Origin of the sequence: Bradyrhizobium macuxiense (assembly GCF_007993935.1) — a bacterium.
Classification (GTDB): Bacteria; Pseudomonadota; Alphaproteobacteria; order Rhizobiales; family Xanthobacteraceae; genus Bradyrhizobium; species Bradyrhizobium macuxiense_A.
Genome location: NZ_VITY01000010.1, coordinates 287,119 through 378,330, shown reverse-complemented (window position 1 = coordinate 378,330; position 91,212 = coordinate 287,119). Strand labels below are relative to the sequence as shown.

Here is a 91,212-nt window from a genome sequence, read left to right as displayed (position 1 = left end):
AGACCGAGCCGGCTCACGGCGTCAAGCGCCAAGGACCCAACGGCTTCCCGCCCACCCCATCATGACAGACAATCCAGACACAGGGACCCATAACCCCAAATGGTTCTGATTGAAGAGGCCGTCGCCCCGCCTGCCTATTCCGTTGGCCGCGGCGTATGGGTCCCGGCCTGCGCCGGGACGACGGAGGGTTATGGCCCCACCTTCCGCTGAAACGCCGACAGCAGTGCGCCGAGCGCGAGCATCGCCGCCGAGACATTCAACGCAAATGACAGGCTGCCGACCGCATCCGTGATCGCTCCGACCACGATCGGCCCGAGCGTTTGGCCGATGCCGAAGGCGATGGTCATCGCAGCGATCGCGGTCGGCCAGGCTTCCGGCGGGTAGTTGTAGCGCACGAAGGCGGTGGTCGAGCCGACCACGGCGAAGAACGCGACGCCGAACACCAGTGCCGAGATGGCGAGCAGCAGCGGCGAATGGCCGAAGATCGGCAGAGCCGCGCCGAGCGCGTTGACGCCGAGGATGATCGTTGTGGCGAGCCCGCCGCGGTCGAGCGCCAGCACCCGCCGCCACACCCATGGCGTGACGAACGCGCTGACGCCGATCAGGCTCCAGAACGCGCTCTGCGCCACCGCGCCGCCGCCGCCGTCGCGGACATAGGCGATCATGAAGGTCATGTAGGCGATGTAGCCGGCGCCGAACAGGAAGTAGGCGGCGAGGTAGATCAGGACCGGCATGATCGCGAACTTGGTCCGCACGAAGCCGCCGGCGATCGCGTCGGCGTGGAACGGCGCCAGCATCAGCGGCACGGTCATGATCACCGAGAGCAGGGTCATCGCCCACCACACGATCCACCATGAGCCGGCGCCGAAGCCCTGCAACACGAACGGCGCGATCAGGCCGGACGCCAATATGCCGACGCCCGGCCCGGCATAGAACAGGCTGAGCAGGAAGTTGGCGCGTTCCGGCCGCGACTGCGCGATCGTCGCTGCCAGCGCGCCGCCGCCGACGAAGCCGATCGCGGCAGCGAAGCCGACCAGGAGGCGGGCAAAGCTCAGCACCACGAAATTGCCCGAGAGGGCGCAAAGCGCCAGCGACAGCACGCAGGCCAGCGTCGACGAGCGCACCGACGTCGCAAGCCCGAAGCGCTGGATCAGCCGCGACGCAAGCAGCGCGCCGACCAGATAGCCGGCGGCATTGATCGTGTTCATGAAGCCGGCGGCCGAATACGACCACGCCAGCGAGTCACGCATATCGGGCAGCACCAGCGAATAGGCGAAACGGCCGATGCCGAGACCGACCGTCGGTGCAAGCGACAAAATCAGGATCAGCCGCGCGGGATGCGGATAGGATGGGGTGGGGGCTCTCACAATTCACTCCGGCAATGCCGGCATTGTGGCAGGCCGCGGCGGTCCTGCCCACCGCTGGAGGCCGCAACACTGTCTTGCGTATCGGGCAATCAGGCGATCAGGACCAGCGCGACGCCGACGACCGTCAAAAGGGTTCCGGCGACGATCCGCGCCGTGATCTCGACGTGCTTGAGCATGACAGCGCTCATCGCCACGGTCACCAGCGGGTAGATCGCAGCGAGCGGTGCCACCAGCGTGATCGGGCCGTTGCGGACCGCGGCGAACAGGCTGAGCGCGCTGAGCCCGTTGCTGATCCCGGTCAGTGCGAACCAGAGCCGGCCCTCACGCGGCGCCTGCACCATGAAGCTGCCCTTGCGGATCCGTTGCACGACCAGCACCACCAGCGAGGACATGACATAGCCGACCAGGCAGGCCCATAGCGGGCTCGGCCAGGTCGCCAGCCCGAGCTTGGCAATCGGCGGCACGATGCCGCGCACCAGTGCGCTCGTCAGCGGCAGCAGTAGCGCCCAGCTGCGCCAATGGCCGAGGTCGCGCGGCCGGGTCACGGTGATGACGGCAGCGCCCGCCACCGCGACCACGAGGCCAATCAGCTGCTGCGGCGGCAGCGGCTCGTCCAGCAGCACCACGGCCGCGGTCACCGCGAACAGCGGCGCGAGATTGCCCAGCGTCGAAGTGATGACCGGCCCGAGCGCCCGGTTCGAGGCAAAGGTCAAAAGCGTCAGCGAAGCCGGGAAGAACAGCCCGATCGCCATGAAGATCGGCAGGCCGCGCCAGACCGCCGGCTCGCCATGCAGGATCAGCGGCGACAGCAACAGGAACAGCAGGGTGAAGGAGGGCACGCTGATCGCGGCGCCCGACAGCGGCTCGACGGTGCGCAGACCAAGCTGCGCCAGCACCACCCCGGCGCCGAGGAAAATCGCCGAGGCGAAGGCGTAGACGATGGCTGCGGTCATGAGGTCCGTCTTGTTGGCTTCTTCTTCTTGGTCTCTTGGGGCGCGGCTGCTCTTTCCGGGCCATTTTGGCCCTGCTCGGGGTGCCTTGCCAATCGGTGCGGGGCGTTTTAGCACTCGCGCCAGACGATGGCGGGCATGCCCGATTGAGTGAGGAAACGACGATGGCGACCCATAAACTGCTGCTTCTCCCCGGCGACGGCATCGGCCCCGAAGTGATGGCCGAGGTGCAGCGCGTGATCGATTGGCTCAATGCGCAGGGCATCGCCAAGTTCGAGACCGAGCAAGGCCTGGTCGGCGGCTCCGCCTATGACGCGCACAAGGTGTCGATCTCGGAAGCCGACATGGCCAAGGCCACCGCGGCAGATGCCGTGATCTTCGGCGCGGTCGGCGGTCCGAAGTGGGACAGCGTGCCCTATGAGGTCCGCCCCGAGGCCGGCCTGCTGCGGCTGCGCAAGGATCTCGGCCTGTTCGCAAACCTGCGCCCGGCGGTGTGCTACCCGGCGCTGGCGGAGGCTTCCAGCCTGAAGCGCGACGTTGTCGAGGGGCTCGACATCATGATCGTGCGCGAGCTCACCGGCGGCGTCTATTTCGGCGAGCCGAAGACCATCACCGATCTCGGCAACGGCCAGAAGCGCGCGGTCGACACCCAGGTCTACGACACCTACGAGATCGAGCGCATCGGCCGCGTCGCCTTCGACCTGGCGCGCAAGCGCAAGAACAAGGTGACCTCGATGGAGAAGCGCAACGTCATGAAGTCGGGCGTGCTCTGGAACGAGGTGATGACCCAGGTCCACGCGCGCGAATACAAGGACGTGACGCTGGAGCACCAGCTCGCCGATTCCGGCGGCATGAACCTGGTCAAGGCGCCGAAGCAGTTCGACGTCATCGTCACCGACAATCTGTTCGGCGACATGCTGTCCGACATCGCGGCGATGCTGACCGGCTCGCTCGGCATGCTGCCGTCGGCCTCGCTCGGCGAAGTCGATTCAAAGACTAGGAAGCGGCGCTCGCTGTTCGAGCCGGTGCATGGCTCGGCGCCCGACATCGCGGGCAAGGGCCTCGCCAACCCGATCGCGATGATCTCGTCGTTCGGCATGGCGCTGCGCTATTCCTTCGACATGGGCGATCTCGCCGACAAGGTCGACGCCGCGATCGCGGCCGTGCTCGCCAGCGGACTGCGCACCGCCGACATCAAGTCGGAAGGCACCACGCCTGCCAGCACGAGCCAGATGGGCGAAGCCATCCTGAAGGAATTGCAGAAGCTGCACGCGTAGGGGTTACGCTGTAGCCACAAATTCGACGTCGTCCCGGCGAAAGCCGGGACCCATACGCCGCGGCTTCTCGATTTGAAATGACTGCCAGACGAGCATCATAACCACCAGCGGTGGTTATGGGTCCGGCTTTCGCCGGGACGACGCGTGATCTCAGTACAGCGGGAAGCTCCGCGGATAGCCGCCGAGGTCGGACGGCGGGCTGAGCGGCTGGCGGTCGATCGGGCGGTTGTTGTTCTCGCGTCCGAACGAGGGATAGCCGACGTCAGGCGGATAGGCGTAGTCGTTGAACTTGCGGTCGCCCGGCAGCACTTCGGTGCCGGCATCCAGCCAGGAGCGCGTGGTGACGTAAACGCGGGTACGCGGACCCTGCTGATAGACCCGGTTCGGACCCTGCGCGCCGTAATAGCGGCGGCCGTCGCGGTCATACTGCTCCTGCTGCTTGCGCTTGCTCGGGGTCTGACTCTGCGCGCTCGCCGCGGTCATGCCGAATGCGGTTGCGGTGACGGCAGCCGCGGCAAGCAACACCACGAGCTTGTTCGCGGCAGGGAATTTCAAGGTCATCGCATCCTCGTCATTACGGCCCCGTTGGGGTTGGCGCGTCCGCCAAAATCACTCGGAACACATTGTAGCCATGGTGGGGAGGCCGTCACTAGGTCAATTGCGCCACACCGGGCGAGATAATGCGTGTCCAAGCGCAAAAGTTTCATGAAAACCAGTGCCTTGCCACGGTCTCGCCATCAAAGCGCGCCGCGCAGCAGCGGGTTCTCGCTGCCCATCACCCAATCGGCCGACAGGGCGGGCGGGCCGGAGGTAACGCAGTCGGTGCGCTTGAGCTCGGCATGCGCGAACAGCGCGGCGAGCCTCGGGTCATTGCCCGCGGCCAGGAGCGTCAGGCGGTTCAGCATGCAAACGATCGCAGCCCGCTGGGCCGGCACGTTGTCGCCCTGGCAGGTCCAGCCGGAGATCCGCAGGTCGGGCGCGTCGGCCTGCTTGAGGAAACCGAGGCAGGCGCGGTTGCCGTCCTGCCGCGCCGGGCGCAGCAGGGTGACGCTGCCGAACTTGCTGTCGACGATACCGGCGGCCTCGAGCTCGCGGACGCCGCCCGGGTCGAGCCGCCCGGCAATCTCGGCGACCGCGGGCGCCATGGTCTCACCGCCGGGGCGGTAGATTTCCAGCCCGGCCATCGCCGCGCCATTGGCATCGGCCCAGCGGAAGACGTCCTTGCGGCCGCCCTCGGGATGCCGGAGGATTTCGTAAGTCTCTGTTTTATCTCGCTGATCCAGCTTGCTGATGGCAAAGGCCGGCGCTTGGCGGCCGGCCAGTGTCCAGGTCGCGGCAGCGGGTGCCGGCATCGCCGTTGCGTCCGGCAGTTGCCGCCATAGATAGACGCCGAGGGCGACGAACAGCGCAAGCACGGCGGCATAGGCGAACAGCCCGGAGAGCGTGGCGTACACCTCGTCGACGAAGCTCGTCAGGTCAGACGGTTTTCTCGTATGATGGGGTGCGGCCGGATCGGCCTGAAATAAACGCATCAAAACGCTCAAATGCTACGCAACGTTGTCTTGACGGGGTTTCTCGCATAGAAGCGCTGCCTCTTCCCTTTCCGCGAGAAGCGGGGAACGGGCATATTTCGTCGGAGAGTGAACGATGGGTTACAAAGTCGCGGTGGTCGGTGCGACCGGCAATGTCGGGCGCGAAATGCTCAACATTCTCGATGAGCGCAAATTCCCCGCCGACGAGGTCGTCGTGCTGGCCTCGCGTCGCAGCGTCGGCATCGAGGTGTCCTATGGCGACCGCACCCTGAAGGTGAAGGCGCTCGAGCATTATGATTTCTCCGACATCGACATCTGCCTGATGTCGGCCGGCGGCTCGGTCTCGAAGGAATGGTCGCCCAAGATCGGCGCCGCCGGCGCGGTCGTGATCGACAATTCGTCGGCCTGGCGCATGGATCCGGACGTGCCGCTGATCGTGCCGGAAGTGAACGCGGACGCCGCCGCCGGCTTCACCAAGAAGAACATCATCGCCAACCCGAACTGCTCGACCGCGCAGCTCGTGGTCGCGCTGAAGCCGTTGCACGACAAGGCGACGATCACGCGCGTCGTGGTCTCGACCTATCAATCGGTGTCAGGCGCCGGCAAGGACGCGATGGACGAACTGTTCTCGCAGACCAAGGCCGTCTACACCAATGACGAGCTGATCAATAATAAGTTTCCCAAGCGCATCGCCTTCAACGTCATTCCGCAGATCGACGTCTTCATGGAAGACGGCTTCACCAAGGAAGAGTGGAAGATGATGGCGGAGACCAAGAAGATCCTTGATCCCAAGATCAAGCTGACCGCGACCTGCGTGCGCGTGCCGGTCTTCGTCGGTCACTCCGAAGCGGTCAATGTCGAGTTCGCCAATCCGATCACCGCGGACGAGGCGCGCAACATCCTGCGCAATGCGCCGGGCTGCCTCGTGATCGACAAGCACGAGCCGGGCGGCTACGTCACGCCCTATGAGGCCGCCGGCGAGGACGCGACCTATATCAGCCGCATACGCGAGGATGCGACGGTGGAGAATGGTCTCGCCTTCTGGTGCGTGTCGGACAATCTGCGCAAGGGCGCGGCGCTCAACGCCGTGCAGATCGCCGAGGTCCTGATCAACCGCAAGCTGATCACCGCCAAGCAAAAAGCGGCCTAAGACAGTACCGAACGGGGGCTGAGCCATGTCGGAACAATCGGTCCCCACCCCAGCAAGTCCGGCGACGCCGCGCATCATGCGCGGCTTCGAATATGTGCTGTTCAACAGCCGCTGGCTGATGGCGCCGTTCTATGTCGGCCTGGTCGTCGCGCTCGCCGTACTGCTGCTGAAATTCGCCCGCATGCTGTGGGAGTTCGTACTGCATGCGTCGGGCTACAAGTCGACCGAAGTCATCCTCGATGCGCTGGCGCTGATCGACGTCACGCTGGTCGCCAACCTTATTCTCATCGTGGTGTTCTCGGGCTACGAGAACTTCGTCTCGCGCATCGACACGTCGGGCAATCCGAACTGGCCGATCTGGATCACCAAGATCGATTTTGCCGGGCTGAAGCAGAAGCTGCTGGCGTCGATCGTCGCGATATCAGCGATCCACGTGCTGGAAGCGTTCCTGAACATCGATGCCGCGTTCGATGCGACGCGGATGACCTGGCTCGTCGCCGTGCACCTGGTATTCGTGATCTCAGCGCTGTTGCTCGCGCTCTCCGATCGCTGGGGCAATGCTCACGACGAGGGCTAGCTGAACGCGCTACTCGCCGGTCTTCAGGGCGTCCGTGACGCTGATGAATTCCTTCGCGACCCGGTCGAGCACGAACAGCGAGCCCTCGGCGACGCCGAAATAGGCACCGTGCAACTGCATCTCGCCGCTCTCCACGCGTTCGCGGACGAACGGGAAGGTCATCAAATTCTCCAGCGAGCGGAACACCGCGGCCTTCTCGATGCGGGTGACGAAGTCCTGCATGTTCTCATGGTCGCGCTGCTCGACCACCTCGCCCGGCTTGATGAACATCTGCATCCATTTGCCGATGAAGTCGCCAGGCGTCAGCGGCTTGATCTTGTCGACGAAGGCGCGGATGCCGCCGCACTGGGCATGGCCCAGCACCACGATGTTCTTCACCTTCAGCACGGTCACGGCGTATTCCAGCGCGGCCGACACGCCGTGGGCGTTGCTGTCGGGCTGGTAGACCGGAACCAGGTTCGCGATGTTCCGGACCACGAACAATTCGCCCGGGCCCGCGTCGAAGATCACTTCGGGCGAGACGCGGGAATCGCAGCAGCCGATCACCATGGTTTCGGGAAACTGGCCACGTTCCGACAGATCCCGGTAGCGCGACTGTTCAGTCGGCAACCGCTGGGTCGCGAATGTCCGGTAGCCGTCGATCAACTGCTTCGGAAAGAATTTCATGGCCTCTGGCTAACCACATGCCAATGACGGGAACAAGACTTTCGGCGTACCGCCTGAGATGATACGGCAGCGTTGAAGGATGGTTCCTGCCCCAATGCCCAAACAATGGACAGCGGCGGAGCCGAAGCCCCGAGGAGAATGCCGATGACCCGTCCGCGCCGCAGCCTGTTGTTCATGCCGGGATCGAATGCACGGGCGCTGGAGAAGGCCCGCACCTTGCCGGCCGACGGCATCATCCTCGACCTTGAGGATTCCGTTGCTCCCGACGCCAAGGCGGTGGCCCGCGAGCAGATCGCCACGGCGGTCGCCGCCAAGGGTTTTGGCAAGCGCGAGGTCCTGATCCGCATCAACGCGCTCGACACGCCCTGGTGGGTCGACGACATCGGCATGGCCGGCAAGGCGCAGCCGGACGGGATCCTGGTTCCAAAAATTTCCACGGTCGACGATCTCAACGCCGTCGCCGATCGCCTCAGCGACATCAATGCCCCAGCCTCGATCCGGGTCTGGGCCATGATCGAGACCGCGCGTGCGGTGCTCGACGCCGACAAGCTTGCGGCCGCGTCGAAGGATTCCGAAATCCGGCTCGCCGGCTTCGTGTTCGGGCCGAACGACATTGCGCGTGAAACCCGGATCCGCATGAAGCCGGGCCGCGCGGCGATGATCCCGATGATCACGCATTGCATCCTGGCGACCCGCGCGCACGGGCTCGAAATCCTCGACGGACCCTATAGCGACATCAGCAACATCGATGGCTTCGCCGAGGAATGCGCGCAGGGCCGCGATCTCGGCTTCGACGGCAAGACGCTGATCCATCCGAGCCACATCGATGCCTGCAACGCGATCTTCACGCCGCCGGAGGCCGAGGTCGCCGAGGCGCGCAAGATCATCGCCGCCTTTGCGCAGCCGGAGAACGCCTCGCGCGGCGCGATCCAGCTCGACGGCCGCATGGTCGAGCGCCTGCACGCCGAGATGGCGAAGCGCACCATCGCGATCGCCGACGCAATCGCCGCGATGGGGCATTGAGGGGCTCGCGGTGATCTTCCCTTCTCCCCTTGTGGGAGAAGGTGGCGCGAAGCGCCGGATGAGGGGTTCTCTCCGCTTGTGAAATTCTCCCGTGTGGAGAGAACCCCTCACCCGGCTTCGCTTTGCGAAGCCACCCTCTCCCACAAGGGGAGAGGGTGCAGCGGTGCTTGTGCTAGCCCCCAAACTTCTGCGGCGTCCACGCATACAGGCTGCCGGGAATCGGCGCCTCCTTGCCGCGGCCTTCCTGCGGGCCTCTGAGCCTGCCCGGTGCAGGTGCCGTCGCGGAAGCGCTAGATTGGGGGCATCGGAAACTCTTCCTCAACCTGCAGATGTTGTAAATTTCTGAACCACGAACCCGGGGAGGGGAATGTCCGGATGGGAGCCTCGATTGGCGACACCGCCTCCACAATCCTGTCGATCACGCTCTTTGTTCTGGGGTTCGTCGTAACGGTCCTATGGGGGCCGTCCCTCGAATGGCCTGGCGACGATGTTGACGCCCTGTACATCTTCAAACTGGTCGGCATCGGGCTGATCGTGTTCTTCTGGATCGCGATCACCTTCAAGCTCATCTGAACAAAACCCTGGAGGGCGGCTCCAGGGGTTAGTGCGCGGGCCGAGATGGCGAAGTGCAGCATCGCGATCGCCGACGCGATCGCCGCGATGGGGCATTGACCTTACCCTCCCCTGGAGGGGGAGGTCGCTGAGCATGTAGCGAAGCGGAATGCACAGCGGGGTGGGGTGATCTCTCCATTCGGGCATTGCCCCTGTTGAGAAATCACCCCACCCCGTCTCATATTTCGCTGCGCTCAATGTGATCCGACCCTCCCCCTCCAGGGGAGGGTGAGCGTCAGCTGCCAAACTTCTCCGCGGCCCAGGCATAGAGGCTGCCCGGGATCGGCGCCTCCTTGCCGCGTCCCTTCGGCGAGATGTGCAGGCCGATGATCTGCGGATCGTTCAAATAGCGCGAGAAATCCGACGGCTCGAAGAACAGCCTTGGCTCGGCGTGCACCGCATAGAACGAGCGCTTCGGCAGCGCGTATTGCAACTCGCCTTCACGGCGTGCGAGCGCTGTGAGTGCCGCCGGGCCGTAGATCGCGATGCGGATGTCGGAGAGGCGACTGGATTTACCGCGCAGCTTGCGCATCGCAAAGGTCAGGCGGTGACGCAGCGCCAGCCAGTCCGGCGTCAGCTCGTCCTGCCGCATCAGCGCTTCGAAGGCGCGCACGATCGGATCGTCTGGCGGCAGATACAGCACCGAGTTGCCGAGCTGCCGCGGCCGCTCCCAGGCAAAATAGGGCTTTGCCGGATCGATCTCGACAGGTTTCAAGAGCAGCACGTCGGCATCGAGCCAGACGCCTGCGCTCTGCGCCATCAGCCGCATGCGGAAGAAGTCGCTGAACTGCAGGATGGTCCAGTCGCGCCACGAACCGTCGCGCTCGGCAGGACGCAGCTTCTCCGAGAACGCATGCGGCAGCACCGCCTCGGCCTCGGCATTGCCGACGCCGTCGGGCAGGCCGGGGATCGGGTCGAAGCTGTAGACCGTGACCTTGTGGCCGGCCGCGAGCTGCGAGCGCAGGCAGGTCTGGCGCAGCGCGTCCATCGAACCGTGCCAGAAGGTGACGATGTCAGGCAGCATGCGCGTCAGTCATCAGCAGGTTTGCGACAGGGCGACTAAAGCGTTTTCGAGCGAAGTGGATACCGGTTCGCGTGAAGAAAACGCGTCAAAACTAGAACCTAGAGCACCGTTCCGATCTCATCGGAACGGAGCTCTATCAAAGAAAAACCCCGGCGCCTGAGGGCACCGGGGTGCGATGATACGCCGAGCCTCAGGCCCAGGCACGTTCCTTGAGCTTGGCCTCATAGGTGTCGATCGACTTCTTCTTCTCCATCGTCAGTCCGATGTCGTCGAGGCCGTTGATCAGGCAGTGCTTGCGGAACGGATCGATCTCGAACTTGACCTTGCCGCCGTCCGGACCGCGGATCTCCTGGTTCGGGAGGTCGATGGTCAGCGTCGCATTGGCGCCGCGCTCGGCGTCGTCGAACAGCTTGTCGAGGTCCTCCTGCGACACGCGGATCGGCAGGATGCCGTTCTTGAAGCAGTTGTTGTAGAAGATGTCGCCGAACGAGGTCGAGATCAAGCAGCGGATGCCGAAGTCGAGCAGCGCCCAGGGCGCGTGCTCGCGGCTCGAGCCGCAGCCGAAATTGTCGCCTGCGACCAGCACCTTCGCGTTGCGATAGGCGGACTGGTTGAGGACGAAATCGGGGTTCTCGCTGCCGTCATCCTTGTAGCGCTGCTCGGAGAAGAGCCCCTTGCCAAGGCCGGTGCGCTTGATGGTCTTGAGGTACTGCTTCGGAATGATCATGTCGGTGTCGACATTGATGATCTTCAGCGGTGCCGCGACGCCTTCCAGCGTGGTGAACTTGTCCATCGGTGCTCTTCCCGGGCCAAAAAGTGGGGATAGGGGCCGGATATCTATCGCGAATGTGACGGCGGTAAAAGGGGCGATTTCCGCATCCCTAGCCCGCATCGGCCTCAATCGCCTCCATATCGGCGTCCGAGAGGCCGAAATGGTGCCCGATCTCGTGGATCAGCACGTGGCGCACGATGTGGCCGAGGGTCTCGTCGTGCTCGGCCCAATAATCCAGGATCGGCCGGCGGTACAGCCAGACCAGGTTGGGGAGCCGGGCCACGTCGCCATGGCTCTGCTGCGGCAGCCCGATGCCGTGAAACAGGCCGAGCAGGTCGAACTCGCTCTCGGCCTGCATCTCGTCCAGCACCTCCTCGGTCGGGAAATCGTCGACACGGATGATCAGGCCCTCGCAGAGGGCCCGGAACGTTGCGGGCAGGCGCGCGAAAACCTCGTGCGCCATGGCCTCCATCTCGGCGAGCGAGGGGGCTTTTGCTGTGGTCCACATGACACTCCTTTAGCGCGAGTGCCTCCAACGGCGCCAGCGCAGTTGACCTTGGCGGCGCAATGGGAGACCGTGCGGTCAATAATTGGGGCTCGGGTGGCGTGATGAAAAGGATCGTGGCGGCAGCGCTGTTGGCGGCATCAGTCGGGCTCTTGCTTCCGGCCGGACAGGCGCGCGCGCAGAGCGCGGCGGCCGAAGCGCGCATCGGCGAGGCGCCGGTCGTTCGCGAGCGCGTCGTCGAGCGCCGCCACCTGAGGCGCGTGCCGATCTACCGGTCGCGGCCCGATCATTGGGAACCGGATGTGATCCCGCGCTACAATCCCGGCCCGAACGCCGTGCGCGAGTGTACCGCGACCTATGTGCAGGAGCACCGGCCGAGCGGCACCGTGATCACGCCGCGTATGAACTGCTTCTGGCGGCCGGGCTAGCTGCGCGTTCGCCGGCGTGCTGCATTGATCACTGCGACAGCTGCGATTGCTCCCATCGTTCCATAGACCGCGAGCGCCATCAGCATTTGCGTGAGATGGCTCGCCGTTCCCATGCCGCCGCCCGGGCCCTGCGAGGCGAGCGCGACATCAATTGACATCATGGAACCAGCGAGCGCGGCCGCGCCAAGCGTGAACCATTTGCGCGGGCCTCGTTGTGTCATTGGCGATCTCCTGCGAGAGGCACCTGACAAATACGACCATTGTCTATGCCGGTTTTACGCGCAGACACGAAAATTCCTGCGGCTCAATCGGAACCTGAGCGCGCCACCGGCATTCATGATCGTGGCGCAGATATTCACTTTCCATTCACGTCGCCCGCACTCTGCTTGCGATCTGCGTCGCGGCAACGGGGGTCGATTCGAGTGCTAGAGCGTTTTCAAGCGAAGTGGATACCGGTTCGCGTGAAGAAAATGCGTCAAAGCAAGAAGCTTGAATCGTCGTTGCAGGACGTGACATCCAGGAATCAAGGAGACAACTCATGAAGGTGATGAACGTTCTGGGCCTTGCGGCCGTCGGTGCCGTGCTGGTATTGGCGGCGCCGGCCGAGCGCGCGAACGCGATGTCGCTGGCGACGCCGGGCACCGCCGCAACGGTTCAGGACAACGCGAACCAGACCACCACGCAGGTGCGCTGGGGCCATGGACGTGGCTGGCATCGAGGCTGGGGTCGCGGTCATCACCGTGGCTGGGGCCATCGCCGCCACTGGCGCCGCTGATCGCGCGGCGTATCAGCGCAGTTGAGACACAGGCCCGTGAGCAGCGGGCCTGTTGTCGTTCCCAGCCATCAAACCGGCAGATTCGCGCGCGCGAGATGATATCGATCGAAATCTGCAGGAGTTGATCATGATGAGATGGATCGGTGTCGCCGCTGTTGCTTGTGCATTCGCGTTGACGGCGCCGGCATCGGCGACCGCCGCGGCATCAGCCAAGCCGCAGGCTGCGGCGCAAGGGCGGCAAGCGGGCAAGGCGACCGACTTCAGCGCGCAGCGCCATCATCGCCATTATCGTCGTCACCATTATCATCACGGCTACCGGCCCTATTACCGGCCGTACTATCAGCCCTATTCCTATTATCGGCCGTACGGCTCCTATTATTACGGACGGCCCTACTACTATCGGCCCTATCCATACGCTTCGCCGGCGCCGTTTACCTTCGGCTTCGGGTTCGGCCCATTCTGGTGACGAACGTCGTCGCACGGCGTGCGACACATTTGGTGCAACGGCGGAGCGGCTCCGATCGGAGCTGCTCCGGCGGCGTCACGGCGCAAAAGCCTTCGCCAGCAGCACGATACCTTGCGCACCCGCCTTCCGATCCCTGGAGATCTCGACGTACTCAGGCGATTCCGACCAGGCGCGGAAGGCGGCTTCGTCGGGGAACGACATCAGCACAAGCTTGTCGCGATCCCAATTGCCTTCGAGCACCGCGGGATGTTCGTCGGCCGACAGCAGCCGCCCGTTGAACTTCCTGAACACGTCGAAGAAGCGCGCCTGATACCGGTCATAGGCGGCCCGATCGGTCATCTTGAGTTGCACGATCACATAGACGGTCACTGGGCTTCTCTCCGGATTTACCGTCGCACGCGCCTTGCGCGTTCATGACGCATTCAGTTGCACATTCTTAGCGTCGTGCCGGGAGCGACTGCAATGAACGCAATGCGACCGGCTGCCATGCAGCGCGGCTGTCATTGCTGTTGTCAGGGAGGTTCAGAGATGAGGGAGAGCTGTTTGCGGCGTGGATTGCTGCTCCGTCTCGGTGTTGCGGCGGCCGCGGTGTTCGCGTTGTCGATCGCCTCGCAGCAACGCGCCGAGGCGCTGTCGCTGGCGAGTCCTGGCACCGTGCCCGCGGCAAGGTCTGCGGCCGATGCCATGACGACCGAGGTTCGGCATGGCGGTGGCGGCGGTCACGGCGGTGGAGGCTTTCATGGCGCTGGTTTCCACGGTGGCGGATTTCACGGCGGTGCCTTCCGTGGCGGCGGTTTTCGCGGCTTCCATGGTGGCGGCTTCCGTGCCGCGCCGGCGTTTCATGGCGGCTATCGCTATGGCGGCTTCCATCGCCATTACGGCGGCTACCACCGCTTCTATGGCGGCGGTTACAGCTACGGCTACCGCCGGCACTTCCATCACCGGCGCTACTTCTATGGATCGTCGTATTATTACCCGGCCTATTATCACCACCGGCATTGTCGGGTGATCTGGACCTATTACGGACCGCGCCGAATCTGCCGGCCGTGGTGGCATCACCGTCACCACTGGCGGCCGTACGGCTATTGGTAAGGGCTGAAATGACAGCGGGCGCCTCACGGCGCCCGTTCAATCCTTACGCTAGTCCCAGTTCTTCAGCTTCCAGGATTTGATCTTCCACGGCGTCAGGTTCTCCATCCGCCATTGCGTCCAGCGCTCCGGCGGCCAGTGGCTGAGGCGCGAGGTCTCCTTCACCTCGGGAAGCGGATCGATGATGCGCGGCGCGGCGCGGCGACGGCGCTTCTGGCGCGTCGCGTCGCTGATCATGTCGACGAATTCGGGTTTATCGGCCACGGCACGCGCTCCTTGCGAAGGGTGATTTCGCAAGGAGGGAGTGTGCGTGCGCCCCGTTAACGAGCCGTTGCCACAACGGCTCGAGCTTGAGACGAAACCTCGCCTTACCGCCAGTCGCGGACGTCGACGAAGTGGCCGGCGATCGCGGCGGCCGCGGCCATCGCCGGCGACACCAGATGGGTGCGGCCCTTGAAGCCCTGGCGGCCCTCGAAGTTGCGGTTCGAGGTCGAGGCGCAGCGCTCTTCCGGCTTCAGCTTGTCCGGGTTCATCGCCAGGCACATCGAGCAGCCCGGCTCACGCCATTCGAAGCCGGCCGCAATGAAGATCTTGTCGAGGCCTTCGGCTTCCGCCTGCTCCTTCACGATGCCCGAGCCCGGCACGATCATCGCGTTGACGTTGGCGTTGACGGTCTTGCCCTCGGCGATCTTCGCCGCGGCGCGCAAATCCTCGATGCGGCCGTTGGTGCAGGAGCCGATGAAGACGCGGTCGAGCTTGATGTCGGTGATCTTGGTGCCGGCGGTCAGGCCCATATATTTCAGCGCGCGATGCTTGGAGAGCCGCTTGGCCTCGTCCTCGATCTTGTCCGGATCGGGCACGAAGCCGGTGATCGAGATCACGTCCTCGGGGCTCGTGCCCCAGGTGACGATCGGCGGCAGCTTGGCGGCGTCGAGCCGCAGCTCGTGGTCGAAATGCGCGCCCTCGTCGGAGCGCAGCGTCTCCCAGTAGCGCATCGCGGCATCCCATGCGGCGCCCTTCGGCGCCTTCGGGCGGTCGCGCAGGAAGTCGAACGCCTTCTGGTCGGGCGCGACGAGGCCGGCGCGCGCGCCGCCTTCGATCGACATGTTGCAGACCGTCATGCGGCCTTCCATCGACAGCGCGCGGATCGCCTCGCCGGCATATTCCAGCACATAGCCGGTGCCGCCGGCGGTGCCGATCTCGCCGATGATCGCCAGGATGATGTCCTTGCCGGTCACGCCTTCCGGCAATTTGCCGTCGACGATCGCGCGCATGTTCTTGGCCTTCTTCTGGATCAGCGTCTGCGTCGCCAGCACATGCTCGACCTCTGACGTGCCGATGCCGTGCGCCAGCGCGCCGAACGCACCATGCGTCGAGGTGTGGCTGTCACCGCAGACGATAGTGGTGCCGGGCAGCGTAAAGCCCTGCTCCGGGCCGATGACGTGAACGATGCCCTGGCGCTTGTCGAACTCGTTGTAATATTCGATGCCGAATTCCTTGGCGTTCTCCGCCATCACCCGCATCTGCTCGATGCTTTCGGGGTCGGGGTTCGGCTTCGAGCGATCGGTGGTCGGGATGTTGTGGTCGACGACGGCGAGCGTTTTCTCGGGCGCGTGCACCTTGCGGCCGGCGGCGCGCAGGCCTTCGAACGCCTGCGGCGAGGTCACCTCGTGCACCAGGTGGCGGTCGATATAGAGCAGGCAGGTGCCGTCCTCGGCCTCATGGACCAGATGGTCGTTCCAGATCTTGTCGTACAGCGTGGTCGGTTTGGACATGAGCTTCAGCTCCAGAAGAAATTCAGTGGTGAATGGCGTTGAGCGCGTCTCAGGCGCGCGAGCAGGCGAAAGCGTCCAGGCAGCGTTACGCTGCGCGTCTAAGCTCAGACGTTGCCGACGTCGCAAAGCGCCCGAAGAAGCGGCCGGGCAGCCGCGAGCGATCGTCGATCACGACGCGCTTGCAGATCTGACTTGGGCACTGACTTGGGCAGCGCTGGCTTGCTTGATCCGGAACCATTCTAAATTTCTAACACAGGGCTCGCGCCCGCGACAATCGATCCATGCGCGGGCCTGTCCATCAGATAGGTATGCCGCAACAAAAAAGCGCGGGGCAGGCCCCGCGCTTTTGGTCACATCCCCTCTTAAGGGAAACGTTACTCGCCGACGGCGGTCTGGCGGTCCTGTTTCTCGACGATGCGGGCCGACTTGCCGCGCAGGTTGCGCAGGTAATAGAGCTTGGCGCGACGCACCTTGCCGCGACGCACGACCTTGATCGAGTCGATCATCGGCGACATCACCGGGAAGACGCGCTCGACGCCCTCGCCGTACGAAATCTTGCGCACGGTGAAGCTCTCGTTGAGGCCCTGGCCGGAACGGCCGATGCAGACGCCTTCATAGGCCTGCACGCGGGTGCGCTCGCCTTCGACCACCTTCACGTTGACGATGACGGTATCGCCGGGGCCGAACTCCGGGATGTCCTTGGTGGCGGCAAGCTTGTCGAACTGCTCTTTTTCGAGCTGCTGAATAAGGTTCATCGAAATCTCCATCGGCGGCGCGCCCAGCCTGTATGGGGGCTGCGCAAACGTCCATCTATCCTGCGCGTGTGCGGATTAGGCCGTGCCTATAAGGCAAAGCGCAGGGTTTGTCACCCGTCTGTCGTGTTTTTTGTCCGCCGCGGCGCGGCTTTTTGGCCGGTCCGCCCAGCCCAGAGATCGGGCCGCCGGGCGGCGGTTAAGGCCTCGGATTGGGCCAGCCGCCAGGCCGCGACCTTGGCGTGGTCGCCGGAAATCAGGATTTCCGGGATCTGGCGGCCCTCGAACTCCTGCGGACGGGTGTATTGGGGGTATTCCAGTAGTCCTTCGGAGAAACTCTCCTCGGTTCCCGAGGCCAGCTTCCCCATCACCCCCGGCAACAGACGGACGCAGGCGTCGATCAATGCCATCGCGGCGATCTCGCCGCCGGACAGCACATAATCGCCGATCGAGACCTCCTCGAGCCCCCGCGCCTCGATCACCCGCTGGTCGATGCCCTCGAAGCGGCCACAGACGATCAGGGGGCCGGGCCCGGCCGCCAGCTCGGCGACGTGGGTCTGGGTCAATGGCCGACCCCGCGGGCTCATCAAGAGGCGCGGGCGATCAGGCGCGATCGCGGCGGCGTCGATCGCCGCCGCCAGCACGTCGGCCCGCAGCACCATGCCCGGACCGCCACCGGCCGGCGTGTCGTCGACGCTGCGGTGCTTGTCGGTCGCCGATGCCCTGATATCGCGCGCCTCCAGCGCCCAGAGGGCGCCAGCCAGCGCCCTGCCGGCGAGGCTGACGCCGAGCGGTCCCGGAAACATGTCCGGGAACAGGGTCAGCACGGTCGCGCGCCATGGTGTCGCTTGGGCCGGGGTCTCTTGCGGTGTCATGGCCTCTGGTTACGGCACCACGGCCGTGAGGTCGAGGCTCTGCATCATCGCGGCCGCGTCCACCGCGCGGCGGAAATCGGCGAGGGTGAAGCTCGCGACGTTGATCTTGCGCAGATCAAGCAGGCGCTCGGCGGCGAGACCGGCGAGCTGGCCAGGTGCCGTGCGGTCGTACATGAACTGCCCGACCACCTCCCAGTCATTGGCCAGCATCTCGCGGAACGAGAGTTCGAGCGGCACCTCGGCGCTGCCCATCAGCACCATGCGGCCGCCTCGCTTGAGCGCGCGCAGGCAGGACAGCGTGGTCGAGGTGCTCTTCGCGGCGCCGAGCAAATCGAGCGCGACATCGGCGCTGCCGCCGGCGGCGCGGCGGATGGTCTGAAGATCGGTTGATGCATCGCCGGTGACGACGGCGGGGATGACGCGTGGACCGAATGCATCGCGCAATTGCTCGAGCGCGGCCTGCTTCCGTCCGACGGCGACGACGCGGCCCGCGCCCATCGCGACCGCGAGCATCACGCCGCCCGAGCCGAAATAGCCGGTCGCGCCGTTGACGATGATGGTCTGCCCGCCGCGCAGGCCGGAGCGTTGCAAGCCGCCGAACGGGATGATCAGTTTCGCCAAGCCGATCAGTTCGGTCGCCGGTCTGTCGTCGAGATTGGCAAGCGGGGTGACGCATGCGGCCGGCCAGTGTGCGATCTCGGCGAACACGCCGTCGCGCCAGCGCGCCTGCAAGGCGAGCGCCTCCGGCGTCGTCACCGTCGCGGTGAGGCCGATCAGGATCTGCGGTGGATCGCGATCCGGCACGTCGCCGCGCAGATGCGGGCTGAGGAATACGCGGTCGCCGCTCCGCACATGCGTGACGTTCTCGCCGGCGACGACGACGCGCGCGATCGCGTTGGTGCCCGGCACGAACGGCATCGGCGGCAGGCTGTAGGGCAGCGCGCCTGAGAGCAGCTTGTTGGTGTAGGACAGCACCATGCCGGCCTCGACCCGCACCACGACGCCATCGGGCGCGGGGCTCGGCGTTGCGACATCCTCGAAGCGAAGATCATTGTGGGCGTGCAGCCGCCAGGCCTTGTGCGTGCTTGTCATTGCGATGCTCCGTGACACTATCGCTTAAGTAGCCCGGATGGAGCGAAGCGCAATCCGGGAATCGCGCCGGCAACAAGCACTGACCCCGGATTTCGCGGAGCCTGTCATCGGGCGCGCATTCGCGCGACCCGTTGGCTCTATCCGGGCTACAAGCTTTGGATAGTTTTCGTCACGCCGCCGTTGGATCGTCGGCAAGATGCCGCGCCAGCGCCACCGCAAGCGGACAGATCGCCAGTGCCGTCAGCGCGGTCGCAGCCGTCGCGAGCGTCGGGCCGAGCGCATCGCCGAGCACGCCATAGAGCACCGGCGCGACCGCGCCGGAGCCGATCGTGCCGGTATAGAACAGCGCGAAAGCGCGTTCGGTCTGATGCGGTGGCGTCAGCTCGGGCACCGTGCCGTACAGTACCGAGGAGGTGCCGTTGAGCATCACGCCGAGCAGCGGCAGCAGCACGATCGCCGGTGTCAGCGGCAATACGAGGACTGCAACGATCAGCGCCGCCGTGCCGCCTTCGGTGATCAGCACGGTGCGCAGCGTGCCGACGCGTTCGCCAAGCCAGCCGCAGGTGAATTTCCCCGCGGCGCCGCCGATGAACACCAGCGCCAGCGCGAGGCCGTTGGTCGGCAGCGCGGCGCCCTTGTCGCGCAACAGGAACGGCAGGAAGGTGAGGAAGCCCATCCTGACTGCGGTGTCGAGAATTCCGATCGCGAGCAGCCAGGGGAAACCGCCGCCGGTGCCTTCGCGGCGCGGTGCGGCGGCCGCCTTGTGCTCGGCGCCCTTGCCGACCGACGGCATCCAGAGCGCGATGCAGATCGCGACAAGCAAGCCGGCAAAGGCGAGAGCCAGCAGCGCGTGCCGCCATGACATGATCACGAGCAGGATCGAAGTTGCCGCCGGGATCGCCGCCTTGCCGAGATCGCCCGAGAAATTATAGATGCCGAGCGGCCCGCGCGCGCCCGCGCCGTAGGCGCGCGAGACTGCGGCCGAAGCGATCGGATGCTGCGTGCTCGAGCCCGCGCCGGAAAGCGCGAGCGCGAGGCCAAGTCCGATGACGCCGCCGGAGAAGCCGGCGAACACATAGCCGAGCGCCGACAGCACCGTGCCCGCGATCAGGATGATCCTGCCGTCGATCCGCTCAGCGATGCGCCCGACCGGGATCTGCAAGCCGGCCATGGCGCCGGCATAGAGCCCGCGCAGCAACGCCAGCAGCCCGTAGCTCAGCGCGAATTCGGCCTGCCAGACCGGCAGTAGCACGTAGATCAGATCGGTATAGCCGTCGTGGAGGGCATGGTTCAGCCCGGTCACCGTCAGCGTGCGGGTTGCCCTGACGCCGCCGGGGAGGATGCGCCGGCTTCTGCGGATACGCTCATTGCCACCATCTGGAACAAGAAAATCTAAAGCTTGAGCGGATGGCCATCGGGCGGGATTTCCAGAAAGAGAAGAGATACGAAAAGCTTGCAGGGCACTATGCGCCGCCGGCGCCCTTGTTACAAATCAGTAATAATCGGACCATGCGTTAGAAAATCTGGTATCGAGGGAGCATGTTCATCCCACGCCGCAGCCTGCCGCCGCTCAATGCGGTCCGTGCCTTCGAGGCCGCCGCGCGGCTCGGCAGCTTCAAGGAAGCCGCTGCCGAGCTCAGCGTGACCCATGGCGCGGTCAGCCAGCAGATCCGCCTGCTCGAAGAATGGCTCGGCGCGCCGTCACTGTTCCGGCGCTCGGTGCGACGCGTGGTGCTGACGCCAGCCGGTGCGGCACTGCTGGCGGAATTCGCGCCGGCGCTCGACCGGATTTCCGCGGCCGTGCAGCAGCATCGCGAGCGGCGCGGCGATCCCGCGGTCGCGGTGTTGCGCGTCAATGCACTCGCGACATTCAGTTTGCGGTGGCTGCTGCCGCGGATGAGCCGGTTTCGCGCCGAGCATCCTGACATCGAGGTGCGGCTGAGCACGTCGAACGATCCGGTGGACGCGTTGCCCGAATCCTTCGACGTCGTGATCCGCGGCGGGCCCGACACCTTCCACGGTTTCTCGTCACGCTTCCTGGTGTCGGAGCGGCGGTTGCCGGTGTGCAGCCCGTCATTGCTCGCGCAATTGCCGCTGCACGAGATCGCGGACCTCTCGCGGCACACGCTGCTGCATGTCACGTCGATGCCGCGGCTGTGGCGCGACTGGCTCACTGAGGCCGGGCAATCCGCGTTGGAGCCGGCAGCGGCGCTGACCTTCGATCATTTCTATCTGACGATCCAGGCCGCGCTCGATGGCCTCGGCGTCGCGATGGGACCGACCGCGCTGATCGCCGACGATCTCGCGGCCGGGCGTCTGGTGACGCCGTTTCCCGCCATCAGCCTGCCGGCGCGCAGCTACTTCGCCTATTTCCCGGCTGGCCGCAGCAACGATCCGCACAGCGCGGTGTTCTGCGACTGGCTCGAGCAGCAGGGCCGGATGACGGGTTAGAGCATGATCCGGAAAAGTGGGAACCGGTCTTCCGAAAAGATCATGCTCAAAAAAGGAATACTTCGGATCAAGCCGCCGACGGATCGTCGCCGTCGATTTCCTGCGGCAGGTCGATCACGACGCGGCCGCCGTCAAGATCGACGGTCGGCACCACCGCGTTGGTGAAGGGCAGCAGCATCGTCGCGCCCTGCGGCGGGGCGATCTCGATGATGTCGCCGGCGCCGAAATTATGGATCGCGATCACCTTGCCGAGCGGCTGCTCGGACGTCGTCACCGCGGCAAGCCCGATCAGATCGGTGTGGTAATATTCGCCGTCGTCGGTGTCCGGCAGCCGATCGCGCGGCACGTAGAGCTCGAGACCGTTGAGCCGTTCGGCGTCATCGCGGGTGGCGACGCCCTTCAGCGTCACCACCAGATGGTCCTTGGCCTCGCGCGCATGCGTGACCTCGAACTGGCGCGCGCCGTCCTTGGTCATCAGCGGGCCGTAATCCTTCACGGCCAGCGGATCTTCGGTAAAGGTCCACAGCCGGACGGCGCCGCGCACACCATGCGCAGCGCCGATACGGGCGACACAGACCGGTGCAGCCACCGTGGTCGCCGTTCAGCTTAAGCCTTGGCGGCGGCTTCAGCCTGCGCCTTGCGCTCCTTGCGCGGCACGGCCTTCTCGGGGTTGTTGCGCGGCGCGCGCTTCTTGACGCCGGCGGCGTCGAGGAAGCGGGTCACGCGATCCGACGGCTGCGCGCCCTTGGCGAGCCAGGCCTCCACCTTGTCCATGTCGAGCTTCAGGCGGGCCTCGTTGTCCTTCGGCAGCAGCGGGTTGAAGTGGCCGAGACGCTCGATGAAGCGGCCATCGCGCGGGAAGCGCGAGTCGGCGACGACGACGTGATAGACCGGACGCTTCTTGGTGCCTGCGCGAGCGAGGCGGATAACAACGGACATCTAGTTCTCCTTAAGTGTTGGTTTGAAGTCTGTATTGGTCAGTTACGCCGTCATTGCGAGGAGCGAAGCGACGAAGCAATCCATGTCTCCGCAATCGGTGAGATGGATTGCTTCGCGGAGCCTGTCATCGGGCCGGCCAGAGGCCGGACCCGTTGGCTCGCAATGACGAAAGAGAGTCATTTCTTCTTGCCCGGGAAGCCGCCGAGGCCCGGCAGCATCGGCTTGCCGGAGAGGCCGGTCAGGCCCGGCACGTTCGGCAGGCCGCCGCGCAGCCCGGCCGGCAAATCCTTCGGCAGGTTGGGCAGACCGCCGCCGGCGCCGCCCTGCATCTTCTCGGCGAGCGCCTTCATCTCCTCGGCCGAGGGCGGCTTCATGCCGCCGCCAAAGCCCATCGCCTGCGCGATGCCGGCGAGCGGGCCGCGCTTGCCGCTTCCCATGGCCTTCATCATGTCAGCCATGTTCCGGTGCATCTTCAAAAGCTTGTTGACGTGCTCGACGCTCTGGCCGGCGCCGGCCGCGATGCGCTTCTTGCGGCTCGCCTTCAACAGGTCAGGATTCTTGCGCTCCTGCCGCGTCATCGAATCGATGATCGCGACCTGGCGCTTCAAAATCTTGTCGTCGATCCCCGCTGCCGCGATCTGATTCTTCATCTTGGAGATGCCGGGCATCATGCCCATCAGGCCGCCGATGCCGCCCATATTGGCCATCTGCTGCAGCTGCTCGCGCATGTCGTTGAGGTCGAACTGACCCTTGCGCATGCGCTCGGCGGTGCGCGCGGCCTTTTCGGCGTCGATATTGGCGGCAGCCTTCTCGACCAGCGAGACGACGTCGCCCATGCCGAGGATGCGGCCGGCGATGCGGTTCGGATGGAAGTCTTCCAGCGCGTCGGTCTTTTCGCCGGTGCCGATCAGCTTGATCGGCTTGCCGGTGACCGCGCGCATCGACAGCGCGGCGCCGCCGCGGCCGTCGCCGTCCACTCTTGTCAGCACGATGCCGGTGAGGCCGACGCGCTCATCGAACGAGCGCGCCAGGTTGACCGCGTCCTGGCCGGTGAGGCTATCCGCAACCAGCAGCACTTCATGCGGGTTGGCGGCGGCCTTGATCTCGGCCGCCTCCTTCATCATGTCTTCGTCGAGCGTGGTGCGGCCGGCGGTGTCGAGCAGCACCACGTCGTAGCCGCCGAGCTTGCCGGCCTCGAGCGCGCGCCTGGCGATCTGCGGCGGCATCTGGCCTGCGACGATCGGCAGCGTCGGAATGTCGAGATCGCGGCCGAGCACCGCGAGCTGCTCCATCGCCGCCGGGCGGTAGACGTCGAGCGAGGCCATCAGCACCTTGCGCTTGTCGCGCTGGACCATGCGGCGCGCGAGCTTTGCGGTGGTGGTGGTCTTACCGGAGCCTTGCAGACCGACCATCATGATCGGCACCGGCGGCACGGAATTGATATCGATGGTCTGGCCGTCGGAACCGAGCGTGGCGACCAGCTCGTCATGGACGATCTTCACCACCATCTGGCCCGGCGTCACCGACTTGACGACGGTGGCGCCGATCGCCTGCTCGCGGACCCGGTCGATGAAACTGCGGACCACCTCGAGCGCGACGTCGGCCTCGAGCAGCGCGCGGCGCACCTCGCGCATCGCGGCATCGACGTCCTTTTCGGTCAGCGCACCGCGCCCCGTCAGACGATCGAGAATGCCACCAAGCCGTTCCGACAGATTGTCGAACAATGCCGTTGTCCTTCGTTGCGCCCGTGAGCGCGCGTCACTCGTTGCTCGTCATACCCCGCGAAAGCGGGGTATCCAGTACGCCGCGGCGGCTCGGTTCAATCCGCGCTGCCTCTGGGATACTGGATCACCCGCTTTCGCGGGTGATGACCAGATAATTTGCCTCGGCACCGTGCCAAGACGGTGTGCCCAAGACGATTGTCCAAACACTTTCGCGCCCGAGGGCGCATCGCGCTGTCGGGCGTTGGCCTCTGGCCTCCAGGACCAGTCGGCGGGTCGAAAAGACGGAGCTTTCCGAGAAAGTCGCGGCGTTAAACGCTGCCGGGGCGGCAAAGTCAAGGAAAGTTTCGCCGCAGTCGGCCTGGGTCTGGTCTTAAATCATTGAAATTGTGTCGATTTGTTGCGTTCGTTCCGAATTCGCCGTTGCCACCCATATAACCGGAGCCTGCCTCCTAGTCGGGAACCCGCTTGCCCATCACCCGCCGCCGCGTTCTTGCAACCTTGACCGGAGCCGCTGCTGCGATCGGCGTGCCCTCGATCTGGATGACTTATATGAAAACCTATGACGGCCCCGCCTCGGATCATTTCGACGGCCTGCACTTCTTCGACCCCGATGGCTCGCCGCCGAAATCGCTCGGCGAGGTGCTGCGCTGGCAGTTCGGGGGCGGCCGAAAACGCGCGGTCTGGCCGGAATGGGCGCCGAGCCCCCATGCCGATACGCCGCCGCCGCGCGTCGAGGGCGATAAAGTGCGGTTCTGCTTCGTCGGCCATGCCAGCTGGCTGATCCAGGCCGCAGGCCTCAACATCCTGGTCGATCCGGTGTGGTCGATGCGCGCCTCGCCGTTCAGCTTTGCCGGGCCGAAGCGGCACAATGATCCCGGCATTGCCTTCGACAAACTGCCGGCGATCGACGTCGTGCTGGTGTCGCACGGCCATTATGACCATCTCGATGTCGCGACGCTGTCGAAGCTGACGGCCGCGTTTGCGCCGCGCGTGATCACGCCGCTCGGCAATGACGTGACGATGCAGGCGTCCGATGCCGCGATCAAGGCCGAGGCGTTCGACTGGCATCAGCGCGTCGAACTTGGCGGCGGCGTTGCCGCAACGCTGGTGCCGACCCGGCACTGGTCGGCGCGCGGCCTGTTCGATCGCAACAAGGCGCTGTGGGCGAGCTTCGTGCTGGAGACGCCGGCCGGCAAGCTCTACATCGTCTGCGATTCCGGCTACGGCGACGGCCGGCATTTCCGCCGGGTTGCCGAGGCGCATGGCCCGTTGCGGCTCGCGATCCTGCCGATCGGCGCCTACGAGCCGCGCTGGTTCATGCAGGACCAGCACATGAACCCGGAGGATGCGGTGAAGGCGCTGGCCGATTGCGGCGCGACGCAAGCGCTGGCGCATCACCACGGCACGTTCCAATTGACCGACGAGGCGATCGACGCGCCCGCGATTGCGCTTGGCCAAGCGCTCGACGCGGCGAGTGTGCCGCGGGAGAAATTCGTGGCGTTGAAGCCCGGGCAGGTGTTCGAGATCTGACCGTCGTCCCGGCGAAGGCCGGGACCCACTACCACCGAGTTTGGTTGCGAACGGAAGCGCAGCTCCAGCGTCGCGCAACAATCAATATTTGGGGTTATGGGTCCCGGCCTTCGCCGGGACGACAGTAACTCTTACTTCTCCTTGATCGCCCAGGAGACACTCACATTTACGGTCAGCGTCTCCTCGCCCTGCGCAACTGGCGTCGGTGCCGCGGCGAATCTGGCCGTCGCCATCTTGCCCGCGAACGCCACCGGCGCCGATCCGAGCTCTGCGATGCTCAACGGCGCGCCGAGCGTGACGCCGGCGGCCTTGGCGTAGATCTCCGCCTTGCGGCGGGCGTCGGCGACCGCCTTTTCACGTGCGTCGTCGAGCAGTTTCGAGGCCTGCGACACCGAGAAATTGAGCCCGCCGATATCGTTAGCGCCGGCGCCCACCAGCACGTCGATGACGCCGGCAACCTTGCTCACGTCATGCAGCTTGATCGTGACGCGGTTGCTCGCGTGATAACCGACGATGCTGGGCGGCGCGTTCGGGGACGACGGCGTGCGGTTGGCGAATTGCGGCTGCAGCGACAGCCGGGAGGTCTGATAATCCTTCTCCGCGATGCCGGCGCCCTTCAGCGCGGCCAGCACCTTGCCCATCGTCACGTTGTTGGCCTCGGTGGCCTCGCGTGCGGTCTTGCCGTCGGTCGTAACGCCCGCGTCGAGCTGCGCCTGATCGGGCGCCGCCGATACGGTGGCCTCGCCGGTGACCGAGATCGCCGGAGGAAAATCGTCATTGGCTAGTGCGGGCGCAGCCAGCAGCGAGGTCGCGATAAGGGTGGCAGCGAGGGGGAGGCGGAAGGTCATCTGGTTCACTTCAGGGGTACGTAGACGTTGATCACAAGCTTGTCTTCGGCGGTCTTCAGCGGATCGGTGATGTATTCCTCGATGAAGGTGTCCTTGGCTTCGAGCTTCTTGTCGTCGAGGTGATTGGTGATCGCCTCATAGGTGTTGTCCATGTTGTCGTAGGAACCGCGATGGACGAACTTCAGCGCCTTGCCGTCGGGCGAATTGCCCATGCTCATGTTCTTGCCGAGGTTCTTCGCATCCTGATCGACCGGGATTTCGGCGATGAAGGTGAAGCCGGTGTCGTCGGTCGAGGTGTAGACGATCATCGGGTTGCCCGATGCCTTGATGCCGTCCTTGTCGAGCAGGGCGGTGAGCTGCTTGAACGCCTCGATCAGCGCGTCGAAGGCGGAATCCCAATTGGCCGTGCCTTTCAGCATCACGACCTTCTTCGGCTCCAGCGTGAACGGCTCGCCGAACGGGTCGGCGGTCTGCACCGGGGCGGCCGGCGGCGGGGCCGGGGTCTGTGATGCGGCGGGGCTGTCAGCCGGCGACTTGGTCTCGGCCGGCGGGGGCACGGGCGTTGCCGCCGGGGTCGGAGCGGGGGTCGGGCTCGGGCTTGCCGCGGGAGCGGGCGAGGCGGACGGCGACTGGGCAGGCGCCGGGCTTGCCAATGCGATCGCGGCCAAAGGGAGCAGCGCGACCAGGGCCGCGCGGAGCGTGTTGATACGGTTCATTGATACTTCTCCATCCCCTTCCTCAGGCGGCCGCTCGATCTGTCCCGGCGCGCGCGGTCCGCGAGGTGCGATATTCCTAACACGCGAGTTCTGCATTCGTCCCATGACAGATGTGTCATAGGGCCATTCAGACTGGCCTTCCGGCCACCACTCGCCATATAACCGGGCAGAATTTGGGAAAATCGATGAGCGCGCTCGCCAATCACGCATTCGCCAAGATGAACGGCATCGGCAACGAGATCGTCGTCGTCGACCTGCGCGATTCCCAAGGTCGGGCACAAGTCTCGGCAGCCGAGGCGCGCGCGGTGGCGTCGCCGGCCGGAGCGCCGTATGACCAGCTGATGGTGCTGCAGCCGCCGCGGCTCGACGGCACCGAAGCGTACATCACGATCTACAACAATGACGGCTCGGAGGCCGGGGCCTGCGGCAACGGCATGCGCTGCGTGGTGCGGCGGATCTTCGAGAAGACCGGCCAGACCACGGCGACGTTCCAGACCCGTGCCGGCCTGCTCAATTGCTGGCAGGGGCCGGCGCCCGATCTCTACACCGTCGACATGGGCGCGCCGAAGTTCGGCTGGCAGGACATTCCGCTGGCTGAGGAATTCCGCGACACCCGCTACATCGAGCTGCAGGTCGGGCCGATCGACAATCCGGTGCTGCATTCGCCCTCGGTGGTCTCGATGGGCAATCCGCACGCGGTGTTCTGGGTCGACGACGTCAATGCCTATGACCTCGAACGTTTCGGGCCGCTGTTGGAAAACCATCCGATCTTCCCGGAGCGCGCCAACATCACGCTGGCCCATATCGTCAATCGCGACCACATCACGATCCGCACCTGGGAGCGCGGCGCCGGCCTGACCAGGGCCTGCGGCTCGGCGGCCTGCGCGACGGCGGTTGCGGCGGCGCGGCTGAAGCGCGCCAACCGGATCGTCGAGATCACGCTGCCCGGCGGCAAGCTCGGCATCGAATGGCGCGAGCGCGACGATCACGTGCTGATGACCGGCACCGCCGATTTCGAATATGAGGGCCGCTTCGATCCGGCGCTGTTCGCCAGCGTCGCCTGATCTGGCGTGAGATCGGTTATGGGCGTCGATGTCGTCACCTTTGGCTGTCGCCTCAATTCGTTCGAATCCGAAGTGATTCGCCGCGAGGCGGAGCAGGCGGGACTTTCCGACACCATCGTCATCAACAGCTGCGCCGTCACCAATGAGGCCGTGGCGCAGGCCCGGCAGTCGATCCGCAAGCTGAAACGCGAACGCCCCGAGGCGCGCATCGTGGTCACCGGCTGCGCGGCGCAGACGCAGGCCGAAATGTTCGCCGAGATGGCCGAGGTCGATCGCGTCGTCGGCAATGACGAGAAGATGCGCGGCGACGCCTGGCGCGCGACACGTTCAGCATTCGATATCGGTGCAAGTGAGAAAGTCGCGGTCGCCGATATCATGGCGGTGAGGGAGATGGCGCCGCATCTGCTCGACGGCTTCGAGCGCGGCCTGCCGCGGGTGTTCGTGCAGGTGCAGAACGGCTGCGATCATCGCTGCACCTTCTGCATCATCCCCTATGGTCGCGGCAATTCGCGCTCGGTGCCGATGGGCGCAGTGGTCGATCAGGTCCGCGCGCTGGTCGAGCGCGGCCATGCCGAGATCGTGCTGACCGGCGTCGATCTGACGAGCTATGGCGCCGACCTGCCGGGTGCCCCGAAGCTCGGCCGGTTGACCCGGCAGATCCTGCGTCGCGTGCCCGAGCTGAAGCGGCTGCGCATCTCCTCGATCGATTCGATCGAGGCGGATCGTGACTTGCTCGACGTCATCGCCGACGACGCGCGGCTGATGCCGCATCTGCATCTGTCGTTGCAGTCCGGCGACGACATGATCCTGAAGCGGATGAAGCGCCGGCACTCACGCCAGGACGCGATCGATTTCTGCGCGCAGGTGCGCCGGCTGCGGCCCGACATCGCGTTCGGCGCCGACATCATCGCGGGCTTCCCGACCGAGTCTGAGGAGATGTTCGCGCGCTCGCTCGATCTGGTCGAGCAATGCGACCTCACCTTCCTGCATGTGTTCCCCTATTCGAAGCGTCCCGGCACGCCCGCTGCGCGGATGCCGCAGGTCGCAGGCGGCGCGATCAAGGAACGCGGCAGGCGGCTGCGTTCGGCCGGCGAAGCCGCGCTGCTGCGGCGGCTTGCCGCGGAAGTCGGCGCGACGCGCGAGGTGCTGATCGAGAGCGAGCGGCAGGGCCGTACCGAGCATTTCCTGCCGGTCGCGATCGATGGCGATGAACCGGGTACGGTGCGGCGGCTTGTGATGGCCGGTCACGATGGCACACACCTCGTTGCATGCAACCGCTGAGACTTCATCTCCGTCGTCCTGGCGCAAGCCAGGACCCATTACCCCAATCGGTCATTGTTGTGCGACGCTGGGGCCACGATCCCGTTCATGATCCAATGCGGTGGTTATGGGTCCTGGCTTTCGCCAGGACGACGCGTGGGAAGAGCCGTGGACTCACGCTGATCACCCGCACGCGGGTGACAACACGGAACGAGCTGTTTGACAGGTTAAAGCAGAACCAATCCCGCGCGCCACGCACTCAGTGCGCGCGTCCCCCCGGCCTTGGCGGCTGCGACGCGCGAACCTGCCAGAATCGCAGCAGGCGATCGGCGTTTTCGCGGGTCATTTTCGTGAACTGGCCTTTCGCGTGGGCGAGCTCGACGGGGCCCATGGAGCCAGTCGTGTAGCGGCATTCCATCACCGCGGCGGTGGTCTCCCAGCTCAGGCCAGCCGCGCGGCACGGCACCAGCAGGCCCTCACTGCGCAGGCTTTGCATCAGCGAGCGGATCACCTCGATGCTCGACTGCGCAAGATCCGCCAGCGCCACGACGGTCTCTTCATATTTTCGCTGCCTGGCAAAGCCCAACAGCGCGGCTTCATTGAGCTCGCCGCTATCCCTGAGCTTTGCGATGTGACGCCTGGCCGCGGTGAAATCGCGGACCTGCGACATGTCACGCTCGACGCCGGCCGCAACCGCGGCGATCGCGTGCCGGATCTCCTCGAACAAATACGGTGGGGCGCGTTCCAGCAGACGGCCGCGAACCTCTTCGGTCGCGCGGCGCAGCAGCTGAAGGCGGAGCTCCGACGGCAGGTCGGCGCGGATGCCGGTCTCGACGGCGAGAACCGGATCGTACTCGGCCTGCGCGAGGATGACCGCAAATCCGTCCGGCGATACCTTGGCGCCGGGATTGTTGACCAGGCGGCGGCTCACACTGGCGAAGCGACGCGCCAGGAGTGCATCGGTGACGACTTCCTTCAGCCACCAGCGGCCGGCGACGGCGAGCAGATGCTGCTCGCTCTTGGTCTGCGCGATCTCGACCAGGTCGTCCGCGCTGAGCCGCGACGATTCCTGCAAGACCGGCCGCGCGATCCTGATCTCGTCATTGCCAGCGAGGCGGCGAATGATCGCGGGCGGAGCCTGGGTCACCGGTGCGAGCTGCTCGCTGATGTCGGTGAGCGCCATCCGGGCGCTGATGTCGGCAAGCGCCCTCAGCTCGATGGTCTTGACCAGCCGATCGAGCACGTTGTCGAACAGCTCGACCTGTTCACTGTTGAAACTGCCGGCGGAGGCGAGGAACAGGTCAGTGACACGCTTGGCGGTGGCGATGCATTTTTCGGCGGAGCCGGCGCGTATCGCCGCCTCGACTTCGTCGACAATTGCCTGCCCGGCAGTCAGCATTGCTCGTCCTGAGCCCGTCGTGATGCGCTTTTCTAAGCCGCCTGCAGGACTACCGGACGAGGCTGAAGGTTCCGTAAAGGATAATGGTCCGTAAAACCCCGGAGATCACTGGCCGGTCCAGCCGCAGGCCCTGAGCCGCTGCCACATATGCTCCGGCGCCGGCGCGACCACATGGACCGGGTCCTTGTTGCGGGAAATCGGGATGCCGATTTCGCGGGAATGCAGATGCAAGGTCGGCTCGCCGAAGCGCGGACCGTTGCCATAAATATTGTCGCCGACGATCGGCCAGCCCGTCGCCGCCGAATGCACCCGCAGCTGATGGGTGCGGCCGGTGACCGGCTCCATCGCCAGCCAGGCGAGGCCGTCGCCGCGTCCCAGCACCTTCCAGTTGGTGATCGCCTTCTGCCCGTCCGGGTCCGGCTTCTGCCACCAGCCGCGCTCGGCGTTGAGCCGGCCGAGCGGCATGTCGATGGTGCCCTCGTCCTCGGCCGGGCCGCCCTCGACGACGGTCCAATAGGTCTTCGAGATCTTGCTGTGCTTGAACAGCAGCCCGAGCGAGGCGGTCGCCTTGCGGTGGCGTCCCAGGACGAGGCAGCCGGAGGTGTCCTTGTCCAGCCGATGCGCCAGCACCGGCGGCCGCGGCAGGCCGAACCGCAACGCGTCGAAGGAGGCCTCCAGGTTGGGCCCGCCCTTGGGGCCGCGATGCACCGGCATGCCGGCCGGCTTGTCGATGACCAGCATCAACCCGTCACGGTGGAGCACCCGCGCTAGGATTTCTTCCGCGGTCAATTGGGGAACATCGATCAATTCGTCGAGACTTTCGTTTGTGAGCCGAAACGGCTAACACGTCCGCGCCATGAACGATACCACTGCAGGAACTCCAAAACAGAGCTGGTGGCAGCGCCTGAAGGGCGGCCTGAAGCGGACCTCGAGTTCGATCGGGACCGCGGTCGCGGACCTCGTCACCAAGCGCAAACTCGATTCGGCCATGCTCGACGACATCGAGGATGTGCTGCTGCGCGCCGATCTCGGCACCGATGTCGCGGTCCGCATTGCGGAGGCGGTCGGCAAGGGCCGCTACGACAAGGCGATCTCCGCCGACGAGGTCAAGGACGTCGTTGCGACCGAGGTCGAGAAGGTGCTGGCGCCGGTGGCGAAGCCGCTCGAGATCGACGGCTCGAAGCAGCCGTTCGTCATCCTGGTCGTCGGCGTCAACGGCTCCGGCAAGACCACGACGATCGGCAAACTGTCCGCCAAATTTGCCGCCGAGGGCCGCAAGGTGATGCTGGCCGCCGGCGACACCTTCCGCGCCGCCGCGATCGAGCAGCTCAAGGTCTGGGGCGAGCGCACCAAATCGCCGGTCATCGCCGGCGCCCAGGGCTCGGATTCGGCAAGCCTCGCCTTCAGCGCGCTGACCGCGGCCAAGGAGCAGCAGCGCGACGTGCTGCTGATCGATACCGCCGGCCGGCTGCAGAACAAGTCCGAGCTGATGAACGAGCTCGAGAAGGTCGTGCGTGTCATCAAGAAGGTCGATGCATCGGCGCCGCACGCGGTGCTGCTCGTGCTCGACGCTACGGTGGGACAAAATGCGCTGTCGCAGGTCGAGGCATTTCATCGTACGGCGGGTGTCACCGGCCTCGTGATGACCAAGCTTGACGGCACCGCGCGCGGCGGCATCCTTGTCGCGCTGTCGGAGAAGCACAGACTGCCGGTGCATTTCATCGGCGTCGGCGAAGGCGTCGAGGACCTCGCGCCCTTCACGGCGAAGGATTTTGCCAAGGCGATTGCCGGGATCGAGGCATGACCTCGAAAATCATGTCTCAAACCAACACAGAGAATTAATGGACAAGACCCAGCCGCATCCGCTGTTCAAACTTGCGACCGAGCTCGGGCCGCTGCTCGTGTTCTTCATCGCGAACGCCAAGTACCATCTGTTCGTCGCCACGGCGGCGTTCATGGTGGCGATCGTCGCGGCGATGATCGCGTCCTATGTGGTAACGAAACACGTGCCGATCATGGCGCTGGTGACCGGCGCGATTGTGCTGGTGTTCGGCACGCTGACATTGGTACTGCACGATGAGACCTTCATCAAGGTCAAGCCGACCATCATCTACGGCCTGTTCGCGGCTGTGCTCGGCGGCGGGCTGCTGTTCGGGCGCTCCTTCATCGCCGTGATGTTCGACCAGATGTTCAACCTGACGCCGCAGGGCTGGCGCATCCTCACCATGCGCTGGGCGCTGTTCTTCGCCGGCATGGCCATCCTCAACGAAATCGTCTGGCGCACCCAGACCACGGATTTCTGGGTGAACTTCAAGGTGTTCGGCGTGACGCCGCTGACCATGATCTTCGCCATCGCCCAGATGCCGCTGACCAAGCGCTATCACCTGGAGCCGGTCTCGCTGGAAACCAGCGAGGCCGACGCCGGCGACCTGCGGAAGTAAATAGCCGCTTTTTTGGCCGTCATTGCGAGCGCAGCGAAGCAATCCATTGCGCGGCATATGTGGAACGATGGATTGCTTCGCTGCGCTCGCAATGACGAGAGGCAAGAGCTTCGACCTCTCCCCGTGAGAAACGGGGAGAGGTGAAGGCGGTCACCATCAGCTCTTATGCTTGGCGACGATCTTGTCCTTGATCTTGTCGTAGGTCGCCTGCGGCAGGATGTTCTTCTGCACCAGTTCATCCTTGCCCTTGTAGGGGCGGCCCTTGATGATCGCGGCCGAATAGGCCTTGCCGACACCAGGCAACGCGTCGAGCTGGTCGGAGCTCGCGCTGTTGATGTCGAGCAGGTCGTCCTTCGCCATCCCCGTCGTCTTCGCGTCGGGTGCCACAGCCTTCGGCGCGGGGGCCATCTTGCTGGTTTCCGATTTGGTGGCGGGCGTGGCCGGCTGAGTGCTCTGGGCCATCGACGGCGTGGCCGTCAGCATGCCGAGCGTGAGCGCGGTGGCGAGAAGTGAAGCGAGCGTGGTCTTGCGCATATGTCCCCTCCAGAGGAACGTTGATGTCAACGCTGCTGAGTTGGGGTTGCGTTCGTGGCGTTGCCGTGGCCGTGAAATGAACCGCAGATAAACCTGTCGAAGTATTTTGTCGCAGGCATTTTCGCTCGCCGTTCACCAGCGGTTCACGGCACCGCTGAATGACGGTGCGCTTACTGTCCGGCGCGCAGTGCCTTCTCGATCTCGGCCTTGAGCACGCTGTTGACGTTCTCAGGCGTCACCGGGCCGACCAGCTTGTAGACGATCTTGCCTTCGCGCCCGACCAGGAAGGTCTCGGGCACGCCGTAGACGCCCCACTCGATCGAGGCGCGGCCGTTGCCGTCGACGCCGACAATGCCGAACGGGTTGCCGTAGCGGCCGAGGAAGCGCCGCGCGTTCTCGGGCGAGTCCTTGTAGTTGATGCCGATGATCTGGAAGCGCTTGTCCTTGCTGAGCTCGGTGAGCAACGGCGCTTCGTCATGGCACGGCACGCACCAGGATGCCCAGACGTTGACGACGCTGACCTTGCCCTTGAACGCGGCGGGGTCGAGACCCGGAACGGGTGCGCCGTCCTTCATGAGACCGTCGAGCGCGGGCAGGGCGGTCTGCGGCGCCGGCCGTCCGATCAGCGCCGACGGAATGCGCGAGGGATCGCCGCCATAGAGCCGCAGCAGGAACAGCCCGGCGAGGCCGAGGAAGATCAGCAGCGGCAGCACCACCAGCAGGCGGCGGGCTTGCGGCGGGCTGTTGGTTGTCTGCTCGCTCATCGAATATCCGCCGCGCTGCGGCCGGAGCGGCGCGTGACGCCGCTGGCCTCGATCTCCTTGAGGCGCGCCTGCTGGCGGCGATAGTCGGCGACGATCCAGACGATCAGAAGCAGCACGACGGCTGTGACCAGCGCATAGGACGTCACGATGAAGGAGGCGTAGGGACCAAGCGACATCGTCACGCCGCTCCAATTTCTTTTGGACCACTGCTCGCCTCGCCCGTGAACGAGACGCGACTCGCCTGCATCATCTGCAGGCTGCGCACGCGCCGGCGCAGGATCTCGTTGCGCATTGCCGCGAGGTGCAGGGTGATGAAGAGCAGCGAGAACGCGATCGCCATCACCAGCAGCGGCCACAGGAATGCCTTGTCCAGCGTCGATCCGCCCATCCGGAGCACGGATGCCGGCTGATGCAGCGTGTTCCACCAGTCGACCGAGAATTTGATGATCGGGATGTTGATCGCACCGACCAGGGTCAGCACCGCCGCCGCCCGTGCCGCGCGCGAAGGGTCCTCGACCGCGCGCCACAGCGCCATCAGGCCGAGATACATCAGGAACAGGATCAAGACCGAAGTCAGCCGCGCATCCCACTCCCAGTAGGTGCCCCACATCGGCCGGCCCCACAGCGAGCCGGTGACGAGCGCAAGGAAGGTGAAGGCGGCGCCGATCGGCGCGGCGGCTTTCGCGGCGACATCGGCGAGCGGGTGCCGCCACACCAGCGTGCCGAGCGCGGCCACGCTCATGACGCTCCAGACGAACATCGACAGCCACGCGTTCGGCACGTGGATGAACATGATCTTGACCGTGGCGCCCTGCTGGTAGTCGTCGGGCGCCATTGCCGACTGGTAGAGCCCGATCGCGAGCAGGATCGCGGTCGCGGCCGCGAGCCACGGCAGGATGCGCGCGGTCAGCGCCAGAAACCTGGTCGGGTTGGCAAGGTCGGTCAGCGTCTCGGTCAGCTTCATGGCACCCTGATAGTCGTCCGCTGGGAGCGAGGCAATTGGCCGAATTCCCCTCGGCGAGATTTGATCAGTCCAGCCCGTGCCGCAGGCTCGCGGCGGCCGCAAACGGGCCGATCACGAGGCTGGCAAGCGACAGCGCGCAGAGGATCGAGAACGGTGTTCCAAACGGCAGCGGCCCCGAGATCGCCGCCTGTGAGGCCGCGACGCCGAAGATCAGCACCGGGATCGACAGCGGCAGCACCAGCACCGCCAGCAGCAACCCGCCGCGATGCAGGGTCACCGCCAGCGCCGCACCGATCATGCCGGTGAAGGTCAGCGCCGGTGTTCCCGCCAGCAGCGTGGCCGCAACGGCAAGCGTCGCCGTGCCGTCGAGGTTGAGCAACAGGCCGAGCACCGGGGTCGCGACGATCAGCGGCAGGCCGGCGGCGATCCAGTGCGCCAGGGCCTTGGCCGCGCAGGCGAGTTCCAGCGGTGTCCGGCTCATCACGATCAGGTCGAGCGAGCCGTCCTCGTGGTCGGCCGTGAACAGGCGATCGAGGGTCAATAGGCTCGCCAGCAGCGCGCCGAGCCAGAGGATGGCGGGGCCGAGCCGTGACAGCAGCGCCAGATCGGGACCTACCGCAAACGGCATCAGCACCGTGACGGTAAGGAAGAACAGCACCCCGATCAGCGCGCCGCCGCCGACGCGCAGAGCAATCTTGATGTCGCGGCGGATCAATGCGGCCAGCGCGCTCATGCCGCGCCTCCACGGTGATTGTCGTTCGAGCCGACATATTGCCGCACAACCGGTGCGCTCCCTCCCCCCTTGCGGGGGAGGGTCGGGGAGAGGGGTGGCCCCGGGCGAGATGCATGCTTGGGAAGACGCGCTTGCAATCTCGGCCGTGCATTGTCCTCGCGCTCAAATATAACAGAGCCCGTCGTGTGGCACCCCTCTCCCTGACCCTCCCCCGCAAGGGGGGAGGGGACGGAGAGACCTGTGCGCAGCGTCGAGAGATAGATCAGCGCGCTCATGCCGCGCCTCCCATCCGCAGGTCGCGGGCATCGATGCCGAGCGGCAGATGGGTCGCGGCGACGATCAGGCCGCCGCTTGCGAGATGGTCGCGCATCAGGGCGGCGAACAGCGCCTGTCCGGCCGTATCGAGCGCCGATGTCGGCTCGTCCAGCAGCCAGACCGGCCGGCGCACCGAGAGCAGGCGCGCGATCGAGAGGCGGCGGCGCTGGCCCGCGGAGAGGTAGGCCGCCGGCAGATGTGCGGCATGGTCGAGCCCCACGGCGGCCAGGCATCGGCCGGCATCCTCGGTCTTGCCGCCGAGGAATTCCCGCCAGAAGGAAAGATTTTCCGCGACGCTCAGCGCCGGCTTCAAGGCGTCGCGATGGCCGAGATAATGGGCCTGCTCGGGCAGGCTGAGCTCGGCGTCGCCGCCTTCGAGCGCGATGGTCCCATCGGCTGGAACCAGGAGCCCGGCGAGGACGCGCAGCAGCGAGGTCTTGCCCGCGCCGTTGGGGCCGGTGACGGCCAGTGCCTCACCTTCCGTGGCCGCCAGATCGAGGCCGGAAAACACCTCGCGTCCACCGCGCACGCATTTCAGATTTCGTCCCGAGAGCCGCATGGTTCGTTGTGTCACAGCCCTCTGAAATCTTTCGCTACCGCGTGAGAATTTTTGGGTCGCGCGATGCCGCCGCACGCTTGTCGGTGTGGCGGTGCTTCTAGAAAGGTTCTATAAGCCCGGAACTTGATGCAGCACACACAATCGGCGGCCGCAACCCACCCCCCGGGCCATCCCTTGGCCAGTGTCGTTCGCCGGTGTTTAGTTACCCTTGCCGGGTATAACTGAGAATTGGGATTCCTCGCATGACCTCACTCGACAGCTTCAAATGCCGCAAGACCATGAAGGTCGGCGCCAAGTCCTACGTCTATTACAGCCTGCCCCAGGCGGAGAAGAACGGACTGAAGGGTATTTCGAAGCTGCCGTACTCGATGAAGGTTCTGCTCGAGAACCTGCTGCGCAACGAAGACGGCCGCACCGTCAAGAAGGAAGACATCGTTGCGGTGTCGAAGTGGCTGAAGAAGCGCCAGCTCGAGCACGAAATCGCGTTCCGCCCGGCGCGCGTGCTGATGCAGGATTTCACCGGCGTTCCGGCCGTGGTCGATCTCGCGGCGATGCGCAACGCGATGCAGAACCTCGGCGGCGATGCCGAGAAGATCAACCCGCTGGTGCCGGTCGATCTCGTCATCGACCACTCGGTGATCGTCAACTTCTTCGGTGACAACAAGGCGTTCGCGAAGAACGTCACCGAGGAATACAAGCAGAACCAGGAGCGCTACGAATTCCTGAAGTGGGGCCAGAAGGCGTTCTCGAACTTCTCGGTGGTGCCGCCCGGCACCGGCATCTGCCACCAGGTCAATCTGGAATATCTTGCGCAGACGGTGTGGACCAAGAAGGAGAAGATGACGGTCGGCAAGAAGACCGGCACCTTCGAGATCGCCTATCCCGACTCGCTGGTCGGCACCGACTCGCACACCACGATGGTCAACGGCCTCGCCGTGCTCGGCTGGGGCGTCGGCGGCATCGAGGCTGAGGCCTGCATGCTCGGCCAGCCGCTGTCGATGCTGCTGCCCGAGGTGGTCGGCTTCAAGCTCAAGGGCCAGCTCAAGGAAGGCGTCACCGCGACCGACCTCGTGCTGACCGTCACCCAGATGCTGCGCAAGCTCGGCGTGGTCGGCAAGTTCGTCGAGTTCTTCGGCCCCGGCCTCGACTATCTCTCGGTCGCCGACAAGGCGACCATCGGCAACATGGCGCCCGAATACGGTGCGACCTGCGGCTTCTTCCCGGTCGATGCCGCGACCATCGACTATTTGAAGACCTCGGGCCGCAAGGCCGATCGCGTCAAGCTGGTGCAGGCCTATGCCAAGGCGCAGGGCCTGTTCCGCACCGCCAAGTCGACCGACCCGGTGTTCACCACCACGCTGACGCTCGACCTCGGCGACGTCGTGCCGTCGATGGCCGGACCGAAGCGCCCCGAAGGCCGCATCGCGCTGCCGGCGGTGTCGACCGGTTTCGCGACCGCGCTGGTCGGCGAATACAAGAAGCCCGAGGGTGAACAGAAGCGCTACGCCGTCGAAGGCCGCGACTTCGATCTCGGCCATGGCGACGTCGTGATCGCGGCGATCACCTCCTGCACCAACACCTCGAACCCAAGCGTGCTGATCGGCGCCGGCCTGCTGGCGCGCAAGGCGGCCGCCAAGGGCCTCAAGGCCAAGCCGTGGGTGAAGACCTCGCTCGCGCCGGGCAGCCAGGTGGTGGCCGAATATCTCGCCAATTCCGGCCTGCAGGCCGATCTCGACAAGGTCGGCTTCAACCTGGTCGGCTTCGGCTGCACCACTTGCATCGGCAACTCCGGTCCGCTGCCGGAGGACATCTCGAAGTCGATCAACGAGAACGGCATCGTCGCCGCCGCCGTGCTCTCCGGCAACCGCAACTTCGAAGGCCGCGTCTCGCCGGACGTGCAGGCGAACTACCTCGCCTCGCCGCCGCTCGTCGTCGCGCATGCGCTGGCCGGCACCGTGACCAAGGATCTCGCGGTCGAGCCGCTCGGCATCGGCAAGGATGGCAAGCCGGTGTTCCTCAGGGATATCTGGCCGACCGCCAAGGAGATCAACACCTTCATGAAGAAGTACGTCACCGCGACGATCTTCAAGAAGAAGTACGCCGACGTGTTCAAGGGCGATACCAACTGGCGCAAGATCAAGACCACGGAAAGCGAGACCTATCGCTGGAACATGAGCTCGACCTATGTGCAGAACCCGCCCTATTTCGAAGGCATGAAGAAGCAGCCCGACCCGGTGACCGACGTGGTCGATGCGCGGATCCTTGCGATGTTCGGCGACAAGATCACCACCGACCACATCTCGCCGGCCGGTTCGATCAAGCTGACCTCGCCCGCCGGCAAGTTCCTCAGCGAGCACCAGGTGCGCCCCGCCGACTTCAACCAGTACGGCACGCGGCGCGGCAACCATGAAGTGATGATGCGCGGCACCTTCGCCAACATCCGCATCAAGAACTTCATGCTGAAGGGTGCTGACGGCAATATTCCGGAAGGCGGTTTGACCAAGCACTGGCCCGACGGCGAACAGATGTCGATCTACGACGCTGCGATGAAGTACCAGCACGAAGGCGTGCCGCTGGTGGTGTTCGCCGGCGCCGAATACGGCAACGGCTCGTCGCGCGACTGGGCCGCGAAGGGCACGCGTCTGCTCGGCGTGCGCGCGGTGATCTGCCAGAGCTTCGAGCGCATCCACCGCTCCAACCTGGTCGGCATGGGTGTGCTTCCGCTCACCTTCCATGAAGGCACGTCGTGGTCCTCGCTCGGCCTCAAGGGCGACGAGAAGGTCACGATCCGCGGGCTGCAGGGCGACCTGAAGCCGCGCCAGACGCTGACCGCCGAGATCGTCTCCGCTGACGGCGGCAAGCGGGATGTCCCGCTGCTCTGCCGCATCGATACGCTGGACGAGCTCGACTACTATCGCAACGGCGGCATCCTGCATTACGTGCTGCGCAAACTCGCGGCCTAAGGCCGCTTGTTTGAGCATGGTCTATTCGGAAAACCGCTTCACACTTTTCCGGACCATGCTCTAACGCGGATTTGTGATCGGTGCCTCACTGCTTAGTGAGTAGCGGCTAAAAAGAAGGCGGCCTATGACAAGGCCGCTTTCTCGCGTTTTGGGGCACGCAAGTTCAGGGACAGACTTCATGCTCCGTACAATTACGGATGGAAATCATCACGACTGGTTCGCAGTATGACAGCGATGATGGCCTATAATTCGATTTCGCGATGGTCCAGCGCGCTTGGTATCTGCGCGATCGTCGCGATCATCCGCCCCGCTCACGCCGATCCGCGTGCAGTCGTCGAACTCTTCACCTCGCAGGGATGCTCGTCCTGTCCGCCCGCGGACAAGATCATCGGTGATCTCGCGAAGGACCCCAACGTCATCGCGCTCAGCATGCCGATCGACTATTGGGACTATCTCGGCTGGAAGGACACGCTGGCCGATTCCCGTTTCAGCGCACGCCAGAAAGCCTATTCGCACATGCGCGGCGATCGCGACGTCTACACGCCGCAGGCCGTGATCAACGGCTCCGCGCATGTGATCGGCAGCGATCGCGCCAGCATCGAGGACGCCATCAAGAGCACCGAGAAGAGCGGCACCGTGATGTCGGTGCCGGTGACGATGACGCTGACCGGCAAGCAGATCAACGTGTCGGTTGCGGCGTCGAAGTCGCCCGCGGTGTCGCGCGGCGAAGTCTGGATCTGCTCGATCTCGAAGTCGGTGCCGATCTCGATCTCGCGCGGCGAGAACCGTGGCCACGAGATCACCTACCACAACGTGGTGCGCAATCTGCTGAAGGTTGGTGACTGGAACGGCTCGTCCGGCAGCTGGACCGTGCCGCTCGAGAACATCACGCGCGATGGCGTCGATGCCGCGGCGGTGTACGTCCAGGACGGCAATCGCGACAAGCCGGGCCCGATGCTCGGCGCCGCATTCACCTCGCTTCACTAGCGCATTGCTGCGCTAACTGCCGCCGGCCGCGTCGCTGGGCCGCACGCAGGCTGTTCGCAGCCTTGCGCGGCGACTAACTCGCATCCAGTGATTTGCTGAAGAGAGAGCCGGAGGCTTGCGCACGCGTCTCGATCGCGCGTGGTCGAGCAGGTCCCCAAAAACAAAAAGGACCAACTTTCGTTGGCCCAGTGTTGGGATTTAACTCCCCTGCGAACAGGCCCGATCCCGACGGCCCCGGGGGGCTGGGGGCTGAGGAATCCGGAACCGAAAGGACCGGGCCAACGCAGGATTATCTTTTCGCAGGGCAGCGGGGCGGGCGATGGGCGGAAGTGGGGCAGCAATATGATTCCGCTAACGTTCCCGTGACTCTTCGGTTTTCCGGACAATCCGCCGCGCCAGACCCTGGTTACGGCCTGGTTGCGTTGCGAATGGCCCCTTGCGGGCCCCCGCGCTTAGCGCGATCATGTCGCTCTCGTGACGATCCCGAAGCAGGGGGCACCGGTCTTCGGAACCTGATGGTCGCCGGGATGACAGGAGGCGCTCGATGAGTTTGATCTCGGAGGACACCGATCCGAGCGGGAGCCGTGCCGCGGCGCGCCCCGCCGCCGCGACACCCCAGCCCAACCGCGTGACATTCAATCGACTTGAGCTCAATCGCATTCTCAATCTCTACGGCCGCATGGTCGCCGACGGCGAGTGGCGCGACTATGCGATCGACTTCCTGAAGGACCGCGCCGTGTTCTCGGTGTTCCGGCGCGCCTCCGAAATGCCGATCTACCGGATCGAGAAGGATCCCCGGCTGGCCCGCAAGCAGGGCATGTACAGCGTGATTTCGGCGACCGGCCTGATCCTGCGCCGCGGCCACGAACTCGAGCGGGTGCTGTTCGTGATCGATCGCAAGCTGTCGCTGGTGTAGGCGCGGTCGTTCGACGCCCGTAGCCCGGATGAAGCGAAGCGTAATCCGGGGGACTGTCCCCGCGGATGGTGCTGCCCCGGATTACGCTGCGCTCCATCCGGGCTACGCCGTCTCTGATCTCATTCTTTCCACGCAAAATAAAAGCCCCGGCCGCATGGCCGGGGCTTTAATCGATTGCCTTGCTCGAGGCGCTTAGTCGCGCTGGCCGAGCAGCTGCAGCAGCAGCGTGAACAGGTTGATGAAGTTCAGGTAGAGCGACAGCGCACCAGTGATTGCCGCACGCTCTGCCATCACGCCGCCCTGCGAGGCGTAGCCGTAGATGTAGTCGTTCTTCAGCCGCTGGGTGTCCCAGGCGGTGAGGCCCGCGAACACCAGCACGCCGACCACCGAGACGATGAACTGCAGCGCCGAGCTCGCCAGGAACAGGTTGACCAGGCTCGCGATGATGATGCCGATCAGGCCCATGAACAGGAACGAGCCCATGCCGCTCATGTCACGCTTGGTGGTGTAGCCGTAGAGGCTCAGCGCACCGAACGTCGCCGCGGTGATGAAGAACACGCGCACGATCGAGGTGTGCGTGTACACCAGGAAGATCGACGACAGCGACAGGCCCATCAGTGCCGAGAACACCCAGAACAACAGCTGGGCGGTCGCAGGCTGCAGGCGGTTGATGCCGGCCGAGATGACGAACACCATCGCCAGAGGGGCGAGGATGAACAGCCACTTCAGCGGGCTCACGAACATCGCGTAGCCGAACTGCGTCAGATAGGCATTGCCGAACTTGGCGACGGCGGCGGACTGGTCGGTCGTCACCGCGCCCATATAGACGCCGAGCGCGGCCAGGCCGGTGATGGCGAGGCCGATGCTCATGTAGTTGTAGATGCGCAGCATGTAGGCGCGCAGACCGGCGTCGACGGCCGCAGCGTCAATGCGCCCGGCGGCCCGGCCGAAAGGAGAAGCGTAGTTGCGGTCTAGGTCCGACATGGTCGAATTCCCGTGGTTGGTCCCGGTGGAGCGCAAGGGATTTGCGGCGCCGGTTATAAATCTATCTCAGATGGCCCGGTTTGCGGAGCATTAATTCCGTGTCATTCAAACCGACTATCCGACCCGATTGGTATGTGGGAAATTAACACATCCGACGCAAGCTTCCACGCGCGGCCGAATGTCGCTCTGGCCTAGCATGATAGGCAAAAACGGCGCTTCCGCCGCTACAAATTGTCACAAATTCCGCAACACCGAGGCGGGCTTCTGGTTCAGCGCGAGCAGCGTGCCGGCCAGCCCCAATCCGACGGTCACGACTAGCGCGGCGGCCACGACCAGGGCGGCGCTGCCGGCCTGCCAGATGAAACTCAGCGTCATCAGCCGCGTCACGATCAGCCAGGCCGCGACCGAGCCGGCGATCACGCCGAAAATCGCGGTTGCGAAACCGATCATCAGATACTCCAGCGCGTAGGCGCCGAGCAATCGCACCCGCGTGGCACCGAGGGTCTTGAGGATCACGGCGTCATAGACGCGGTGGCGGTGCCCGGCGGCGAGCGCGCCGCCCAGCACCAGAATCGCCGAGATCAGCGTCACGGCGCTGGCGCCGCGGATCGCCAGCACGAGGTTGCTGACGACACTGCCGATGGTCTCCAGCGCCTCGCGGACCCGCACGCTGGTCACCATCGGAAATGCGTCGGCGACCTGCTTGATGATGCGCGCGTCGTCGTTGGCGCTCGCTTGGGTCGCGCTGGCATGTGGTTCCGTCAGCGTCGCGACATGGCTGTGCGGCGCGCCCTTGAAGGCGTTCGGCGAGAACACCAGCACGAAGTTGATGCCGAGGCCCTGCCAGTCGATGTTGCGCAGATTGGCGATCTTCGCCGGCACGTCGCGGCCGAGCACGTTGACCACGATCTCGTCGCCGATCTTCAGGGACAGGCCGTCGGCGATCTTCTTCTCCATCGAGACCAGCGGAGGTCCGCTGTAGTCCGGTCCCCACCATTCGCCCTCGACGATCTTCGAGCCCTTGGGAATTTCGCCGGTATAGGTCAGGCCGCGGTCGCTCTGCAGCACCCACTCGGAATCGACCGATGGCTTGAGCTGATCGGCCTTGACGCCGCGTGCGGCGACGATGCGCCCGCGCAGCATCGGCACGTCCTCGACGGTCGAGCCGGCGGCGATCTGCGCCAGGAAGGCATTGAAGCGGTCGGCTTCGGTGGAGGGGATGTCGATGAAGAAGAACGACGGTGCCCGTTCCGGCAGCGCGGCCAGGAATTGCCGGCGCAGATTGCCGTCGATCTGGGTGATGGTGACGAGCACGGCGAGCCCGAGGCCGAGCGACAGCACGACCGACGGCGTCAGCGCGCCCGGCCGGTGGATGTTGGCGATGGCGAGCCGCAGCATGGTCATGCGGCTGCGCGGCAGCCGCCGTGCCACGGCCATCAGGATCTCGGCAATCCCGCGCAGCAGCAGGAACACCGCGATCGAGGCGACGACAAACACGGTGGCGACCCGCTTGTCATAGGCAAGCCCGATCGCAACGCCGATCAGCAGCGCGACCACCACGGCCATCAGCGCCAGATAGCTCCAGCGCGGGCGATGCCACTCGCTGGCGACGGTCTCGCGGAACAGCGCCGCGACCGGCACGTCATGGACCCGGCCGAGCGGCCACAGCCCGAACGCCAGCGCGGTGAGCTGGCCATAGATGAAGGACAGCGCGAGCTCGTCGGGATGCAGGGCCGGCACCACCGGCAGCGGCAGCAGCTTGCCGAACAGGCCGACAATGACGAAAGGCAGTGCGGCGCCAAGCACGAGCCCGATCACCGAGCCGATTCCGGCCAGCACCACCACCTGCGTGCAGTAGATGGTGAAGACGTCGCGGCCGGTGGCGCCGAGTGCCTTGAACGAGGCGATGACGTCGCGGCGGCGGTCGATATGGCTCTTCACCGCGTTGGCTACGCCTACGCCGCCGACCAGTAGCGCAGCGAGACCAACGAGGGTCAGGAACTGGGTGAAGCGGTTGATGGTGCGCTCGAGCTGCGGCGAGGCGTTGCTGCGGCTGCGGACCTCCCAGCCGGCCTCTGGCGCTGCGGCGCGCGCGCCGTCGATCAGGGCGTTGGTGGCGCGATCGTCGTTGGCGCCGTCGGGCAGCTTCACCCGGTAGATCCAGCGCACCAGGCTGCCCGGCTGCAACAGATCGGTGGCGCGCAGGCTGGCTTCGCTGATCAGGAAGCGCGGGCCGAGGCCGACGCCGCCGGCGAGCTTGTCGGGTTCGGCCGCCACCACGCTGCGGATCTGATAGGTCGCGCTGCCGATGGTGACGCGGTCGCCGAGCTTCAGGTCGAGCCGCGCCAGCAAGGTCGAGTCGGCAGCCGCGCCAAAAGCGCCGTCGCGCTCGGTGAGCAGATCTGATATCGGCATGTTGGGCTCGAGCGTCAGCTCGCCGAGCATCGGATATTTGCCGTCGACCGCCTTGAGCTCGACCAGCGCCAGCTTGCCGTCGCCGCTGCGCGCCATCGCGCGGAGCGTCGCTGCAACCGAAACCTCGCCGCGGGTGCGCAGATAGGCGACCTCGTCGGGCTTGGCCTCGCGCGAGATCAGCGAGAATGCGACGTCGCCGCCAAGCAGCGTGCGGCCCTCGCGCGACAGCCCGTCGCCGAGGCTCGCCGCGACCGAGCCGACGCCTGATATCGCCATCACGCCGAGCGCGATGCAGGCGATGAACACGTAGAAGCCGCGCAGGCCGCCGCGCAGTTCGCGCAGCGCGTAACGGAAGGCAAGCGACGACGCGCGGCCCTGGGAACGGACCTGCAACGCGACTTCGGACGCAATGCTCATGTGGTTGATTGTCCGTCGATGCGGCCGGAGCGCAGCCGTACCACGCGGTCGCAGCGTTGCGCGAGCGCGAGGTCGTGCGTCACCAGCACCAAGGTCATGCCGCGTTCGGCGTGCTTGGTGAACAGCAGATCGACGATCTGCTTGCCCGTCGTCTCGTCGAGATTTCCGGTCGGCTCGTCGGCAACCAGGATCGCCGGATCGGGCGCAAGCGCGCGCGCGATCGCGACGCGCTGCTGTTCGCCGCCGGAGAGCTGCGTCGGATAGTGGTGCAGGCGTTCGCCAAGCCCGACCGATTGCAGCTCCTGCGCGGCGCGCGCGGCGGCATCGGGATTGCCGGCGAGCTCGAGCGGCACCGCGACGTTCTCCAGCGCCGTCATGGTCGGGATCAGATGGAACGACTGGAAGACGATGCCGACCTGGCGGCCGCGGAAGCGCGCCAGCGCATCTTCATCGAGGGCATTGAACGAGGTGCCATCGACGACCACCTCTCCGCTGTCAGGACGTTCAAGCCCCGCCATCACCATCAGCAAGGTCGACTTGCCCGAGCCCGACGGGCCGATCAGGCCGATGGCCTCACCCGCTGCCACACGAAGGCTGATATCTTTCAGGATATGAACCCGTGCCGCGCCGGTGCCGAGCGAGAGATTGACGTTCCTGACGGCAATGGTGTCCGGTTCGACGTCGGTCAGTGAAGAGGATTCGATGAGACTGTCCATGGTTCGGTCATATGGCACTTCCGCGGCTGCGGTCGAGGCCCGGTTGCGAATCTTCGTGCACATACTCGTGTTGCTTATGGGCTTGATGACGGCGGCAAGCGCGCAGGCACGGGACGACGGGAAAGGGCCGGCGAAGCCGCTCAAGATGGTGGTTCTGGGCGATTCCCTGAGCGCCGGTTACGGCCTTCCGGCCGAGGCGGCATTTCCGGTCCGGCTGCAAAAAGCCTTGGAAGCCAAAGGGATAAAGGTCGACATGACCAATGCCGGGGTGTCCGGCGACACCGCCTCGGGCGGCCGCGAGCGGCTCGACTGGTCGGTGGCCGACGGAACCGATGCCGTGATTGTCGAGCTCGGCGCCAACGATGCCTTGCGCGGCATCGATCCCGCGGTGACGCGGGCCGCGCTCTCGGACATCATCACAAAGTTGCAGACGCGCAAGATCGCGGTGCTCTTGTGCGGCATGCTCGCGCCACCGAACTATGGCAGTGAGTATGCAGCGAAGTTCAATGCAATTTATCCGGATCTGTCGAAATCCTTCGGCGTGCCGCTCTATCCGTTCTTCCTCGACGGCGTTGCTGCTAATCCGAAGATCAATCAGGCCGACGGCATGCATCCGACGGCGGAAGGTGTGGACATCGTCGTGAAGAACATGCTGCCCACGGTGGAGGCATTTCTCGGCGCATTATCAGGTCAGCGCAGTTGAAACGCATGCAGTGCGCGACGTTGCGTCCGTAGGTTTACGAGCTGTTAACGCCTCATGCTTCGCAGAGTCACATATCTCGGGTACAAATAGGCATCGGTGATTCGTCGCCGGGCTTGTTACAGGGTGCGGGCTCCCAAAACCCGCGCCAAGCATCGAGGATTATAGCGATGCCGCGTCTGTTCACTGGTCTGGAAATTCCGGCCGATATCGGCCAAACCCTCTCCTGCTTGCGTGGTGGCCTTCCCGGCGCACGCTGGATCGATCCCGAAAATTATCACGTCACTCTGCGCTTCATCGGCGATATCGATGGCCTCTGGGCCAACGAGATCGCGACGATGCTGTTTCGGGTGAACCGCAAACCGTTCGAGGTCAAATTGCAGGGCCTGTCGAGCTTCGGCGGACGCAAGCCGCGCGCGGTGGTTGCCGCCGTCGAGCCGAGCCGGCCGCTGATCGAACTGCAGGCCGAGCTCGAGCGGATGATGCAGCGGATGGGGCTCGATCCCGAGGGCAGGAAATTCACGCCACATGTCACGCTCGCGCGTTTGCACGACGCGTCGAGCCAGGACGTCGCGGATTATCTGTCCGTGCGCGGCTACTTCCCGAGCCGCACCTTCCTGGCGGACCGCTTCGTGCTGTTCTCGTCGCGTGCGTCGACAGGCGGCGGCCCCTACGTGGTCGAGGATGCCTACGAGCTCTGCGCGTAGGGTCTTCTGAGATCGCGGTTTGAGGCGCCGGCGAGGCGCGTGCGGTCGGCCGTGGCATGCAAGGGTTCGTGCTTGCATACCTGCTGCATGCCCATTGGCACAATTCACGGCTTGCAATTTGCCGCGCACTAGGGCCGTAAGGTGGGCTCATGCTGTCCACCTCGCCGAACTCGTTCCTCGAACACTATAAGTCCCTGGTCGCCTCCGGCGCGATCGAGGCTGATCCCGCGCAGGCCGTCGCCGCCGATGCGTTCGGCGCGCTGGAGGAGCGGCTCGCGAGCTACAAGCCGCAGCGCAAGCAGGGCCTGTTCGGACGGCTGTTCGGCGGCGACAAGGACGACAAGCCGCCGCGCGGGCTCTACGTTCATGGCGAGGTCGGCCGCGGCAAGACCATGCTGATGGACCTGTTCTTCCAGCAGAGCCCGGTCGAGCACAAGCGGCGCGCGCATTTCCACGAATTCATGGCCGAGGCGCATGAGCGCATCTACGGCTACCGCCAGCAGATCGCGCGCGGCGAGATCGCGGACGGCGACGTGATCGCGCTCACCGCGCAGGCGATCTTCGACGAAGCCTGGCTGCTCTGCTTCGACGAATTCCACGTCACCGACATCGCCGACGCGATGATCCTCGGGCGGCTGTTCGCAAAGCTGTTCGACCTCGGCACCGTCGTGGTCGCGACCTCGAACGTCGCGCCTGACGATCTCTACAAAGGCGGTCTCAATCGCGCGCTGTTCCTGCCATTCATCGTGCAGATCACCGACCACATGGACGTGCTGCGGCTCGATGCGCGCACCGACTTCCGGCTGGAGAAGCTCGTCGGCGTGAAAATGTGGCTGGTGCCCGCGGACGATGCGGCCGATGCCGCGCTCAACGCGGCCTGGCGCAAGATGACCGGCAATGCGCCGTGCAAGGCACGTCTCATTCCGATCAAGGGACGCATCCTGAACGTGCCGTGCTCGGCGCACGGCGTCGCGCGCTTCAGCTTCATGGATATCTGCGAGAAGCCGCTTGCCGCGTCCGATTATCTGAGGCTCGCGCACGACTACCACACGATCCTGATCGACCATATTCCGGTGATGGATTACGCCGAACGCAACGCCGCCAAGCGCTTCATCTCGCTGATCGACACGCTCTATGACAATGCCGTGAAGCTGATGGCCTCGGCCGAGGCCGACCCGGTGTCGCTGTACCTTGCGGACGAGGGCGTCGAGGCGATGGAGTTCAAACGCACCGCCTCGCGCCTGATCGAAATGAGCTCGGAATCCTATTTGGCGCTGCCGCACGGCCGGAAGGACTCCTCCGCAAGCGGCGCGACGACCGGCCTGGTCGAGACCTGAAATTTTCAGCCTCGAAATTCGGTCTTGAGATTGGTCTTGAAATTGGTCTTGCGCGCGGTCCGGATCGGAGCAACTTTTCGTGTCTCCGGGGCCGATGTTGCTGGCATGCCTGATCGAATTGCAGGCACGGCCAGCAATCGGGCAGGCCCTGACTTGAATGGATCATTCGAAAGGGATAACCACCCTTGCAACCGACTTCCCTCCCTCCTGCATCCAGTTCAAAGGACTGATTTCCCATGGCACGCGACAAGATTGCACTGATTGGCTCCGGACAGATCGGCGGAACGCTGGCGCACCTCGTTGGCCTCAAGGAACTCGGAGACGTCGTGCTGTTCGATATCGCCGAGGGCGTGCCGCAGGGCAAAGCGCTCGACATCGCGCAGTCGTCGCCGGTCGACGGCTTCGACTCCAACCTGGTCGGCGCCAATTCCTATGAAGCGCTCGACGGCGCCAAGGTCTGCATCGTCACCGCGGGCGTGCCGCGCAAGCCCGGCATGAGCCGCGACGATCTCTTGTCGATCAACCTCAAGGTCATGGAGCAGGTCGGCGCCGGCATCAAGAAGTATGCGCCCGACGCCTTCGTCATCTGCATCACCAATCCGCTCGACGCGATGGTGTGGGCGCTGCAGAAGGCCTCCGGCCTGCCGCACAAGAAGGTGGTCGGCATGGCCGGCGTGCTCGACTCCGCGCGCTTCCGCTATTTCCTGGCCGACGAATTCAACGTCTCGGTCGAAGACGTCACCGCCTTCGTGCTCGGCGGCCACGGCGACACCATGGTGCCGCTGACCCGTTACTCGACGGTTGCCGGCATCCCGCTGCCCGACCTCGTCAAGATGGGCTGGACCTCGCAGGCGCGCATCGACGAGATCGTCGATCGCACCCGCAACGGCGGCGCCGAGATCGTCAACCTGCTCAAGACCGGCTCGGCGTTCTACGCGCCGGCGGCGTCGGCGATCGCGATGGCCGAGAGCTATCTGAAGGACAAGAAGCGCGTGCTGCCCTGCGCGGCCTATCTCAACGGCGAGTACGGCGTGAAGGACATGTATGTCGGCGTGCCCACCGTGATCGGCTCCAAGGGTGTCGAGCGCGTGGTCGAGATTGAGCTCGCCGGCAAGGATCGTGAAGCCTTCGACAAGTCGGTCGGTGCGGTGCAGGGCCTGGTCGACGCCTGCAAGAAGATCGCGCCCGATCTGCTCGGCAAGTAATCTCAATCGGCAATGACCCGATAGGCGATTCCAATCGCCTGTCGGGTGCAAGATGATGAAATTCTGGCGGATTTTGTAGTTGCGCGAGCCTTGGTATATGGTATGCCAGCGTCAGGGCTGACGTGAAGTTCGCCGCACGAGGGTTTGGGAGCGTCTTTCCATGAATATCCATGAATACCAGGCCAAGGCTCTGCTGCATGAATTCGGCGTGCCGATCTCGCGCGGCGTTCCGGTGCTGAAGCCGGAAGAAGCCGACGCGGCAGCCAAGCAGCTTCCCGGCCCGATCTGGGTGGTGAAGAGCCAGATCCATGCCGGCGGCCGCGGCAAGGGCAAGTTCAAGGAAGCATCCGCCGGCGACAAGGGCGGCGTCCGCATCGCCAAGTCGGTCGCCGAGGTCGGCGAGTTCGCCAAGCAGATGCTCGGCGCGACGCTGGTCACAGTGCAGACCGGCCCGCACGGCAAGCAGGTCAACCGCCTCTACATCGAGGAAGGCTCCGATATCGACAAGGAGTTCTACCTCTCGATCCTGGTCAATCGCGAGACCTCGGAAATCTCCTTCGTGGTGTCGACCGAAGGCGGCGTGAATATCGAAGAGGTCGCCCATTCGACCCCGGAAAAGATCGTCTCCTTCTCGGTCGATCCCGCCACCGGCATCATGGCCCATCACGGCCGCACCGTCGCCAAGGCGCTGAACCTGACCGGCGATCTCGCCAAGCAGGCCGAGAAGCTGACCAGCCAGCTCTATGCAGCCTTCGCCGCCAAGGACATGGCGATGCTGGAAATCAATCCGCTGGTCGTCACCAAGCAGGGCCAGCTCCGCGTGCTCGACGCCAAGGTGTCGTTCGACAGCAACGCCCTCTACCGTCACCCGGACGTGGTCGCGCTGCGCGACGAGACCGAGGAAGACGCCAAGGAGATCGAGGCGTCGAAATACGACCTCAACTATGTCGCGCTCGACGGCACGATCGGCTGCATGGTCAACGGCGCCGGTCTTGCGATGGCGACGATGGACATCATCAAGCTCTACGGCATGGAGCCGGCCAACTTCCTCGACGTCGGCGGCGGCGCCAGCGCGGAGAAGGTCGCGGCCGCGTTCAAGATCATCACCGCCGATCCGAACGTGAAGGGCATCCTGGTCAACATCTTCGGCGGCATCATGAAGTGCGACGTGATCGCCGAGGGCGTGGTCGCCGCGGTGAAGCAGGTCGGCCTCAACGTGCCGCTGGTGGTGCGCCTCGAAGGCACCAATGTCGAGCAGGGCAAGAAGATCATCCGCGAGAGCGGCCTCAATGTTCTGCCCGCCGACAACCTCGATGACGCCGCACAGAAGATCGTGAAAGCCGTCAAGGGAGGCTAACGATGGCCGATCATCTCGACGCTCCGACACCACTGGAAGAACACCGCAAGCTCGCGGTTTTCGCCGGCGAGTGGAACGGCGAAGAGATGGTCTTTCCGTCGCGCTGGACCGCCGGCGGTCCGGCCACCTCGCATGTCGTTGCGCGCATCGCGCTCAACGGCTTCTATCTGATCCAGGACAGCGTGCAGACCCGTGACGGCAAGGAAAGCTTCGCCACCCACGGCGTCTTCACCTACGACCGCGACGATCGGGCCTACAAATTGTTCTGGCACGATTCGCTCGGCTACTACCCGCCGTCGCCGGCCTCCGGCGGCTGGGCGGGCAAGTCGCTGATCCTGGTGCGCGGCTCGCTGCGCGGCAATGCCCGTCACGTCTACGAGGTCGTCGACGACAACACCTACAACATGAAGATCCAGTTCTCGCCTGACGCGGAAGGGTGGGCCGACGTGCTCACCGGCGTGTACCGGCGTATCCACTGAGCATGATCCGGAAAAGTGGTCCCCGGTTTTCCGATATGATCATGCTCAAACTATAGTGTCCTTCACCGCTGTCTCGCGAAAGCATCTCGAACCATGTCCATTCTGATCGACAAGAACACCAAGGTCATCTGCCAGGGCTTCACCGGCAAGAACGGCACGTTCCATTCGGAAGCGGCGATCGCTTACGGCACCAAGATGGTCGGCGGCGTCGCGCCGGCCAAAGGCGGCTCGACCCACCTCAACCTGCCGGTGTTCGACACCGTCGCCGAAGCGCGCGAGAAGACCGGCGCCGACGCCAGCGTGGTCTATGTCCCGCCGCCGGGCGCGGCGGACGCGATCTGCGAAGCGATCGATGCCGAGATCCCGCTGATCGTATGCATCACCGAGGGCATTCCGGTGCTCGACATGGTGCGCGTGAAGCGCTCGCTGTCGGGCTCGAAGTCGCGGCTGATCGGACCGAACTGCCCCGGCGTGATGACCGCCGGCGAGTGCAAGATCGGCATCATGCCGGCCAACATCTTCAAGCCCGGCTCGGTCGGCATCGTCTCCCGCTCCGGCACCCTGACCTATGAAGCGGTGTTCCAGACCACCCAGGAAGGCCTCGGCCAGACCACCGCGGTCGGCATCGGCGGCGACCCGGTCAAGGGCACCGAGTTCATCGACATGCTGGAGATGTTCCTGGCCGACGAGAAGACCAAGTCGATCGTCATGATCGGCGAAATCGGCGGTTCCGCCGAGGAAGACGCCGCCCAGTTCCTCAAGGATGAGGCCAAGCGCGGCCGCAAGAAGCCGATGGTTGGCTTCATTGCCGGTGTCACCGCACCTCCCGGCCGTCGCATGGGCCACGCCGGCGCGATCATCTCCGGCGGCAAGGGCGACGCCGGTTCCAAGACCGCGGCGATGGAAGCCGCCGGCATCAAGGTGTCGCCGTCCCCGGCGCGGCTCGGGCACACCCTGGCCGAGATGCTGAAGTAATCGCCGTCCGGCGAGGTTCCCTTCGAGATTGGCGCGATTTCGGGCGGGTTCTCTTTGGAGAACCCGCCTTTTTCACGCGTTTTGCCGTCAGAACGCCGATCAATAAAATATGAAAATTGATTCATTCTTTAGTTCTTTTAGGCAGGAATATCCGACCTAGATAGGGTAAAGGATATCCATCCAGCCGGCGCTCTTCCCAGACCGGCACTTGCGCCGTCTCCTACGCGCGAACCGAAAAAAATCACCAGGACTGCCTCATGTCTCGCCAAGACGCGAACGCTGCTTTTGCTCTCTCCTCATTCCTGCAGGGCACCAACGCCGCCTATATCGACGACCTCTATGCCCGCTACGAGCAGGACCCCTCGTCGGTCGACGCCGAATGGCAGGATTTCTTCAAGAGCCTGAAGGACGCCCCGGCCGACGTACAGAAGAACGCCGAAGGCGCCTCGTGGGGCCGGGCCAACTGGCCGGTGACGCCGCGCGACGATCTGACCTCGGCGCTCGACGGCAACTGGGCCCAGGTCGAGAAGGCGGTCGGCAGCAAGCTCGCGGCCAAGGCACAGGCCAAGGGCGCCGAGCTCTCCGACGCCGACGTCCATCAGGCTACGCGCGATTCGGTTCGCGCGCTGATGCTGATCCGCGCCTACCGCATGCGCGGCCATTTCCACGCCAAGCTCGATCCGCTCGGCATCGAGGCGCCGCGCGACCGCGAGGAACTCGATCCGCGCTCCTACGGCTTCACCGAGGCCGACTTCGATCGCAAGATCTTCCTCGATCACGTGCTCGGCCTCGAATACGGCACGCTGCGCGAGATCGTGCAGATCTGCGAACGCACCTACTGCCAGACGCTCGGCGTCGAGTTCATGCACATCTCCAACGCCGCGCAGAAGGCATGGATCCAGGAGCGCATCGAAGGCCCCGACAAGGAGATCAGCTTCACGCCGGAGGGGCGCCGCGCGATCCTCAACAAACTGATCGAGGCGGACGGCTTCGAGAAATTCTGCGACACCAAGTTCACCGGCACCAAGCGCTTCGGCCTCGACGGCGGTGAATCGCTGATCCCGGCGCTCGAACAGATCATCAAGCGCGGCGGCAATCTCGGTGTGAAGGAGATCGTGTTCGGCATGCCGCATCGCGGCCGCCTCAACGTGCTGACCCAGGTGATGGGCAAGCCGCACCGCGCGCTGTTCCATGAATTCAAGGGCGGTTCGGCCAACCCGGACTCGGTCGAAGGCTCCGGCGACGTCAAGTATCACCTCGGTGCCTCCTCGGACCGCGAGTTCGACGGCAACAACATCCATCTGTCGCTGACCGCAAATCCGTCGCATCTCGAGATCGTCGATCCCGTCGTGATGGGCAAGGTCCGCGCCAAGCAGGATCAGCACGGCGATCCGCCCGACATGCGCATCTCGGTGCTGCCGCTGCTGATGCACGGCGACGCGGCGTTCGCGGGCCAGGGCGTGGTGGCGGAATGCTTCAGCCTGTCCGACCTGAAGGGCTACCGCACCGGCGGCTCGCTGCACTTCATCGTCAATAACCAGATCGGCTTCACCACCTACCCGCGCTACTCGCGCTCGTCGCCCTATCCGTCCGACGTCGCGAAGATGATCGATGCGCCGATCTTCCATGTGAATGGCGACGATCCCGAGGCCGTGGTGTTCGCGGCCAAGGTTGCGATCGAGTTCCGGCAGAAATTCCACAAGCCGGTCGTCATCGACATGTTCTGCTACCGGCGCCACGGCCACAATGAGGGCGACGAGCCGGCGTTCACCCAGCCGGTGATGTACAAGCGCATCGCCTCGCACCCGACTACGCTGGAGATCTACGCCAAGCGGCTGGTCGCCGACGGCGTTTTGACCGACGGCGAGGTCGAGAAGGCCAAGGCCGACTGGCGCGCGCGGCTCGATGCCGAGCTCGAGGCCGGCTCGGGCTACAAGCCGAACAAGGCCGACTGGCTCGACGGCAAATGGGCAGGCTTCAAGTCGGCCGATCAGGAAGAAGACGCCCGTCGCGGTGTCACCGGCGTCGATCTCACGGTGCTCAAGGAGATCGGCCGCAAGATCACCAAGGTGCCGGACGGCTTCCGTGTCCACCGCACCATCCAGCGCTTCCTCGACAATCGCGCCAAGGCGATCGACAGCGGCATCGGGATCGACTGGGCGACCGGCGAGGCGCTGGCGTTCTGCACGCTGCTGCAGGAAGGCCATCACGTGCGGCTGTCCGGCCAGGATTCCGAGCGCGGCACCTTCTCGCAGCGCCACTCGGTGCTGATCGACCAGGAGGACGAGAGCCGCTATACGCCGTTCAACCATCTCGGCGGCGAAGACACCGGCCATTACGAGGTGATCAACTCGCTGCTCTCGGAAGAAGCCGTGCTCGGCTTCGAATACGGCTACTCGCTGGCCGAGCCCAACGCGCTGGCGCTCTGGGAAGCGCAGTTCGGCGACTTCGCCAACGGCGCCCAGGTGGTGTTCGATCAGTTCATCTCCTCGGGCGAACGCAAGTGGCTGCGCATGTCGGGCCTCGTCTGCCTGCTGCCGCATGGCTATGAAGGGCAGGGACCGGAGCATTCCTCCGCGCGCCTCGAGCGTTATCTGCAGATGTGCGCCGAGGACAACATGCAGGTGGTCAACCCGACCACGCCGGCGAACTACTTCCACGTGCTGCGGCGCCAGCTGCATCGCGAGATTCGCAAGCCGCTGATCCTGATGACGCCGAAGTCGCTGCTGCGTCACAAGCGCGCGGTGTCGCGGCTCGACGAGCTCGGCAAGAACGCCACGTTCCACCGCATCCTGTACGATGACGCGCAGATGCTGCCGGACGAGAAGATCAAGCTGGTGCCGGACGACAAGATCCGTCGCGTCGTGCTGTGCTCCGGCAAGGTCTATTACGACCTGTACGAGGAGCGCGAGAAGCGCGGCATCGACGACATCTATCTGATGCGCGTCGAGCAGCTCTATCCGGTGCCGTTGAAGGCGCTGGTCCAGGAGTTCGGCCGCTTCAAGAATGCCGAGATGGTCTGGTGCCAGGAAGAGCCCCGCAACATGGGCTCTTGGCACTTCATCGAGCCCTATCTGGAATGGGTGCTGAACCAGGTCCACGCAGCAAACAAGCGTCCGCGCTATGCCGGCCGTCCGGCATCGGCGGCGACCGCCACCGGGTTGATGTCGAAACATCTCGCGCAGCTCAAGGCGCTGCTCGACGACGCACTGAACTAACGACCTTCACCAACACCATGCCCTGCCTTGTGCGCAATTGCGCACTGGAGCGGGGCACCCGGTATCCCGCGTCATCCAGCACAAGCGCTGTCGTCACGGAGTACCGGGTCGTTCGCTTTGGCGGATGCTGGCAGAGAAGTTTTACGAACGCAGATTTTGCGACCGCAAGGTTATCGAGGAAAAAGACCATGACTGAAATTCGCGTTCCAACGCTCGGCGAATCCGTAACCGAGGCCACGATCGGCCGCTGGTTCAAGAAGGCCGGTGAGGCTGTTGCGGTGGACGAGCCGTTGGTTGAGCTGGAAACCGACAAGGTCACTATCGAGGTGCCCGCGCCGGTCGCCGGCACGCTCGGCGAGATCATCGCCAAGGACGGCGAGACCGTCGCCGTCGGCGCGCTGCTCGGCCAGATCAATGACGGTGCTGTCGCCGCGGCCAAGCCCGCTGCCGCAGCCGCCGCTCCCGCCAAGGCCGCAGCGCCCGCGCCTGCCGCCGCTCCCGCAGCGGCCCCGGCTGCGCCCAAGGTGCCGCCGGCGGATGCGCCGCTCGCGCCCTCGGTACGCAAGCTCTCCGCCGAAAGCGGCGTCGACGCCTCCACCGTTCCGGGCTCCGGCAAGGACGGCCGCGTCACCAAGGGCGACATGCTGGCCGCGATCGAGAAGGCCGCCTCGGCGCCGACCCCGGTCAACCAGCCGGCCGCCGCCGTGCAGGTTCGTGCGCCGTCGCCGGCGGACGACGCCGCGCGCGAGGAGCGCGTCAAGATGACCCGGCTGCGCCAGACCATCGCGCGCCGCCTCAAGGACGTGCAGAACACCGCCGCGATGCTGACGACCTTCAACGAGGTCGACATGACCGAGGTGATGAAGCTGCGCGCGCTCTACAAGGATACGTTCGAGAAGAAGCACGGCTCGAAGCTCGGCTTCATGGGCTTCTTCACCAAGGCGGTGGTGCAGGGGCTGAAGGACATTCCGGCCGTCAACGCCGAGATCGACGGTTCTGACCTGATCTACAAGAACTACTACCACATCGGCGTTGCGGTCGGCACCGACCGCGGCCTGGTGGTGCCTGTGGTGCGCGATTGCGATCACAAGTCGATCGCCGAAATCGAGAAGTCGATCGCCGATTACGGCCGCCGTGCCCGCGACGGCCAGCTCAAGATCGACGAGATGCAGGGCGGCACCTTCACCATCACCAATGGCGGCATCTACGGCTCGCTGATGTCGACGCCGATCCTCAATGCGCCGCAGTCCGGCATCCTCGGCATGCACAAGATCCAGGAGCGGCCGATGGTGGTCGGCGGCAAGATCGAGGTGCGCCCGATGATGTACTTGGCGCTGTCCTACGATCACCGCGTCATCGACGGCAAGGAAGCGGTCACCTTCCTGGTGCGCGTCAAGGAGAGCCTGGAGGATCCGGCCCGCCTGGTGCTGGACCTGTAAGGTCATATCGCGCGCGGCGTCCGATCGGATCGGGCGCCGCGATTCGTTGGGTGCTTACCTTTGGGGATCAATGTGACGGACAAGGTCGTTGTCATCACCGGCGGCAGCCGCGGCATCGGCCGCGCCACCGCGCTTGCAGCTGCCGCGCGCGGCTATCGCGTCGTCGTCGGCTACGCCACGAACCAGGCTGCGGCCAATGAGGTCGTCGCCGCGATCGAGGCCAGGAACGGCAAGGCGATCGCGGTGAAGTGCGACGTCGGCAGCGAGCAGGACATCCTGGCGCTGTTCAAGGCGGCCGATGGCTTCGGCACGCTCGGCGCGCTGGTCAACAATGCCGGCATCGTCGGCAAGAGCGGTGTTCGCGTCGACGAGATGTCGGCCGAGCGCATCCAGCAGATGATGGCGGTCAACGTCACCGGCAGCATCCTGTGCGCGCGCGAGGCGGTGAAGCGGATGTCGACCAAGCACGGCGGCAAGGGCGGCGTCATCGTCAACCTCTCTTCGGTCGCGGCGAAGCTCGGCGCGCCCAACACCTATGTCGACTATGCCGCCTCCAAGGGCGCGATCGATTCCTTCACGATCGGCCTCGGCTACGAGGTCGCGAATGAAGGCATCCGCGTCGCTGGCATCCGGCCCGGCCTGATCGACACCGACATTCATGCCGCGGGCGGCGAGCCCGATCGCGCGCACCGGCTCGCCCATATGGTGCCGATGAAGCGCGTCGGCACCGCGGATGAAATCGCCAACGCCATCGTCTGGCTGATCTCGGACGAGGCGTCCTACGTCACCAGCGCGATCCTCGACGTGTCGGGCGGTCGCTAGAACACAAATCCAGAAGCGGGTCCCGATCTGCCGATCAGTTCGGACCCGCCCAACTGTCACAGAATTTAGCTACAGGACCTTCCATCATGGCTTCTTACGATCTCGTCGTCATCGGCACCGGCCCCGGCGGCTACGTCTGCGCGATTCGCGCGGCGCAACTCGGCATGAAGGTTGCCGTCGTCGAGAAGAATGCGACGCTGGGCGGCACCTGCCTCAATGTCGGCTGCATGCCGTCAAAGGCGCTGCTGCACGCCTCCGAGATGTTCGAGGAAGCCGGGCACTCCTTCGCCAAGATGGGCGTCAGCGTCCCGGCGCCGAAGCTCGACCTGCCCGCGATGATGAACTTCAAGCAGCAGGGCATCGACGGCAACGTCAAGGGCGTCGAGTTCCTGATGAAGAAGAACAAGATCGACGTGCTCAAGGGCACCGGCAAGATCCTCGGTGCCGGCAAGGTCGAAGTCTCCGGTGACGGCAAGTCCGAGACCGTCGAGACCAAGAACATCGTGATCGCCACCGGCTCCGACATCGCGCGGCTGAAGGGCATCGACATCGACGAGAAGCGCATCGTGTCGTCGACCGGCGCGTTGTCGCTGGAGAAGGTGCCCGGCAGCCTGCTGATCGTCGGCGCCGGCGTGATCGGGCTCGAGCTCGGCTCGGTCTGGAATCGTCTCGGCGCCAAGGTCACCGTGGTGGAATTCCTCGACCGCATCCTGCCCGGCATGGACGGCGAGGTGGCGAAGCAATTCCAGCGTATCCTCGAAAAGCAGGGTTTTGCCTTCAGGCTCGGCGCCAAGGTCACTTCGGTCGATACCTCGGGCAAGACGCTGCAGGCCAAGGTCGAGCCGGCCGCCGGCGGCGCCGCCGAGACCATCGAGGCCGACGTCGTGCTGGTGTGCATCGGCCGCGTGCCCTACACCGATGGCCTCGGGCTGAAGGAAGCTGGCGTTGCGCTCGACAATCGCGGTCGCGTCGAGATCGACGCGCACTTCTCGACCTCTGTGAAGGGCATCTACGCGATCGGCGACGTCGTCGCCGGGCCGATGCTTGCGCACAAGGCGGAAGACGAGGGCGTTGCCTGCGCCGAGATCATCGCGGGCCAGGCTGGCCATGTGAACTACGACGTCATCCCAGGTGTTGTGTATACCACGCCGGAAGTGTCGTCGGTCGGCAAGACCGAGGAAGACCTCAAGCAGGCCGGCGTCGCCTATACCGTCGGCAAATTCCCGTTCACCGCGAACGGTCGCTCCAAGGTCAATCAGACCACCGACGGCTTCGTGAAGGTTCTCGCAGATGCGAAGACGGACCGGGTGCTCGGCGTCCACATTGTCGGCATCGAGGCCGGCGAAATGATCCACGAAGCCTGCGTGCTGATGGAATTCGGCGGTTCGGCCGAGGATCTGGCCCGGACCTGCCACGCACATCCGACCCGCTCGGAGGCGATCAAGGAAGCTGCGCTTGCGGTGGGCAAGCGCGCCATCCATATGTGATGATCGAACGTCCGGCGCGAGCCGGGCTGGAGCATGATCCTGGAAAAGTGTGAAGCGGTTTTCCGAGAAGATCATGCTCAAACAAGGAGCTGAAGCGCGATGATTCAATTCGGTCTCATCGCGCTTTAGGATCGTAGGGATGTTGCGCCGCCTGCTTCAGCCGTTCTGGGTCCTGCTTGCGATCATCTTCCTGATCGAGGCTTGGCTGTGGGACCACCTCGAGCCGATCGTGGCCCGGGTGGTCGCCTGGATCCCGCTCCGTGCACTCAAGCAATGGCTTGCCGACCGGGTCGATTCGCTGTCGCCGGCGATGACGCTGATCGTCTTCGTCGTGCCGCTGATCCCGCTGTTTCCGCTCAAGCTGGTCGGGCTCTGGCTGCTGGCGAACCAATATTGGTTCAGCGCAGTCTCGCTGATCCTGTTCGCCAAATTCCTCGGCGTCGGCGTCACGGCATTCGTGTTCGACGTGACGCGGTCGAAGCTTTTGGAGATGCCCTGGTTCGAGGCGCTCTATAATTTCATCATGGCGCTGCGCGCCAAGGCCACCGCGCTGGTCGAGCCGATCAAGCAGCGCATCCGCGAGATGATCAGCGGCGACGGCGAGGGCTGGGCCGCGCGCACGCTGCGCCTGATCGCGCGCTTCCGCAAAAGCGTGCATCAGACCAGCAAGGTGCTCTAGGCAACGCCTTGTGCCCCGTCACCCTGAGAAGCGCGCAAGGCGCGCGTCTCGAAGGGTCGACGGCCACGAGCGGGGCCGTGCATCCTTCGAGACGCCGCTACGCGGCTCCTCAGGATGACGGAGATAGTGGGGTGCCCGCCAGCTCTCTCAATGCAGAGGCAGCAGGTGCGGCTGGAACAGGCCGAGCAGCGTCATCGCGACGCCGGCGAGCGTCACGAGGCCCGACACCCAGGCCAGCGCGGCGATGCCGGTGATGATGGTCGCGGACGCCAGTACGATGGCGATCTGGAAGGCGGCGGAGGCAAGCTCGAAGTGATGATATTTCGCCGTCGCCTCGTCGCGCTCATGCTCGGCGTGCTTGGCGCGTTCGGAGAGCTGCTCCGAACCCTCGCCGGTGTCCGGCTCCGAGCGATAGCGCGCCGCGGTCTTCTGCCAGTCGTCGATCTGTTTCTGCAGCGCGGCCTTGGCCGCCTCGTCGGTGGTGGTCGCGAGGTTCAGCTTGCCCTGTTCGGCCGCGGTCTGCACCGCGGTGCGGCGGATGCTCTTGGCCTGGAAGAAGGCCCAGAGGTTGGAGGCTTCGACGTTCTTGCTGATCGATTCGGTCTGGGCGCCCTTGCCGAGCGTTTCCGACAGCGCCAGGCACAGTGCGATCACGGCGATCAGGAGCGCAATCTTCCTGTTTTCGGTCGACGCATGCTCGGCATGCTCCGCGTGCTCCATACTTTCGTGTGCGCTCATGATTCCCCTCCGATGAGACTGTGCCACGATTGCCGAATGCGGTGCACAAGGCAAGGGGCGGCAGCTTGTGGTTAGCCGTATGAAGATGAACGCAGCATGACGGCGAGCCAAATCCGGCGTCTTATCTGGACTCGGATCCGGCCGTTCAGCCGCGCGGGTGCGCGGAGCGGTAGACTTCGAGCAGGCGCTCGCTGTCGATGCCGGTGTAGATCTGCGTGGTCGACAGCGACGCGTGGCCCAGCAATTCCTGGATCGCGCGCAGGTCGCCGCCGCGGCTCAGCAGATGGGTGGCGAAAGAATGCCGCAACGCATGCGGCGTTGCGCTGTCGGGCAGGCCGAGCGCGCCGCGCAGCCGCTCCATGGTGAGCTGGATGATGCGCGGGCTTAGCGGGCCGCCGCGCGCACCGACGAACATCGGTCCGGTCGGGCTGAGCTGGTGCGGGCAGATCGCCGCATAGTCCGCGATCAATTGCAGCACGTTTTGCAGCACCGGCACCATGCGGGTCTTGTTGCCCTTGCCGGTCACGACCAGCACGTCGCCTTCGCCCGGCTTCGGCACGTCGCGGCGCTTCAACCCCAGCGCTTCCGAGATGCGCAGGCCCGAACCATAGAGGAGCGCCATCACGGCGGCGTCGCGCACCAGGATCCAAGTCTCGCGCTCCTCGCCGGCGCGCTCGTCGGCGTCGGCGAAGCGCTTCGCCGCTTCCATGTGGATCGGCTTCGGCAGGCTCTTCGCCACCTTGGGCGCGCGGATCGCCGAGAGCGCGCCGACCTTGCCCTTGCCTTCGCGTTCCAGGAAACGTCCGAACGAGCGCAGCCCCGCCAGCGCCCGCATCAGCGATCGTCCGCCGATCTCGTCCGCGCGGCGCATCGCCATGAACGCTCTGACATCGCTCGCTTCGAGTGCGGAGAATGCCGCAAGCGTCACGCGTGCGCCCCAGTGCTCGGCCAGGAAGGCCAGGCATTGCCGCACGTCGCGGGCATAGGCCTCGAGTGTCTTCGGCGACAGCCGCCGCTCTGCGCGCAGATGCGACAGCCAGCGCGTCATCTCCTGCGTGACTGATGTGTCGGCGCAGTCGAGCTCGAGCGGTTGCATGGGTTGATCGGTCCGGGCCATCTGTAAAGGGCTATTGGCGCTGCTAATCTCCTGATTATATCGCACTGCCTTCGTTTACCGATCGCTAAGACCGCATGGCGGTGACAGAGCGTTTTCGAGCGAAGTGGAGGCCGGTTCGCGTGAAGAAAACGCGTCAAAACAAGAAGCTGGAGATTTGGTTCTGATTCATTCAGAACCAAATCTCTAGCCCGGTGCAAAGTTCGGACTCCAAAGCCCTGATTTGATGGACCACACCACGCGCCCCAGCCCAGCCTCCGCATCGACGACACGTGTCGTCGACGTGCTGGTGCCTGTCGCGCTGAACCAGACCTATTCCTACCGCGTGCCGCGCGGCATGGAGCTTGCGCCGGGCGATGTGATCTCTGTTCCGCTCGGGCCGCGCGAAGTCGTCGCGGTGGTGTGGGCCGAGAATGCCAGGCCGGATCCGCGGCTGCACAACCGGCTCAAGGACGTCAGCGAGAAGCTCGATGTTCCGCCGCTCAGGGCAGAGCTGCGCCAGCTGGTCGACTGGGTCTCCACCTACACGCTGTCGGCGCGCGGCATGGTGCTGCGGATGACGCTGCGGATGGGCGAAAACCTCGGGCCGGAGCGCACGCGGCTCGGCGTCCGCCTCATCGGCGAGCCGCCGCGGCGCCTGACGCCGGCGCGCCGGCGCCTGATCGAGGTGCTGTCGGACGGCTTGCTGCACGGCAAGTCGGAGGCGGCACGGGAGGCCGGGGTCAGCTCGGGCGTGATCGACGGCCTGGTCGACGAGGGCACGCTGACGGTGGAGGCGATGCCGCCGCCGGCCGCGCCGCCATCGCCAGATCCCTCCTACGCCCAGCCGGATTTCTCGCGCGAGCAGCGCAGCGCGGTCGACGTGATGCGGACGCTGGCGGCGAGCGGCAGCTTTCACGTCGCGCTGCTCGACGGCGTCACCGGTTCCGGCAAGACCGAGGTCTATTTCGAGGCGATCGCCGAGAATATCCGCCGCGGCAAGCAGACGCTGATCCTGATGCCGGAGATCGCGCTGACCGGCCAGTTCCTCGACCGCTTCGCGCAGCGCTTCGGCGTGCGGCCGCTGGAATGGCATTCGGAGCTGACGCCGCGCACGCGGGCGCGCAGCTGGGCGGCGATCTCGGAGGGCAAGGCGCCGGTCGTGGTCGGCGCCCGCTCGGCGCTGTTCCTGCCCTATGCCGATCTCGGGCTGATCATCGTCGATGAGGAGCACGACCAGGCCTACAAGCAGGACGACGGCGCGCATTATCACGCGCGCGACATGGCGGTGGTCCGCGCCCATATCGCCAAAATCCCGATCGTGCTGGCGTCGGCCACGCCGTCGGTCGAGAGCGAGGTCAATGCGCGCAAGGGACGCTACCAGCGCGTCGCGCTGCCGTCGCGGTTCGGCGGCCAGCACATGCCGCATATCGAGGCGATCGACATGCGCCGCGCGCCGCCGCCGCGCGGGCGGTTCATTTCGCCCGTGCTGGCCGAGCAGATTCGCCATGCGATCGAGCGGCGCGAGCAGGCGCTGCTGTTCCTCAACCGCCGCGGCTATGCGCCGCTGACGCTGTGCCGCGCCTGCGGCCACCGCTTCGCATGCACGATCTGCGACGCCTGGCTGGTCGATCATCGGTTCCGGCAGCGACTGGTCTGCCATCACTGCGGTTTCTCGATGCCGCGCCCGAACATCTGCCCGCATTGCGCGGCCGAGGAATCGCTGGTCGCGGTCGGCCCCGGCGTCGAGCGCCTGCAGGAGGAGGCCGCCAGCATCTTCCCCGAATCCCGCACCATGGTGCTGTCGAGCGATCTCATCACCTCGATCGAGACCATGCGCAGCGAGCTCAACGAGATCGCCGAGGGCCGCGTCGACATCATCATCGGCACACAGCTGGTGGCGAAGGGGCACAATTTCCCGCGGCTCAATCTGGTCGGGGTCATCGATGCCGATCTCGGCCTGAGCAACGGCGATCCCCGCGCCGCCGAGCGGACGTTCCAGCTGTTGAACCAGGTGGTCGGCCGCGCCGGCCGCGAGCAGGGCCGCGGCGTCGGCTATCTGCAGACCCATCAGCCGGAACATCCGGTCATCAAGGCTCTGATCGCGAGCGACCGCGAGGCGTTCTACGCCAGCGAGATCGAGATCCGCGAGCGCACCGGCTATCCGCCGTTCGGCCGGCTGGCGAGCCTGATCGTCTCCGCCGGCGATCGCCCGACCGCGGAGGGGTTTGCCCGCAAGCTCGTCGCGGTGGCGCCGCTCGATGAGCGGATCCAGGTGCTCGGTCCCGCCGAGGCGCCGCTCGCGGTCATCAAGGGCCGCTACCGGTTTCGCCTGCTGGTGAAGTCGCTGCGCAATGTCGACCTGTCGCAATATCTGCGCGAATGGCTCGAGGCGGGTCCGAAGACCAAGGGCAATCTGAAGCTCGAGGTCGACGTCGATCCGCAGAGCTTCCTGTAGGGGAACCCGAAAAGAAAAAGCCTGCCGTCATTCGCGACGGCAGGCCTTTTGGCGCGAAGCAGGCCTCGCGGCCGTTACGCAACGCAACGCTTACTGAACGCTTAGGACACGACCTCGGCGGTGACGCGGCCGACGCCGGCGCCGGTCAGGCCGATGGCGCGGGCTGCGCCGGTCGAGAGGTCGAGCACGCGGCCGCGGACGAACGGGCCACGATCGTTGATGGTGACGACGACGCTGCGGCCGCCATGGGTGACGCGGACCTTGGTGCCGAACGGCAGCGACCGGTGGGCCGCGGTCATGGCGTTCTGGTTGAAGCGCTGACCGGAAGCGGTCCGGCTGCCCGACTCATTGCCGTAGAACGAGGCCATCCCCGAGAACGCGTGGCCGCCGGACGGCTGGATCGATGCATTGGCGTCGCGCCAGGACGAACCTTCGGCGCGGGCCTGGTGATGATGGTGGTGGCGATGATGATGGTGCCTGGACTTCGCGGACGCCTCGGTCACGCTGCCCCCGACCAGGATAGTTGCGGCTACAAACGCAAGCGCCGTGCGCGAGCGGGTTACGTTGCCCGCCGCCTTCTTGATATTCAGCATTGATAAGACCCTCAGACAGTATTGCCGCTAACGCGGCAAGTGGAACCCCCGTCCCTTCGTTGACCAAGGCCGTTTGGTTTCGCAATGAGGCACGAATTAGGCAGTAAATCCCAATTGTCTCGGGTTGAAATATCTTGTTACCGCCTTGGGGTATTCAATCGAGGTTCCGTAACCTTGGCCTTTAACGAATTTTTAACGATACGAGTACTTACGAATACTGATTATCCGCCCGGTTGTAAGGTTTCGGTAAGTAATCGCGAAATGAAACGGCGGCCCGCTGCAGGTTCCTTGCGCCCGAGCCCATAGGGCCATGCAAATTTCGATGGAACAAAATCGAGCGACGTGAATCGGAGCCGCCTGCACCGGATTTCCGCGCGCCGAATTTTCCCGGTTCGACCGCCGGCCGCGGTCGCGAGAAACCGCATGCGACAAGGCGGCTCTCACGATGCCGTCATGTTGCACCTGCGCGATTGCTATGTTAGCAAAGCCGCGATTTTAACGGTCCCGGCATGTCCTGTGCCGGTCGAAAATCGAAGTCCCGCTTGAATTCCAAGGGCTTGGATCGCTAGGCGCTGCTTTGGTGGCGACGGTTTTTCCCTTGCGAATTTGACAGCAAAAAAGAGCGAGCTCGTGGCTGCTGAAGATCCGTCCGTTTCCGGAGTTTCCGGTCGTTATGCAACGGCCCTGTTCGAGTTGGCGCGCGACGAGCAATCCGTCGATCAAGTCCGGGCCGACCTCGACAAATTCGAGGCCCTGCTCAACGAGAGCGCCGATCTGAAGCGCCTCGTCCGTAGCCCGGTGTTTGCCGCGGACGCCCAGCTCAAGGCGCTGACCGCGGTGCTCGACAAGGCCGGCATCGCCGGTACGACGGCAAAATTCCTCAAGGTGTTCACCACCAATCGCCGGCTGTTCGCCGTTGCCGATGTGATCCGCGCCTATCGCGCGCTGGTGGCGAAGTTCAAGGGCGAGGCGACTGCGGAAGTCACCGTCGCCGAGCAGCTCAGTGACAAGAATCTCGACGCGCTGAAGGCCGCACTGAAATCAGTGACGGGCAAGGACGTCGCGCTCAACGTGAAGGTCGATCCCTCCATTATTGGTGGCCTGGTGGTCAAGCTCGGCAGCCGGATGGTGGATAGTTCGCTTCGCACCAAACTCAATTCGATCAAGAACGCGATGAAAGAGGCAGGCTGATGGACATCCGCGCCGCAGAAATTTCTGCGATCCTCAAGGACCAGATCAAGAATTTCGGCCAGGAAGCCGAGGTCACCGAAGTTGGCCAGGTGCTGTCGGTCGGCGACGGTATCGCCCGCGTCTACGGTCTCGACAACGTTCAGGCCGGTGAAATGGTCGAGTTCGAGAACGGCACGCGCGGCATGGCGCTCAACCTCGAAACCGACAACGTCGGTATCGTGATCTTCGGCGCCGACCGTGAGATCAAGGAAGGCCAGACCGTCAAGCGCACCCGCGCCATCGTGGACGCGCCGGTCGGCAAGGGCCTGCTCGGCCGCGTCGTCGACGCGCTCGGCAACCCGATCGATGGCAAGGGGCCGATCCAGGCCGACAAGCGCATGCGCGTCGACGTCAAGGCGCCCGGCATCATTCCGCGCAAGTCGGTGAACGAACCGATGGCCACCGGCCTCAAGGCAATCGACGCGCTGATCCCGATCGGCCGTGGCCAGCGCGAGCTAATCATCGGCGACCGTCAGACCGGCAAGACCGCGATCGCGCTCGACACCATCCTGAACCAGAAGCCGCTCAACGCCCAGCCGGACGAGAGCCAGAAGCTGTACTGCGTCTACGTCGCGGTCGGCCAGAAGCGCTCCACGGTTGCGCAGTTCGTCAAGGTGCTCGAAGAGCAGGGCGCGCTGGAATACTCGATCGTCGTTGCGGCGACCGCGTCCGATCCGGCTCCGATGCAGTACATCGCGCCGTTCACCGGCTGCACGATGGGCGAATACTTCCGCGACAACGGCATGCATGCCGTGATCATCTATGACGACTTGTCGAAGCAGGCCGTCGCCTACCGCCAGATGTCGCTGCTGCTGCGCCGTCCGCCGGGCCGCGAAGCCTATCCGGGCGACGTGTTCTATCTGCACTCCCGTCTGCTCGAGCGCGCTGCCAAGCTCGGCAAGGACCATGGTTTGGGCTCGCTGACCGCGCTGCCGGTCATTGAAACCCAGGCCAACGACGTGTCGGCCTACATCCCAACCAACGTGATTTCGATCACCGACGGTCAGATCTTCCTGGAAACCGATCTGTTCTTCCAGGGCATCCGTCCCGCGGTGAACGTCGGTCTGTCGGTGTCGCGCGTCGGTTCGTCGGCGCAGACCAAGGCCACCAAGAAGGTCGCCGGCAAGATCAAGGGCGAGCTCGCGCAGTACCGCGAAATGGCGGCGTTCGCGCAGTTCGGCTCCGACCTCGACGCTTCGACCCAGCGCCTGCTCAACCGCGGCTCGCGCTTGACCGAACTCCTGAAGCAGCCGCAGTTCTCGCCGCTGAAGATGGAAGAGCAGGTCTGCGTGATCTGGGCCGGCACCAATGGCTATCTCGATCCGCTGCCGCTCAACAAGGTGAAGGCGTTCGAGGACGGCCTGCTGTCGCTGCTGCGCGGCAAGAATGCCGATATCCTCGATGCGATCCGCACGAGCCGCGATCTGTCCGACGACACCGCCGCCAAGCTCAAGACGGCCGTCGAAGGTTTCGCCAAGACGTTTGCATAACGAATGGGGCGTCGCCCGGCTCGCCGCCGGGCGTGACGAACGGAGGCTTGCGATCTGACCATTGTGGTCGGATCGCCGGGGTGAACGAAGAATGGCGTCACTAAAAGACATGCGGGTCCGCATCGCCTCGACCAAGGCGACGCAGAAGATCACCAAGGCCATGCAGATGGTCGCAGCCTCGAAGCTGCGCCGTGCGCAGAACGCCGCCGAAGCGGCGCGGCCCTATGCCACCAAGATGGATGCGGTGATTTCCAACATCGCAGCCGCGGCCAATGGCACGCCCGGCGCGCCGGCGCTGCTTGCCGGCACCGGCAACGACCAGGTGCACCTGCTGCTGGTCTGCACCGGCGAGCGCGGCCTGTCCGGCGCTTTCAACTCGGCCATCGTGCGCCTGGCGCGCGAGCGGGCGAACACGCTGCTCGCGCAGGGCAAGGAAGTGAAGTTCTTCTGCGTCGGCCGCAAGGGCTACGAGCAGCTGCGGCGGACTTTCGAGAGCCGCATCGTCGAGCATCTCGACCTGCGCTCGGTGCGGCAGATCGGCTTCGTCAATGCCGAGGACATCGCCAACAAAGTCCTGGCGCGGTTCGAGGCCGGCGAGTTCGACGTGTGCACGCTGTTCTATTCGCGCTTCCAGTCGGTGATCGCGCAGATCCCGACCGCGCAGCAGATCATCCCGCTGGAGGTTGCCGCGCCCGCGGCCAATGCGGCTCCCGCGACGTCGTATGAATACGAGCCCGAAGAGGATCAGATCCTCGGCAGCCTGCTGCCGCGTAATCTCGCGGTGCAGATCTTCCGCGCGCTGCTCGAGAACAACGCCTCGTTCTATGGCGCGCAGATGAGCGCGATGGACAGCGCGACGCGCAACGCGGGCGAAATGATCCGCAAGCAAACCCTGATTTACAACCGGACCCGTCAGGCCCAGATCACGAAGGAGCTGATTGAAATCATCTCCGGCGCTGAGGCGGTCTAAGGCAGATTTCGAAGGAGAACAGTCCATGGCTACAGCAGCCAACCAGATCGGTCGCGTTACCCAGGTCACGGGCGCCGTGGTCGACGTGCAGTTCGAAGGCCACCTTCCGGCGATTCTCAACGCGCTCGAGACCAAGAACGGCGGCAACCGCCTGGTGCTCGAAGTCGCCCAGCATCTCGGCGAATCGACCGTCCGTACCATTGCGATGGACATCACCGAAGGTCTGGTCCGCGGTCAGGAAGTGACCGACACCGGCGAGCCGATCCGCGTTCCGGTCGGTGAAGGCACGCTCGGCCGCATCATCAACGTCATCGGCGAGCCGATCGACGAAGCCGGCCCGATCAAGGCCGAAGGCGTGCGCGCCATCCACCAGGAAGCGCCGACCTACACCGATCAGTCTACCGAAGCGGAAATTCTCGTCACCGGCATCAAGGTCGTCGACCTGCTTGCTCCGTACGCCAAGGGCGGCAAGATCGGCCTGTTCGGCGGCGCCGGCGTCGGCAAGACCGTGCTGATTCAGGAACTGATCAACAACGTCGCGAAGGCGCACGGTGGTTACTCGGTGTTCGCCGGCGTCGGCGAGCGCACCCGTGAAGGCAACGACCTCTATCACGAGTTCATCGAATCCAAGGTCAACGCCGATCCGCACAACCCGGATCCGAGCGTGAAGTCGAAGTGCGCGCTGGTGTTCGGCCAGATGAACGAACCGCCGGGCGCCCGCGCCCGCGTCGGTCTGACCGGTCTGACCGTCGCCGAGCACTTCCGCGACCAGGGCCAGGACGTGCTGTTCTTCGTCGACAACATCTTCCGCTTCACCCAGGCGGGTTCGGAAGTGTCGGCGCTGCTCGGCCGTATTCCGAGCGCCGTGGGTTATCAGCCGACGCTCGCGACCGACATGGGCGCGCTGCAGGAGCGCATCACCACCACCCAGAAGGGCTCGATCACCTCGGTGCAGGCGATCTACGTGCCGGCCGACGACTTGACCGACCCGGCGCCCGCGACCTCGTTCGCGCACTTGGACGCCACCACGGTGCTGTCGCGCGCGATCTCGGAAAAGGGCATCTATCCGGCGGTGGACCCGCTCGACTCGACCTCGCGCATGCTGTCGGCGCTCGTGGTCGGTGAAGAGCACTACAACACCGCGCGCCTCGTCCAGCAGATCCTCCAGCGCTACAAGTCGCTGCAGGACATCATCGCCATTCTCGGCATGGACGAACTGTCGGAAGAGGACAAGCTGACGGTCGCCCGCGCCCGCAAGGTCGAGCGCTTCCTGTCGCAGCCGTTCCACGTCGCCGAAATCTTCACCGGCTCGCCGGGCAAGTTCGTCGACCTCGCCGACACCATCAAGGGCTTCCGCGATCTCTGCCAGGGCAAGTACGACCATCTGCCGGAAGCGGCGTTCTACATGGTCGGCACCATCGAAGAAGCCGTCGAGAAGGGCAAGAAGCTCGCCGCCGAAGCGGCCTGAGCTTCATGATGTCGTCATCGCCGGACTAGATCCGGCGGTCCATCGAACGAAAACTGTCTTGACTGATGGACCCGCGGGTCGAGCCCGCGGGTGACAGCGCAAAGAACGGAAAGACCATGGCCACCTTCCACTTCGATCTCGTCTCTCCCGAAAAGCTCGCCTTCTCCGGCGAGGTTGATCAGGTTGACGTTCCCGGCGTGGAGGGTGATTTCGGCGTGCTCGCCGGCCACGCTCCGGTCGTCGCCACGGTTCGTCCGGGCATCCTGACGATCACGGCCGCCGGCAAGCGCGACAAGGTGATCGTGCTCGGTGGCCTTGCCGAGATGTCGGACAAGGGTCTCACCGTGCTCGCCGACGTCGCGACCACGATTGCCGAGCTCGACCGCGTGAAGTTCGCGGAGACCATCAAGGAGATGGAAGAGAAGCTCGCCGAGAAGGAAGGCTCCGAGCTCGATCACGCGATCGAGCGGCTCGACCACTTCAAGAGCATCCAGAACGAACTCAACACCACGGCTATGCACTAGGGCGCGATTGCCCGACCAGCGATCGCGCCGATGTGTCGAGTGAGCCGGCTCCCATTGTGAAATCGCTCACAGTTTTCCAGTCATCGTCCGCCAGGACTTGAACAAAAAGCCTTGAATGATTCAACGCTCGCCGCACCCCGGCGGGCGTTGAATGCTTATTGCACCCGCGAACGTCTGGCGGCATTCTCCCCGGCATATTTGGATTCCGGGCTGGTGCTCATGAAGCGCAAGATCGCGGCGATCTTTGCGGCCGATATTGCAGGCTATAGTCGATTGGTTGCCGAGGATGAGGAAGAGACGCTGCGGCGGCTCGCCTCCTATCGTCAGGTCACCGACGACTTCATTGCAAAATGCGGTGGCCGCATCTTCAACACCGCAGGCGATGCGGTGCTCGCGGAATTTCCAAGTGCCGTTGAGGCCGTGCGTTGCGCCATCGACATCCAGGAAAGCCTGCGCACGCGCAACATGGCCTATCCGCCGAGCCGGCAGATGTCGTTCCGGATCGGCATCACCATCGGCGATGTGGTCGAGCGCGACGGCGATCTGCTCGGTGACGGCGTCAATATCGCCGCCCGGCTCGAGGGCCTCGCCGAAGTCGGCGGCATCTGCGTGTCGCGCGCCGTCCACGAGCAGGTCGCCAACAAGCTGTCGGTGCAGTTCGCCGACATCGGTGCGCAGGAAGTGAAGAACATCCCGACCCCGGTGCACGCCTACATGGTGGCGATGCGGCGCGAGGACGGCAGCTACGCAACGCCGCAGGTCAAGAAGCCGGTCAAATCCGCGCCGTCAGCTACACCAGCCTGGATGTGGCCCGCTGCCATCACCGTGGTGCTGCTGGCCGCGATCGGCGTCGGCGGCTTCCTCGTCTACACCAAGCTGGAAGCTTCAGTGGCGAAGCCCGCTTCCGTGGCGAGTTCTGCGCCGGCGTCCACGCCCCTGGTATCAGCTTCACCGGCCCCGTTGGTTGCGCCGTCGCCGCCGGCATCGACGGCGCCATCTGCCCCTGCGAAACCGGCGCCGGCATTGGCAGCGACGGCTTCGACTGCACCAGGTGATAAACTCGGTGATAAACTCGCGGCCGACATCGTTCCGTTCGTCAGCGACCGCACCCGCAACATGCTCGCGACCGAGTATTTGCCCGCAGGCGATTCCAAGGCGGTCGCTCTCAACATCAACGGCTTCGTCGGCTGGAGCGTGGCGCAACCGAACGAGGATGCGGCCAAGACCGCGGCACTCGATCTGTGCCAGAAGCGCGCCGACAATGCGGGCTCGCCGCGCAAATGCGAACTATACGCCGTCGGCAACACGATCGTGTACACCCACGGCCAGCCTCCGGTGCCGGCCTTGCCGTGGGTCAAGCGTGACGTGCTGGTCGAGAAGCCATACGCCACCAAGGACGTGCCGCTGCTGCGCGACGCGGCCAGGGCCCGGCTCGACAGCCTGTTCGTGCCGGGCCGCAAGACGCGAACCATCGCGCTCGGCCCGGGCGGTCACTACTTCTTCAATGCGGGCATCGATTCGCTGGAGGAATCGGCGCGGCGCAATCTGCAAGCCTGCGGCGCGGTCGCCGGCGTGCCCTGCACGATCGTCGTGGTCGACGACGTCTTCGTGGTGCCGATTCCGGCGACGTTGCGCGTCACCGGCTTCCTCAGGGCGGTCGACAGCTCGGTCATCGCGCCGAGCGAGCGGGCCGATGTCGTCCGCAAGCTTGCCGATGCAACCGCAGGCTGGAATGCGGTCGCGGTCGGAACGCAGGGACGGCCGGGACTTGGATTGAAGGCGGAGAACGAGCAGGGCGCAGTCGACGCCGCGCTCGGCGCGTGCGCCAGGCGCGACAGCGATTGTCATGTCATCGCGATCGGCCCGTTCACGGTCGGCCCGAACTAGAACATGGTTCGCAACGTGCAAAGCGGTGAACCGATCCGGAAAATGTGAAGCAGCTTACAGCTGAGATCGGGCACAAATGACAAGCTGCCGCGCAACGACGAACCGACTCGATGGGGTCGCGATTCCACTTTGGACGTAATGGACAGAACTCCGTGCTGACCTTCTCCACCGATGCGCTCCGTCCGCAGGACCGTTTCGAGCACTGGTGCGACGTGCGCGGCAAGAGCCTGTTCGGGGTCACTATCGAGCTCGAGCGCGACAAGCGGCCTGACTTCCGCGGGCATTTTTCCGCGACGCCGGTGGGCGATGCCGTGCTGGCGGAAATGTCGGCATCCTCCTATCGGGTCAGCCGGACCTCAACCGACATCGCGCGCGTCCCGAGCAACAGCCTGCAGCTCGCCTGGCAGGTGCGGGGCCCCGGCCACCTGAATATCGGTGGCGATCGCGTCCAGTTCGTGCGCAACGGCGATCTGGTGTTCGGCCACTCCAATCTGCCGTATTTCTCGACGCCCGAGCGGACTGACGGTTTTCATTTCGTCAGCCTCAAGATCCCCGTCACCAGCGAGCTCGTGCTCGGTGCGCGAATCGAGGATGCGCCGCCGGTCGCGCTGGCGCGTGATGCGCGCCTGACCCGGCTGGTCGGCGCCATGTTCCGCGTCATGACCCGCGATCCGGCGCAAGCCGGGCAGTTCGCCGACGAAGTGACGCATATGGTGCGCCTGGCGCTGCTCGCACGCGGACGCTTGCGGCCGCGACAGGGCGAAATCCGCGCCGCGCTGCATGCGGGCTACCTCCATGCCGCGCGCGAAATCCTGCTGCGCGATCTGCATCGCGCCGCGCTGACGCCGGCCGCGGTCGCCACCGAGCTCGGCATTTCACTACGGCAATTGCATGCGCTGTTCGAGCCGACCGGCCTGTCGTTCGCGCGAACGCTGACGGCTGCAAGGTTAAAGGAGGCGAGGCGGCTGCTCTACGCCATGCAGGAACGCGGCATCGACGAGATCGCGTTCGCATGCGGCTTCGACAGCATCGCGACGTTCTATCGTGTGTTTCGCACGACCTATGGGATGACGCCGGGTGATGCGCGGCGCGTTCCGCCGCAGGATCAGCCGGCGAATTCCGCAAACCGGATCGCGACCGCGCGATAGACGTCGCGGCGGAACGGCACCACGAGGTCGGCGACGCGGTCGAGGCGCTCCCAGCGCCATTGATCGAACTCCGCGGGCTGGCCGTTGCGCGGCGTCAGCGGATCGATCTCCTCGTCGCGTCCGGTGAAACGCAGCGCAAACCATTTCTGGCGCTGGCCGCGGAATTTGGCGAGCCGATGCGAGGCCGGTCCGTCATAGGCGGGGAATTCGTAGGTCATCCAGTCGGTCTCGCCGAGATAGTCGGCGCTGACCGCCCCGGTCTCTTCCCACAATTCGCGCATCACGGCCTGGCGCGGATCCTCGCCCGCGTCGATGCCGCCCTGCGGCATCTGCCATTCGAGGCCGGGCAGCACGATCTCCGGACCATCGTCCTTGATCCGGTGGCCGATCAGCACGCGTCCAAAGCTGTTGAACAGCGCGATGCCCACGTTGGGGCGATAGGGCTTATCCGATGACATCTCGATGGCTGCGTCGCGCGTTGACTGGGCCGATCGCCCGGCCAGCTACTTCGCCGCCAGACCGGCGAATTCCTTCACGACGCGCTCATAGACCGGGCGCTTGAACGGCACAATCAGCTCCGGCAAATTCTTCATCGGCTCCCAGCGCCAGGTGATGAACTCGGCCTTATGGCCGCCACCGGGGTTGGCGACGTTGATCTCGTTCTCGTCGCCGGTGAAGCGCAATGCGAACCACTTCTGCCGCTGGCCGCGATAGCGGCCCTTCCAGGCACGGCCCGCGACGGTGCGCGGGATGTCGTAGATCAGCCAGTCGGAGACCTCGCCGAGCTTCTCCACCGACTTGACGCTGGTCTCTTCATAGAGCTCGCGCCGCGCGGCCTGAAACGTATCCTCGCCGGGATCGACGCCGCCTTGCGGCATCTGCCAGACATGCGCGTCGTCGACATGTTCGATGCCGCCCGCGCGGCGTCCGATGAAGACCAGCCCGGCCGTATTCAGCAGCATGATGCCGACGCAGGTTCGATAGGGCAGGTCCTCATAACGTGCCATGCTGCCGCTACCTCGCATTTCCTGATGCGCCCGACCCGGCCCCCCGGCAAGGTCATGCTGCACCAACAGATTGATCTCTAGCCCGATTTTGATTTCAGCATCGCCGTTGTCAATGGCACAAGCATAATGCCCTTGGAATCCAGCGTCTTGAGCCAGGCGCCGAGCCGCTCGATCGAGACCGGCAGCGCCGAGGCGACGCCCACGGCGGTGCCGCGCTCCTTGGCGATGGTTTCCAGCTTGACCAGCGCGCGGTCGATTTCTGCCGAAGTCGGCACCGCGTCGATGGCGAAATCAGCCCTGGCGAACGGCAGCGACTGGCCCGCGGAGAGGCTCTGCGCCATGCTGCGCGGGGTGGAACCGTCGTCGAAATAGCTGAGGCCGCGCTTGGCCGCTTCGCGCACGATCGGCTGCATCACTGGATCGGTCGCGACGAACCGGGCGCCCATGAAATTGGCGATCCCGGCATAGCCCTGCAGGCGGCTGAGGTGCCAATAGAGCCGGTCGAGGTTCTGTTCGCTGCTCAGCGTGGTGAGCAGGGTCTGCGGCCCCGGATCGTTGTCGGGATAGTCGAACGGCTCCATCGGGATCTGCAGCAGGATCTCGTGGCGCTGCGCCCGGGCGCGTTCCGCAAGCTTGCCGGGGTCGGCGCCATAGGGCGTGAAGGCCAGCGTCACGGCCGGCGGCAGCTTCATGATCGCATCGGCTGTCTTGGCGGCGCCGACGCCGAGGCCGGCGACCACGATGGCCACCACGGGCATCCGGGCAGCCTTGGCGCGGTCGGCCTCGGCCGCATAGACCGTGAACGGCTTCAGGCCGTCGGCGACCACGGGGATCATGCCGTAGCGCGACTTTTCCAGCAGGCGCGGGTCGATGCCGGTCATCGCGAGCGGCGGGGTGTCGCCATCGACCTTCTCAGCCGGGTCGCCGGCACCGATCACCACGTCCTGGCGCTTGCCGCTGGAGCCGTCGATGATGGTGACCGTCCGGGCGTCGTTCTTCGTGTCGTTCTTGGCATCGCCGGCCGTGGCCGGTGCCTTGGCGGCGGATTTGACCGCCGCTTCGGTCGAGGCGTTCTTGTCGTCGGCGGCTGCGGGTGGGGGATTGCGGAGGGTGATGCGGGCCATCGGCTCGCCGCCGAGCGGGTTGTCGTTGAACAGCGCAACGCCAACGAAGCCGACCAGCACGAGCCCCAGCAGCACGGCAAGCGCCTGCATCGCCGTGAATGGCAGGCGGAAACGGCGCGTCCTGCCCACGGTCTGCTGCCCAAGCGGCGTGCTCAGTTCGTCGGCCGCTTCTGCCATGACCCTCCCCGAATCAACAGCGCGAACGATAGCACGATGCGGTGCATTCCCGCGCGCCGGCCTCCCCGGCAAAGCGCACGGATGGGGGAATCCAACAGCAGAAAGGGCGGCCCGAGGGCCGCCCTTTCGCCTAATCGGATTGGATCAGTTCGCGGACTTGCTGGCCGGCTTGTCGGCAGCGGCCTTGTCGCCGGGTGCCTTGTCACCGGCCGGCGCCGGCGTGGCGTTCGAGGTCGACTTGATGCCGTGCAGCAGGTCGTCCGCCATCTTGAGCGCCTTGTCGTCCTTGGCGTCCGGCGGGACGTAGGACTGCGAACCGGTCTTCTCGTCGCCATCGTTCTTCAGATGGCCGCGCAGCGAAGCCTCGCCCTTGGTGTCGGTACGCGCCTTCAGCTCTTCCGGCACGTCCTGCAGCACCTCGATATCGGGCACGATGCCCTTGGCCTGGATCGACTTGCCCGACGGCGTGTAATAGCGCGCGGTGGTCAGGCGCAGCGCGCCGTTGCCCGAGCCGAGCGGGATGATGGTCTGCACCGAGCCCTTGCCGAACGAGCGGGTGCCGACCAGCGTCGCACGCTTGTGGTCCTGCAACGCGCCGGCGACGATTTCGGAGGCCGACGCCGAGCCGCCGTTGATCAGCACGATGACCGGCTTGCCCTTGGTCAGGTCGCCGGGATGCGCGGCGCGGCGCTGGGTTTCCTCGGCATTGCGGCCGCGGGTCGAGACGATCTCGCCACGCTCCAGGAAGGAGTCGGACACGGTGACCGCTTCCTCCAGCAGGCCGCCGGGATTGTTGCGGAGGTCGATGATGTAGCCCTTCAGCTTGTCGCCGATCTGGCCCTGCAGATTGGCGATTTCCTTCTTCAGGCCTTCGGTGGTCTGCTCGTTGAAGGTGGTGATGCGGATATAGGCGATGTCGTCGGCCTCGACGCGCGCGCGCACCGAGCGGACGCGGATGTTGTCGCGCACCAGCGTGACGTCGATCGGATTGTCCTGGCCCTTGCGGATGATCTTGAGCTTGATCTTGGTGTTGACCGGACCGCGCATCTTCTCGACGGCCTGGTTCAGCGTCAGGCCCTGCACGGCCTCGTCGTCCAGCGTGGTGATGATGTCGTTGGCCATGATGCCGGCCTTCGAGGCCGGGGTGTCGTCGATCGGCGAGACGACCTTGATCAGCCCGTCTTCCATCGTGACTTCGATGCCGAGACCGCCGAACTCGCCGCGGGTCTGCACCTGCATGTCGCGGAAGCTCTTGGCATCCATGTAGCTCGAATGCGGATCGAGGCCGGACAGCATGCCGGAGATCGCGGATTCGACCAGCTTGGAGTCGTCGGGCTTCTCGACATAGTCGCTGCGCACACGCTCGAACACGTCGCCGAACAGATTGAGCTGGCGGTAGGTGTCCGACGTCGCGGCGCGCGCGCTCGATCCCATCAGCACAGCGCGGGGCTGCGTGACGAAAAGCGTCAGGGCCGCGCCGGTGGCGGCGCTAAGGAGAATTACCGAAGTCTTGCGCATCATCCGCGAACCTTTTCGCCTTCATTTGTGGCCCACCATGGACCTGGATCGATTGGCGTGCCGTCTTTCCGGAACTCGACATAGAGCACTGGCTGGCTCGCATTGGTCGCGAGAATGGATGCAACCTGGGACGTCGACCCCATGGTCGCAACCGGCTCCCCCGTAAGTACAAACTGGCCGATGTTTACCGAAATACGCTCCATCCCGGCGATCAGGACATGATACCCGCCCCCGGCATTGAGGATCAAGAGTTGTCCATAGCTGCGGAAAGGACCCGCGTAAACAACCCAGCCGTCACACGGGGTTGTGACCTGCGCGCCCGGTTTGGCTGCCAAAGAAATGCCTTTTTGTACGCCGCCCGCGCTGTCGGAACCGCCAAATTCGCGAATCTTGGTGCCATTCACGGGATAGGCGAACAGGCCTTTGGCCGAGGCGAAGGCGACCGCCGGGCTCATGCGCGCCGGGTCCTTGAGCGCCCCGAGATTGGGTTTACCGTTAACGGTCGCCGGCGCCCCCTGGAGGCTGGCCGTGGCGGCGGCCTTGGCCGCGCTCTTGAGGTCCTGCTCCATCTTGGCGATCAGGCTCTGCAGATTGTCGGCCTGCTTCGACAGCGCGATGGCGCGGGCGCCCTCCGCCTCCATGTCCTTTTCGGCCGCGCTTTGCTGCCGCTGCCGCTCGTCGACCAGCGCCGCAAGCCGGGTCTGGTCTTCCCTCAGCTTGTCGCGGTCGGCCGCCAGCGCGTCGCGCTCGGTCGAGATGGTCTTGCGCAGCGCGACCAGTTCGCCGAGATCGGCGGCAAGCTTCTCGGCGCGGACGCGCAACTCCGGCACCACCGCGCCGAGCAGCATCGCGGTGCGCAGCGATTGCAGCGCGTCCTCGGGCCGCACCAGCAGCGCCGGCGGGGTGCGCCGTCCGGCGCGCTGGAGCGCGGCCAGCACTTCGATCACCTCGGAGCGGCGTGAATCGAGCGAGCTGCGGATCTCGCGCTCGCGGCCGTCGAGCGGCTGCAAGCGGGCCTCGGCGTCGGCGATCCGCGTCTCGACGCCGCGCACCTGGCCGGCAATGTCGATCAGCTGCTGGTTGAGCTTGCTGCGGTCCTGGCCCATCGCGGCGATGTCGGCCTTCAGCTTCTCCTGCAACTCGGTCGCCTTGCGCTGCTGCTCGCGCGCGGCCTCGAGCTCCTGCTCGCGCTGCTTGATGGCGTCGGGCGATGTCTCCGCCGTCGCAGCCTGCTGTGCCGGCGGTGCGGACTGTTGCGCCGGTGGTGTCGCTTGCGCATGCACCGCGGCCAGCGGAGCAGCGGCGAACAGCACGATCGACAGAGGCAGCGTCACCGGCAGCCAGCGGCGGCGCGCGGCGCCGAGAGCCGAAGGCAAATACGAAGCTATGTCCTGCCGGTGCTGCATTCGCGTGCGTTCAGCGCTTTCGACGGTCCGTCATCGCGTCTCAAGCGCGGTGATAGGGATGGCCGGCCAAAATGGTCGCGGCCCGATAAATCTGTTCCAGAAGCATGACGCGGACCATTTGGTGCGGCCAGGTCGCGGAGCCGAATGCAATACGCAACGAAGCCTTGCGCTGCAATTCAGGCGAAAGTCCGTCGGCGCCGCCGATCACGAAGGCTGTATGGGCCAACCCCTCGTCGCGCCAGCGGCCGAGCTGCTGGGCAAAGCTTGCGCTGTCGATGCTCTTGCCGCGTTCGTCGAGCGCGACCAGCATGTGCTTGTCCGGCAGCAGCGCCGCGATCGCCGCGGCTTCTTCCGCGATGCGCGCGGCCGTGTCGCGCGCGCGGCTCTCCGCAATCTCATGAATCTCGAGGCCGCGAAAGCCGAGCTTGCGGCCGATATCCTCGAAGCGCTCGCGGTAACGCTCCGCGAGCTCCCGTTCAGGGCCCTGTTTCAGACGGCCGATGCAGATCACGACGAGGCGCATCAACGCAGACTAGCTGCGCCGCAGCCGATTCGCATCGGCTTCGCTACCCCTTAGACCGCCGCGACCGCCGGGTTCTGAGTCCACAACCGTTCGAGGTTGTAGAACTCGCGCACCTCAGGCCTGAACACGTGCACGATCACCTCGCCGGAATCGATCAGCACCCAGTCGCAATTGGGCAAGCCCTCGACGTGGATGTTCTTGACCCCGTTTTCCTTGAGGCTCTTCGTCACATTCTCCGCGATCGCGCCAACGTGCCGGTTAACCCGGCCGGTGGTGACGATCATGTAGTCGGAGTATGCGGATTTGCCCCGAAGGTCGATGGTGACCGTCTCTTCCGCCTTCATGTCCTCGAGGCGGGAGAGGATCAGGCTCAGCGTCTTGTCGGCATCCGGTTTGTCGGCGTCCGGTTGCGCCTGCAAGGCCGCGGTTTTCGTCGATGTTTTACGCGCAGTCTTTGGAACCTTGGGTAAAACAGACTTTGACAATACAGATGTGGCCAGGGACCATTCCTTTCACTGTATCGCGGGTGCCGAATCCTCGGCCCCACGCACCATACTACGCATGTGGGGTTAATGGTTTCAATATTCCAGTAACCCTTTTGCGCTTCACGCCGTTCTCCAGCTCCCGTCCGGGTTCCGGAGTCCGGTCGAAGACAGATTGGATTTCATTCCTGTCAGGAAGACCCAGGCCGGCGCCCGTTGGTCGGCCAGCCGTGTCGCTTGATTTTCGGGCATGCGATAGCGCGTGAGTGCCTGCGCCGCCGGTGCGGCAAGGGCGCGGAAGCTTTGGGGCGGTCGGTCGATCACGGCAATCGGCACATCGGACGCGATGCGCCGCCAATCTTTCCAGCGATGAAATTGCGCGAGATTGTCAGCGCCCATGATCCAGACGAAGTGCACGCCGGAGACGCGGCGGCGCAAGTGGATGATCGTGTCTACAGTGTAGCGCGTGCCGATGACAGCTTCGAGACAGCTGATGTCGATGCGCGGATCGTCGGCAACGCGGCGCGCGGCGGCGGCGCGTTCGTTGAGCGCATGCAGGCCGTCATGGTTCTTCAGCGGATTGCCCGGCGTCAGCAGCCACCATACGCGATCGAGCTGCAGGCGCTTCAGCGCGAATTGGCTGATGGCGCGATGCGCGGCATGCGGCGGATTGAACGAGCCGCCAAGCAGCCCGATGCGCATGCCGTTGGTGTAGAACGGAAGCGCCTGGGCTGCGGATAACGGCACGGTGGAGGCTTGCTGCAAGGATCTACCGTGTGCGTGCGACAATGATCACGGCCGTGTCTGCCCGGTGCCGTGGACGCGGTACTTGAAGCTCGTCAGCTGCTCGGCGCCGACAGGGCCGCGGGCGTGGAATTTGCCGGTGGCAATGCCGATCTCCGCGCCGAAGCCGAACTCGCCGCCGTCGGCGAACTGGGTCGAAGCGTTGTGCAGCACGATCGCCGAATCGACCTCGTTGAGGAATCTCTGCGCGGCCGCGGCATCCTCGGTCACGATCGCATCGGTGTGATGCGAGCCGTGATTTTGAATATGCGCAATCGCTTCATCGAGATTGTCGACGATCTTCGCCGAGATGATCGCGTCCTCGTATTCGGTGGTCCAGTCCTCGTCGGACGCGGGCTTCACCCTGGCATCGGCGCCTTGCACGATGTCGTCGCCGCGCACCTCGCAACCGGCATCGATCAACAATTCGACCAGCGGTTTCAGCTTGGTCGCGGCAGCGTTGCGATCGATCAGCAGGGTCTCGACGGCGCCGCAGACGCCGGGACGGCGCATCTTGGCGTTCAGCACGACCGACTTGGCCATGTCGAGCTTCGCGCTGGCATCGACGTAGATGTGATTGACGCCTTCGAGATGCGCGAACACCGGAACGCGCGCCTCCGCCTCGACGCGACCGACCAGGCTCTTGCCTCCGCGCGGCACGATCACGTCGATGCCGCCGTTCAATCCCGTCAGCATCAGGCCGACGGCCGTGCGGTCACGGGTCGGCACCAGGGTGATCGCGGCCTCAGGCAGGCCGGCTTCACGCAGGCCCTGCACCAGACATTCATGGATCGCGCGGCAGGAGCGGAAGCTGTCGGAGCCGCCGCGCAGGATCACCGCGTTGCCGGACTTCAGGCACAGCACGCCGGCGTCGGCGGCGACATTGGGACGGCTTTCGAAGATCACGCCGATGACGCCGAGCGGCACGCGCACGCGCTCGATGGTCATGCCGTTCGGACGCTGCCAGCTCTCGGTGACGGTGCCGACCGGATCGATGATCTCGCGCACGGTCGCAACGCCGTCGGCCATGCCGTCGACGCGCGCCTGCGTCAGTGTCAGGCGGTCAACGAAGGCCGAGGTCATGCCGCCCGCGCGCGCCTCGGCGACGTCCTCGGCATTGGCGGCGAGAATGGCCGGCGCGTTGGCGCGGATCGCGCGTTCGATCGCGGCAAGCGCCCGGTTCTTCTGCTCCGGCGGCGCCAGCGCCAGCACGCGCGCGGCGGCGCGCGCCTTGGCGGCGAGGTCGGACATCAGAGCAGTGAGATCGGCGTTGCCGTCGATCGCCTTCAGGGGCGCGGTCATGGAAGTCCCAGCTTTGCTTTGGGCATGCGCTTGGATCATGCCCTAAGGCCATGTTCTAGCATGGCAATTGAGGGGTGGCGAGGCGCGGAACCGGCATGGCAGATGGGCGGCAGGCCGCCCCGCTCGGCCAATGGCCTACTCAATGCTCTCCTTGGCCCTACTTGGCCGGGATCGTCCCCACCGGGCCGATCACGAGGTCGTCGCGGTGGATCATCTCGGAGCGGCCGCTGATGCCGAGAATGGTCATCACATCGGGCGAGGAGCGGCCCTTGATCTTCTCGGCGTTCTCGGCGTCGTAGGCGACGAGGCCGCGGCCGATCTCATGGGTGTCGGGGCCGCGCACCACCACGGCATCGCCGCGGGCGAACTGGCCGTCGACCCTGACAACGCCGGCCGGAAGCAGGCTCTTGCCGGCACGCAGCGCGGCCACCGCGCCGGCATCGATGGTCAGCGTGCCCTTCGGCTCCAGCGAGCCGGCGATCCAGCGCTTGCGCGCGGTGACGGGATTGGCCGGGGTCAGGAACCAGGTGCAGCGGCCGCCGTCGGCGATCGCCTGCAGGGGATGCTCGATCTTGCCGGAGGCGATCAGCATGTGGGTGCCGGCGGTGGTCGCGATCTTCGCCGCCTCGATCTTGGTGGTCATGCCGCCGCGCGACAGTTCGGAGCCGGCCGAGCCCGCCATGCCCTCGATCTCCGAGGTGATGCTTTCGACCACCGGGATCAGCTTGGCGCCGGGATCGACCGCGGGCGGCGCGGTGTAGAGGCCGTCGATATCGGACAGCAGGATCAGCAGATCCGCGCTCGCCATGGTGGCGACGCGGGCGGCGAGGCGATCATTGTCGCCGTAGCGGATCTCTGTCGTGGCGACCGTGTCGTTCTCGTTGATCACCGGCACCGCGCCCCATTCCAGCAGCTTGGCGATCGTCGAGCGCGCGTTGAGGTAGCGGCGACGCTCCTCGGTGTCTTGCAACGTGACGAGGATCTGCCCGGCGCCGATGCCGTGATGGCCGAGCACCTCCGACCAGATCCGCGCCAGCGCGATCTGGCCGACTGCGGCGGCAGCCTGGCTCTCTTCGAGCTTCAGCGGGCCGCGCGGCAGTTTCAGGCGGCTGCGGCCGAGCGCGATCGAGCCCGACGACACCACCATGACCTCGCAGCCGCGCTTGTGCAGCTTCGCGATGTCCTCGACCAGCGCCGCGAGCCAGGAGGCGTGCACCTCGCCGGCCTGCGAGTCGACCAGCAGCGACGAGCCGACCTTGACGACGATGCGGCGAAAGTTCTTGAGCGCGGGGCGTTTCATGGGTTCGGTCTGAGCGGGAAGGTGGAAGCAAGAGGCGCCACGATGTGGCATGGACGTGAAGTGGCTTGGGAAGTCGAGATGCCGTCAGCCCTGCGGCACCGGCGTCGCCCACGGCTCCGCCTGGCCGCCCTTGGCCTTGTTGGACACCGGCGCCTCGCCGATCACGTCGACCAGCGCGCGCAGCGCATCCGGCACGCCTTCGCCGGTCGCGCCTGACAGCAGCAGCGGCGTCTTCTTCGCGGCCCGCTTCAGGCGGTCCTTCTGCTTCTTCAGCTCGTCGGGCGCGACCGCATCGATCTTGTTGAGCGCGACGATCTCGATCTTGTCGGCGAGCTGGCCTGCGTAGGCCTCAAGCTCGGTGCGCACGGTCTTGTAGGCCTTGCCGGCGTGCTCGCAGGTCGCGTCGATCAGATGCAGCAGCACGCGGCAGCGCTCGACATGGCCCAAAAAACGATCGCCGAGGCCGGCGCCTTCATGCGCGCCTTCGATCAGGCCGGGGATGTCGGCGAGCACGAATTCGCGGCCGCCGTAGTTCACGACACCAAGCTGCGGATGCAGCGTCGTGAAGGGATAGTCGGCGATCTTCGGCCGCGCCGCGCTGACCACCGAGAGGAAGGTCGATTTGCCGGCATTGGGCAGGCCGACCAGGCCGGCATCGGCGATCAGCTTCAGCCGCAGCCAGATCCAGCGCTCCTCGCCCGGCGCGCCGGGATTGGCGTTGCGCGGCGCGCGGTTGGTGGAGGATTTGAAATGCGCGTTGCCGAAGCCGCCATTGCCGCCCTTGGCCAGCACGAAGGTCTCGCCGAGTTCGGTGAAGTCGTGCAGCAGCGTCTCGCGGTCCTCGTCGAACACCTGGGTGCCGACAGGCACTTTCAGCACGATCGACTTGCCGTTGGCGCCATGGCGGTCCTTGCCCATGCCATTGCCGCCCTTCTGCGCCTTGAAGTGCTGCTGGTAGCGGTAGTCGATCAGCGTGTTCAGCCCGTCGACGGACTCGATGATGACGTCGCCGCCACGGCCGCCGTTGCCGCCGGAGGGGCCGCCGAACTCGATGAACTTCTCGCGCCGGAACGCGACGCAGCCATTGCCGCCGTCGCCCGAGCGAATATAGACCTTGGCTTCATCGAGGAATTTCATGATCCGTACTAACTAAGGCAGGCCGGTCCCTGCGGCAACCCGCAAGGATCGCGACTTCGGCAAAAAGCCTTAATTTTCGGGCCTTTTTGCGGCCCTTGGGCTAGCCAGGCCTGCGTCTGACCAGGAATTTCTGCATCCCCTCCAGCACCAGCTCGCGGCGCTGGTTGTGCACGGTCGAGCGCAGCGTCACGACGCCGGTGGTCTTGCCCGGCGACAGCTCGATCACCTCGAGCGCCGGGTAGATGGTGTCGCCGGCATAGACCGGTTTCAGGAACTTGCTCGACTGCTCCAGGAAGCCGATCAGCGATTCCTCCACGACGTAGGGAAACAGTCCGGCGCCGGGCGCGGTGTGCACCAGGGTCTGGAAGCCATGGGCGAGCAAATCGGGCATGCCGCGGCTGCGGCAATATTCGACGTCGTAATGGATCGGATGGGTGTCGCCGCTCGCGGTCTGGAACGCCGCGAACACCGCCGAGGTCTGGGTCCGGCTCGGAATCACGAAACGCTCGCCGAGCACGAAATCCTCGAACCAGCGCTGCGCGGGGACCATGCGATGCTGGGTGGGGTCGAAGTCGCTCATGCGGCGTTTCCTGCTCTGTTTTCTTGAATGGCTGGCCCAGCCGTAGCGCAGCCGCGGCACTGCGACAATTGGTTCGATATGCGGCCGCCGGGGTTGTCCTGCACGGCCACCTCGGTAAAACCGGCGTCGGGACCTGCCCGACTCAGAGGCGGCGACAACAAGAGAACAATGAGCCTGTTCGCAAAACTGTCCTCCTACGACGATCGATCGGCGCGGCTCGCCGGCATCGGCTTGATGCTGCTCTCGATCTTCATGTTCTCGTTCGGCGACGCGATGGGCAAATTCATCGTCGCCACCTATTCGGTCGGGCAATTGTTGTGGCTGCGCGCCTGCGCGGCGCTGCTCGTGCTGCTGCCGATCGTGTGGAAGCGGCGCGCGGATTTCCTGCATCTGGAGCGGCCGTGGCTGCAATTGCTGCGCGTGACGCTGTCGACGCTGGAGGTCGCGGCGTTCTTCCTGGCGACGGTCTATCTGCCGCTCGCCGACGTCATCACCTACTATCTGGCCGGGCCGATCTTCGTCACCGCGATGTCGGGCCTCTTGCTCGGCGAGCATATCGGCTGGCGGCGCTGGACCGCGATCCTGGTCGGCTTCTGCGGGGTGCTGATCGCGCTCAGGCCATCCGCGCAGACCATCAGCTGGCCGGCGATGATCGCGCTCGGCGGCAGCCTGTCGTTTGCGGTCCTGATGCTGATCACGCGCTCGCTGCGCGCGACGCCGGATATCGTGCTGGCGAGCTCGCAATTCGGCGGCACGTTCATCCTCGGCCTCGTGCTGTCGCCATTCGGCTGGGTGACGCCATCGGCCGGCAGCCTCGTGCTGTTCTTCACCGCCGGCATCATCTCGGTCGCGGCGCTGCTTTGCGTCAATCGCTCGCTGAAGCTCGCGCCGGCAAGCGTGGTGGTGCCGTACCAGTATTCGATGATCGTCTGGGCGGTGATCTTCGGCTTCGTGGTGTTCGGCGACGTGCCGTCCTGGGCCACGATCGTCGGCGCCGCCATCATCATCGCGGCCGGCCTCTACATCTTCGTGCGCGAGCAGCAGCTCGGACGAACCGACACCGCGGTGAATCCGCCGGCGTGACGGTGCAGGGCGGGCAAAAGCGCACCCGCATGATAGCTGTCGTCCCTGCCTAGTGCGCAATTGCGCACGGGAGCAGGTACCCATAACCACCGCTGCTTGTCGTCACCTACGCTGGAGCCACAGCTCGGCCGAGCAATGACCATTTGTGGTTATGGGTCCCCCTTTCGCGGGGACGACGACCGTTGTTGTTGATCGAGCCCTCAGCTCTCCCGGCGGATCGAGTTGTTCCAGCGCTTCAGCGAGGTCCAGACGCCGCGCGACAGGCGGAAGGCATCGACCGGGCTCGATGAGCCCAGCGCCTCGAAGCGGTGCAGCTCGACGCCGCTCCACTGGAAGCCGCACTTCTCGAGGATGTTGCGCGACGACGGGTTGACGACGCGGGCGCCTGCGATCAGCTGGTCGAGATCGAATTCCTCGAAGAAATAATCGATCACCGCACGCGCGGCCTCGGTGCCGAAGCCCTGGCCCCAATAGTCGACGCCGAGCCAGTAGCCGAGCTCGGCGGATGTCTCCTCGCGCCAGTCGACGCCGACCATGCCGATCGGCGTGTGATTGTTCTCGATCAGGAAAACGGTCTCGCGGCCGCCGGCGCCGAGCGCGCGCACGAAGTCGATGGCGTCGTCCTGGGTATAGGGATGCGGCAGGCGGCGGGTGTTCTCCGCGATGCGGCGATCATTGGCGAGGCGTGCGATTGCTTTTACGTCCGCGAGCGTCGGCTTGCGCAATGTCAGCCGTTCGGTCTCGAGGACGCAAGCTCTTGCCTCGCGCAAGGTCGGCGTCGGGATGTCCTGCAACATGTCGAGCTCCTGTGATGCGATAATCGATACGCAACGCTTGGAACGTCACGCGCGGTCGAACCGGATCGCGCGCAACAAAAAGGGGAGGCCGGTCATCCCGCCTCCCCTTGGAGCTCTTTGCTGCTCCGCCGGTTCAACAGGACCCGGCGGACTCATGTGTGTCCACCGTCTACTCGGCCGCCTGCGCCATCGGGATAACCGATACGAATGTGCGGCCGTTGGCTTTGGCACGGAACTCGACATGACCCTCGACCTTGGCGAAGAGAGTATGATCGGTGCCCATGCCGACATTAAGGCCGGGGTGCCAGGTGGTGCCGCGCTGACGCGCGATGATGTTTCCGGGGATCACGCGCTCGCCACCGAACGCCTTGATGCCAAGGCGCTTGCCCTTGGAATCACGTCCGTTGCGCGATGAACCGCCTGCTTTTTTATGAGCCATAGCTCGTCTCCGACTTCGCTTTGATCTCTAGATCAATTCCTTGACGGAATCATTTCACGTTTGGTCACGCTTCACAACTTGAAGCGCGATGATCACTTCTTCTCGCTCTTGGCCGCGGCCTTCTTGGCCGGAGCCTTTTTCGCGGCCGGCGCCTTTGCGGGCGCCTTCTTCTTGGCCGCCTTCGGTGCTGCGTCCTCGCCATCGGCGGGCGCTGCGACCTTTTCCTTCTTCGGCCGCGGGCCGATGGTCGGCTTGGCGTTATCGGCGAGGATCTCGGTGATGCGAAGCACCGTGAGCTCGTCGCGATAGCCGCGCTTGCGGCGTGAATTCTTGCGGCGACGCTTCTTGAACGCGATCACCTTGGCGCCGCGCTTGTGCTGCAGCACTTCGGCTGCAACGGTCGCGCCCGCGACGGTGGGCGTTCCCAGCACCGGCGTGTCACCGCCGAGCACCAGAACTTCGCCTAGCTGCACGATCGTGCCGACATCGCCGGCGATCTTGCCAATCTCGAGTACATCATTCGGAACGACACGGTACTGCCGGCCGCCGGTTTTGATGACTGCGAACATCGTTTGATTCCTTCGTGTTCGATCCCGGCCTCGGACGGATCGCCCGGGTCGGCTTTTTGTTCAGTCGCTATGGGTTGCGTGTTTCGTGCGAAAGGGAATGAATTCCCAAATGGCCCGCACAAAAACAATCGGCGCGAGAAATCCCCGCGCCGGATGGGCGGACTTATAGCCGCAAACCGCGGAGAGTCAAGGTAAAGCAGGGCAAAAACCGGCCAAAGATGAAGGGTTTGGCACGATTTTGGCCCGGATTGGCGATTCAGGCCGCGGTTTGCGCGGCGGCCCGGGCGTGGCGGCGGATGGCCTGCGGCGGTTGCCCTAGTACCCGCAGGAATGCCCGCCGCATCCGCTCGCGGTCGGCAAAGCCGGTCTCGCCGGCAATTTCGTCCATCGAATGGCGGCCGTCGCCGATCAATTCGCGGGCGGCCTCGACCCGCAGCTGCTCGATCGCCTTGGCCGGCGACTGGCCGGTCTCGGCGCGGAAGGCGCGGCTGAACTGGCGCGGGCTGAGCCGCGCCACCTCGGCCAATTCCTCCACCGACAGCTCGTTGCGCAGATGCGCCTTGGCATAGTTGAGTGCGTTCTGCACCCGATCGGATTTCGGCGCGAGCTCGAGCAGCGCGGAAAACTGCGACTGGCCGCCGGTGCGGCGGTGGTAGACGACGAGCTTGCGCGCCACTGACCGTGCGACCTCGACGCCGAGGTCATGCTCGACCATCGCCAGCGCCAGATCGATCGTCGCGGTCATGCCGGCCGAGGTCCAGATCGGCCCGTCGATGATGTAGATGCGGTCCTGCTCGACCTTGAGCCCGGGAAACCGGGCCTGCAATTCGGCGGCGAATTGCCAGTGCGTGGAGACGCGCCGGCCGTCGAGCAGGCCGGCTTCAGCCAGCGAGAAGGCGCCGATGCAGGGCGCGGCGATCCGCTGCGATGCCGTCATGGCGCGGCGAATATAGCCGATCAACTTCGGCGACGCCGGATGGAGCTCGTGGCCGGCGCCGATGAACAGCGTGTCGAAGCTGCGCTCGCCGAAGGCTTCGGTTTCGACATTGAAGCCGGCGGATGACCGCACCGGGCCGCCGTTCTCCGACAGCAGCGTGACCTCATAGAACGACTCGCCCGCGATCAGATTGGCGACCTCGAAGGCCGTGATGGCGGTGAAGCCCATCACCTGGAAGTCGGGGAAGATGACGAAGCCGATTTCCTTCATGGAACCCTCCGGCGGCAATCGATGTCCTAAAAAGGTGTATATATGACATTTGAGACATGCAAGGGGGCCTGTAGAAGCTGACCTGCGGCCATATTCGGCCGTCCAGGGTCAAACAGGAGACCAACATGACCAAGTCAGCCAAAGGAACGGCGCTCGTAACCGGTGCGTCGTCCGGAATCGGTGCCATCTATGCGGACCGGCTCGCACGGCGTGGCTACGATCTGATTCTCGTCGCACGTAACCGCGAGCGCCTCGACGGGCTCGCCAAGCGTTTGTCGACAGAGACAGGCCGATCGATCGAGATCGTCGCCGCCGACCTCAGCAAGCGCGCCGATGTGTCGCGGATCGAATCCATTCTGCGCAGCCATGCCGGCATCAGCGTGCTGGTGAACAATGCCGGCGTCGGCGCCACCGCGCCGCTGCTCGCATCCGACGTCGACAAGATGAGCGACATGATCGCGCTCAATGTCGACGCCTTGATGCGCCTCACCTATGCGGCGGTGCCGGGATTCGTCGGGCGCGGCGGCGGCACCATCGTCAACATCGCCTCGGTCGTCGGCGTCGCGCCGGAAATGCTCAACGGCGTCTACGGCGGCAGCAAGGCCTTCGTGCTTGCGCTGACGCAGTCGCTGCAGCACGAGCTGAAGGATAAGAATGTCCGGGTGCAGGCCGTGCTGCCGGGCGCCACGGCCACCGAATTCTGGGGCATCGCCGGCACGCCGGTCGAGCATCTGCCGGGCCAGATCGTGATGAAGGCCGAGGACATGGTCGACGCCGCGCTCGCCGGTCTCGACCAGGGCGAAGTCATCACCGTGCCGTCGTTGCCGGATGCCGCGGATTGGCAGGCCTACGAGGCAGCCCGCCAGAAGCTGATGCCGAACCTGTCGCGCAACGCGCCCGCGGCGCGCTACGGGGTGAAGGCCGCCTGAAGCCTGCGCAATTGCGTCCCGCATCGGCCAAGGGCCGGTGCGGGACGCAACCATTTGGGTTCCTGATTGTTAGTGCTGGGAACCTCAAGCGGGCAGGCGAATGGCTGAAGACGCTGGACTGACCACGGGCATCGCGCACCACGGTGCCGCGCGGCTGCCATCCGTCGACATCGACAGCTTCAACATCGAGCTGAAGGACGACGAGGGCTTTCTCGGCGATCGCGCCTCCAAGGGCGCGTTCCGCAAGATCTTCGACCGCTGGCGCAAGCCGCTGCGCAAATCCGGCGAGGATCCGTTCGGCGACGAGCCGTCGGACAAGATCAGCAAGAAGAAGCTCGATGAGATGCTGGTCGGCGACGACACCGAGGCCTCCGCGGTCGTGCACAGCGCGATCGAGGAGTTCGCCCAGGAGCTCGCCTATGTGACGCGGCGCTTCCTCAACACCAAGGCCTGGGCCAAGACCGAGCGCATCGTGGTCGGCGGCGGCTTCCGCGACTCC

Annotated in this window: 91 protein-coding genes and 1 pseudogene (1 of these 92 only partly in view); 41 read left to right on the top strand and 51 right to left on the bottom strand. The window is 65.1% G+C overall.

Annotated features, from left to right (window positions below; translation table 11 throughout):
* Positions 1-188: 188 nt before the first annotated feature.
* Together FBZ93_RS26740 and FBZ93_RS26735 are read right to left on the bottom strand one after the other, a co-directional pair.
* A complete protein-coding gene (locus FBZ93_RS26740; RefSeq protein WP_246667649.1) occupies positions 189-1,367 on the bottom strand; it encodes a YbfB/YjiJ family MFS transporter in 1,179 nt (392 codons plus the stop codon).
* Between the two features lie 89 nt (positions 1,368-1,456).
* Positions 1,457-2,320: a DMT family transporter gene (locus FBZ93_RS26735; protein ID WP_146989938.1), complete on the bottom strand. Its 864-nt coding sequence runs from the start codon at positions 2,318-2,320 to the stop codon at positions 1,457-1,459.
* Between the two features lie 161 nt (positions 2,321-2,481).
* On the opposite strand from FBZ93_RS26735, the gene leuB reads away from it, so the two are divergent.
* The gene (gene leuB / locus FBZ93_RS26730; RefSeq protein WP_146989936.1) at positions 2,482-3,594 is read left to right on the top strand and encodes a 3-isopropylmalate dehydrogenase; all 1,113 of its coding nucleotides are present in this window, start codon (positions 2,482-2,484) and stop codon (positions 3,592-3,594) included.
* Between the two features lie 150 nt (positions 3,595-3,744).
* Here leuB and FBZ93_RS26725 read toward each other — a convergent pair whose 3' ends face one another.
* Together FBZ93_RS26725 and FBZ93_RS26720 are read right to left on the bottom strand one after the other, a co-directional pair.
* On the bottom strand, positions 3,745-4,155 hold the full coding sequence (locus tag FBZ93_RS26725) for a hypothetical protein (RefSeq protein ID WP_146989934.1): 411 nt from the start codon (positions 4,153-4,155) through the stop codon (positions 3,745-3,747).
* 176 nt (positions 4,156-4,331) lie between these two features.
* A complete protein-coding gene (locus FBZ93_RS26720) occupies positions 4,332-5,126 on the bottom strand; it encodes a hypothetical protein (RefSeq protein ID WP_146989982.1) in 795 nt (264 codons plus the stop codon).
* 115 nt (positions 5,127-5,241) lie between these two features.
* On the opposite strand from FBZ93_RS26720, the gene FBZ93_RS26715 reads away from it, so the two are divergent.
* Positions 5,242-6,276 (top strand): aspartate-semialdehyde dehydrogenase, encoded by a 1,035-nt coding sequence (locus FBZ93_RS26715; protein ID WP_146989932.1) that lies wholly within the window; start codon positions 5,242-5,244, stop codon positions 6,274-6,276.
* 25 nt (positions 6,277-6,301) lie between these two features.
* Positions 6,302-6,853, top strand: coding sequence for a TIGR00645 family protein (locus FBZ93_RS26710; RefSeq protein ID WP_146989930.1), 552 nt, complete (start codon positions 6,302-6,304; stop codon positions 6,851-6,853).
* 9 nt (positions 6,854-6,862) lie between these two features.
* Here the strand turns inward: FBZ93_RS26710 and FBZ93_RS26705 are convergent, their stop codons facing one another.
* Entirely contained in the window at positions 6,863-7,519 is a 657-nt protein-coding gene (locus FBZ93_RS26705) for a carbonic anhydrase (protein WP_146989928.1), read from the bottom strand.
* A gap of 144 nt (positions 7,520-7,663) precedes the next feature.
* On the opposite strand from FBZ93_RS26705, the gene FBZ93_RS26700 reads away from it, so the two are divergent.
* Both FBZ93_RS26700 and FBZ93_RS26695 read left to right on the top strand, forming a co-directional pair.
* Positions 7,664-8,542, top strand: coding sequence for an HpcH/HpaI aldolase/citrate lyase family protein (locus tag FBZ93_RS26700; protein ID WP_146989926.1), 879 nt, complete (start codon positions 7,664-7,666; stop codon positions 8,540-8,542).
* Positions 8,543-8,917: 375 nt separating this feature from the next.
* Entirely contained in the window at positions 8,918-9,115 is a 198-nt protein-coding gene (locus tag FBZ93_RS26695) for a hypothetical protein (protein ID WP_146989924.1), read from the top strand.
* A gap of 274 nt (positions 9,116-9,389) precedes the next feature.
* Here the strand turns inward: FBZ93_RS26695 and FBZ93_RS26690 are convergent, their stop codons facing one another.
* The 3 genes from FBZ93_RS26690 to FBZ93_RS26680 all read right to left on the bottom strand — a co-directional run bounded on the left by FBZ93_RS26690 (position 9,390) and on the right by FBZ93_RS26680 (position 11,458).
* Positions 9,390-10,178, bottom strand: coding sequence for a hypothetical protein (locus FBZ93_RS26690; RefSeq protein WP_146989922.1), 789 nt, complete (start codon positions 10,176-10,178; stop codon positions 9,390-9,392).
* Positions 10,179-10,368: 190 nt separating this feature from the next.
* On the bottom strand, positions 10,369-10,971 hold the full coding sequence (leuD, locus tag FBZ93_RS26685) for a 3-isopropylmalate dehydratase small subunit (RefSeq protein ID WP_146989920.1): 603 nt from the start codon (positions 10,969-10,971) through the stop codon (positions 10,369-10,371).
* 88 nt (positions 10,972-11,059) lie between these two features.
* Positions 11,060-11,458 carry a metallopeptidase family protein gene (locus FBZ93_RS26680; RefSeq protein ID WP_146989918.1) on the bottom strand — a complete coding sequence of 133 codons (399 nt, stop codon included), beginning with the start codon at positions 11,456-11,458 and terminating at the stop codon, positions 11,060-11,062.
* A 101-nt stretch (positions 11,459-11,559) separates the two neighbouring features.
* Between FBZ93_RS26680 and FBZ93_RS26675 the strand changes: the two genes are divergently transcribed.
* Complete coding sequence (locus tag FBZ93_RS26675) at positions 11,560-11,883, top strand: hypothetical protein (protein ID WP_146989916.1); 324 nt, start codon at positions 11,560-11,562, stop codon at positions 11,881-11,883.
* On the opposite strand, the gene FBZ93_RS26670 is transcribed toward FBZ93_RS26675, so the two are convergent.
* Positions 11,880-12,104: a hypothetical protein gene (locus FBZ93_RS26670; RefSeq protein ID WP_146989914.1), complete on the bottom strand. Its 225-nt coding sequence runs from the start codon at positions 12,102-12,104 to the stop codon at positions 11,880-11,882. The genes FBZ93_RS26675 and FBZ93_RS26670 overlap by 4 nt on opposite strands.
* A gap of 317 nt (positions 12,105-12,421) precedes the next feature.
* Here FBZ93_RS26670 and FBZ93_RS26665 point away from each other — a divergent pair, with 317 nt between their 5' ends.
* Complete coding sequence (locus FBZ93_RS26665) at positions 12,422-12,658, top strand: hypothetical protein (protein ID WP_146989913.1); 237 nt, start codon at positions 12,422-12,424, stop codon at positions 12,656-12,658.
* Between the two features lie 127 nt (positions 12,659-12,785).
* A complete protein-coding gene (locus FBZ93_RS26660) occupies positions 12,786-13,124 on the top strand; it encodes a hypothetical protein (protein WP_146989911.1) in 339 nt (112 codons plus the stop codon).
* 75 nt (positions 13,125-13,199) lie between these two features.
* Here FBZ93_RS26660 and FBZ93_RS26655 read toward each other — a convergent pair whose 3' ends face one another.
* Positions 13,200-13,493, bottom strand: coding sequence for a DUF1330 domain-containing protein (locus tag FBZ93_RS26655; RefSeq protein ID WP_146989909.1), 294 nt, complete (start codon positions 13,491-13,493; stop codon positions 13,200-13,202).
* 159 nt (positions 13,494-13,652) lie between these two features.
* Between FBZ93_RS26655 and FBZ93_RS26650 the strand changes: the two genes are divergently transcribed.
* The gene (locus FBZ93_RS26650; protein WP_146989907.1) at positions 13,653-14,216 is read left to right on the top strand and encodes a hypothetical protein; all 564 of its coding nucleotides are present in this window, start codon (positions 13,653-13,655) and stop codon (positions 14,214-14,216) included.
* A gap of 48 nt (positions 14,217-14,264) precedes the next feature.
* Here FBZ93_RS26650 and FBZ93_RS26645 read toward each other — a convergent pair whose 3' ends face one another.
* From FBZ93_RS26645 to FBZ93_RS26620, 6 genes and pseudogenes are all read right to left on the bottom strand, one after another.
* The gene (locus FBZ93_RS26645) at positions 14,265-14,477 is read right to left on the bottom strand and encodes a hypothetical protein (protein WP_074128344.1); all 213 of its coding nucleotides are present in this window, start codon (positions 14,475-14,477) and stop codon (positions 14,265-14,267) included.
* Positions 14,478-14,581: 104 nt separating this feature from the next.
* Positions 14,582-15,988: a 3-isopropylmalate dehydratase large subunit gene (gene leuC, locus FBZ93_RS26640; RefSeq protein WP_146989905.1), complete on the bottom strand. Its 1,407-nt coding sequence runs from the start codon at positions 15,986-15,988 to the stop codon at positions 14,582-14,584.
* A gap of 374 nt (positions 15,989-16,362) precedes the next feature.
* Positions 16,363-16,743 carry a 50S ribosomal protein L19 gene (gene rplS / locus FBZ93_RS26635; protein ID WP_018269387.1) on the bottom strand — a complete coding sequence of 127 codons (381 nt, stop codon included), beginning with the start codon at positions 16,741-16,743 and terminating at the stop codon, positions 16,363-16,365.
* A gap of 110 nt (positions 16,744-16,853) precedes the next feature.
* Complete coding sequence (trmD, locus tag FBZ93_RS26630; RefSeq protein WP_146989903.1) at positions 16,854-17,615, bottom strand: tRNA (guanosine(37)-N1)-methyltransferase TrmD; 762 nt, start codon at positions 17,613-17,615, stop codon at positions 16,854-16,856.
* A 9-nt stretch (positions 17,616-17,624) separates the two neighbouring features.
* On the bottom strand, positions 17,625-18,707 hold the full coding sequence (locus FBZ93_RS26625) for a quinone oxidoreductase family protein (protein ID WP_146989901.1): 1,083 nt from the start codon (positions 18,705-18,707) through the stop codon (positions 17,625-17,627).
* 169 nt (positions 18,708-18,876) lie between these two features.
* Positions 18,877-20,075 (bottom strand): annotated as a pseudogene (locus FBZ93_RS26620) (MFS transporter).
* Positions 20,076-20,246: 171 nt separating this feature from the next.
* On the opposite strand from FBZ93_RS26620, the gene gcvA reads away from it, so the two are divergent.
* Positions 20,247-21,158: a transcriptional regulator GcvA gene (gene gcvA, locus FBZ93_RS26615; protein ID WP_146989898.1), complete on the top strand. Its 912-nt coding sequence runs from the start codon at positions 20,247-20,249 to the stop codon at positions 21,156-21,158.
* A 67-nt stretch (positions 21,159-21,225) separates the two neighbouring features.
* Here gcvA and rimM read toward each other — a convergent pair whose 3' ends face one another.
* The 3 genes from rimM to ffh form a co-directional block, all read right to left on the bottom strand.
* Positions 21,226-21,747, bottom strand: coding sequence for a ribosome maturation factor RimM (gene rimM, locus FBZ93_RS26610; protein WP_146989896.1), 522 nt, complete (start codon positions 21,745-21,747; stop codon positions 21,226-21,228).
* A gap of 17 nt (positions 21,748-21,764) precedes the next feature.
* Complete coding sequence (gene rpsP, locus FBZ93_RS26605) at positions 21,765-22,097, bottom strand: 30S ribosomal protein S16 (RefSeq protein WP_146989894.1); 333 nt, start codon at positions 22,095-22,097, stop codon at positions 21,765-21,767.
* Positions 22,098-22,273: 176 nt separating this feature from the next.
* Positions 22,274-23,821, bottom strand: a complete 1,548-nt coding sequence (gene ffh / locus FBZ93_RS26600) for a signal recognition particle protein (protein ID WP_146989892.1) — start codon at positions 23,819-23,821, stop codon at positions 22,274-22,276.
* A 465-nt stretch (positions 23,822-24,286) separates the two neighbouring features.
* Here ffh and FBZ93_RS26595 point away from each other — a divergent pair, with 465 nt between their 5' ends.
* Complete coding sequence (locus tag FBZ93_RS26595) at positions 24,287-25,351, top strand: MBL fold metallo-hydrolase (protein WP_167529221.1); 1,065 nt, start codon at positions 24,287-24,289, stop codon at positions 25,349-25,351.
* 131 nt (positions 25,352-25,482) lie between these two features.
* Here the strand turns inward: FBZ93_RS26595 and FBZ93_RS26590 are convergent, their stop codons facing one another.
* Entirely contained in the window at positions 25,483-26,199 is a 717-nt protein-coding gene (locus FBZ93_RS26590) for an SIMPL domain-containing protein (RefSeq protein WP_146989890.1), read from the bottom strand.
* A 5-nt stretch (positions 26,200-26,204) separates the two neighbouring features.
* Positions 26,205-26,915, bottom strand: a complete 711-nt coding sequence (locus tag FBZ93_RS26585; RefSeq protein ID WP_146989888.1) for a GyrI-like domain-containing protein — start codon at positions 26,913-26,915, stop codon at positions 26,205-26,207.
* A 185-nt stretch (positions 26,916-27,100) separates the two neighbouring features.
* Here FBZ93_RS26585 and dapF point away from each other — a divergent pair, with 185 nt between their 5' ends.
* Positions 27,101-27,979 carry a diaminopimelate epimerase gene (dapF, locus tag FBZ93_RS26580; RefSeq protein WP_146989886.1) on the top strand — a complete coding sequence of 293 codons (879 nt, stop codon included), beginning with the start codon at positions 27,101-27,103 and terminating at the stop codon, positions 27,977-27,979.
* Between the two features lie 18 nt (positions 27,980-27,997).
* Positions 27,998-29,260 carry a tRNA (N(6)-L-threonylcarbamoyladenosine(37)-C(2))-methylthiotransferase MtaB gene (mtaB, locus tag FBZ93_RS26575; RefSeq protein ID WP_146989884.1) on the top strand — a complete coding sequence of 421 codons (1,263 nt, stop codon included), beginning with the start codon at positions 27,998-28,000 and terminating at the stop codon, positions 29,258-29,260.
* Between the two features lie 238 nt (positions 29,261-29,498).
* Here the strand turns inward: mtaB and FBZ93_RS26570 are convergent, their stop codons facing one another.
* Positions 29,499-30,638 carry a DUF2336 domain-containing protein gene (locus tag FBZ93_RS26570; protein WP_146989882.1) on the bottom strand — a complete coding sequence of 380 codons (1,140 nt, stop codon included), beginning with the start codon at positions 30,636-30,638 and terminating at the stop codon, positions 29,499-29,501.
* Between the two features lie 105 nt (positions 30,639-30,743).
* Positions 30,744-31,445 (bottom strand): RluA family pseudouridine synthase, encoded by a 702-nt coding sequence (locus tag FBZ93_RS26565; RefSeq protein ID WP_167529220.1) that lies wholly within the window; start codon positions 31,443-31,445, stop codon positions 30,744-30,746.
* A 49-nt stretch (positions 31,446-31,494) separates the two neighbouring features.
* On the opposite strand from FBZ93_RS26565, the gene ftsY reads away from it, so the two are divergent.
* Together ftsY and FBZ93_RS26555 are read left to right on the top strand one after the other, a co-directional pair.
* Positions 31,495-32,442, top strand: a complete 948-nt coding sequence (gene ftsY / locus FBZ93_RS26560) for a signal recognition particle-docking protein FtsY (RefSeq protein ID WP_146989880.1) — start codon at positions 31,495-31,497, stop codon at positions 32,440-32,442.
* 37 nt (positions 32,443-32,479) lie between these two features.
* The gene (locus FBZ93_RS26555) at positions 32,480-33,079 is read left to right on the top strand and encodes a septation protein A (protein ID WP_146989878.1); all 600 of its coding nucleotides are present in this window, start codon (positions 32,480-32,482) and stop codon (positions 33,077-33,079) included.
* A 156-nt stretch (positions 33,080-33,235) separates the two neighbouring features.
* On the opposite strand, the gene FBZ93_RS26550 is transcribed toward FBZ93_RS26555, so the two are convergent.
* The 6 genes from FBZ93_RS26550 to ccmA all read right to left on the bottom strand — a co-directional run bounded on the left by FBZ93_RS26550 (position 33,236) and on the right by ccmA (position 36,948).
* The gene (locus FBZ93_RS26550; protein ID WP_146989876.1) at positions 33,236-33,613 is read right to left on the bottom strand and encodes a ComEA family DNA-binding protein; all 378 of its coding nucleotides are present in this window, start codon (positions 33,611-33,613) and stop codon (positions 33,236-33,238) included.
* Between the two features lie 170 nt (positions 33,614-33,783).
* A complete protein-coding gene (locus FBZ93_RS26545) occupies positions 33,784-34,377 on the bottom strand; it encodes a DsbE family thiol:disulfide interchange protein (RefSeq protein ID WP_146989874.1) in 594 nt (197 codons plus the stop codon).
* The gene (gene ccmD, locus FBZ93_RS26540) at positions 34,374-34,553 is read right to left on the bottom strand and encodes a heme exporter protein CcmD (protein WP_208764057.1); all 180 of its coding nucleotides are present in this window, start codon (positions 34,551-34,553) and stop codon (positions 34,374-34,376) included. Before ccmD ends, FBZ93_RS26545 begins: the two co-directional genes overlap by 4 nt.
* A gap of 2 nt (positions 34,554-34,555) precedes the next feature.
* Positions 34,556-35,341: a heme ABC transporter permease gene (locus tag FBZ93_RS26535; protein ID WP_146989870.1), complete on the bottom strand. Its 786-nt coding sequence runs from the start codon at positions 35,339-35,341 to the stop codon at positions 34,556-34,558.
* Positions 35,342-35,405: 64 nt separating this feature from the next.
* Positions 35,406-36,074: a heme exporter protein CcmB gene (gene ccmB, locus FBZ93_RS26530; protein WP_146989868.1), complete on the bottom strand. Its 669-nt coding sequence runs from the start codon at positions 36,072-36,074 to the stop codon at positions 35,406-35,408.
* Between the two features lie 271 nt (positions 36,075-36,345).
* Positions 36,346-36,948: a heme ABC exporter ATP-binding protein CcmA gene (gene ccmA, locus FBZ93_RS26525; RefSeq protein WP_146989978.1), complete on the bottom strand. Its 603-nt coding sequence runs from the start codon at positions 36,946-36,948 to the stop codon at positions 36,346-36,348.
* A 242-nt stretch (positions 36,949-37,190) separates the two neighbouring features.
* On the opposite strand from ccmA, the gene acnA reads away from it, so the two are divergent.
* The 3 genes from acnA (at position 37,191) to FBZ93_RS26510 (ending at position 41,814) form a co-directional block, all read left to right on the top strand.
* Positions 37,191-39,911 carry an aconitate hydratase AcnA gene (acnA, locus tag FBZ93_RS26520; protein WP_146989867.1) on the top strand — a complete coding sequence of 907 codons (2,721 nt, stop codon included), beginning with the start codon at positions 37,191-37,193 and terminating at the stop codon, positions 39,909-39,911.
* Positions 39,912-40,136: 225 nt separating this feature from the next.
* Positions 40,137-40,898 (top strand): DUF1223 domain-containing protein, encoded by a 762-nt coding sequence (locus FBZ93_RS26515; RefSeq protein WP_146989864.1) that lies wholly within the window; start codon positions 40,137-40,139, stop codon positions 40,896-40,898.
* 544 nt (positions 40,899-41,442) lie between these two features.
* Positions 41,443-41,814, top strand: a complete 372-nt coding sequence (locus tag FBZ93_RS26510; RefSeq protein WP_050400886.1) for a DUF2794 domain-containing protein — start codon at positions 41,443-41,445, stop codon at positions 41,812-41,814.
* Between the two features lie 192 nt (positions 41,815-42,006).
* Here the strand turns inward: FBZ93_RS26510 and FBZ93_RS26505 are convergent, their stop codons facing one another.
* The 3 genes from FBZ93_RS26505 to FBZ93_RS26495 all read right to left on the bottom strand — a co-directional run bounded on the left by FBZ93_RS26505 (position 42,007) and on the right by FBZ93_RS26495 (position 46,346).
* Complete coding sequence (locus tag FBZ93_RS26505; protein WP_021078796.1) at positions 42,007-42,798, bottom strand: Bax inhibitor-1/YccA family protein; 792 nt, start codon at positions 42,796-42,798, stop codon at positions 42,007-42,009.
* A gap of 234 nt (positions 42,799-43,032) precedes the next feature.
* On the bottom strand, positions 43,033-45,630 hold the full coding sequence (locus tag FBZ93_RS26500; protein ID WP_146989863.1) for an ABC transporter permease: 2,598 nt from the start codon (positions 45,628-45,630) through the stop codon (positions 43,033-43,035).
* Positions 45,627-46,346: an ABC transporter ATP-binding protein gene (locus tag FBZ93_RS26495; protein WP_074125617.1), complete on the bottom strand. Its 720-nt coding sequence runs from the start codon at positions 46,344-46,346 to the stop codon at positions 45,627-45,629. The genes FBZ93_RS26500 and FBZ93_RS26495 overlap by 4 nt, the downstream gene beginning before the upstream one ends.
* Positions 46,347-46,401: 55 nt before the next feature.
* On the opposite strand from FBZ93_RS26495, the gene FBZ93_RS26490 reads away from it, so the two are divergent.
* From FBZ93_RS26490 to FBZ93_RS26435, 12 genes are all read left to right on the top strand, one after another.
* Positions 46,402-47,049 carry an arylesterase gene (locus FBZ93_RS26490; RefSeq protein ID WP_146989976.1) on the top strand — a complete coding sequence of 216 codons (648 nt, stop codon included), beginning with the start codon at positions 46,402-46,404 and terminating at the stop codon, positions 47,047-47,049.
* A 167-nt stretch (positions 47,050-47,216) separates the two neighbouring features.
* Positions 47,217-47,753, top strand: coding sequence for an RNA 2',3'-cyclic phosphodiesterase (gene thpR / locus FBZ93_RS26485; protein ID WP_146989861.1), 537 nt, complete (start codon positions 47,217-47,219; stop codon positions 47,751-47,753).
* 149 nt (positions 47,754-47,902) lie between these two features.
* Positions 47,903-49,090: a cell division protein ZapE gene (gene zapE, locus FBZ93_RS26480; RefSeq protein WP_146989859.1), complete on the top strand. Its 1,188-nt coding sequence runs from the start codon at positions 47,903-47,905 to the stop codon at positions 49,088-49,090.
* 236 nt (positions 49,091-49,326) lie between these two features.
* Complete coding sequence (mdh, locus tag FBZ93_RS26475) at positions 49,327-50,295, top strand: malate dehydrogenase (RefSeq protein WP_021078790.1); 969 nt, start codon at positions 49,327-49,329, stop codon at positions 50,293-50,295.
* 160 nt (positions 50,296-50,455) lie between these two features.
* Positions 50,456-51,652, top strand: coding sequence for an ADP-forming succinate--CoA ligase subunit beta (gene sucC / locus FBZ93_RS26470; protein ID WP_146989857.1), 1,197 nt, complete (start codon positions 50,456-50,458; stop codon positions 51,650-51,652).
* Between the two features lie 2 nt (positions 51,653-51,654).
* Positions 51,655-52,131, top strand: coding sequence for a DUF1579 family protein (locus FBZ93_RS26465; RefSeq protein WP_146989856.1), 477 nt, complete (start codon positions 51,655-51,657; stop codon positions 52,129-52,131).
* Between the two features lie 93 nt (positions 52,132-52,224).
* The gene (gene sucD / locus FBZ93_RS26460) at positions 52,225-53,106 is read left to right on the top strand and encodes a succinate--CoA ligase subunit alpha (protein ID WP_146989854.1); all 882 of its coding nucleotides are present in this window, start codon (positions 52,225-52,227) and stop codon (positions 53,104-53,106) included.
* 257 nt (positions 53,107-53,363) lie between these two features.
* Positions 53,364-56,324, top strand: coding sequence for a 2-oxoglutarate dehydrogenase E1 component (locus FBZ93_RS26455; protein ID WP_146989852.1), 2,961 nt, complete (start codon positions 53,364-53,366; stop codon positions 56,322-56,324).
* Between the two features lie 188 nt (positions 56,325-56,512).
* Positions 56,513-57,763, top strand: a complete 1,251-nt coding sequence (gene odhB, locus FBZ93_RS26450; protein WP_146989850.1) for a 2-oxoglutarate dehydrogenase complex dihydrolipoyllysine-residue succinyltransferase — start codon at positions 56,513-56,515, stop codon at positions 57,761-57,763.
* 72 nt (positions 57,764-57,835) lie between these two features.
* Positions 57,836-58,585, top strand: a complete 750-nt coding sequence (locus FBZ93_RS26445) for an SDR family oxidoreductase (protein WP_167529219.1) — start codon at positions 57,836-57,838, stop codon at positions 58,583-58,585.
* A gap of 86 nt (positions 58,586-58,671) precedes the next feature.
* Positions 58,672-60,072 (top strand): dihydrolipoyl dehydrogenase, encoded by a 1,401-nt coding sequence (lpdA, locus tag FBZ93_RS26440; RefSeq protein ID WP_146989847.1) that lies wholly within the window; start codon positions 58,672-58,674, stop codon positions 60,070-60,072.
* Between the two features lie 139 nt (positions 60,073-60,211).
* Positions 60,212-60,751, top strand: coding sequence for a hypothetical protein (locus tag FBZ93_RS26435; protein ID WP_146989845.1), 540 nt, complete (start codon positions 60,212-60,214; stop codon positions 60,749-60,751).
* A 147-nt stretch (positions 60,752-60,898) separates the two neighbouring features.
* On the opposite strand, the gene FBZ93_RS26430 is transcribed toward FBZ93_RS26435, so the two are convergent.
* Together FBZ93_RS26430 and FBZ93_RS26425 are read right to left on the bottom strand one after the other, a co-directional pair.
* The gene (locus FBZ93_RS26430; protein WP_146989844.1) at positions 60,899-61,489 is read right to left on the bottom strand and encodes a DUF4337 domain-containing protein; all 591 of its coding nucleotides are present in this window, start codon (positions 61,487-61,489) and stop codon (positions 60,899-60,901) included.
* Between the two features lie 145 nt (positions 61,490-61,634).
* Entirely contained in the window at positions 61,635-62,585 is a 951-nt protein-coding gene (locus FBZ93_RS26425) for a tyrosine recombinase XerC (RefSeq protein WP_430649944.1), read from the bottom strand.
* A 244-nt stretch (positions 62,586-62,829) separates the two neighbouring features.
* Here FBZ93_RS26425 and FBZ93_RS26420 point away from each other — a divergent pair, with 244 nt between their 5' ends.
* Positions 62,830-65,040 (top strand): primosomal protein N', encoded by a 2,211-nt coding sequence (locus FBZ93_RS26420; RefSeq protein WP_146989842.1) that lies wholly within the window; start codon positions 62,830-62,832, stop codon positions 65,038-65,040.
* A gap of 101 nt (positions 65,041-65,141) precedes the next feature.
* Here the strand turns inward: FBZ93_RS26420 and FBZ93_RS26415 are convergent, their stop codons facing one another.
* Positions 65,142-65,633, bottom strand: a complete 492-nt coding sequence (locus FBZ93_RS26415; protein WP_146989840.1) for a septal ring lytic transglycosylase RlpA family protein — start codon at positions 65,631-65,633, stop codon at positions 65,142-65,144.
* A gap of 630 nt (positions 65,634-66,263) precedes the next feature.
* Between FBZ93_RS26415 and FBZ93_RS26410 the strand changes: the two genes are divergently transcribed.
* From FBZ93_RS26410 to FBZ93_RS26380, 7 genes are all read left to right on the top strand, one after another.
* Complete coding sequence (locus FBZ93_RS26410) at positions 66,264-66,824, top strand: F0F1 ATP synthase subunit delta (RefSeq protein WP_146989838.1); 561 nt, start codon at positions 66,264-66,266, stop codon at positions 66,822-66,824.
* Positions 66,824-68,353, top strand: a complete 1,530-nt coding sequence (gene atpA, locus FBZ93_RS26405; protein WP_146989837.1) for a F0F1 ATP synthase subunit alpha — start codon at positions 66,824-66,826, stop codon at positions 68,351-68,353. Before FBZ93_RS26410 ends, atpA begins: the two co-directional genes overlap by 1 nt.
* Positions 68,354-68,444: 91 nt before the next feature.
* On the top strand, positions 68,445-69,323 hold the full coding sequence (locus FBZ93_RS26400; protein WP_146989835.1) for a F0F1 ATP synthase subunit gamma: 879 nt from the start codon (positions 68,445-68,447) through the stop codon (positions 69,321-69,323).
* Between the two features lie 25 nt (positions 69,324-69,348).
* The gene (gene atpD / locus FBZ93_RS26395; protein WP_146989834.1) at positions 69,349-70,791 is read left to right on the top strand and encodes a F0F1 ATP synthase subunit beta; all 1,443 of its coding nucleotides are present in this window, start codon (positions 69,349-69,351) and stop codon (positions 70,789-70,791) included.
* Positions 70,792-70,907: 116 nt separating this feature from the next.
* The gene (locus FBZ93_RS26390) at positions 70,908-71,315 is read left to right on the top strand and encodes a F0F1 ATP synthase subunit epsilon (protein ID WP_050424279.1); all 408 of its coding nucleotides are present in this window, start codon (positions 70,908-70,910) and stop codon (positions 71,313-71,315) included.
* Positions 71,316-71,534: 219 nt separating this feature from the next.
* Positions 71,535-73,202: an adenylate/guanylate cyclase domain-containing protein gene (locus tag FBZ93_RS26385; protein ID WP_146989832.1), complete on the top strand. Its 1,668-nt coding sequence runs from the start codon at positions 71,535-71,537 to the stop codon at positions 73,200-73,202.
* A gap of 152 nt (positions 73,203-73,354) precedes the next feature.
* A complete protein-coding gene (locus FBZ93_RS26380; RefSeq protein ID WP_146989830.1) occupies positions 73,355-74,350 on the top strand; it encodes an AraC family transcriptional regulator in 996 nt (331 codons plus the stop codon).
* Here the strand turns inward: FBZ93_RS26380 and FBZ93_RS26375 are convergent.
* The 12 genes from FBZ93_RS26375 to FBZ93_RS26320 all read right to left on the bottom strand — a co-directional run bounded on the left by FBZ93_RS26375 (position 74,308) and on the right by FBZ93_RS26320 (position 85,689).
* Positions 74,308-74,808: an RNA pyrophosphohydrolase gene (locus tag FBZ93_RS26375; RefSeq protein WP_146989828.1), complete on the bottom strand. Its 501-nt coding sequence runs from the start codon at positions 74,806-74,808 to the stop codon at positions 74,308-74,310. The two genes, FBZ93_RS26380 and FBZ93_RS26375, sit on opposite strands and share 43 nt — an antisense overlap.
* A gap of 45 nt (positions 74,809-74,853) precedes the next feature.
* Positions 74,854-75,357, bottom strand: coding sequence for an RNA pyrophosphohydrolase (locus FBZ93_RS26370; protein ID WP_050424263.1), 504 nt, complete (start codon positions 75,355-75,357; stop codon positions 74,854-74,856).
* Between the two features lie 77 nt (positions 75,358-75,434).
* Complete coding sequence (locus FBZ93_RS26365) at positions 75,435-76,658, bottom strand: divergent polysaccharide deacetylase family protein (protein ID WP_146989827.1); 1,224 nt, start codon at positions 76,656-76,658, stop codon at positions 75,435-75,437.
* Positions 76,659-76,802: 144 nt separating this feature from the next.
* Positions 76,803-78,179 carry a S41 family peptidase gene (locus tag FBZ93_RS26360; RefSeq protein WP_146989825.1) on the bottom strand — a complete coding sequence of 459 codons (1,377 nt, stop codon included), beginning with the start codon at positions 78,177-78,179 and terminating at the stop codon, positions 76,803-76,805.
* Entirely contained in the window at positions 78,176-79,582 is a 1,407-nt protein-coding gene (locus FBZ93_RS26355) for a murein hydrolase activator EnvC family protein (RefSeq protein WP_146989823.1), read from the bottom strand. The genes FBZ93_RS26360 and FBZ93_RS26355 overlap by 4 nt, the downstream gene beginning before the upstream one ends.
* A gap of 40 nt (positions 79,583-79,622) precedes the next feature.
* On the bottom strand, positions 79,623-80,105 hold the full coding sequence (gene rlmH, locus FBZ93_RS26350; RefSeq protein WP_146989821.1) for a 23S rRNA (pseudouridine(1915)-N(3))-methyltransferase RlmH: 483 nt from the start codon (positions 80,103-80,105) through the stop codon (positions 79,623-79,625).
* A gap of 50 nt (positions 80,106-80,155) precedes the next feature.
* A complete protein-coding gene (gene rsfS / locus FBZ93_RS26345; RefSeq protein WP_074125641.1) occupies positions 80,156-80,524 on the bottom strand; it encodes a ribosome silencing factor in 369 nt (122 codons plus the stop codon).
* Positions 80,525-80,710: 186 nt separating this feature from the next.
* Positions 80,711-81,334, bottom strand: a complete 624-nt coding sequence (locus tag FBZ93_RS26340; RefSeq protein WP_050424280.1) for a nicotinate-nucleotide adenylyltransferase — start codon at positions 81,332-81,334, stop codon at positions 80,711-80,713.
* A gap of 45 nt (positions 81,335-81,379) precedes the next feature.
* Complete coding sequence (locus tag FBZ93_RS26335; RefSeq protein WP_146989819.1) at positions 81,380-82,672, bottom strand: glutamate-5-semialdehyde dehydrogenase; 1,293 nt, start codon at positions 82,670-82,672, stop codon at positions 81,380-81,382.
* Positions 82,673-82,829: 157 nt separating this feature from the next.
* Positions 82,830-83,972 carry a glutamate 5-kinase gene (gene proB, locus FBZ93_RS26330; RefSeq protein WP_146989817.1) on the bottom strand — a complete coding sequence of 381 codons (1,143 nt, stop codon included), beginning with the start codon at positions 83,970-83,972 and terminating at the stop codon, positions 82,830-82,832.
* Between the two features lie 84 nt (positions 83,973-84,056).
* Positions 84,057-85,109, bottom strand: a complete 1,053-nt coding sequence (gene obgE / locus FBZ93_RS26325) for a GTPase ObgE (protein WP_146989816.1) — start codon at positions 85,107-85,109, stop codon at positions 84,057-84,059.
* A gap of 100 nt (positions 85,110-85,209) precedes the next feature.
* The gene (locus FBZ93_RS26320; protein ID WP_146989814.1) at positions 85,210-85,689 is read right to left on the bottom strand and encodes a MaoC family dehydratase; all 480 of its coding nucleotides are present in this window, start codon (positions 85,687-85,689) and stop codon (positions 85,210-85,212) included.
* Positions 85,690-85,857: 168 nt separating this feature from the next.
* Here FBZ93_RS26320 and FBZ93_RS26315 point away from each other — a divergent pair, with 168 nt between their 5' ends.
* Positions 85,858-86,772 (top strand): DMT family transporter, encoded by a 915-nt coding sequence (locus tag FBZ93_RS26315; protein WP_146989812.1) that lies wholly within the window; start codon positions 85,858-85,860, stop codon positions 86,770-86,772.
* Positions 86,773-86,972: 200 nt separating this feature from the next.
* Here the strand turns inward: FBZ93_RS26315 and FBZ93_RS26310 are convergent, their stop codons facing one another.
* The 4 genes from FBZ93_RS26310 to FBZ93_RS26295 all read right to left on the bottom strand — a co-directional run bounded on the left by FBZ93_RS26310 (position 86,973) and on the right by FBZ93_RS26295 (position 89,784).
* Positions 86,973-87,569: a GNAT family N-acetyltransferase gene (locus FBZ93_RS26310; protein WP_146989810.1), complete on the bottom strand. Its 597-nt coding sequence runs from the start codon at positions 87,567-87,569 to the stop codon at positions 86,973-86,975.
* Positions 87,570-87,738: 169 nt separating this feature from the next.
* Positions 87,739-88,008, bottom strand: a complete 270-nt coding sequence (gene rpmA, locus FBZ93_RS26305; protein WP_021080922.1) for a 50S ribosomal protein L27 — start codon at positions 88,006-88,008, stop codon at positions 87,739-87,741.
* Between the two features lie 92 nt (positions 88,009-88,100).
* Positions 88,101-88,577: a 50S ribosomal protein L21 gene (gene rplU / locus FBZ93_RS26300; RefSeq protein ID WP_050630469.1), complete on the bottom strand. Its 477-nt coding sequence runs from the start codon at positions 88,575-88,577 to the stop codon at positions 88,101-88,103.
* 256 nt (positions 88,578-88,833) lie between these two features.
* Positions 88,834-89,784, bottom strand: coding sequence for a GlxA family transcriptional regulator (locus FBZ93_RS26295; protein ID WP_146989808.1), 951 nt, complete (start codon positions 89,782-89,784; stop codon positions 88,834-88,836).
* 125 nt (positions 89,785-89,909) lie between these two features.
* Here FBZ93_RS26295 and FBZ93_RS26290 point away from each other — a divergent pair, with 125 nt between their 5' ends.
* A complete protein-coding gene (locus FBZ93_RS26290) occupies positions 89,910-90,713 on the top strand; it encodes an SDR family NAD(P)-dependent oxidoreductase (RefSeq protein WP_146989807.1) in 804 nt (267 codons plus the stop codon).
* Positions 90,714-90,813: 100 nt separating this feature from the next.
* On the top strand, positions 90,814-91,212 hold the 5' end (the start) of the coding sequence (locus FBZ93_RS26285) for an ROK family protein (RefSeq protein WP_146989806.1). Its footprint extends 747 nt past the window's final position; 399 of the gene's 1,146 nt are visible here — the first part of the coding sequence; its start codon is at positions 90,814-90,816; the stop codon falls past the right edge of the window.

Bases quoted from the DNA above. Each gene is read 5' to 3' on its own strand.
- FBZ93_RS26295 (WP_146989808.1), bottom strand. From the start codon at position 89,784: ATGAAGGAAATCGGCTTCGTCATCTTCCCCGACTTCCAGGTGATGGGC.
- FBZ93_RS26465 (WP_146989856.1), top strand. From the start codon at position 51,655: ATGGCCGATCATCTCGACGCTCCGACACCACTGGAAGAACACCGCAAG.
- FBZ93_RS26660 (WP_146989911.1), top strand. From the start codon at position 12,786: ATGATGAGATGGATCGGTGTCGCCGCTGTTGCTTGTGCATTCGCGTTG.
- FBZ93_RS26385 (WP_146989832.1), top strand. From the start codon at position 71,535: ATGAAGCGCAAGATCGCGGCGATCTTTGCGGCCGATATTGCAGGCTAT.
- FBZ93_RS26735 (WP_146989938.1), bottom strand. From the start codon at position 2,320: ATGACCGCAGCCATCGTCTACGCCTTCGCCTCGGCGATTTTCCTCGGC.
- trmD (WP_146989903.1), bottom strand. From the start codon at position 17,615: ATGACACCGCAAGAGACCCCGGCCCAAGCGACACCATGGCGCGCGACC.
- FBZ93_RS26725 (WP_146989934.1), bottom strand. From the start codon at position 4,155: ATGACCTTGAAATTCCCTGCCGCGAACAAGCTCGTGGTGTTGCTTGCC.
- mtaB (WP_146989884.1), top strand. From the start codon at position 27,998: ATGGGCGTCGATGTCGTCACCTTTGGCTGTCGCCTCAATTCGTTCGAA.
- FBZ93_RS26310 (WP_146989810.1), bottom strand. From the start codon at position 87,569: ATGTTGCAGGACATCCCGACGCCGACCTTGCGCGAGGCAAGAGCTTGC.
- FBZ93_RS26590 (WP_146989890.1), bottom strand. From the start codon at position 26,199: ATGACCTTCCGCCTCCCCCTCGCTGCCACCCTTATCGCGACCTCGCTG.
- FBZ93_RS26390 (WP_050424279.1), top strand. From the start codon at position 70,908: ATGGCCACCTTCCACTTCGATCTCGTCTCTCCCGAAAAGCTCGCCTTC.
- FBZ93_RS26495 (WP_074125617.1), bottom strand. From the start codon at position 46,346: ATGGACAGTCTCATCGAATCCTCTTCACTGACCGACGTCGAACCGGAC.
- acnA (WP_146989867.1), top strand. From the start codon at position 37,191: ATGACCTCACTCGACAGCTTCAAATGCCGCAAGACCATGAAGGTCGGC.
- FBZ93_RS26555 (WP_146989878.1), top strand. From the start codon at position 32,480: ATGGACAAGACCCAGCCGCATCCGCTGTTCAAACTTGCGACCGAGCTC.
- FBZ93_RS26705 (WP_146989928.1), bottom strand. From the start codon at position 7,519: ATGAAATTCTTTCCGAAGCAGTTGATCGACGGCTACCGGACATTCGCG.
- FBZ93_RS26315 (WP_146989812.1), top strand. From the start codon at position 85,858: ATGAGCCTGTTCGCAAAACTGTCCTCCTACGACGATCGATCGGCGCGG.
- FBZ93_RS26570 (WP_146989882.1), bottom strand. From the start codon at position 30,638: ATGCTGACTGCCGGGCAGGCAATTGTCGACGAAGTCGAGGCGGCGATA.
- FBZ93_RS26505 (WP_021078796.1), bottom strand. From the start codon at position 42,798: ATGTCGGACCTAGACCGCAACTACGCTTCTCCTTTCGGCCGGGCCGCC.
- rplS (WP_018269387.1), bottom strand. From the start codon at position 16,743: ATGAACCTTATTCAGCAGCTCGAAAAAGAGCAGTTCGACAAGCTTGCC.
- FBZ93_RS26695 (WP_146989924.1), top strand. From the start codon at position 8,918: ATGGGAGCCTCGATTGGCGACACCGCCTCCACAATCCTGTCGATCACG.
- FBZ93_RS26690 (WP_146989922.1), bottom strand. From the start codon at position 10,178: ATGCTGCCTGACATCGTCACCTTCTGGCACGGTTCGATGGACGCGCTG.
- leuB (WP_146989936.1), top strand. From the start codon at position 2,482: ATGGCGACCCATAAACTGCTGCTTCTCCCCGGCGACGGCATCGGCCCC.
- FBZ93_RS26510 (WP_050400886.1), top strand. From the start codon at position 41,443: ATGAGTTTGATCTCGGAGGACACCGATCCGAGCGGGAGCCGTGCCGCG.
- FBZ93_RS26650 (WP_146989907.1), top strand. From the start codon at position 13,653: ATGAGGGAGAGCTGTTTGCGGCGTGGATTGCTGCTCCGTCTCGGTGTT.
- ftsY (WP_146989880.1), top strand. From the start codon at position 31,495: ATGAACGATACCACTGCAGGAACTCCAAAACAGAGCTGGTGGCAGCGC.
- rpmA (WP_021080922.1), bottom strand. From the start codon at position 88,008: ATGGCTCATAAAAAAGCAGGCGGTTCATCGCGCAACGGACGTGATTCC.
- FBZ93_RS26335 (WP_146989819.1), bottom strand. From the start codon at position 82,672: ATGACCGCGCCCCTGAAGGCGATCGACGGCAACGCCGATCTCACTGCT.
- FBZ93_RS26365 (WP_146989827.1), bottom strand. From the start codon at position 76,658: ATGGCAGAAGCGGCCGACGAACTGAGCACGCCGCTTGGGCAGCAGACC.
- FBZ93_RS26710 (WP_146989930.1), top strand. From the start codon at position 6,302: ATGTCGGAACAATCGGTCCCCACCCCAGCAAGTCCGGCGACGCCGCGC.
- FBZ93_RS26455 (WP_146989852.1), top strand. From the start codon at position 53,364: ATGTCTCGCCAAGACGCGAACGCTGCTTTTGCTCTCTCCTCATTCCTG.
- FBZ93_RS26290 (WP_146989807.1), top strand. From the start codon at position 89,910: ATGACCAAGTCAGCCAAAGGAACGGCGCTCGTAACCGGTGCGTCGTCC.
- FBZ93_RS26715 (WP_146989932.1), top strand. From the start codon at position 5,242: ATGGGTTACAAAGTCGCGGTGGTCGGTGCGACCGGCAATGTCGGGCGC.
- rlmH (WP_146989821.1), bottom strand. From the start codon at position 80,105: ATGCGCCTCGTCGTGATCTGCATCGGCCGTCTGAAACAGGGCCCTGAA.
- FBZ93_RS26625 (WP_146989901.1), bottom strand. From the start codon at position 18,707: ATGACAAGCACGCACAAGGCCTGGCGGCTGCACGCCCACAATGATCTT.
- mdh (WP_021078790.1), top strand. From the start codon at position 49,327: ATGGCACGCGACAAGATTGCACTGATTGGCTCCGGACAGATCGGCGGA.
- FBZ93_RS26415 (WP_146989840.1), bottom strand. From the start codon at position 65,633: ATGCTGAATATCAAGAAGGCGGCGGGCAACGTAACCCGCTCGCGCACG.
- FBZ93_RS26585 (WP_146989888.1), bottom strand. From the start codon at position 26,915: ATGAACCGTATCAACACGCTCCGCGCGGCCCTGGTCGCGCTGCTCCCT.
- FBZ93_RS26420 (WP_146989842.1), top strand. From the start codon at position 62,830: ATGGACCACACCACGCGCCCCAGCCCAGCCTCCGCATCGACGACACGT.
- FBZ93_RS26670 (WP_146989914.1), bottom strand. From the start codon at position 12,104: ATGACACAACGAGGCCCGCGCAAATGGTTCACGCTTGGCGCGGCCGCG.
- FBZ93_RS26360 (WP_146989825.1), bottom strand. From the start codon at position 78,179: ATGATGCGCAAGACTTCGGTAATTCTCCTTAGCGCCGCCACCGGCGCG.
- FBZ93_RS26515 (WP_146989864.1), top strand. From the start codon at position 40,137: ATGACAGCGATGATGGCCTATAATTCGATTTCGCGATGGTCCAGCGCG.
- FBZ93_RS26400 (WP_146989835.1), top strand. From the start codon at position 68,445: ATGGCGTCACTAAAAGACATGCGGGTCCGCATCGCCTCGACCAAGGCG.
- FBZ93_RS26500 (WP_146989863.1), bottom strand. From the start codon at position 45,630: ATGAGCATTGCGTCCGAAGTCGCGTTGCAGGTCCGTTCCCAGGGCCGC.
- FBZ93_RS26320 (WP_146989814.1), bottom strand. From the start codon at position 85,689: ATGAGCGACTTCGACCCCACCCAGCATCGCATGGTCCCCGCGCAGCGC.
- ccmA (WP_146989978.1), bottom strand. From the start codon at position 36,948: ATGCGGCTCTCGGGACGAAATCTGAAATGCGTGCGCGGTGGACGCGAG.
- FBZ93_RS26535 (WP_146989870.1), bottom strand. From the start codon at position 35,341: ATGAAGCTGACCGAGACGCTGACCGACCTTGCCAACCCGACCAGGTTT.
- FBZ93_RS26425 (WP_430649944.1), bottom strand. From the start codon at position 62,585: ATGCAACCGCTCGAGCTCGACTGCGCCGACACATCAGTCACGCAGGAG.
- FBZ93_RS26675 (WP_146989916.1), top strand. From the start codon at position 11,560: ATGAAAAGGATCGTGGCGGCAGCGCTGTTGGCGGCATCAGTCGGGCTC.
- FBZ93_RS26700 (WP_146989926.1), top strand. From the start codon at position 7,664: ATGACCCGTCCGCGCCGCAGCCTGTTGTTCATGCCGGGATCGAATGCA.
- zapE (WP_146989859.1), top strand. From the start codon at position 47,903: ATGCTGTCCACCTCGCCGAACTCGTTCCTCGAACACTATAAGTCCCTG.
- leuD (WP_146989920.1), bottom strand. From the start codon at position 10,971: ATGGACAAGTTCACCACGCTGGAAGGCGTCGCGGCACCGCTGAAGATC.
- proB (WP_146989817.1), bottom strand. From the start codon at position 83,972: ATGAAACGCCCCGCGCTCAAGAACTTTCGCCGCATCGTCGTCAAGGTC.
- odhB (WP_146989850.1), top strand. From the start codon at position 56,513: ATGACTGAAATTCGCGTTCCAACGCTCGGCGAATCCGTAACCGAGGCC.
- obgE (WP_146989816.1), bottom strand. From the start codon at position 85,109: ATGAAATTCCTCGATGAAGCCAAGGTCTATATTCGCTCGGGCGACGGC.
- FBZ93_RS26665 (WP_146989913.1), top strand. From the start codon at position 12,422: ATGAAGGTGATGAACGTTCTGGGCCTTGCGGCCGTCGGTGCCGTGCTG.
- rpsP (WP_146989894.1), bottom strand. From the start codon at position 22,097: ATGTCCGTTGTTATCCGCCTCGCTCGCGCAGGCACCAAGAAGCGTCCG.
- leuC (WP_146989905.1), bottom strand. From the start codon at position 15,988: ATGTCCAAACCGACCACGCTGTACGACAAGATCTGGAACGACCATCTG.
- FBZ93_RS26545 (WP_146989874.1), bottom strand. From the start codon at position 34,377: ATGAGCGAGCAGACAACCAACAGCCCGCCGCAAGCCCGCCGCCTGCTG.
- sucC (WP_146989857.1), top strand. From the start codon at position 50,456: ATGAATATCCATGAATACCAGGCCAAGGCTCTGCTGCATGAATTCGGC.
- FBZ93_RS26355 (WP_146989823.1), bottom strand. From the start codon at position 79,582: ATGCAGCACCGGCAGGACATAGCTTCGTATTTGCCTTCGGCTCTCGGC.
- FBZ93_RS26680 (WP_146989918.1), bottom strand. From the start codon at position 11,458: ATGTGGACCACAGCAAAAGCCCCCTCGCTCGCCGAGATGGAGGCCATG.
- atpD (WP_146989834.1), top strand. From the start codon at position 69,349: ATGGCTACAGCAGCCAACCAGATCGGTCGCGTTACCCAGGTCACGGGC.
- thpR (WP_146989861.1), top strand. From the start codon at position 47,217: ATGCCGCGTCTGTTCACTGGTCTGGAAATTCCGGCCGATATCGGCCAA.
- gcvA (WP_146989898.1), top strand. From the start codon at position 20,247: ATGTTCATCCCACGCCGCAGCCTGCCGCCGCTCAATGCGGTCCGTGCC.
- FBZ93_RS26370 (WP_050424263.1), bottom strand. From the start codon at position 75,357: ATGGCACGTTATGAGGACCTGCCCTATCGAACCTGCGTCGGCATCATG.
- ccmD (WP_208764057.1), bottom strand. From the start codon at position 34,553: ATGTCGCTTGGTCCCTACGCCTCCTTCATCGTGACGTCCTATGCGCTG.
- lpdA (WP_146989847.1), top strand. From the start codon at position 58,672: ATGGCTTCTTACGATCTCGTCGTCATCGGCACCGGCCCCGGCGGCTAC.
- sucD (WP_146989854.1), top strand. From the start codon at position 52,225: ATGTCCATTCTGATCGACAAGAACACCAAGGTCATCTGCCAGGGCTTC.
- FBZ93_RS26435 (WP_146989845.1), top strand. From the start codon at position 60,212: ATGTTGCGCCGCCTGCTTCAGCCGTTCTGGGTCCTGCTTGCGATCATC.
- dapF (WP_146989886.1), top strand. From the start codon at position 27,101: ATGAGCGCGCTCGCCAATCACGCATTCGCCAAGATGAACGGCATCGGC.
- FBZ93_RS26550 (WP_146989876.1), bottom strand. From the start codon at position 33,613: ATGCGCAAGACCACGCTCGCTTCACTTCTCGCCACCGCGCTCACGCTC.
- atpA (WP_146989837.1), top strand. From the start codon at position 66,824: ATGGACATCCGCGCCGCAGAAATTTCTGCGATCCTCAAGGACCAGATC.
- rplU (WP_050630469.1), bottom strand. From the start codon at position 88,577: ATGTTCGCAGTCATCAAAACCGGCGGCCGGCAGTACCGTGTCGTTCCG.
- FBZ93_RS26375 (WP_146989828.1), bottom strand. From the start codon at position 74,808: ATGTCATCGGATAAGCCCTATCGCCCCAACGTGGGCATCGCGCTGTTC.
- FBZ93_RS26430 (WP_146989844.1), bottom strand. From the start codon at position 61,489: ATGAGCGCACACGAAAGTATGGAGCACGCGGAGCATGCCGAGCATGCG.
- ccmB (WP_146989868.1), bottom strand. From the start codon at position 36,074: ATGAGCGCGCTGGCCGCATTGATCCGCCGCGACATCAAGATTGCTCTG.
- FBZ93_RS26720 (WP_146989982.1), bottom strand. From the start codon at position 5,126: ATGCGTTTATTTCAGGCCGATCCGGCCGCACCCCATCATACGAGAAAA.